Here is a 115,343-nt window from a genome sequence, read left to right as displayed (position 1 = left end):
TTTTATTGAACGTAGGGCGCTTACGCATTAAACAGGAAAGATATCCCGAAGCGCGTACCCATTTTAATGCCGTCATTCAGATGGAAGGCAGTCGAATGGAAGCTTATTACCTGATGGGAAATGCGTTCTTCCGTGAACAGAAGTTTGATGAAGCGGTCGCTTTTTATGAACAGTTTCTGGTTCGGGATCGCAGCAAAGCGCACATTTGGTACAATACCGCAATGGCCTATTTTGAGCTCAATGACCGTGAGCAGGGCTGTGATTATCTAAAACAAGCGGTGACCCGTGGTATGACCGAAGTTTCAGGTCAGCTCGCAAGGAATTGCCATCAATAGCCCAGGATTTTCAACATCGATTCATTGTCCTGCTCTTCAGCGAATAGCTCCGATTGAATATTCCCGTCATCATCTCTCTTCAAAATGACGTGTTTTGGAGCAGGGATCAAGCAATGCTGAATACCACCATAACCTCCCAGTGACTCCTGATAGGCACCCGTATGGAAGAAACCAAAGTATAATTGCTCCTGCTTCTCAACAATAGGCAAAAAGACCTCACTGATATGTGCCTCAGAATCATAATAATCCATGCTGTCACAGGTAAGTCCGCCAATGTTAACCCGATGGAATTGATTGCCCCATTTGTTCACCGGTAGCATGATATACTTCTGATTAAGTCCCCAGACATCAGGCATATGCGTAATGAATGAGCCATCCATCATGTACCAAAGTTCCTTGTCATTCTGCATTTTCTGATCCAGCACAGAATAGAGCGTAGCTCCGGATTCGCCTACGGTGTAGCTACCGAATTCAGTGAAGATATGCGGAGTAGGTACATGGTTTTTCTTACAGATCCACTGGATGTTTTCGACGATCTGATCCGCCATGTAGGCATAGTCATAATCGAATTGCAGGGAGTTTTTGATCGGGAACCCTCCACCAATGTCTATGGTGTCTAATTCGGGACATACCTTTTTCAACTCGCAGTACTTATATACAAACCGACTCAATTCACTCCAATAATAGGCCGTGTCCTTGATGCCTGTGTTGATGAAGTAGTGCAGCACTTTTAATTGTGCTTTGGAACCTTGAATTTTTTCCTTGTAATAGGAAAGTACATCATTGTATCGGACACCAAGTCGGGAGGTATAGAAACTAAAATTAGGTTCTTCGTCAGCAGCTAATCGTATCCCGATTTTAAAATCGGACCCTACTTTTTCGAGATAGGTGTCAAGCTCATTCAGGTTGTCAAGAATAGGAATGCAATTCTCAAAACCATCGTTGATCAATTCAGTAACGTATTGTTGATACAGCGGACGTTTAAAGCCATTGCACAATACGAAGGTATCCTTTTTGATCAGTTGCTGATCGTGAAGCTTCCTTACAATTGGAATATCAAAAGCAGACGAAGTTTCGATGTGCGCGCCCGCCTTGCACGTTTCTTCCAATACAAATTGAAAGTGAGAAGACTTGGTACAATAGGAATACACATAGTCACCTTGATAGTTGTGCTTCTTCATGGCATCACTAAAGTACTTTCTGGCTTTAGCGATATTTTCCCTGATTTTAGGGAGGTAAGAAATTTTTATAGGTGTGCCATACTTTTCGATCAATGCCATCAGATTCACTTCGTGGAAAAAGAGCTGTTTTTCTTTCACACGAAATTCCTCAGTTGGGAAATCGAAGGTTTGGTCAATCAGGTCAGCATAACTCTTCATCTGCGTACTAATTCACAAAAAAAGCATGCAATAATGAATCAAAAAAATCAGAAATCAGGGGTCTGAATATATTTTGTTTGAAATATTTTTTCGAAGGTTTCAGAAGCTTCGAATTATTAGTTTTGCGCAGCTTTTTGGATTTACCGAATAATGAAGCCTTAATTATTGTTGTTAGCGGAAATAATGATCTCCATGGTCAATCAGATTTCAGACACCATATTAATGATCAGGCCGGTTGCTTTTCACAAGAATGAGGAAACGGCAGTTAATAATTACTTTCAGGAGAATACAACCAAAAGTGATGCTTTTGTTCAGGGCCACGCGTTAAAGGAATTTGACCAGATGGTAGCTGCTCTTAGAAAGGAAGGAGTCAATGTGATTGTTGTTGAGGATACCGCACTTCCTGAGACTCCCGATTCCATTTTTCCCAATAACTGGATTTCCTTCCATGCTAATGGCGATATCGTACTCTACCCAATGTTTGCCCCTAATCGCCGTAAGGAACGTCGCCTGGATATACTTGAGCGGCTAAGGCCTGATTTTGAAGTAAATGAAGTACATCATCTGACCAATTGGGAGGCACAATCAGAGTTTCTTGAAGGAACAGGAAGTTTGATTCTCGATCGACAAAATAAGGTGGCTTATGCAGCTTTATCGGATCGAACACATCAAGCTGTCATTACAGCATTCGAAGAGAAATCAGGCTATAAAGTAGTGCAATTTGTCGCTAATCAGTCTGTCGATGGGCGACGTTTACCCATTTATCACACCAATGTGATGATGGCTGTAGGAGAGCAGTTTTCAGTGATTTGTCTGGATACGATTGACAATCCTGGTGAGCGAAAGAAGGTAGAAACCTCACTCCAGGCTACTGGGAAGGAGATCATTGAATTGACGGAAGCGCAAATCCACCAATTTGCAGGGAACATGCTTCAGGTTCAAAACCACAACCACGAGAAATTTGTTGTGATGTCGGAGGCGGCATTTCAATGTTTGGACGAAGAACAAAAGAAACGTTTATCAGCACATGGCCAACTGATCCACAGTCCTATACCTACCATCGAAAAGCTTGGTGGAGGGAGTGTGCGATGCATGATGGCTGAAGTATTTTTGCCGCATCTTGCGCAAGCATAAAAGAAACATGATTGATTTAGAACATCACATTAAAGCGGGACTTTCCGCAGCTTTTAAGGAGTTGTACGAGCATGAAGTGGATGCTTCTGCTTTGTCTTTGCAGCCTACAAAAAAGGAATTTGAAGGAACACACACTTTTGTGGTATTCCCTTACCTGAAGGTTACGCGACAAAAACCTGAAGATGCCGGAACAGCGCTAGGAAACTACCTGCTGGACCATGTATCTCAGGTAGCTGCTTTCAATGTGGTAAAAGGGTTTTTGAACCTGTCACTGACGGACAGTACCTGGACCGGAGCACTTCAGGAAATATTTGAAACAGAAAACTATGGCATCGCTTCACCCAATGGGAAGAAAGTGATGATAGAATTTTCTTCTCCCAATACGAATAAGCCGCTTCATCTGGGCCACCTCCGTAATAACTTCCTGGGAGACAGTGTGTCCCGAATCCTCGCTGCGGCAGGTTATGATGCAATGAAAGTCAATCTGGTCAACGATCGGGGAATTCACATTTGTAAATCCATGTTGGCGTACCAGAAATTCGGAGAAGGGGAGACCCCAGCCTCTTCTGGTATGAAAGGAGATCACCTGGTGGGTAAGTACTATGTCAAGTTTGATCTGGAGTATAAAGCAGAGATCAAACAATTGATGGCCGATGGTCAATCAGAAGAAGATGCTAAAAAGAATGCTCCTTTGTTACTGGCAGCCCAACAATTGTTGAAGGACTGGGAAAGCGGCGAAGCAAAAGCGGTCGGCCTGTGGAAGCAGATGAATGGCTGGGTCTATGAAGGGTTTGATACCACATATGGGACCATGGGCATTGCTTTTGACAAGACTTACCATGAGTCGGATACCTACCTTTTGGGTAAAGACATTGTTGAAGAGGGACTTGAAAAAGAGATATTCTTCAAGAAAGAAAATGGCTCTGTTTGGGTGGACCTAACAGACGAGGGACTAGATGAAAAATTGGTTCTTCGTGGAGATGGTACTGCGGTTTACATGACCCAGGATATGGGTACCTGCGATCACAAGTTCAGTGATTTTGCATTTGATCAATCGGTTTATACAGTTGGAAACGAACAGGATTATCACTTCAAGGTGCTGTTCAAGATCATGAAGAGACTTGGACGATCATATGCCGATGGATTGTACCATTTGTCTTATGGTATGGTAGACCTGCCAACAGGAAAGATGAAATCCCGAGAAGGAACTGTTGTTGATGCCGACGACTTGATGGAAGAGATGTTCCGTACAGCCGAAAATCAAACGCGTGAGCTAGGTAAGATTGAAGGGATGACCGAAGAAGAGGCTGGTCAGCTTTACAAAATGTTGGGTTTAGGCGCCCTGAAGTATTTCTTATTGAAAGTCGACCCTAAGCGTCGAATTCTGTTCAATCCGCAAGAATCCATCGAATTCCAGGGCAATACCGGGCCCTTTATTCAATATACCCACGCCCGGATCTCCGCATTGTTGCGACGTGCGGCACAAATGGAAGTAAACTACGATCAGTCCATTGATCAGCAGTTGCATTCACGCGAACTTGATTTGATCAACGTATTGGTGCAGTTTCCAGGAATTGTCCAAAACGCAGCTTCTGATTATTCACCTTCACTGGTGGCCCAATATGTATATGAGTTGGCGAAGACTTATAATGGATTCTATCAGGAGCTTCCCATTTTCGCAGAGGATGCCAAAGATCAAATGGTATTGAGGTTGATGCTGTCAACTTGTACGGCTAATGTGATCAAACAAGCCATGGAACTACTCGGAGTGCAGGTTCCAGAAAGAATGTAAAAGAGAATGGCATCAGTAAAGACATGGTTTGAAGCGTTTCGGTTGAGGACATTGCCGCTGGCATTTTCATGCATTTTCATGGGTGGCTTTCTGGCGATGAGCGCGGGCGTCTTCGATGGGGTAATCCTTGGCTTATCCTTACTGACTACTTTGTTTTTACAGGTCCTTTCCAATCTTGCTAACGACTATGGTGATAGCGTAAGCGGTGTGGATCATGCTGAACGACAAGGGCCAAGTAGGTCTGTTCAGGCTGGCAAGATATCATTGTTGTCCATGAAACGGGCCTTGATCATTTGTGCGATTTTGTCCTTTTTAAGTGGTCTGTTGTTGCTATTTGTTGCATTTCGCGATACCTGGCTTTATGCCCTCATCTTTCTGTTGATAGGATTAGGAGCTATCTGGGCGGCGATCAAATACACCGTAGGTAAGACACCTTACGGTTACCAGGGATTAGGTGACTTTTTCGTTTTGGTATTTTTCGGTTTGATCGGTGTATGCGGGAGCTACTTTTTATACAGTCTGGCCTTTGATTGGATGACAGTTTTGCCAGCCATAAGTTGTGGTTTATTTGCGGTTGGTGTTTTGAATGTCAATAACATCCGGGATATTGAGTCAGATAAAACTGCTGGGAAACATTCAATACCCGTTCGAATTGGGCGGGACAATGCGCGATTGTACCACCTGGCCCTGATTGCCATAGGCTGGGTCTGCATGCTGGTTTACACAAACCTTTCTTGGTCGGGACAATGGTTACATTTGCTGTATGGGTTAAGCTTGCCACTCTTTTTGATTAATGTAAAAGCAGTTTTTACCAAAGAAGAACCGAAACAACTTGATCCTTTTTTGAAACAACTGGCCATTTCTACTTTGTTGTTTGTGTTGCTGTTTGGAGCAGGTCAGCTCATTTGATCGGACACAAGAAATGCTAATCTATTGGTTAGAAAAACTTAGTGCTATCCGCTTTGAGGTCATTCAAAACAGACTTCACCATATTCAATTTGGATAGCATGCCATGAGATAAGATTCGGATATCCCATCGTTCTTTTAAGCCTAATACTTTCATGATTTTTTGAGCAGAATAGCCCTTGACTGCCTGTTCTCGAACTTGTTCATCAAATGTTCGGAGGAATTCAAGCTTTTTCGACAGCTTTTCGTGACCGTCCTTCAGAGGGCGGATATGACTACAAAAGACCGTTTCAAAATCAAGTTGGAGGACTTTTTCCAGAGAGGCAATTTGTTGCTTGATGCTTTCACTGAATAAGAAATAGGAAATGTAGTGGTGTACGTATAAGTCCGCTGAAAACAACCATTTTTGATTGGGTTCATACAAAGCCACCATATCTGGCGCATGCCCGGGGGATGGGGATCAATTGAAATTCGTAGCGGTCAGTAGAGAGGGTGTCGATCTCTTTTAGATCATAAAAGGGCGGGCGATTGCCCCAAGTCATGTATTGAGCGAAACTGATTTTTGGAGGACGTTTCATCATCTCTGCGCAGCTTGCAGAACTGTAGGCGGGGCATTTGAAATGTGCGGATAGATTGGCCACATTCCCCGTATGGTCCTCATGGTGATGCGTGACAAAGATCTGATTGATGAATTTGGACTCCAACGCGTGCAATACCTCCTTGTACATGCGAGTAGGTCCCGTGTCAATGAGTAAGCCATCGATCAGGAAAAGGTTGACCGTGAGTTTGGGCTCACTGATTGGGTGCTGGCCCACGGTCAGAATGTCGACTCCTTCAAATACATCGGACCTGACCAGCTTCATCCGATATGGATTGCTTCCAATATGAGCTGCTTCTCCGTGTCTACAATTAATAGTCCTTCCGAATCTGTTGAAAGTTCACCGAGTTTTTCACCATCTTTCCCCCATGCCGCTGATCGACCATTGCAGACTACTCCGTCGGCCGGGCCTATGCTGTTAACAAATAAAGTCATGATGCTATTTTCACGGGCAAGCGCTGCCATTCTTTCGTGGGCCTTGTCACTTCCGTCGGCAGTTTTAGCAGTACTGGCCATATAAATATCCAATCCGCCTTTGTTGGATTTTTCGAAGTGCTCCTTGACGGATAGCTCGTAACAGATTGCCAGGCCTATTTTTAGACCGGATTCTAACCGGTACGAACATTCCTGGGGCACGAAGAAAGAGGCTTCGTCCGCCGGAAGGAATTGTTTCGAGTACACCTGAACAGGAGCTCCGGTCTGATAGATCAAAAGACTGATGGTGATCCCATCTTCACTACGCAAGGGTGCACTGGTAATGATTGTGATGTGCAGTTGGTCGGCAAGTTCCTGAAACATTTGAAACCGCTTATCATTGGTAGTTGTTGCCAATTCCCTGGCCAGTGTTGGCTCATATCCGCTGATGGATATTTCAGGGAAGATGATCAGTTCTGTGCCTGATTCTGCAGCCTGACGAATAAAGGTTTCTTGTGAGGCCAGATTGTAGGCCATGTCCCTGTATTTCGGCTGTACTTGTGCAAGAGTGATAATCAATGTCTAATATGATTTTGGTCAGATACAATGCGTCGAAGATAATCCATATTTCGACTTCAATTGATTATCTTGATATTGAAGTATAAAAAGTCATCCCATGAACAAAATACTGATACCGTTCGATTTTTCTGAAGTAGCTCAAAATGCGCTCAACTTTGCTGTACAGCTAAGTAACAATAACGGGGAATTGATCATACTTAATGTGATTGAACATCCGACTGCAGATTCTTTCAAGACCATGGGTGTCAGTGATTATGACCCGATGGCAAACATTTACCTGACCAAGTTGATCGAGACCGTAAAAGGTAAACTGGAAGCACTGATCAATACGCCAGAGATGAAAAGTGCCAATGCCACCTATAAAATCCGTGTAGGTAGTGCATATCATGAAATCAGCGATGAGATCAGTTCGGTGGATGTAGATCTGGTGGTGATGGGAACCTCCGGTTCTTCTGGGGTAGATGAATATCTCGTTGGATCCAATGCGGAGCGAGTGGTCCGGAATGCCAGATGTCCTGTGATCACCTTACGTGAACCCTGCAATGCAGCTTCCATTAATGAAGTTGTATTTGCTTCCAATTTTCATGAACTGACCCCAAATTTTGTTGATCACGTGCTCAAATTGCAACGTGCGCTCGATGCGCATCTAAGAATCGTTAAGATCAATACACCTGCCAATTTCACATCTACCCGTCATGATAATGAACAGATGGATGATTTCGTCAAGCGTTTTGATATTCAGAATTGCACGACGGATATCTACAACTATTCGAATGAAGAGGATGGGATTGTGGCTTACACCGAAGACATTGATGCGGATATGATCGCTCTGGGAACTCACCAGCGAACCGGAGTAGGACACTTCTTATTGGGCAGCATTGCTGAAGATGTGGTCAATCATGCGAAGCGGCCCGTCTGGACTTTTAATTTATAGGAATAAGTCTAACCCTGATAGCGGTTCTCAACCCTATCAGGATTCTCTCTGCCTGATTTTGTGTCCCCACAAACTTGTCCAGTTACAGGATGAAGCCGATTTTGGTGTTATCACCAAAAGCAAAATGATTGTTTAACAGTCATGAATGTGAAAACACCTGCCAGGACGAAAATCCCTGTTAGTTGTTCTCATCCCTAACAAGGTTCGGATTTATACTAGCAACGCAGCCCTGAGATGCTTTCTCACCATGTCAAGATTGACACGTGTGAAAAATTTCTTCGAATTCCTCATATTTTCCATAGCCATTTGAATGAGTTCCGTTTTCACCTCTCCTTCACTCAATAAATACTCTTCCTCAATGTGGCTTTCATCGATCCCCAGCACCATTAAGATGGCGGCAATCACGATGCCAGTACGGTCCTTACCCGAAAGACAATGAATCAGAATAGGCCATCTGAGTTCGGGATTTTCAAAGGTTGACAAGATCTGATTGAGCCATACCCGCACTTCCTTTTGACTGGTATCATACTTCTCGACCTTATTGGACATAGGAAAGTGATAGTAGTCCGCTTCAAAACTTTGATAATCGGGTCCATTTCTAAGACTAATGATAGATCGGACCGCCGCGATTTCATGGTGCTCTTTTACATGATCGATACTGCCACCACGGAATAACTTACCCTCTTGAAAAATGGGTTTTTCAATCATCATGTTAATGAATTCTCCCGCATCTCGGAAGTTCACACAACCATCCGTATAGTTCAGTCCCATGTGGCAAAAGAAGTGATTTTAAACAAATGAGCTTTCCGTGAGTGCTAAATCCAGAAAATGATTGTGACACAGCCAATTTCTTTCGTTATTTAGTGCAGCATACAACCTTAAAATCTGCGACCACATGGAATTGAACGATTTATTTCCACAACTTGATAATGATCCGGTGCTACTAAAAACACTGGGTGAGATCGATCAAAAAGTGATCATCGAAAAGTCTTTGGATAAGGCATTTGAAGATGATAAAGCCGGGTTTTCAATTGGGGTATCCGCTTCTGCCGGAGCAGATTTGCGATTGTTCAATGATCCTACAGATGATGATAACGAAAAGTTGACCCAGAAGCTGAATTTCGATAGTCAGCTGGGTGAACACGCGTTTCTGAACTACAATCTCCACGGAAGCATCGCTGCAAAGGCAGGCGCGGAAGCCAAATTCATCAAGATTGGAGTAGAGGCGGAAAAAGAAGTTTTACTGAGATACTATAGTAAACACGAAAGAGATACGGCGTTGGGTATGGCCATTGCTCAGGATACTACTCGTTTCAAATTCATTTATTCCAGTGCAGAAAGCTTGATCAAACTGCAGAACAGTGAAGCAGTCGCCATGACTTGCAATGGTAAAATCAGCATTTCATCAGAAGTACAGATCAGCGATGTATACACAGCGGCCCTCTCGAAGTTTTCGAAGCTGTTGAACCTGAGTGGCGCTTTGAAAGTGGAGATTGGTTCTTCTGCCAGCTTGTCCTTTAATTCAGAGATAGAGGATGCGTTTGAGATCGTCATTCAACGAGTCGCAGCAAGTGACGCCAATGATACCGTAAAAGGCCTCAAAGTAGGTATTCATAAATCAAAATCCAGTTCTTACCAGGCTTCAGCAGCATTGAAAGTAGGGGTCAGCTTTGATGAGAATTCTCAAGGACAATTGAAGCAAGTATTCAACGGGCTACTGAATGGTGTTGAAAATGGGCTCAATGAAAAATTAGATAAAATACTCGGAACGGGTGGCGACCCTTCTGAAGAAGATAAAGGTGTTTTGAACCGAGCAGCCACACTATTCGATATTGATCCGAATGTAGAAGCAGACAAACTCAAGCAGCAAATTGCTAAGAAGCGAGCAACTATTGAGGAGGAAGTAAATAAGGTAATCCAGGCCAAACTGGAATTTGGTTTGAGCTTTACTTACAGCCGGGTGGAGGAGGAAGAGACCTTATTCAGTGCCTTGTTCAATGATGCTATGTTCTCGAAGTACATCAAAGACATTCGAGGATTAAAAGTTGACGCATTACTGGAAGCCGGTAAGCAGGATGGGGTAGAATTGACCTCTTACGAGAAGATCCAGAAACTGGACATCAAGCGTGGAAACAAGATCGGTTTGTCGGTGCTTGGATTGACCCTAAGCAAAGAGGTTGAGAAGAACTATAGCATCGATAAGCACGAGATATTGAAAGGAGATCAAATCATGGCTCGGGTTTCTGAGTATGAGATGGGAAAGACCGTATCTGTGAAAGCTGGAAAAGGAGGACAAACCAATTCTTTGTTGTTTGGTGCAGGTATGCCGGATTATGTGGAGAAAGGCAGCGTTTTGAAAAACAGCCTGTTCGATTATGATTTTGGTTTGATCTGGAACTATATCGATAACAATAAGACGAAACCTCAGGAATTGAAGTCCATTCTTGATTTTGCGCAATGTTGGGAAATCATCGGCTCCGAAGATTTCAAAGAAACGTACAGCGAATTGGAAGACTCTCTGGTGAAAGGAGAAAAGCGGATCAGTTACGCGATGCATCTTAAAATCGATCGTGGTGACTTTAATGGCATGGTGAGTAAAGTGGCTGAACTAAGTGACGATATGTGGGCGGGAATCCTGGCGGAAGCGGTGCCGTATGCGGACATCAAAGGTCGTGAAACCATGAAGGATCGTAAGTATCTTTACAAACAGTTTTGGGGCGTTTACTTAAGGGGCAATAACAATGTCGTGGATGAAAAAAGCGTGGCAAGAATGATTAGCCAAAGTGTTGGTGAGCAGGGTTTTGATGATTTGGCGAGATATGAATCAGATGAAGATGGATCGTCCTTCTATGATCGCTATACCCTGGTCAACCTCATCCGAACGAATGCCGTTGGCAGACAAATTGGAAATTTTCAGGACGCGATAAAAATGTTGCATGCAGGATGGGAATCCTCTTACACTGAGGTGCTGGAAGATAAGAAATTCAGGAAGGACCTCATCGAGTTCAAGATCCAGGATGAGTTCAATATGCGGGTCCTCGGCAGAATGGTCTGTCAATTGGCCGCAGCCAATCAAATAGAAATAGAAAACGGCCTGGAGATTAAGGCTGGAGAAAAAACGATTCTGGTCAAGAGATGATCTCCTGGATTTGAAGGGTCTTTTCCTTTTTTTGTTCTACGGAGATATCAAGGAAAACTTGCATAAATAACTTCACGCCAAACATACAAAACACCAATAATCTCTCTTTTAAGGAGGTGAAGGGGGATTTATAAAATTATCGTTTTGGATGTTAGGTACAACCTTGGGACTTCCAATTATTACCCGAATGTCCCGATTGTGTGATAGAATGGATAAAGCGATCGAACAAATAAAATCTGATTGATCGATCATGTTGAATCAGGGAATTCACCAGGTTTTAATAATTGTTGAAATAGCTGGTTCCTCGCGATTTTTATCTGGTAATGAATTTTCAAGAGTCCATTTTAATGTTTGACATAACAACTAAAAAAGTGTCCTCAATTTTGATGGATGGCGTACCAAAATTCAGAGCGCTGTGCTAGATTTGCCGCCAATGTTTCAGTGCCACAAAATACATGCGTTTCATGCTTGCCATCATGGCGAGTTCCATCATTGCTTCTAAGTAATGGCACGCACTGAACTTTCTTATATCTATTCCACAAAGTTTATTGTTCCCTATTAATTAACACAGAAAAAGGAAATGTCTGTACTAAAAATTGCCGTACAAAAATCGGGTCGCCTGAGCGAGGATACGCTGGCTTTATTCAAAGAATGTGGCATTAAATTCAATAATGGCGCAAAGAAGCTGATGGCCCGGTCTCATAATTTTCCAGTGGAGTTCTTGTTCTTGAGAGATGATGATATTCCAGGTTATGTAGAGGATGGTATCGCTGATCTCGGTGTGGTAGGGCAAAATGTACATGTGGAGGAAAATAAAGCCATTGACGAGATCAAGCCATTGGGTTTTTCTAAATGTCGATTGTCCCTGGCCATTCCTCGCGAAGAAGAGTATAAGGATGTACAATACTTTAATGGGAAAAGCATTGCCACTAGTTATCCGGTAATCCTCCAGAATTACCTTGATTCAGTTGGCGTTAAAGCGGAACTTCATGAGATCAGCGGCTCGGTTGAGATTGCTCCTGGCATGGGATTAGCTCACGGAATTTTTGATATTGTCAGTTCCGGTAGTACGCTGATGAGTAATGGCCTCAAAGAAGTCGAGGTTGCTATGCGGTCAGAGGCTGTGATGGTGGCCAATCGCAACTTGAGTGAGGAGAAAAAGGCTTTATTGAATAACCTTATTTTCAGAATTGAGGCGGTTTTGGCAGGTAGAAGCAGTAAATACGTCTTGTTGAACGCTCCTAATGAAAATGTTGAAGATTTATTGGCTTTGCTACCGGGGATGCGTAGCCCAACGGTCGTTCCATTGGCCACAGAAGGATGGAGCAGTATCCATTCGGTGATCAACGAAGATGAGTTTTGGGAAAAGATTGAGGCGCTTCGTGAAGCAGGTGCCGAAGGTATTTTGGTCGTGCCAATCGAAAAAATGGTGAAGTAATAGCGAGGATATGAAAATTCATAAAAATCCGAAAGCTTCTAAGCTAGCGACTTTGTTGAAGCGGCCTGTCAAGGACTATGCACAAATAGAGCGCATTGTTCTGCCGATATTACAACGAGTACAACGTGGTGGCGATGCGGCCTTACGCAAGCTTGCTCTGGAGTATGATCATGTGGAGTTGGAGGACCTTTGGATCTCTGAAAAAGAGATAGAAATGGCCAAGAAGCAGGTACCGGAAGACTTGAAGGAGGCCATTAAACGAGCAAGAAAGAACATCAAGAAATTTCATCAGGCCCAGCAACAGGATGAACTGGAAATGGAGGTCATGGAAGGCGTAGTTTGCTCTCGTAGATCAGTTCCGATCCAGAATGTAGGACTATATGTGCCGGGAGGTACGGCGCCACTTTTCTCTACAGTGTTGATGTTAGGGATTCCTGCTAAGATCGCGGGTTGCAAAGAAATCATTTTGGCTTCTCCGACCAATCAGTACGGAGAACTCAATCCGATCATTTTGTATACAGCAGATCTCATAGGTATCACACGAATTTTAAAGATCGGTGGGGCTCAGGCCATTGCGGCGATGGCTTATGGCACAGAGACGGTACCTAAAGTAGATAAGGTCTTTGGACCGGGTAACCAATATGTAACTGCAGCAAAGCAATTGGCGGCCAGAGATGCGGTGGCCATTGATATGCCGGCGGGCCCGTCTGAAGTGATGGTTTTAGTGGATGATTCTGCAGAAGCGTCTTTTGCGGCAGCGGACTTGCTTTCGCAGGCGGAACATGGGGTAGATAGTCAGGTTGTGCTGGTCAGTACCTCTGAGAAAAAAGCCAAAGAGATCAAAGAAGAAGTGCAAAAGCAGTTGGAAGCTTTGCCAAGAAAGGACATAGCAGAGGTTGCCCTACAACATAGTTCCCTGATCGTGGTTGATGAATTTTCGACCATGTTGGAGATCACTAACGAATATGGACCGGAGCACTTGATCATCAATACTGAAAATGCGGATGAATTGGTAAGCCAGGTCGTGAATGCCGGATCTGTTTTCGTTGGAGCTTATACACCGGAATCTGCTGGGGATTATGCCTCAGGCACCAACCATACGCTCCCTACCAATGGCTGGGCCAAGGCCTATTCAGGCGTTTCTCTGGATAGCTTTCAAAAGAAGATTACTTACCAGTCCATTTCACCAGCAGGCTTGAAAAAGCTAGGTCCTGCGATTGAAAAAATGGCGGCGGCAGAATTATTGGAAGCGCATAAAAATGCGGTCTCTGTTCGTCTGAAGTCCTTAGAATCATGAACATCGCTGAGTTGGTCAGGCCTCACCTCAAAACGGTTAAGCCTTATTCATCGGCACGGGACGAGTACACAGGAGCGGAGGGTGTATTTCTTGATGCCAATGAAAACCCCTATGGTTCTGCTGCGGGGGCAGGATGGAACCGCTATCCAGATCCCTATCAGCGTCCCTTAAAACAGGAGATTGCACGAATTAAAAAAGTTGCTGAATCTTCTATCTTCTTAGGAAATGGTAGCGATGAACCCATCGACTTGCTGATTCGGGCATTTTGCGAGCCCGGCAAGGACCACATTTTGACCTTTCCGCCTACTTATGGAATGTATCAGGTTTCTGCTGGTATACAGAACGTAGAAGTGGAGCGTGTTTTATTGTCATCCGATTTTCAATTGGATTTGGAACCAACCTTAGCAGCTCTTGAGTGCCAGCCGAAAATCACTTTCCTGTGCTCTCCTAATAATCCTTCTGGGAATTTGTTGAATCGATCAGAGATGCAACAAGTGCTCGAGAAGGCTTCTGGAATCGTTGTGGTGGATGAGGCATACATTGATTTTCCGCAGGAAGAGAGTTGGAATCAGGTGTTAGACCAATACCCCAACCTGGTAGTTTTGCAGACCTTCAGCAAGGCCTGGGGGATGGCATCGCTACGACTGGGTATGGCTTTCGCTTCGGAAGAAATCGTGCAATTGCTCAATAAGATCAAGCCACCCTACAACATTCCTGGACCCGTGCAAGAAGTGGCTTTGGAGGCTTTGCAGAGTAATGAGGATAAAATGAAGTCTTGGGTAAAGGGCCTGAACCGTGAACGAGATCAATTGATTTCCAGAGTGGAAGCACTTCCTATGGTCCAAAAGGTATTTCCTAGTGACGCAAACTTTTTACTGGTGCGGTTTGATCAGGCAAAGGAGGTTTTCCATTATTTATTGGAACAAAAGGTGATTGTTCGGGATCGAAGCAGTCAACCGCTTTGTGAAGGCTGTCTAAGATTGACGGTAGGTACCAGCGAAGAGAATGATCGATTGATTGAGCAACTCATCGCGTTTAGGAAATAGACTTACGATAGGGGTAATTCCCTGCTTCATGGTTAACTTTCTAAACCAACCTTTTGCAGGGATGAAGCACCTGGTCGTATTTGTTTGTTTACTGGTCCTGTTCACGTCCTGTCTTTCTGACGATGACTCAGCCATTCCCTCGAATTTCAATTTCCAATCCCTGGGAGTCATCGATGCAGATTTCCTTGACATGGGTTCCGGCATGATTGGCTCAACCAGTGAGAACTTATTGTATACGGCACATAGAAGCCAGAGAGATGGTGGCATCGAAAAACTCACCAGGTTCAATTTGTCAGACAATACGGTAACAGATCGGACGTATCCAATCATTGATTTCGTAACCAAGCGTATTCACGAATCGGGAGATCAACTCATAGTTGTCGGGGGCTCTTTCATCAATACTTACAGCAAGGATATCTTTGAAGAACCCGTGACTGTACGGCATGGAGCACGCCTGACTCGGTTTGGTAGCTTCACGTATGAAGACGATTTGTACATTTTTGGTGGGGATTTGAACGGAGAAGATTCTGATAAAATCAAAAAGTGGAATCCCGTTGATACTACATTTCAAGTCGTAGGCACTTTGCCCGAACCTCGGTTTTGGACCAATGGGCAGGTAGTCAATGATCATTTGTACATATTTGGTGGAATGCAGGTATTCCAGGGTAATGATTTTGCAGAAGATGAAATCTATAAAGTAGACTTGCAGGATTTTTCGATAGAGAGTTTTCGCCTGCCTGAAGATTATAACCAAGTTTTTACAGCTACCATTGGAACGAACATTTTCGTGGCAGGTCAGGTCTGGAAAGGTGAGGACATTGCCACGAGAGTCGGTGTATTCAATACACTTGACAATTCCTTTAGAGAAGTTACCTTCAATCTTAATGATGTAGACATCAGTTCTATCTATGGATTGGCCAGTGTCGGTAATCGGCTTTATGCCATCCACGGGGATAGTGAGGAGGGTAATTTCAAGCTCATGGAATTGATTTTGTAGTTACAATCGATTTCATTTTTGGACCTTGGTCATCCGATGAGTTTAAGGGTATCTAATCTTAGGTTCATTTCAGGCTTGCGTGGTATTTTAGCCTTGGTTTGAACCCCTCCAATCTGTCTACATATGAAAAACCTATCCGTTTTGCTAGTGCTAGCACTTGCTTTAACCGCCTGCTCACCGAAAACCGAACAAGAAGCGCCTCCTGTGTCAGCTGAAAAGAAAACCTGGTGGAAGGAGGGAATTCTTTATCAGCTTTACCCTCAGAGTTTCAAAGACACCAATGGCGATGGTGTAGGGGACTTGCGTGGTGTGATCGAACAGTTGGATTATTTGCAAAGTCTGGGAATCACCATGGTATGGATGAATCCGTTTTTCGATTCGCCTTTGGTAGACAATGGTTATGATGTTGGGGATTATCGAGCCATTCACCCGCGTTTCGGGACCATGGCCGATTTTGAAGAGATGCTCGCCGGGATGCACGAACGAGGTATCAAATTTGTGCTCGATGTGGTGGTGAACCACAGCAGTAATCAGCATGAATGGTTTAAACAATCTCGCAGTTCCAGAGATAATCCATACAGAGACTATTATCATTGGTGGCTTGCCGAAAAGGGTAAACCACCGTTCAGACATAGTCTGTTTGATCCGGAAGGCGCCTGGAAATACGATTCCCTGACCGATGCCTATTACCTGCACATTTTTGCGCCGGAACAACCAGACCTGAACTGGGAGAATCCCAAGGTGCGGCAGGAAGTGTATGACATCATGAGGTTTTGGGCAGAAAAAGGGGTCGATGGTTTTCGCATGGATGCTTTCCAGTTTGCCAGTAAAGACACCACTTTCCCAGAATGGCCAGAAGGACATGAAAAGGACTTCATTAAATGGTATGGTATGCGCCCACAATTGCACGAATACCTCAATGAAATGTACGAGGAGGTGATCAGTCAATACGACATTTTCGCGGTAGCCGAAGGAGCGGGGAGTACGTTTGAAGATGCCCATGATCTGGTAGATGCAGATCGCAATGAATTGCAAATGGCTTACCACTTCGAATCTGTAGATGTGTCCAAAACAACAGGTGGATACGAGTTGGCAGAACTGAAAGAGACCTTCACCCGGTGGGATGCGGCCTTTGCTGAAAAAGGTTGGATCGCCATTTTTCTGGCCAATCACGACAATGCAAGAATGGTATCTCGCTACGGAAACGATAGCCCGGAATTCAGGACTGTGTCCGCACAAATGATCAATACCTTTTTATTGAGTATGCGAGGAACTCCTTATACATATTATGGAGACGAATTGGGCATGACCAACATCGATATGCCCAACATAGAGCAGTATGTGGATGTTGCTGCCAAAGGAGATTATCAGCGTGCGGTGGCTTCAGGTGCTGACCTGGAAGCATTCATGAAGGAACTTAACTATTACAGTCGTGAAAACGGGCGGACACCTATGCAATGGGATGATTCAGAAAATGCCGGTTTCTCAACAGGGACACCCTGGAAACGTGTGAATGAAAATTATAAAGAGATCAATGTGGTAGCGCAGGAAGCAGATCCTAAAAGTGTGTTAAACCATTTCAGGAAAATGGCTAAACTACGCAGAGAGAATGAACTGCTAGTCTACGGAAAATATACCCTCGTACAGCCAGATCATGAAACGGTTTATGCGTATACTCGAGAATTGGAAGGGCAAAAGTGGTTGGTGGTGCTGAACTTCTCAGAGACGACTTCCAATTTTGACTTTGAAATTGGTTCAGCCATTTCTAATGTGATGATCAACAATTATGACGAAGTAGCAGTAAGTGGGAAGACGATTAACCTGAAACCCTATCAGGCGGTGATTTTATCATTGGATTAATATTCGTCAGATGCAATCGGCAATAGCGTGATAAACGTGGTTCCTACATCTTTTTCAGTCTCGAAGCTGATAGAACCTTGATGTTTCTTGATGATTCCCTGACTGATCGCTAATCCCAAACCTGTACCACGGCCAGGTTCTTTTGAAGTATAAAAATTTTTGAAAATCGATTGACTGGTTTCCAGGGACATCCCAATGCCTGTATCCGTCACCGAGACTTTCACGAATCGCTTTTCCAAAGAAGTATGGATTCTGATCAGGCCTTCTGTGTCACCCTTATCATGAATGGCGTCAATGGCGTTGCTGATCAGATTGAGGAAAACCTGAGTTAATTCGGTATAATAGCAACGTATAAGGGGAATTTCCGGATGATATTCTTTTTCCACTTGAATATCCCCCAGTTTGCTTTGGATCAACATGACAGAATTGTCCAGACATTGATGCACATCTCCCAGAATCATCTCCTTACTTTCCAGACGTGAGTAGTTCGTTAGACCTCTGATGATTTCTCGGGTCTGGTTGGAAGCAACCTTTAGGACTTCCATGCTCATTTCAATGTTTTTCCTGGCTTCTTTGGGATCACCTTTTTCATCGAATAGTTCTTGAAAATCCCGCTCGATCAACTGAGAAACATTATAAACCGCGGAAATAGGGTTGCTTAATTCATGAGCAATACCGGAGGATAACATGCCTAACGAGGCCATTCGTTCTGAGTGCACCAACTGATTACGGGCTTCTACTACCTCTCTAAGTGATCGTTCAAGTTCATAAGTCCGTTCTTTCACCTTGTCTTCCAAAAATTCTTTTGATTTGATAAGGCTTCGGGTGCGAATGATGTAAAAAGCATACAAGGCTAAGATTACTATCAGCATGCCAGCGATCCTTGCCAACCAGGTATCCCACCACGGAGTGGTAATGGTGAATTGGAAGGTTGTGGAAGGCCCCCATAAGCCTCCATTAGCCCTGGCTCTTAGCTCAGTCGTATATTCACCAGGTCCCAGGTTATTCAGTATGACAGATGATGAAGTTTGTGTTGTTTCCCAATCTTCGTCGTAGGGCAGCAATCTGTATTGAAACTCCAGGTCTTTTCTGAAGTAGGCTTTTTGAGCGATAAAATTGATGTGTATATCAGCGATCTGATGAGGTAGTTCAAGTGCGGTGGGTACATTGCTGTATGGGATCAAATCAACATGCTCCTCAGGTAATTCTATCCTGTTTTCTCCCAGAAGGAGAGAATGATCCTCCCGGAAATCAAGGGATTGATGCTCAATTTCAACTTCAGTGATCACAACTTTGAATTGTTTTAGTTCGGGCTTCATCTGAGAGGGATTGATGACCGATGGACCTTTGATGGTTGCCCAAATGAGATTGCCGTTTTTTTCTTTGAAAACACTCGAAGAATTGAGGTCATTGGATTTTAAACCCTGTTCAGTAGATACATACCCGGCCACTTCTAAGGCTCCTGTATTGATGTTGAGGATGGTTATTTTGTCTACTGTTCCTACCCAGATACGGCCAGTATCATCTTCAATAATCGACCAAACATCATCATGGCTTAGTCCGTCTTTTTTCTTGAAATGCTTAAAAGAAAAGCTGTTCGATCCAGGTTCAAAATAATTGACGCCATGACCTTCGGTTCCTGCCCAAATACGCTGTTCACTGTCATGATAGAGGTATGTGATGGAGTCGCTACTTAGTCCGTTTTTACGATCAAATACCAGAATTTGATCTTCAGGTGAGATTCTGAATAAACCCATTCCCCTTGTAGCCACCCATACGTTATCTTCGTTATCCTGGGTGAATCCCATTATGGCTGTATTGTCCAGACCATAATTCTTATAATAGACGAAGTTCTTGGTCACTGCATCGTATTTGCATAGGCCACCGTCTTCGGTCCCGATCCACATGTTGTCGCTATTGTCTCGAAACAAAGTCCAGGGTGAATTACCACTCAGTCCGGAAAGTGAATCGTATTTGGTGAGTGTGTTTTGCTTTTTATTATAAATGTTGAGGCCGGATTCCGTTCCAATCCAAATGTTTCCTTCCTTGTCCTCATCTATGTCCCAAACAGCATTATAGCTTAAGCCCTCCTGTTCTGTAAGGTAGGTAACCTTTTCGCGTACTTCATCAATGATGTTTACACCACGGCTGTCGGTTCCCATCCATAACAACCCTTCAGAATCCCGAAACACACATTGTACAAACTTTTCATTTAATCCTGTTCCTTCATTGTAGTGTTTTACGACACCTCTGGGCTCATGCAATACAGTAACCCCGCCACCATCTGTACCCATCCAGATTCCTCCTTGTTGATCTGAAGCGATTTTAAGGACATAATTATTTGTAATGCCTTCGTCGGTATCTAGTTGGGTGAATACAGATTTGCCATCTTTTTCTTCGTAATGGATAGCTCCATTGCTATAGGTTCCGAACCAGATACCATTTTTGACAGGTTGTACATCCCAGATCAAGTCACTGGATAGGCCATGATCTGAATTAAACATGCGAATCTCATCTCCTTCTGTCGACCATTGGAAGATCCCATATCCATTGGAGCCCATCCAGATATCTCCATTTTTATCCTGATCGATGGACCAGATGTTATCTATGGGTAATCCATTGCTTTGTAACACAGTGGTTATTTGATATTCGGCTGTCTCAGGATTTTCTTCGATGATTGCCAGGCCCGCTTCTGTTCCGACCCAGGTCTGTCCCTTATTGTCTTGGTGGATGGTCCAGACTACCAGGTTAGGTAAACCTTGATCTTTGGTGAATAGTTGCAGGTTTTTTTGGGTAGAATCGATTCGTACCAGCCCTTTTTCAGTACCGATCCAAACCTGATTATTTTGATCTTCATACAAGGCCCAGATTATCTCACCGGGCAAGCCATTGGTGATACCCAAATGCTTCAATTGCTGCCCATCAAAGATGTCAATTCCTTTGTCGCTACCAATCCACAATTGACCTTTGTGATCGATCAAAAGCACATGAATTAAATTACTTGATAATCCGTTTTCAGTTGTGAAAACCCTTTGTCTGGTGCCATCATATTGGATCAGTCCTTTATCTGCGGTAGCCAGCCACCAGATTCCTTCCCGGTCCATGACCATGTCCTGTATCATATCTGAAACCAATCCCTGATCCGAATCGAATTTGCTAAGGTTTAGCTTTGATCGATCATTGAATTTGTGAAAATCTATTGGGAGACTTTTGTTCCAAAGCAGGGGTGAAGTGTTAAATTTTATTGCCTGTTTCTCCGGCTGGTTGAAAGTCTGCTTTTCCAGTCCCTGCAACTGGATTTTTTCTGGAGCGACCACCTCCAATTGATTAGAGGTGATGGGTTTACTGGGTAGTGTTTTGAGTTGGGTAATGGATGGTTTTTTATAGGATTGTTCACCAAAGAGGTTACGCTCAGGCATCACCAATCCCAGGCTGTCCTGTCCGAAGACAGGAAGGATACAAGCGATTAGGCAACAAGAAAGTGCAAGGCGAATAATACTATAGCGTATAATGCTTACTTGGTTTTCAGTCAATCATTTAGGATAGTGGTTTTATTTCCAAAGCTGTGCGTTGAAAGTATGACTTGTATTCGAATTTTCCAAATCCAAGATATTCACTGGGAACAATCCTGTTATGGAATCATAACAATAATGATTGCACAGTCGCTTGATCCAAATAATTATGAAAATACCGGTAGATAGAATTGGAAAGTAGTTCCTTCCTGAGGCCGGCTGATCACTTTGATGGTGGAGTCATGGATTTCCATGATCTTCTTGGCAATGGCAAGGCCCAGTCCGGCACCTTCTCTCTTCGATTTGGTAGAAGTAGACACTTGCTTGTAGCGTTCAAAGATCTGAGTGAGTTCATCAGATGCAATACCTACTCCCGTATCCTTGATAGCAACATGTACTTCCTTTTCATTGGAACCCATTGCAATGGTTACACTTCCACCTTCAGGTGTGAATTTTAGCGCATTGTCCATGAGGTTTTGGATCACGCGTTCCACCAGACTGATGTCTGCAAAGACTAATGGGAGTTTTTCTTCAATGTCCAGCTGAATAGAAAGGGATCTTTCACTGGCTAATTGCTGGTATTTTTCAAAAACATCATATGCCAGATCAGAAATAGCAAATGCTTCTTTTCGTGGTTCTATTTGCCTTGCTTCCAGTTTGGAATATTCGAATAGCTGATCAATGAGGCCAGACAGTTTCGTGATGTTTTTGTGGATGATCCCGACATATTTCTCCTGATCTTGCTCTGAAAGCAAAGACTTCTTGATCTGCAAGGTTTCTACATATCCTCGGGTGATCGCCAAAGGGGTTCTAAGGTCATGGGATACATTTGCGATCAATTCTCTCCGCAAAGATTCTACAGATTTCAGTTCCTCGATATTGGCGACCAGACGATCTGCCATACTGTTATAAGTCTCCGCTAAAATAGATAAGTCATTGTGTTTCGTATTAGAGATTCGTGCTGTAAGGTCCCCATCCCGGAATCGCTTGACCGTTTCTATGATTTCACGAAGATTTTTGGTCAGGAACCACAATGAGAACAAGCCGATCAATACACCAAATACGAGCGTTGCAGCCGAAGCGCCCAGTCCCAAACGAAGGAAGTAACTACCCGTCAAAGCTTCCGTCACATATTGAAATTGTTCTCCCGTAAGAATGATATAAATGAAGCCGGATTTACCATTAGATTCGAAGGCGGCTGCCGAAAATATTTTCTTGTTCTGAGGATCCCTGGGGTCATCTCCCAGGATGTAGCGATCACCATTGCACCCGATGAAGTCCATCACCGGTACCAGGTCAATTTTAGTGCGGGACTTCTCATTGTCCGAGTGATCAAGCACCACACTATATAGGATCTCGCCCAGGTCATTGAGCAGGTACACTTCTATGCTCCGATTGACCGCCATCATATCGTGCATCACATCCCCAAACAAGGCTTTGTTCACTGAGCCGTCTTCCAGAAAGGGGGAATCTTCCTTGAATTTTTCTTCGATGAGGTGGGAAGCTACCTGGGAATTAAGTCGTTGAGAAGCTTCTTCGAAATACTTATTGGTAAAGTAGATCGTCAGTGTCATGTATACAGCTCCTACTAACAGGATCATGAGCAAGAATACCATCATGATCTTTTTGATAAGCTGATTGGTCAATGCCTGGCTCATAGTTGCACTAGTTCTTCGTTAAACTTATAACCAACTCCCCAGGTGGTCAAAATGAATTTTGGGGTGTCCATATCAGGTTCGATTTTTGCACGTAATCGATTGATGTGAGAATTGACCGTGTGCTCGTATCCTTCAAAATCATAGCCCCAGATCAGGTTCAGCAATCGAGACCGATTGTAGCTCTTTCCAGGATTAGAAGCCATCAGTACCAGTAGATCAAACTCTTTGGGAGAGAGCTCTATCCGTTTGTCTTGTAGCATGACTTTACGCAAGTCGATATCTATGGACAACTCATCAAAGACGATTTTTTGAACACTTTTCTCCTGACTGATCTCACTTTTTATCAATTGAGAACGCCGAAATATCGCTTTAACCCGAGCAATGAATTCCCGAACACTAAAAGGTTTGGTCATGTAATCATCCGCGCCGACTTCCAAGCCCAGCACCCGATCTATTTCTTCCGATCGAGCAGTTAGCATAATGATGGGGGTATTCACTTCCAGCGCTCGAAGCTTCTGGCAGATGGCGATGCCATCCATAGATGGAAGTCTAATGTCGAGGATAATCAAATCGTAATCCTGCTTCTTGGCTGCTTCAAACCCTGCAGCACCATCCATAATAGAGGTTACCTGGCAACCCAGGTCTTCGAGGTGGATGGTAAGTAGATCACAGATTTCAGGATCATCTTCTATGATAAGGACGCTTTTCTGTTCCATTCTTGACGAAGAAAAAACATAAGTATCACAAAAAGTTCACAAGATGTGATTCCTAAAAGGCCCTTGTCTTCGCGGAGACGCAGTTGATGCCATAACAGACAGGGAAAGGCCGCTTCTGCTGTGATAAAAACGTTACAATCCCGTGAATATGTAGCAACATATAAACAGTTGGTTTGAGGTATCAATTAATTAATCGCAATGAAAACAATATTCTCAAATTTGTTGTCTTTGGCTATTCTGGCCATGGTAGTGATGAGTTGCTCGGATGATGAGCCAGCTCCTATAGTTCCTGATGCGGGTACGCTTGTTGGCGGGCCTTTTACATTTCAAGTAGATGGTGTCGTTGATAATGTGAGCGGAATCACAGTAGAAGGGGAGCCTGTTGGAACAAACTCCAGCTTCGTTGTTACTGATGATCAAAACAATATTCTTGGTCTGCCTGGTGACTTAGCCGCATTGGAAGGCGTTGATTTCGATGCTCCTGGTGTGGGTGTTTGCTTCATCTGGTACATCCGATATGAAGATGACCTGACTGGCCTTGAGCAAGGTGAAAGTACAAATAACCTGGATGGAACCTTTGACTTGTCTAATTCCATCATGGTCAACAGAACCAACATTGCTGCTGCGACATTGACTGGTGGACCATTCAATTTTGTAGTAGATGGAACAGCTGATAATGTAAGCGGTATTACGGTAGAAGGAGGAGCGGAAGGCTTGAACACTTCTTTCGTTGTAACTGACGCTGAAAATAATATTTTAGGATTACCAGGCGACGTGGCTGCGCTAGAAGGCGTAGACTTTGATGGTGCAGGCGCTGGTGTTTGCCTGATTTGGCATGTGACTTACGGCGAAGGACTTACAGGTCTGGATGTCGGAAACAACGTGAGTGGATTATCCGGAAACTTTGCGCTTTCTAATTCGGTAACCGTAAACAGAGCGGGTGCTGGTGAATTGGCTGGTGGTCCGTTTACTTTCATTGTTGATGGAACAACTGATAACGTAAGTGGAATCACAGTTAGCAATAACCTGGATTTGACGAACACCGGGTACATTGTAACCGATGATATGAATAATATCCTGGGTTTACCTCCAACACTGGAAGCTGTAGAAGGTGTTGATTTTGATGGTGCCGGAGCTGGTGTGTGCTACATCTGGAGAATCACTTACGAAGATGGTTTGATGGGGCTGACAACTGATGGCGGAAATGTAGATAACCTGGAAGGTACGTTCAGTGTGTCAAATGGTGTTCGTGTGAACAGAATCAGTGCAGGAACCCTGGCTGGTGGACCATTCTCTTTCCTTGTAGATGGAACGGCTGACAATGTGAGCGGAATCACAGTAAGCATGAACCAGGACCTGGATAATACCGGATACATCATCACGGATGACATGAACAACATCCTTGGCTTGCCTCCAACTCTGGAAGCAGTAGAAGGAGTTGATTTTGACGGTGCCGGAGCAGGAATTTGCTACATCTGGAGAATTACCTATGCTGAAGGGTTGACTGGTCTGACAACTGATCAGGGAAATGTAGATAACCTCGAAGGTACGTTCAGTATCTCTAATGGCATCCGGGTAACAAGATCTAACGCCGGTATGTTGGCTGGTGGTCCTTTCACTTTCATTGTGGACGGAACTGCTGATAACGTAAGTGGTATCACCGTAAGTGACAATCAAGACCTGACCAACTCAGGTTGGGTAATCACTGACGATAGCAATAACATTCTTGGCTTGCCTCCAACCCTGGATGCGGTAGAAGGTGTAGATTTTGATGCTGCTGGTTCTGGCGTGTGCTACATCTGGAGAATTACTTATGAAGATGACTTGACTGGCTTGATGACGGATGGAGGAAATGTAGATAACCTGACTGGTACTTACAGCCTTTCAAACGGTATCCGAGTGACCAGAGCTTCTGCCGGAACTTTAGCTGGCGGCCCTTTCACTTTTACAGTTGATGGAACGGTTGATAATGTAAGCGGTATCTCTGTAAGTGGAAATCAAGACCTTACGAATACTGGTTATGTGGTGACGGATGATCAGAATAACATTCTTGGATTGCCAGGTACATTGGAAGCACTGGAAGGTGTAGACTTTGATGCTGCTGGTACAGGAGTTTGCTTGATCTGGAGAATCACCTATGAAGACGGATTGATGGGGCTGACTGCAGGCGAGAACACCAGCGGTATCAGCGGAACGTTTAGCTTATCAAACTCGATTACCGTAACAAGAAACTAAGTTGCGATAAATTCCTATGTGTATGGAATGACCCTGCTTCGGCAGGGTTTTTCTGTTTTATGGGTTCCTGCTTAATTGCAGAACAACGAATAGATTCTTCCCTTTATCAGATGGATTAAACAGACTCTCGAAGGTTTATCATTTTAAACGTGAAAGTGCAATTATGGGTACAATGCCAATTCGCTCGAAAGAACCACCCAAAATGGTTCACCGTACCTCCGGCAGGAAATCCAGAACCTGGAAGTAATCGCTTCAGAAGTAGGAAAACCAAACCACTGATTAACTTCATCATTTGAGGATCATTGAAGAATCACATTTTTCCCCAAGGATTCGGATTGATCTTAGAAGATCGAATAAATAAATGGAGCGATGGCGGAACTGCCTCCAATTACAATCAATACTCCCAACAACAGCAAGACGACTATCATTGGCACCAGCCAAAACTTCTTTCGTTCTTTTAAAAATTGCCAGAGGTCGCTAAGGAATTCCATGGATTATTGCAGTAGTTGATGTTCTTCGAGGTACTCACTCACTAGTTTCGAGACCCAAAGATTACCTTTTTTGGTCAAATGATTGTCGCAGGAAAAGTTGAAATAGGGAAATTCTAATTGATCTTGTCGGATCTTTTCCATCGTAGGTTCATACAAGCTGTAGTAGGGGATGTTATGTTTTTCACAGATTGTAGCAATTTTCTGGTTGGGAAAACCAGCATCCATTGGTGAGTCGAGCTTTTCTTCCATGACCTTGAGCCAGCCATCATCTACCTGATAAGGGTCGAATAGGTTGACGATCACCAGTTGTGCAGAATCTCTTTGAACTGCATGCTGAAGGTCGATGATCACTTGCTCACTGATAACATAAGCTTTTTCCAGGTTGGGAGTGACCTCTTTAGCGTAGACCTGCCCAATTGCGTCTTTGAAGTTGCCTTTCACATTGGTCCAGTATTGAGAGACGTGCTGTAAGGATCGAAAGCCTCGCTGGGCCAGACGGAAAGTGTAAAATCCAACCTTCTGATCCAGGACCTCCGGTTCACCCATGTTGTCGATCAGCGCAAGTACCTCCTGTTTTGAGTTCATTCGCTCGAACAGGTAGTTGCCTTCTTCATCCAAAAAACCTTTACGGATGGAATTAAGGTTGTCATAAAGGTCATTGTAGTTTAACCAAAACAACACAACCAGTTTCGGTTCATAGTGTCGGGCAAAGTTTTCGTATAGCGCATACTCATTCACTGTTCCAAAACCCCCGGAGCTAGCAAAAGGCAGGAAGTTGTATTGATCTTGAAATGTGCTGTCCAGAAAATGGACGATAGTCTCCTCATTTGAAACACCATATCCTTCTAAATAAGAATCTCCCAAAAGGACAATGTTTGGTCTTTCTGGATTTATGTCCTCTGCTTTGAGACCGATGGAATTGGTATGGTAGATAGCATCGAAGCAATCACTTTGATGACGAACCTCGTTATTGGGATAATGCCAGGAACCCCAATACGGATTTCGGTGGATGAATGATCGATCTTGATGGTGGTTGACCAGGAAGGCCTGATTAGAACTGAAGAGGATTCTAAGCACAAGTTCGATCAAACCAATAGTAATCGATATGCTCACCAGAGCCAGGACCCAATTGCGCCAATCAATTTTTTTTCGACCACTCATTTCGCCAGATCAAGCATGACCGCAAAAATGACTTTTTTCTGGCAATTCAACAGATAAATCTTGCTGGCAGACTTGTCGAAATATACCTTCGCTGCTCGTAGAGAATTCGACAATTATGAGACCTGTATTATTCATCGATCGGGACGGCACCATCAACCACGAAACCGAGGACGAGCAAATCGATCACATTGATAAAGTGAGCTATCTCAAAGATGTATTCTACTATCTGAGGAAGGTGCAGGTAGAGTCTGATTTTGTATTGGCCATGGTGACCAATCAAGATGGCTTGGGCACTGATTCTTTTCCTGAGGACACTTTTTGGCCAGTTCATAACCTGATCCTTCGAACGCTTGAGAGTCAGGGTATTGTATTCGATACTATCCATATCGATGAGCATTTTCCAGCGGACAATCATCCCAATCGTAAACCAGGTACAGGAATGCTTACTGAATACACGAATGGTGATTACGACCTGGAGAATTCTTTTGTAATAGGCGATCGAGCGACGGATATTCAGCTAGCCCGTAACATCGGATGTCAGGCCATTCATATCTCGTCAGAGGCCACGACGGACGCGGAGTTAACTACCACGGATTGGTTCAAGATTTATGAGTTTTTGATCCTGAAGGATAGAAAGGCTTCTGTTCATCGAGAAACCAAAGAGACCAATATTCAGATAGACCTGAATTTGGACGGAACAGGAAAGACACAATGTGAAACAGGTATCGGCTTCTTTGACCACATGCTCGATCAGTTGGGTAAACACGGTGGGGTCGACCTAACAGTGAAAGTTCAGGGCGATTTACATATTGATGAACATCATACCATTGAAGATACGGCACTGGCTTTAGGAGAAGCCTTTTTGAAAGCGCTAGGAGATAAGCGAGGCATTCAACGGTACGGTTTTCTACTTCCCATGGACGATTGTCTAGCACAAGTAGCCATCGATTTTGGAGGGAGGCCGTGGATGGAATGGGATGCGACTTTCAATCGTGAGAAAATAGGAGAGATGCCAACAGAGATGTTCTTCCACTTCTTCAAGTCCTTCTCAGATACTTCCAAGAGCAATCTGAACCTCAAAGCCGAGGGCGATAACGAGCATCACAAGATTGAAGCGATTTTCAAGGCTTTCGCCAAAGCAATCAAGATGGCGATCAAGCGAGAATCGTCCGAAATGGATTCGCTGCCTACGACGAAGGGTGTCCTTTAAGCCTCCAGTAATCAGGTTACTCAAATAACCTGATTACTTAGCGGAAACGAACTCATCCAACAACTCCACCAATTGCTCAGGTTGATCTTCCTGGATAAAGTGTCCGGCATTCTCAAGCAAGACATGTTTCTGTCCCGCACACCCAGGGATGATCGATGGAAAAATCTTTCTGGCTCCACGCATGATTGGATCGTCTGCTCCAAATGCGGTCATGAAGGGCTTATCGAAGGTAGCGAGCTTCTGCCAAACATTCTGATTTTCAATGCCATCCGGGTTTTGAGGATCTGCCGGAACCAATTTTGGAAACATGCGACTTCCTACCTTATGATCTTCATCAGGGAAGGGCGCATTATAAGCATCAACGACCTCCTGACTCAACTCACTGTACGTGCCTTTTTGTAAGACCTTGCCTATGATAAAATCGGGTGATTTGGCAGCAAATTCTCGCCATTGCAAGAATGCATCTGGGAAGGGTTCATTTCCTGTCGGTAAGAATGTATTCGATGCACAGACCCGATCAAATCGTTCAGAGTGATAGGCCACTAATCGTAAGCCCAGTAACCCACCCCAATCCTGGCAGAAAAGTGTGATGTTTTTGAGATCCATCGCTTCTACGAATGAAGTGAGCCAATTCATATGGTTCTCATAAGTGTAGGCCTCTGTCTCTGTTGGTTTATCCGACTTTCCAAATCCAATCAGGTCAGGAGCCACTGCTCGATAGCCTTTTTCCACCAACCCTTTGATCATGTGCCGATACAAGTAGGACCATGAAGGTTCACCGTGTAGCATCAGGATCAATGGGCCTTCTCCCTCGTCGACGTAGTGCATTTTCATGCAATCTACTTCGTGGTACTTAGGAGCAAAGGGATAATCTTGTAGGTTTTCGAACTTGTCTTCTGGGGTGGTGAGGAATTGCATGAAGTTAAGATACAGGATTCATGATAAATGTGCGAGCAATTTTTCTGGTTGAATCGAAATGTCGTGTCAATCACAAATTATCCGCGTAATTGAACTTTGCTTGCTTGAAGTTGCTTAACAGTTAAAATGGATCAAGAAATGCAAAACCAATATTGTGACCCGGAGACCGGAGAATGTGCGCCTGCTGATTTGAGTGGAGAACTAAATGAAGCGTTGAAAAAGGCGGATGGCGAGATCATATATGTGGGTGATCCGATGTGTTCCTGGTGTTGGGGAATATCCAATCACTTACAGGAATTGAAGCAGCACTTTTCTGAATACAATTTTTCCATTGTGTTAGGAGGATTAAGACCCGGAGGAGGAGATCCCTGGGATGACAATTTCAAAGCATTCTTGAAACATCACTGGGAAGAAGTAACTGCCAGGAGTGGTCAACCTTTTGGGTATAGCCTGTTTGATCGCGAATCGTTCAATTACGATACGGAACCACCTTGTCGAGCGGTAGTGGCCTCCAGAAAATGGTTGGGTGATGATGTGTTGGCATTCTATGAAGCTGTTTCCAAAAAGTTCTATGTCGACAATGAAGACCCAGGAGAAGAGGAGTTTTATCGATCCATTTGTGAGGTTTTTGAGATACCATTTGATGAATTTTTGACCGCTTTTGAAAGTGAAGAGGTGAAATACCAAACCAAGCAAGACTTCTTGCTCAATCGTCAATGGGGTGTGCGTGGTTACCCAACTGTATTATTCAAATTCCAGGAGCAATTGTATCAGATCAATCACGGTTATTCAGAGTTTGAGGCAATGAAAGGAGTGATTGAGAAAGTGGTTTCCAGTAATCAGATTACTCAAGTAACCTGATTACTAATCTGGTTTGGTTCAAATACCCTGCTAGCGTTAGCGTAGATTAACGGATTTTGGCCATTGTCTTAACGACTCTGTCCAATGATCAACAATTCGATAAAAACGCTATTCCTCTTTTTATGCTCGTATAATTTTTTGTCGGTATCCAATAGTCAGGCACAAACAGTGTATCCGCTATGGAATAATGGTGCTCCCGGCTTTGAACATCGTAAAGATGAGCCAGAACATGCCAAAGATTGGTGGGTAAAGAATATCCATCATCCTTCCATTACACTTTATGAACCTGATCAACCGAATGGAGCGGCCATTTTGATCATCCCAGGTGGTGGTCACCGGGAATTAGTCTACAACAGTGAAGGGGAACGTGCAGCTCGGTATCTTACCAACTTAGGATTCAAGGCATTTGTGCTGAAATACAGGTTGGTTCGCGAAGAGGGGTCTGAATATACGTTCGAACATGTTCGCCAGGATGGAATAAGAGCCATGAAGCGAATCAGAGGCCTATCTGAGGAACTTGGTTTTGATCCCAACAGGGTGGGGATATTGGCTTTCTCAGCAGGAGGAGAAGTCGCTGCGATGCTGGCTTTTGAAGAGAATGATGATCGCGAAGGCTCAGATGAAATTGATCAGTTTTCGTTTCGCCCGGATTTTTTAGTTCAGGTTTATCCGGGTCCACTATTCATTCCATCAATCAGTGTGCCTGAAGATGCACCTCCAGCTTTTCTGGTAGCTTCCAACAATGATGTATGTTGTTCCGAAACCATCGTGCAGTTACTACGTGTTTATCGTGCCGCAGGAAAATCCGTAGAAATGCACCTCTATGCCAAAGGTGATCACGCTTTCAACATGGGTACCCGATCGGATCTAAAGACCATTTCCGGTTGGCCTGAACGAATGAAAGAGTGGTTCGAGGATCACGACTTTTTTCAGTAAACAGTTTACTTGAGTAACCTAATTACTAGTTCTAGATAATGCAATAAACATCTTTTTTGTTTGCTATCCTTCACACTCTCAAAACACATCAACGAACAGGATTATTAATTGACTCAAAGGAATACTCTTTCCAATATATTAATAAACACCACTAATAGTATCGATCCAAAAAAGTACTTAGCCGCGTTAGCTTTGTCTTTCTGTACTTTTTTTATGAATCCTCAATGGAGATAAATAATTGTGAAGATAAACCCGATAAGTAATATGAAGTTTTTAAGCTCGATAAGAAAGAACATGTTACTCAAGTAACCTGTTTATTTGACTTGTTCTTTTACCCAATCAAAAGCATTCGCAAATGGGATTAACCATGGGCTGACTTCATGTGCAAGTTTATCTTCGTAGTGTGCCCAATTCCAGGGGAATAAAGATCGTTCGAGGTGAGGCATCATGGCCAGGTGTCGGCCGTCTTTGGAAGCCATGGCAGCTACGCCAAAAGAACTACCATTTGGATTGCCAGGTATTGCTTCATAGGAATACTTCATCGGTATGGTGTACGGACTTTCCTCTTCAAGTATGAATCGGCCTTCACCGTGTGCTAACCATATACCCAATCGTGATCCAACCATATTTCCTAGCATCACCGTATTGTTCGGTTGGATGTCAACATTGATGAAACCACACTCAAATTTACCTGTCGCATTGTGATGCATTTTAGGGTGATGCTTCATTTCTGGGAATAACACCTCTAACTCCATCATTAGCTGACAGCCATTACAGACGCCCAAACTCAGGGTATCAGGACGCGCATAGAAATTATCCAAAGCTGCTTTTGCCTTTTCGTTGAATAGGAAGGAACCAGCCCAACCTTTGGCAGAACCCAGTACATCGGAATTTGAAAAGCCACCTACGAAAACAATCATGTTGACACCAGAAAGGTCTTCGCGACCACTAACCAGGTCTGTCATATGGACATCTAGTACATCGAATCCGGCCATATAAAGGGCGTAAGCCATTTCCCGGTCACTATTTACCCCTTGCTCCCGTATGATCGCCGCTTTGATACCGGATTTGGTTTTCCGGTTCACATCAATGTTTAGGTCACTGCGCTTGCCTGTAAACCCTTCCGGGAATTGATAAGACAGTGCTTGCTGGCTATAGTTTTCAAAACGAGCTTTGGCTTGCACAGCTTCTGTTTGTTCCTGATCCAAAAGATATGAAGCACGCATCCAGGTAGTTCTGTACGCATCAATATCGAGCGTTAATTGCCAATCTCCCTTACTTAGGGTAAGCTGTCTGGCTGACTGGGTATCTCCCAGTTCGATAAAGTTGATACCATTACTTTCCAGCGTAGATAGTGCTGAAGCGTCCACTTGTAGTACCACTGAGGGGTTTTCCGAGAATAGTACCTTGACAAGGTCTTCTTCTTCGAATCCACTCAGGTTGATATTCAACCCACCGGACTGGTTAGGGAAATTCATTTCCAATAGGGTGGTGATCAGACCACCGGCAGAAACATCATGACCCGCCAGAATATGACCATCATTGATCAATGCCTGAATTTCATTGAATGCTTTGATCACTTTTGCGGCATCTACATCTGGTGTTTGTTGTCCCAGGGCGGCAGCTACTTGCGCAAAGGAACTTCCCCCCAACTCAAAGCCATTCGTGCCGAAGGGAACATAGATCAGTTTTGAGTCGGTAGCCTGATATTTAAGCGCAGGAAGAACCGTTTTTCGAATGTCATTGACTTCAGCGCCACCACTGACGATCACAGTGCCTGGTGAAAGTACTTTTTGGCCATCAGGGTATTTCTGAGTCATGGACAGGGAATCTTTTCCAGTGGGGATATTGATACCCAAAGCCGAGACAAACTCACTGATGGCTTTTACACCTTCATATAGACGGGCATTCTCACCTGGGTTTTTGGCAGGCCACATCCAGTTGGCACTGAGAGAAATGCCTGCGAGCCCATGTGTAAGGGGTGCAAATACCATATTGGTCAGGCATTCTGTTACAGAGAGACGAGAGCCTGCTCCTGCATTGATCATGCCGGGGACTGGAGAATGTCCAATACCCGTAGCGATTCCTTTCAAATTCTTATAATCGATCGCCATTACCGCCACATTGTTCAGAGGCACCTGGATTTCACCGACCGTTTGTTGGGTGGCTACTTTACCCGTTACACAGCGATCTACTTTGTTCGTAAGCCAGTCTTTTGAAGCTACTGCTTCCAATTGCAGGACTTCCTGCAAGTAGGATTCGACCTTTGAAGGATCGTACGTGATGTCTTTGAATGCTGCTGGTTTGACCTCATCTTCCAATACGGTTTTTGGAGAGGAGCCAAATAAGTGATCCAATTTAAGATCAAATGGTAGTTTTTCATGAAGGCCATTGAATTTCAACTCCATGTCTCCGGTTGTGGTGCCTACTTCATAGTAAGGTGATCTTTCCCGGGCAGCAACGGCCTTTAGATAATCCAAATTCTTTTTGTCAATGACCAATCCCATTCGTTCCTGGGATTCGTTGCTCATCAGTTCCTTGTCAGATAGAGTAGGGTCTCCGATGGGCAATGCACTTACATCAATCACGCCACCAGATTCTTCAACTAATTCTGACAAACAATTCAAGTGCCCGCCAGCCCCATGATCGTGAATTGAAACTACAGGGTTGTCTTCTAATTCCGTCATCGCACGAACGGTATTGGCAACTCGTTTTTGCATTTCAGGATTCGAACGCTGTACCGCATTCAATTCAATGGCATTTTCAAACTCTCCTGTATCCACGGAGGATACAGCGCCACCACCCATGCCGATGCGGTAGTTATCACCGCCGAGCACTACAATTTGCTGGTCTTTATCAACCGTCTGCTTTTTGCTTTCTTTCAGCTTCCCAAAACCGATTCCTCCGGCCAGCATAATGACTTTGTCAAAGCCATACACCTGATCCTGGTCTTCATATTCGAAGGTCAGGAGACTACCGCAGATCAGTGGTTGCCCGAATTTGTTGCCATAGTCACTGGCACCATTGGACGCTTTGATCAGAATTTCTTTTGGTGTTTGGTATAGCCACGGTCTTTCTTTTGCCTGATTTTCCCAGTCAGCGCCTTTGGTTCGAGGATAGGAAGTCATGTAAACGGCTGTTCCAGCCAAAGGAATACTACCTTGCCCACCGGCCATTCGGTCCCGGATCTCGCCACCTGAACCTGTTGCGGCTCCATTGAATGGCTCTACGGTGGTGGGGAAATTGTGTGTTTCTGCTTTCAGTGAAATGACAGATTCAAAATCTTTGGTCTCAAAAAAGTCTGGTTTATCTTGAGATGCTGGTGCGAACTGTTCAGCCACTGGCCCCTGAACAAATGCAACATTGTCTTTATAGGCAGAAACCAGAAAATTCGGATTGTCCTTAGAGGTTTTTTTGATCCATTGGAAAAGGGACATTTCCTGCTTTTCCCCGTCAATGATGAATTCTCCAGTGAATATCTTGTGTCGGCAGTGCTCCGAATTGACTTGTGAAAACCCGAAAATTTCTGAGTCGGTCAGAGGTCTTCCAATATCAGCGACCACTTGTTCCAGAAATACCACTTCATCTTCACTCAGTGCAAGCCCCTCTTTCTCATTGTAATCCCGAATGTCCTCAATGTCGAGTACTTGTGCTGGCTCAATCTCCAAGGTGAACAGGTCCTGACCTAATCCATCATATCGTTGTTGGAGCATCGGGTCAAATCCTTGATCGCCATCGTCGATGGTAAATGCCTCAATTCTGATCAACCCTTCAATACCAGCATTTTGAGCTATTTCTACGGCATTGGTACTCCAGGGAGTGATCATTTCCTTTCGTGGACCGATGAATTTTCCACTGATCTCTTTTTCTTCGCTAAGCGTCGCGCCTGAGAACAACCAGGTCAGCCGAGAGATATGATTTTCAGTTAATGATTGGTCAGTTCCAACTGCGTAAAATTGGGTGTCTGATTTTCTGAAAAAGTAGATCATATGAAGGGTCAGGAATTAAGCCGCAAAAATAGTTGAATTGTAGATCAAATCTATAGTCGTATTAAGTTCGTCTTTGTGTTATCCCTCGAAGGGAAATTATAGATTATTTCTTCTTGATGCAGTTACCTTTTTAATGGATTTCGTATATATGTACTGTTTGGCAGATATCAACTATAGTCACCAGCCCTAGACTATAAAAGAGTTTCGATTTGAGAGAGGATTTTGTGCTGCACCGCAGGCTCTCGTTGTATCTATGCCATTGTCTAAATTAGCTACGTTAACTACCGTATTTTCGCTATTTGTCCTATTGTGCCAGGCACAATTAGCTCAGATAAACGCTTTAAATCAGCAACTGTCCCGGGCTTCCAGTCCTTCAGACAGTATTCGGATTTATTTGCAACTAAGTGAGTTCTATGAAGATGTCAATGTTGAATTAGGTGCGTCAATCATAGCTCAAACCCATACCATGCTCCAGCGACACCCTGATGATTCACTGGAATTAATAAGCATTCTTCGACAAGCCCATTTTCATACCCTTTCATCGGAGTTTGATCAGTCTGAGCATTTGTTGCAAGGCTTATTGCGACAGCAGCTTTCACAATCCATCAGAAGTGAGGTCTTACTGCAATTAGGGAAGAATCTACAGTTGTCAGGACATCACGATAGTGCCATTTTTTACCTGGATAAGGCGATAATGTTAAGCCTGGAGTTGGAGGATCACTTAGGTGTTCAATTAAGTAAGGCTTATAAAAGCGAATCACTCAATCGTGTAGGACAATTACAGGAAGCCTTAGATTTCTGTTCCCAATCCCTTATGGAGATTCAGCGGATTCAGGCTAAGAAAGAAGAGGCCATCATTTTGAATTTCCTGGGAGGAATCAACACTTCACTAGGTGCTATGCCCGTAGCTACGAAACACTATCTGGCTGCGCTTACCATAGCCGATAGTCTTCAAAATGAACGATTGAAAATGGAACAGCTCAACGATATTGGTGTGATTTATGCCGTACAGGGAGAGACAGATGAAAGCATCGACTATTTCCAACGAGCACTGACCGCAGCATTGAATATTAGGAGTCATCGCGATTATATCGGAACGTTAAGTAATCTGGCCTACATGTATTCGGTAACAGATCAGATGGACCTTTCCATTCTATCCTACCAAGAGGCTTTGGCATATAATGATCAATATGGGGATGCCTGCTTACATCCTTTCATTTATGATGGATTGGCTCGATTATATGAGCGTCTGGATCAACCAGATTCAGTTAAAAAATATTTCGGAATCGTATTGAAGGAAGCAAGAAATTGCCAGCTTAAAGAGTTTGAGATTTCAGCCCTGCAAGGCATGGGTCGTTATTACAGAGAACAAGGGTTGATTCAGCAGTCGATCACTCAGTTTCGGAACTCATTTGCAATAGCGGAAGCCAACAACTTTAAGCCTTTGCTACAGATTTCTGCCGATCAATTGTATCAATCATATAAAGAAGCTGGGGATTTTTCCATGGCGTTGAAATTCCATGAGATATCCGAGGCAATGCAAGACTCGATCTACAATGAGCAAAATAAAGATGAGATTCTGCGATTAACTGCGAAATACGAGTTTGAAACGGAGAAGCACAAAATCGAAGATGAGCAAGAGAGACAGGAGATCCAGTATCTGGCAGAGCTGAGAGGCCAACTGCTGACCAGGAACTTCATGATGGTGGGATTGGTACTTACGCTTATTCTGATTTTTACGTTATGGCGATCTTATGTGGCAAAGCAGCGATCGAACATTGTGCTGGCACGACTCAACAGAGAGAAAAATGAATTGATAGGCGTGGTTGCTCACGATTTGAGAAACCCTTTAAATGCTATCCTTGGTTTCAGTCAAATATTGATGGAAGAGCTGGATGAGTCTGCGAAAAGTCAACATCAATACTTATCCAGGATTAATGGCAGTGCTTCACGCATGAAACACATGATCGAACGTGTGCTGGATGTAAATGCGATTGAGTCGGAAATGATGAATTTGGAGGTTCGATCAGTTGACATGGCGGCCTTGTTGGATAATGTAATTGACACCCTAAATCCCAGTGCTGAGATCAAGAAAATTGTATTGGCAAGAAATTACGATAACCATAAGTTTTTCGCAGAGATTGATGAGAGTTATGGTTTTCAGATTTTCGAAAATCTTATCTCGAATGCCATCAAGTTTTCGGAACATAACAAAGCAGTAGATATTACAGTGATGTTTGCCGGAGATCGGATCAAGGTATTGGTGGAAGATCATGGTCCCGGAATCGATAAAGAAGATTTGCAATTGCTGTTTCAACGGTACACCAAATTGACGCCTCAGCCTACTGGTAATGAATCCAGTACAGGATTGGGGCTATCAATTGTGAAAAAATACGTAGTAGCGATGGGGGGTGAAATTGATGTGAAAAGTGTCATGGGCGTGGGCACCACATTCATTGTATCGTTTTGGAGCAGTGCCACGCTCCAGGGAAGTTCAGCTTCCAATCCATCCACTGACAATTTCTAAGCACTTTTCTTCAGGTTAGCCAAAATGATCTTGTTGAAATCAAAGCCATTGCGCCAATCAAGGGTTTTAAATACACTTGGTGAGGTATTGAATAATTCAAGGCAAGCCAATAATGGACTGTTCCTTAATGTACTTCCGGGAGACAACCAACGAATACCGATCCCGATGGTCGGTGTGAGGTTTTCGACGTAGTGCCATAGATAGGAGGGAACAAACAAGATGTCACCCTCTTCCAAGATGATCTCACAAACAGGGAGGTGCTCAAAAGAAGCATAGTTCTCAAGGTCAGGAGCATTGGGGTTGATATGGGAGGCTTTGGCCGGTGCGCGGTTTACCTCAGGGCTAAAGACATAAGTGGCTTTTTGATGCCAGATCAACCATCGTTTCTTACCCCGGAGCTGTACAAAAATGTTTTCATTTCCTGCGTTGTGGATATTGGTCTTGGTTCCTTTGTTACCAATGAACAACACGTGATGATTTTTTAACCCTCTGCCCATGATGGTATTAAGCCATTGTCTGTCCAGTGATTCTAAGAGTTCCGGATAGACATCCAATAAAGGATTGAATCGAGCATATTTTTTCGAGTTCTCGGCCAGTCCGTCAATGATATTTCTTAGGTTCGTTTCTTCCATCCCGCCATCATCATCGTCTCCCAGGTCTTTATGATGAGTCAGGGTAACTGGATGATCCCCATAATTTTCTTTGAAAAATTCAAACCCCCATTCCTGGCAAGCTTGCCAGTTTTTAGCACCTCCTTTGATGACTACAGGCTTGCCGGTTTTTACATAGTTTTTGCTAAATGCTCGTGCTGATAGATCTCCGTTGTACGTTTCTACCGAAACATGCTGCTTTTCAATTGACTTAACCTCTTCATAGATTTTGGATTGATTGTTGGAAGCCCAATTTTGAATCGAATTATTTAAGAATGTTTTACCAAAGAAATGTTCGGAAATGAACCTTAGCGTGAAGTTCATTTTATTCCAGACTGAGATGCTGTCGTAGAACTGATCGTTGAACTGAGTGCTGGTGACCATGGTTGATTCTTACTAACTGATAACGTAAACTATAAAGGTATTTCATCTAACCTGATTATTAAAGTCTCTGACTCAAAATAGAACGGTAAGTTTAAAGTTTCTCAATATGAATAGAGAGTAGTGTTGACATGCCTCAATTTTCAGACGAATCAACACCTGAATAAAGTAGCTCCAATGCAGCACCGATCATTTCATGGTGCCTTTTTTCAATCACACAGATGGTGACATTCGGAGCAGGTTTGAATTTTGGAACGACCTTCCTGGGAGGAATGATGTGATCTTTCGAGCCGAGGATCAACGTACATTTAATTTCGTGATTGTGGATGGTACGGGTAACTCTACGATGATTCCTGATGAGTGGCTTAAGATAGATCCATGACCGATAGACCCTGATTCGATTATCTACATCTCGAAGCTCCCGCTTGGCAAATTTGACCAGTGAGGGTGAACTTAGCTTATACTTTTCGGCAGCATCCGCCATTTTGATCAAGGCTTCTGGGTGATTCATTACATACCTGAATATCCGCCGGAAAGAAATCGCAAGGGTTTGCCAGGGGGATTCATAAAAGCCATCCGGGGCAATGTAGGAGATGGACTTGATTTGCTCAGGAACATATAAAAGGGTGGCATTGACAAATCGGCCTCCAAGACTGTATCCGGCCAGGTGGAAATGTTCCAGTTGCTGTTGTTCGGTGAATACCTTGAGCAACTTTCCCCAATACGTAGGGGTGACAGGAGCTTCTGTTTGATCACTTTCACCATGAAAAAAAAGGTCGAATGAATATAAGGTGTGTGTTTCTTCGAGTGCCTGGTGCCATCCTTGAAATACCTGACCTGTTTGCCCGAATCCATGGAATAAAAGCATGTTTTCTGCCCCAGAACCCGATTTATGGACGTGGATGGTCCGTTCCTGAAAAGTGAACTTGATGGTCTCCATTGACTGCTGGCACGAAGCTAAGAGAAACTTTTTAAGAAAATCATGAAAAAAAGTGGGAACAACTAAACCTGAATTCCTGTTATGCGTAGAAACCTAGGAAACTATTGGAATGCTAAAAGTTTCTGGGGTGCTAGAAGTTTCCTGAGGTAAAAGAAATGTCATTAAGTGGATAACGAAGTAAGAAATCGGATTTTGGACGGGGCGATGAACCTCTTTAACCGATATGGAGTGCGGAGTGTGACCATGGATGATGTAGCCCGAGAGGTCTCCATGTCCAAAAAAACGCTATATCAGTACTTCACAAATAAGGATGGATTGGTGACCGAAGTTGCTCGCTGGCACATGGAGCTTGAGCGCAAGGAGTTTGCAGAGATCGAACATAGAGCGGTGAATGCCATCGATGAATTGCATCAGATTGCTCAATGCATGCGCCGAAACATCCAGGACATCAATCCTTCGATGCTGTATGATCTTCAGAAATTCCATCACGAAGCTTGGGATCTTTACCTGGACTTTAAGAATGAATTCATTCGTGGACACATCGAAGACAACTTGATCAAAGGGATGAAGGAAGGTTGCTACCGGCAAGAGATCGACGTGAAGATCTTGTCAAAATTCCGTGTAGAGCAGGTACAGATGATCTTTGATCAACAGATTTTCCCTCCGGAGCAATTCCAATTTGTTGAGGTACAAATGCAATTGTTGGATCATTTCATTCATGGCATTTTGACCGAAAAAGGACGAAATCACTATCAGAAATATTTTCAAACAGAAGCCGTAAAACCACTCAAATGAGAGTATCATTATTTATCACAGCTATCCTACTTTCTGTTGGCTTGAGAGCACAACAAGGAAGTTCTGCGATGAGCCTTGAAGCGTGTATAGAGTACGCGTTGGCCAATAATGCAGAGATGAAAAATGCCGCGCTGGATGAGAAATCAGCCGTCATGCAGGTCAAGGAAACCAGAGGTATTGGTCTTCCTCAGATATCCGGTTCTGCTGTTGTGCAGAAGAGCCCGACACTACAACGATTCTATGCCCAATATACGCCTGGATCGCCTATCGGTCTGACCGACGAACAAGCCACCGAACTGGGTGTGGTTGAAGGCGATGTGTATGCGGCAGAGAACTTTTTCCAATTGCAAAGCGTCGGTGACGCCAGTTTAGGAGTCAATCAGATCATTTTTAGTGGGTCTTACATTGTGGCGCTACAGGCTTCGAATACGTTCAAGGAGCTTTCTGTCAGGCAAAAAGACGAAACTCGTGTCAACATCATAGAAAATGTCAGCAAGGCGTATTACGATGTATTGATCAATCAAGAGCGCTTGAATTTGTTTACCGCTAACCTGACCCGACTCGACACCCTGTATCGGAATACGAGAGAACTATATAATAATGGCTTTGCGGAAGAGATTGATGTAGATCGACTGAAAGTTTCTTTGAATAACCTTAAATCCGATCGCGACAATATCATCAACCTCAATACCATCTCCATGACCTTATTGAAGTTTCAGATGGGATATCCGTTGGAGCAATCACTGGAGTTGAGTGGAACTTTTGATGACGTCCTTGGAGCAACTATTGCCAGGAATGATGCGCAAGTCAAATACGAAGACCGACCTGGGTATCAAACACTATTGGTAAACCGGAAGCTTCAGGAATTGAACATTAGAAACAAATATGCAGAAGCATTGCCGACCTTAAGCGGGTTTGCCAATTTAGGTGTCAGTACCCAATCCCAGTCTTTTGGTGGGTTATTCAGTACTCAATCCAATTTTGATGGTATTGATCAGGTAGGACCAGATAGTTGGTACCGTTACTCTTCTATTGGGTTAAGCCTCAATTGGAACATCTTCACGGGATTGCAAAGAAGGTTTCAGATACAACGAGAGAAAGTTAGTCTTGAGCAATTGGACAATGGGATCAACCAGTATCAAAGCCTCATTGACCTGGAAGTGCAAACCAGTCGCCTGGCTCTGCAAAATGCCGTACAGAAGATCGAAGTTCAAAGAGAGAACATGGAACTCGCAGACAAAGTGTTTCGGGTAACTCAGATCAAATACCAGGAAGGGATCGGTTCTAACCTTGAAGTAGTTGAGGCGGATACCGCTTTAAAAGAGGCTCAAACGAATTATTACAATGCCCTATATGATGCGATCATCGCACGGATTGATTTACAAAAAGCCCTGGGCACCCTGAACTAATGAAAAGAATTGATATTAAGAATAAAGACCAACACAATAATCTACTATCCATGAACAAGTTGTTTCAAATCACATTAGCAGTCCTGATGACTGTGGTACTTTTCGCATGTGGTGGGGGTGGAGACGAACTCACTGAAAAGAAAGCGGAACTTGAAGCGTTGAGAAGTCAGTATTTTGACCTGAAAGCGCAGATCGCGACTTTGGAAACGGAAATCAATGAAATTGATCCTGAGTACAATAAAGCCAATACCATTTTGATCTCCACCTTAGCGTTGGAGAAAAGCTCCTTTGAGCACAAGGTAGAAGTAAGAGGTGCGGTAGCTTCCCGCAAAAACATTGTAATCTCAGCTGAGACCATGGGTCGTATTGAGAAGATCAATGTAGCAGAAGGACAGAATCTCTCAAAAGGTACGTTGCTGATGAAATTGGATGCCGATATCCTTGAGAACAACATCGCGGAAGTAGAAACGCAATTGGAATTGGCAGAAGCAGTTTTTGTTCGTCAAAAGAACCTTTGGGACCAGAACATTGGCACAGAGATACAATACTTGCAAACCAAGAACAACAAAGAGTCTTTGGAACGTAGACTAGCTACCTTGAAAAGCCAATTGAAGCAGTCTTACGTTCGCTCACCTTTCGCAGGTGTTGCGGACGAGATTCCGGTGAGAGAGGGTGAAATGGCGCAGCCAGGCATGCCTTTAGCGCGCATCGTCAATCAAAGAGAAATGTACATCAAAGCAGATGTTTCTGAAGCATTCCTGGGTAAATTCCAAAAGGGAGATCAAGCTGAAATTTATCTACCGACGTTGGACATGCGTCTGGTGAGTCAGGTGGTTTCTGTTGGACAAGTGATCAATGAGGACAACCGGACGTTTGCCGTAGAGATCGCATTACCTTCAGATACAGACTTGAAGTTCAGACCCAATCAGGTGACCATTTTGAATTTGACCGATTACTTCCAGGAAGAAGCAGTGAGTATCCCAACACGATTGGTACAGGCTGATGATCAGGGGAATTTTGTATATGGTCTTAAAACGGAAGACGGAAGAAAGTTGGCCAGCAAGATCAGGATCAACCCAGGAAAGTCCTTTAACAGTAAGACAGAAGTGTTGTCTGGTTTGAAAGGGAATGAAACACTGATCGATAATGGCTATCGCGAAGTAAACGAAGGAGTAGAGGTGTCTGTAGCAACAGCCTCTTTATAATGCCAACGCTTAATGATCTAAAGCAATGTCTGAAGAAATAAATGAAAAACAGCAGGTGGACAAGGAATTTCCCCTGACCTCCTTCTCGCTGAAAAATAGAAATACGGTTTACTTCCTGACGGTACTGATCGTTATCCTTGGAGCGGCAACGTATCAGGCTTTACCAAAGGATAGCTACCCGGAAATTGAGCAGCCGATTGTTTATGTCGGTACACCTTACCCCGGAAACTCACCGGTGGATATCGAAAACCTGGTAACCAGGGAACTGGAAAGAGAGATCAACCTGATCTCGGAAGTAGATGAGATCAAATCGACATCTGTACAGGATTACTCTACTGTAATTGTAGAATTTCAGCCGGATATTTCGATTGAAGATGCTTTACAAAAAGTGAAGGATGCGGTCGATAAGTCCAAACCTTCTTTACCATCTGATTTGCCTCAGGACCCGGATGTGTTTGAACTGAACTTCTCGGAATTTCCGGTGATGAACCTCAACCTGTCTGGAAACTATACTGTAGCGGAGTTGGAGCGATTCGCTGAAATCATTGAAGATGAGATTGAGAAAATCAAAGAGATCTCCAAAGTTGAGATCCGTGGAGTGGAGGAGAAAGCCGTGAAGATCATGGTGGATCCTTATGAGATGGAGGCCAGGAATGTCACTTTCGCTGATATTGAGAATGCTGTGTCTGCGGAGAACGTGACCCTGTCTGGTGGTAATATCCTGGATGATGGTATCCGAAGATCGATCCGTGTGATTGGTGAGTTCACCGATCCACAGCAGATGAATGAAATTGTGGTGAAGACCGAAAATGATCGGATCGTTTACCTCAGTGATATCGCGAAGATCGATTTTGATTATGTAGAAAAGGAGTCTTTTGCCCGTCTGGAAAAGAAGCCGGTAGTTTCTGTAGATATCATCAAACGTAGTGGCGAAAACATGTTGATCGCGACAGAAAAGATCAATGCAACCATGAAGGACCTGGAGGATCGGCTGCCAAAAGACCTGGTGATCTCCAGAACGAATGACCAGTCCACCTTTGTGAAAGAGATGGTTTCCAGTTTGGAAAACAACATCATTTCCGGTGTTATCCTGGTGGTCTTGGTATTGCTTTTCTTCTTAGGAACCAGAAACGCCTTGTTCGTAGGAATTGCGATTCCACTATCCATGTTCATTGCCTTCAATATTCTGGGAATCTTCGGTATCACAGTGAACATGATGATCCTGTTCTCGCTTATTCTGGCGCTTGGGATGCTTGTGGACAATGGGATTGTGGTAGTGGAGAACGTCTATCGACTGATGGAAGAGGGGCTAAGCCCGCTTGCGGCGACAAGAAAAGGAGTAGGTGAAGTGGCCATGCCGATCATTGCTTCTACAGCGACCACATTGGCAGCTTTCTTACCTTTAGCATTGTGGCCAGGCCTGATGGGTGAGTTCATGGGATACCTGCCACTTGGAGTAATGATTACCCTGGCATCTTCCTTATTCGTGGCATTGGTGATCAACCCGGTACTGATCTCTTCTTTCATGCGAGTGACCAAAGATGGACAGCAAGTCAATTACACGCGCATGTGGCTGATTTCTGGAGGTTTAATTATCGTTGGTGCAGCGCTGATTTTTTCAGGTAATACTTCTTTTGGTAACTTATTGCTCATCCTGGGTGTAATCATCCTGGCAGATACTTATGTGTTGACACCTCTATCAAAGAGGTTCCAAAGAGGATTCTTACCTTGGCTGGAAAACATCTATTCCAAGACGCTGACCTTTGCTTTAGGTGGGTGGAAACCAATCTTTTTCTTCGGAGGAACGGTTGGTCTATTGATGCTTTCCTTCAAACTCATGGAGATATTCCCACCGAAGGTGCTTTTCTTCCCGGAGAACATGCCGAAATACATCAATGTATTCATTGAGATGCCGGTGGGGACAGACATCAAAAAGACCAATGAGTTTACCCTGGAGGTAGAAGATAAAGTTATTGATATGATGGACAAGTATGACTTCATGGTCGAGTCCATTATTACCAAAGTAGGAGAGGATACTGCCGATCCACAAGATCAGAGTGCGTTTGGGCAAAGCTCTACACCAAACAAATCTAAGATTGTAGTGAACTTCGTGGATTTCAAAGAAAGGCGCGATCCTGCAACGGGTGAAATTGTCATGACTGACGAGATCCTTCAGGAAATTCGTGATGGCATTCCGGAATATCCGGGTGTAGCGATCACAATTGCCAAAGATGTGAATGGTCCTCCTGTAGGTAAGCCGATCACCATTGAAGTGATGGGGCCTGAGATTGAGCCATTGATTGGTATTGCGGAACGCATGAAGAAAACGATCAATGAGTCAGGTATTCAGGGTATCGAAAAGCTGAAAGCTGACCTGGAAACAGGAAAGCCTGAATTGATCGTTGATATTGATCGGGAGAAGGCACGACGATTTGGCTTATCTACTTACGCAGTGGCCAATGAAGTACGAACTTCCCTGTTTGGTAAAGAGATCTCTCGATACAAATTAGGCGAGGACGATTATGACATAGAGCTCCGTCTTCAGGATAAGTACCGGTACGATCTGGACGCTCTCATGAACAAGAGCATCACCTTCCGCGATCAGATGTCTGGTAAGATCCACCAGGTGCCGATTTCATCGGTAGCCACTGCGGAGTTGAGTTCTACTTATGGCTCAGTGAAGCGTAAGGATCTGAATCGGATCATTTCCATCACCTCCAATGTATTGGGTGGTTATAATCCGACAGAAGTCAATAAGCAGATTGAGCAATTGTTGGCGGACTTTGAAATGCCTGCAGGATACACATTTGTGTTTGGAGGTGAGCAAAAAGAACAAGCAGCAGAGATGGAATTCTTGTCTGGCGCCCTGATGCTGGCGGTATTCCTGATCTTCCTGATCATTGTTTCTCAGTTCAATAAAGTCACGACACCAATCATTATCATGACTTCTGTGGTGTTGAGTACCATTGGTGTATTCCTTGGATTGATCATCTTCAACATGGAATTTGTGGTGATCATGACCATGATCGGGATCATTTCCCTGGCTGGGGTTGTGGTAAACAATGCCATTGTATTGATTGACTTCATCGAGTTGAGCAGGAAGCGGAAGAAAGAAGCGGAGGGTGTTGATAAACTACCTTTCGAAGAAGTGATCAATTCGATCATTGAAGCGGCCAAGACCAGACTAAGACCTGTAATTTTAACGGCCATCACTACGATTTTGGGATTGGTTCCGCTGGCCATTGGTATTAATATTGACTTCTTTAAGTGGTTTTCAATGTACGATCCAGACTTCTACATGGGAGGCGATAATGTGATTTTCTGGGGGCCTATGTCATGGACCATCATATTTGGGCTAACATTTGCAACGTTTTTAACGTTGGTAATAGTACCAGTGATGTACCTGGGCTTTGCCAGAATTAATAGAAGACTAGGTATCAGCTAGACAATTAGGTTACTGTTTTGGACCTCATCGGTGGCGGTGAGGTCTTTTTTTATGTCTGTAGAAAATGCTTTGTAACAATTAGTCTGGTCATAAGTCTTACAATGAGCATCTCTATTTTCGGAAGAGACGAACAAAAACTCCCTTAAATCGTTTTCCCATCACAGTCGCGTAATCGGCTGAGAACTCAATTCACCTTTATGAGCAGGTTTTATTTTCTGATTTTCTTCGTCTGTGTTTACATCGCGCTGGACTTTTATGTCTTCCAGTCTATCAAACTATTGGTAGATACGGACAACCCGGTTTTGAGAAAAACGATTCTTTGGGGCTATTGGGTCGTGACCATTTTTGCCCTGGGAGGTGCAGTCATTTATAATCAACTGGATCCCGTGGCCTTCAAGGCACTGCGGGTATTCTTCATTTCTTTCTTCTTTATCAATTTCATCGCAAAGGTCTTTACCTCTTTGGTACTACTAGGAGATGACATCAGAAGAGGGGTTACCTGGATGGCACAGTTTTTCACCAGGGATTCGCCTACTTCTCCTTCCAGGTCGGAGTTCATTACCAAGGGCGCTTTAGTGGCGGGAGCGGTTCCATTGGTGACGCTGAGTTTTGGGATCATCTCAGGAGCGCATGATTATCGGGTCAGACGCAGGACGGTGACTTTTCCAAATCTGCCCAAGGAGTTTGATGGCATACGTTTGGCACAATTGTCGGATATTCATACCGGTAGTTTTTTCAATAAAACAGCGGTCGCAGGTGGCGTGGATATGGTCAATGCGGAAAAGCCAGATCTCATTTGTTTTACAGGTGACCTTGTGAATAACCAAAGTGAGGAAGCAAAAGATTATCTGGATATTTTTAAGAAATTGGATGCGCCATTAGGAGTGCATTCGGTGATGGGAAATCATGACTATGCCGATTACAGCAGTATGACCCCTCAGCAAAAGCAGAAGGATCGGAATCAACTCCATGAAATGCATCGGTTCATGGATTGGAACATCATGCTGAATGAAAATCAACTGGTTACCGTGGATGGTCAATCGATTGGACTGATGGGTTGTGAAAACTGGGGTGCCGGTCGCTTCAGCAAATACGGTGATCTGGCGAAGACTTATGAAGGTATGGAAGAACAGCCATTCAAGATATTGATGTCCCACGACCCCAGTCATTGGGATGCACAAATCCGCCCGGAATTTGGAGATATTGACCTCACGCTGGCCGGACATACGCATGGCATGCAATTGGGAATTGAGATCGGGGACTTTCGATGGAGTCCTTCCAAGTTCATCTACAAACAATGGGCGGACTTGTATCAGGAAGGTTCGCAATATCTCTATGTAAACCGTGGCTTTGGTTACATTGGCTATCCAGGTAGAATCGGCATCCTTCCAGAGATTACAATCCTCGAATTGAAGCGAGGGTAAAAATTATAAGGTCTTTCAATTACGGCTTCAATTAGACCTTATAGGTTGATGAGTTAGGGTAATTCTATTCCCAATTGTTTAAGAAGTGGTTAGATACTAATATCGATTTAAGTAAAGGTTGTCTTTACAGGTGATTACACAAAAAGGGATGCAACGTCCCTTTTTTTATTCGAAGGATATGCTAGCCATCGTTTGAATCCTCTCAAACGCTTTCATTAATTGCTCTCGCATATTTTATAGACACAAACTACTGTAGAAATGTACAAGGAAGTGGGAAAAATCAATTCCGAAGCATCGAAAAACCTCATCTTCATAAAGTAGTCTTACATTTGATCTAGTAAATTGATCTTATGTCACTGAACGACCGAATAAAATCGATCCGTCAATTTTTAGAAGTTGATATCTGGAACGTCAAAGTGTCTACACTGCCCAAATGGACAGCTATTTGGTACAAGCAGTTAAGGATACTGATCATTTCCATTCTGGAATTTGGCAAAGACCGTGCTTCTGAAACTGCCTCAGCACTGACTTATTTTTCTGCGTTATCGGTAGTGCCTGTATTGGCCATGGCTTTTGGTATTGCGCAAGGCTTTGGATTGGAGAAATTCCTAACGGAGGAATTGAGTCGGTTTTTTGGTAGTGGCCAAAGTGAAGTGCTGGACAAAGCCCTGGAGTTTTCAAAAAGCATGTTGGAAACCGCCAATGGGGGAGTGATCACAGGAATTAGTTTCGTTTTCCTCATCTATGCAGTGGTCCGCTTGCTGAATAATATTGAAGTATCTTTCAATCACATTTGGCAGGCAAAAAGTAGGACATGGCAGCGTAAATTGTCCGATTACCTGGCGATCATCATTATCGGACCCATTTTCATCATTCTTTCCGGTAGTGTGACCGCTTTCGCGGTGACGCAATTAGATCACCTGGCCGCTGAAATTGAAGTCCTGGGCTATTTGAAGCCACTCATTCAGTTTTCAAGGTATGTGTTGATCTGGATTTTATTGACACTGCTTTACCTAATTTTCCCTAATACACAAGTGAAGATATGGCCGGCACTAATTGCTGGTATCGTGGCAGGAACAGCTTATGAATTGACACAGATCGCCTGGATTCAGGGACAGGTATTTCTATCCAAGTACAACGCGATCTATGGTAGTTTCGCGGCACTTCCCCTGTTTCTGATCTGGTTGCAACTTAGTTGGACCATTGTACTGTTCGGGGCGGAATATGCCTACGCGACGCAAAATGCCAATAGTTGGCGGTACAATAACCGAAAAATGATCCCGAGCTATAGCCACAAATGGCAGATCACTTTATTGGTATTGAAGCACATCGTTCAGAACTTCAAGGAAGGCAAGCCACCACTTAATCTCAGTGAAATCTCTGCGTTAGTAGAGATTCCCTATCGATTCATTCGAGACGTCTGTTTTGACTTAGTAGAGGCTGGAGTGTTGGTTCAGGTGGCTTCTGAAGATGATTTGGAAGCTTTTAGTCCCGCACAAGACATCAATAAGCTTGATCTATATACAGTTATGAAGAAGGTCAATGAAATTGGTTTCAATGAGCTCAAGAACGCTGAAAATACAGATGATACATTTCTGGAGATTCAGGGACTTATGCAGGAACTTGATGACCACATGAAAAAGGCTACCTGTAATCGATTGGTCAGTGAGATTTAGGCCAATTCCGATTAGATAGACTCCTTTGTTTCTGTCAAAAAAGAAGAGGACATTCATAAAATGATTCTGAAATCAGATGAAGGTCGCATTAATCAATGTTGAGAAGAGTCTCAGATTGAGCTTATATCGCGAATAGAAATATCACACTTAGGATAAATAGGAGAATCATTCATAACTCAGGTTATTTGATAAAGTCAGATTAGGATAATCATTTTAGATTTTCTAGTTTTAGTTATACCTGACTTAAAATGAGCCAACATAGACAAGAAAAACCTGAAGGTAAGAATGCCGATCCTTCCGGAGACTTACAGACCTGGAATTGGCAAAAGAGATTACTTCCATGGTTGATCCTAATGCCTACCGTACTGGTTGGTTGCTTCATATTTATGGCTTCCAATCAGATTACGAAATTCAATGAAGCGCTGGAAGTAAGAAGAGATTCTACGCTTATTGGCACAATCTTACCGGAAGCGACAATTACATATAGAGATATCAAAGACAAAGAGCGGTATCTCAAATGGATTACGCTTACCAAACTTGAACAAGAAAGCTACTACCGTAGATATTCACAAGCAGGTCAAATACTAATGTCGCGTATCTATGTGAAATATTTGGGGTTCTTTACAGGGATGATTTTGGCAATTGTCGGATCTGTATTTATCATCGGTAAACTCAGTGAAAACCCCTCTGAATTGGAAGGTTCAGCTAAAGACATGGTCCGATTTAAGGTAGTTTCCAGCTCTCCCGGAGTGATATTCGGTCTACTAGGGACGATCTTGATGCTCGCCACAATTATCACCCACAATGACATGGAGGTACAAGATGCCCCTCTCTATTTAAATGCGAAAAATATTATTTCTCTGGATCTGCTGGAACTTCAAGGAGGTGCCACCGGCAAGAAACCACAGGAGGATAATTCGGACATCTTGGACAAGTTTGATAAAATGTTTCCTCCAAAGAAAAACCCATGAGAAGTCTACTTGTAATCCTATCGTTGACTGTCAGCTGGATCGTTAATGCGCAAATTAACTATGATCACGCCAGGTTTGAACGCTTATTAAAGGAAGAACGATGCGCAGAGTTGGTTGAAGAAGCACTCGCGGTACGTGAATCGGAATATGGTAAAAACTGGATGACAGATTATTATTTGTCATTAGCGATGTGTTGTCTAGGCGAGGTTGAGAGGGCTGGTCGTTGTTTTGATGCTATTCTGGAAGATTACAGCAAAGACCCCAATGTCTACAACCTGATTACCTCTAGCCGCAATAGCTGTTCGCGACCGGCTGAAATTCGAATTGACAATAGTTTTGTCTCGGAGTTCATCACTGCCACGTTTGCAGAGGCGGATGTTTCTTCTTCTGTTCGGGGCAAAATGGGCTATGTCTTCAACTGTGATCAAGTAATGTCTCAATTCCAACTTGATCCGACTTTTGATCAGGAAGAACTTACAAAACGAATATTTGATATTTCAGAACTTGATGAAGCAGAAAAATATTATAAGGACTATCTACCTAAGAAGTTTGGCGTAGTAGGACAGGGTAGGTTTGTCTTTATTCTTCCGTCAAAGCGGGATGTCAAGAGAAATCATTTTGTGCGTCCTGCAGCAGAGCTTGAGCGTATTTATACTTTCTTCTATAAGTATTATGGAGTAAGACCGTCCAATAAAGTAATCGCGGTATATCTAATGGGAAACAAAAAAAGACTAGCAGAAGCGGCTCAAATCGCACATGGTATCAATATTCCCAAAGAAAATATTGGTTATTCCAACTTATCCGATCTCAGTGTACTTGGAAATTCTACTAAACAAGGTATGGGGACAATCGTGCATGAGTTATTTCATTTGATGATTCGAACCGATATCGGAGATATTCCTGCATGGCTAGACGAAGGGCTGGCCAGCCTTTATGAAGAATCTCACTGGAAAAATGACACACTCCGACACAATAAAAGGGTATGGAGAACCACGGTACTTAGGCAGCACGCCAAAAGATTTGAGTGGATGCCTAGCATCAAACACTTAATAGCTGGTAATTGGAGTAATTTTCAGTATCATGGTTCGAATGATGAACTCTTAACAGTAGACGAGTATCAAGATGAAGTCAATGCTTGTGATGTTGCATTGAATTATGCAATGGCTAAACACTTAATGATGTTTTTTGATAGCCGAGATTTGATCCCATCAGTGATTCAAGCTTATAAAGAAAGGCCATCTCGAATCTTTGAAGGACCTGATTTTGATCCTGTCAACGTATTAGAAGAAGCTATTGCAATGCCCATTGAACAGTTACAAGATGAGTTTAATCACTGGATGTCGAGGGAATACAATGTTAACCTTAATATAAGATGATTAAATTCTCTTATGATGAATAAGCCAATGGGCATTCGGTTTCAAAACGATAGATCAGGCAATTTTTTTTTATGATCCCTGTCTGACTCTTTTGGTGATTATTACTTTTTACCAAAAGAATGCATACAGAAAAGCGATAATGATCAATACGATCATAGCACCGATATTGAACGTGCTAGACGTTTTGAACAGGTCCTTGTTCAAAGGAATGCCTTTGGCATCGTCTGCTCCTTTTCCTTCAAGGTGACTGATCCCTAATATAATCGCAATGGATATCAAACAAGTAGCCAGCATTTGATGCATGAACGGCCAATCAATAAACATGGCTGCATCACTCCATCCTTTAGGAGCTACCTTGAAATACAAAGCAATTGGGATAGAGATAAGGATTCCCCAGATGGCAGCATTATTGGTTGCTTTCTTCCAGAAAAGTCCTGTAAGGAATACGGCTAGTATGCCCGGACTTACTACTCCCGTGTATTCCTGAATGAATTGGAATGCCTGATCAATATTTCCCAGCGCAGGAGCAATAAACACGGCCAATACCAGTGCAACAGCAGCAGTAAGCCTACCCACGTTCACCGTTTGTTTGTCGGTGGCATTTTGATTGATGTAAGGTTTATAGATGTCCATCGTAAAGATGGTCGCAGTGGAGTTGAGCATAGAAGCTAAAGAGGATACGATCGCCGCTGCTAGAGCCGCCAATACGAGACCTTTTAAGCCGACAGGAACAAATGACTTGATCAGCCACGGAGCTGCATTATCATTGATGATACCACCTTCGGGATTGAGGAAGGTCGGGTCAGCTACGCCTGATGCTACCACGCCTGAGGCATCTGAATTCATGACAAATGCAATGATTCCCGGAATAACCACAATCAACGGGATGATTAACTTCAGTGCTGCAGCAAACACAATTCCTTTTTGAGACTCTTTCAGACTTTTGGCGGCCAATGTTCGTTGGATGATATATTGGTTGAAACCCCAGTAATATACATTGGCAACCCACATGCCTCCTACCAGAACCGCAAGACCAGGTAGGTCGTTCCAGGCATCCTTGCCATTTGGAGTAATGATCTCTCCCTGACTAAGGATCATCGAGAATTTCTCGGGTACCTTGTTATATAAGTAGGTGAGTCCGTCCCAGGCACTTCCATCAGGCACAAGATGGTCCAAAGCGATAAATGTAGTCACCAGTCCGCCAATGATCAATAATACAACTTGTACCACATCGGTCCATGCCACAGCAGATAAGCCGCCCCAAAGCGAGTAGGCTGCAGCAAATAATGCAAGACCGATCACACTGGTCATCATGATAGAGCCATCACCTGTTCCTATGATCGTGTCCAGGGCCTTGGCACCCAGATACATCACGGAAGTCAGGTTGACAAATACATAGAGTGCGATCCAGAAGACTGCTAATATGGTTTTTAGATTGGTGCTATAGCGTTTTTCTACAAATTCAGGGATCGTGTAAAGTCCTTTTTCTATAAAAATGGGAAGGAAGTATTTTCCTACAACCAGCAAAGTAACTGCCGCCATCCATTCGTAAGAAGCAATGGCCAGTCCAAGTGCAAATCCGGACCCTGACATGCCGATGAATTGTTCAGCTGAAATGTTTGCCGCGATCAGGGAAGCTCCAATGGCCCACCAGGGGAGAGATTTACCTGCGAGGAAGTAGTCTTCGGCACTTTTCTCGTGACCTTTTTTATCCCTCGAAACATAAATTCCAATTCCTACGATCAGTAGGCAATATCCGACAAAGACAATGATGTCGATGGTAGCAAAATCCATAAGCACTTTTAAAAACGTACTCGGGAATTTACACTGCTGCTTCTTCTAAAGCTCCTTTTTGTTCAATAATTTTTTTCTTCTGCTGCTTCATGAAGTAGCCTTCCAATGCACCCTCAAAATACTTGACGATGAAGAACAGGATGATTAGGATGATATAACCTACGAAACTGTAACTAGCTGGAATATTGGCTTCAATGATGGGTTCAAGAAAGATCTGTTCCAGAATAAATAATAGCAAACCCACAGTAAGCATGATCGTAGAAGCACGTTTGCCAACCTTGGCTTGTGCCAATTGGTCAATGGTATTGCTCAGTTCAAGGTTCTTGTCTTTGATTTCGACATTCTGGTCCTGGATCTGGATATTGGCCTTATCCAGCTTCTTTTGCAGTCGGTCGCTAACTCGGGTGATTACTTTTGCCTGAGCGATCAGGTCTTCGTAGTGGTCAGAAAACTCGTCGAGATCCTCCTTGAAAATAGCTTTGGTGTCTATTTTCTGGCGAAATTGCTTGAGATGAGTTATCTCATCATGATACAGCTCTCGCGGTTTATCCATCCGGCAAATTTAACCTTCTATTTCTAAGATGTTAAAAAGCCTGATTTAATCTTCAATTTCCAGGAAATTAAATTCAAGATCTAACAGGTCACTATAGTCTTCTCCGGCTTCCATCATGTCCTCATCATCTTCCTCATAAAACCAGTTGATGGTCAGTTCGCCGCCAGCATCTTCGATTTTTGTCATCTTTTTGAAAACATCAAAAAGACATTTCGAAGAACTGGTATTAAAGTATTCGAAAGCAATATTCGCAGTTAGCCCTGAAATTTCGTCTTCCTTCGCGAAATTATCTAACGCATCGATCAGGCCCTGATAAAACTGCACGGAATTCTCCGGACTCGAACGTCCCTTGATTTCCAGAAGCCCATGATCGGGATCGAAATTAATGAGGGGAGTAACTCTCGTTGGTTCTATGAAAATTTTATCCATTCTGCTACCCAAAAATGTTACAAACTACTCGAATATCCTAGGTAATCTCACCTGGAACGTAAAATACGAGATGTCCTCAGTTACGGGTTGAAACTTATAACCTAATTTTTGCCCACCAGTTTTCCTGGCTATATCAATAAACCCGAGCCCTCCAGTACCTTTATCGGAAAACTCTTGTTCGTTCAATACTTTCTTATACAAAGCTCTTAATTCTTCTGGTGCCACGGAATTAATATCATCCAGCCGTTTCTGAATATCGTCTACTTTAGGCTGAGGGACGTAGTTTCCAGTCTGTAAGCTATAAAATCTTTTCCTTGCAGCAATGAGGACCAAGGCAGATCTGGAATCATAAGTGCTCACATTGAATTCATCGGCGTGAACCTCATCCAAATGGTAATAAAGATTTTGAATACATTCAGTTGCTACGTTGTAAAATTTCTTCCTGACTTTACGATTCTCTTCCAATTCGTCTAGTCGTTCCTCCAGCGTAGCGATCATTGCCGTCACCAGATCGAAAGTCAATTCACCCTTGTACATCAGAATGATGTTCTGATCATAGATATTTTTATAACTCCTTAAATAATCCATTTGCCTAATTAGGGTATTTCAGAATCGGAAAGTAAAAACTATTTGGATACAAATCCAATAGATTAAATTATTATCTCTAAATATCTTGCGCGTCTCCAGTTAAAGTGATTATTTCAAAGAGGTCCTAAGTAGTTGATTCTCTTTAATTTATCATTTTGTTGGTCACAAGGCAGTTAGTCGGTTCTCTGCTTTCCTTTCTCAAACACTGATGCAAATTTGACTAAAAATCGTGAAAATCACGCGTGAATTTGTTCCTATAATGCTAAGGGGGGATAATTCCCGTTCAACTCCTAAAAAGAAGGTTTCACTAGCGATTAAGAAGTAGGTAGTTGTATTCTTTATAATTTTAAAGCACCTTACAATTAGGAGTACCAAATACTCAAGAGCGATTATGAAGAAAGATTTATACGCCATCCTGTACATGATAACCGCAGCTGTGACAATTGGCGCTGTGGCTTATTATATATTCTTTGTCCAGGCAGATGTGATCAAAACGTTCAATAACGATTCTGATTATATCACATATTCGGCAAGACAAGAGATGCATGGTCAACGCATTGCGAAAGCTGCAGTTGGTATGGGATATTCAAATAACGAACGAAATTTTAAGATTTTTCAAGCAGAACTGGGAAGGATCGTTCCGGATTGGAGGCAGGTTCATCAGGCGCTGGCCGAAGGAGATGCGGAGTTGGGGCTTGAAAAACCTTCAACTACAGATGAGTACGAACAGTTGCAGGAAAACCTAAGGTTCTTTTACAACGAGATGAATACCAACGCCACCAACTTGCTGGGGATTGAGTATTCTACGAATGAACGGGATGTGAATTATATCTCTTTAAGGAGTTCAATTGAGGCCATCCTTGTTACCAGCAGAAAATATCAAATTGCTGTTGAGAACATTACTGATTGGTTGAATGATAATTCCAAGATCCGTAAATCTGGTTTTGACCTCATTGAAAAGGTCGTTCTCGTAGGCTTTTTTGGTATCATCTTATTGCAAGGTCTGTTCATTGTACGACCACTGGTTAAACTGGCCGGTCAAAATTTCCTCTCTGCGAACAAGGCCTATGTCGAGCTGAAAGGATCTGAAAAGAAGTTGAGGGTTTCTTATGCCAAGCAGAAACATATTAACAAACAGTTAATCGTTTCGCGAAAGGAATTGGAATCGAAAAACTCCAAGCTCCAGGAATCTGAGTCTAAACTACTGAAAAGTACGGAAGAGCAGATTGCCATTAACGAACAATTGATCCAGGCACAGGAAGCATTGAACAATGCCTACGCCAAGCTTCAGAATTCTGAGACAGAAATCAGAGAGTTGGCTGATAAGCAGCTGGAGGATAACGAAAAACTTTTCCTTGCAGAGAAGAAGATGAAGCAGTTGCTGGAAGAGGAGAAAAATGCAAAGACGGAACTGAACAATGCACTGGAAAACCTGAAGGGTGCCCAGTCGCAGTTGGTACACTCCGAAAAAATGGCATCACTAGGACAGTTGACTGCCGGTATTGCACACGAGATCAACAACCCGGTCAACTTTATTTCCAGTGGTATGAGCTCGTTGAAGATGTCGATTGATGCATTGAAAGAGATTGTAGAAGAATATGCCCGGCTGGATGATGGTGACGATCCTTCAGAGGTTGTGGAATCCATCAAGGAGTTGAAGGAAGATCATGAGTATGATGAACTCATGGAGGAGCTGGATGATCTGATGAAGGACGTAAACTATGGTGTGACCAGAACCATTGAAATTGTAAAAGGTCTTAGGGTATTCTCTCGTCTCGATGAAGAGGAGGTTAAAAAGGCCAATATCAATGAAAACCTTGACGCCACGCTTGTACTACTTAGAAACAAGACGAAGAACCGTGTGAAGGTCTCTAAATATTATGAAGAGAATATGTCTCAGATCGATTGCTACCCAGGTCAGTTGAACCAGGTATTCATGAACATTCTGAATAATGGTATCCAGGCGATACCTGAAGATCGAAAAGATGGAGAGATCAAGCTTTACACCGAAGAGACTGAAGATAGCATTATTGTAAGACTAACTGATAATGGTGTTGGTATTCCTGAAAAAATCAAAAACAGGATCTGGGAGCCATTCTTCACCACAAAGGCAGTAGGCGTAGGGACAGGACTTGGAATGTCCATTACCTATGGAATCATTGAGAAGCACAAAGGTAGAATTGAGTTGAATAGTGAAGAAGGTAAAGGAACTGAGTTCGCTATTTATCTACCCAAGAAATTCCAGGCTGATGCAGTAAGCACCGGCGAAGTGGTTGCTTCATCTGGAAAGTCCTAAAAGGTTATTGTAGTAATTTTGAAGTTACTGTATTAAGAGATACTGAATGGAAGCCGTTAGCGTAGCTGAACCTGAAAAAGAGAAAAAAGTAGAGAAGCATCAAATCCTGTATGTGGATGATGAAGAGACGAACCTAAGGGTATTCAAATCCAATTTCCGTAGGTTCTTCAAAGTCCATACATCAGTTAATCCTATCGACGCGATTGATGTCCTAAAGGAAAATGACATCAGGATCATCATCACTGATCAGCGAATGCCTGAAATGACGGGAACGGAGTTTTTGGAAAAGATTCTTCCAGATTACCCGGACGTCATCAAGATCATTCTCACAGGATTTACAGATATAGAGGCCATCAAAGACGGGATTAACCGTTGTGGTATCTATAAATACATCACCAAGCCCTGGAACTTCGAGGAAATGAAGGCCGTCCTTGATCGGGCAATAGAGTCCTATAACGAGGTGATGCAAACCGAGGAGCACATCAAAGCGCTCGAGGTTTCCAATGACGAATTAGAACGGAAGGTTGCAGAGCGTACCAGCGAATTGAATAAGATCAACGAACGATTGATCAGTAGTATTCGATATGCGGGTGAGTTGCAAAAATCCATGTTGCCTACTGGCAGAAGTCTGAAACGATTATTTGAAGATCATTTTGTGATCTACAAAACGAAATACTTGTTTAGTGAAGAGTTTTTGTGGGCTACAAGTTTCAACTTCAGAAAGGAAGACTATACCATTGTAGGCATCATCGAGTTCGATGGAAAGGGGATCATAGGTTCGCTAAAGACCTTGATTGCTGATTCTATTTTGAATGAACTCGTGCATGACCGTAAGATCTTCCATTCGGGAGATATTATCAGGTACCTGAAGGAAGAAGTAGATGCAGCAGGCTCGAATGAGTTGCTGTGCGAGATGAAAGCTTCTATTCTAGTGATTGATAATTACAAGCAAACCCTACAATTCAGTGGCTTGAATCAGGACATGATCCTCTTCAACGGAGGTAATGAAATGATTATTCTTGAGGGAGAGGATGTGGACAAGGTAGGGTCACTGACCGATGATAAGATTGAATTGAAGCCTGATAGTACATTTTACATGTACACAAACGGTTATTTCAATCAACGCAATTCAGACGATATTACGTTCTCTTACGAAAAGTTTGAGGAGTTGCTAAAAAGTGTGCGTAATATGCCGATGGATGAGCAGGGTAAGTTTATGGATGAAACCATTTCGGACTGGATCGGTAATTCCGGTTTGAATGATGACATCACGGTCATCGGTTTCAAAATCAATGAGATATAGATTTTAGTATGAAGGCAATCAATTATAAAAATTGGTGTATGGAAAACATCACCCCGCAATCATGGCCAAGAATTGTGCTAAAATCAATTCCTGAGCTTCGTGATATCGGTGTAGATGTTTCTGGATTACAAGAACCCTCGGATGATCTTGAGCTTTCAGATGAGGCGCTTTCCATCCTAAATAAATGGATGGATGAATTATACGAATTACAAGTAAAAGAAGATATGATTGCCTGATCTCTTTGAGATCAGGCTTTTTTTTGTTTTACAACTCTACACCGATAAGTAGCACATCATCTGTCTGATCTTGCTCTCCCTTCCAGCGATCAAATTCCTGCTCAACCTTACCGCCTACTTCTTTCATTTTCAAGTCCCGATTTTTCTCCAGGAACCTTCTCATGTTTCTAGCCATGTATCTTTTGTCATCCGGTCCGCCAAACTGATCCTGGAATCCGTCAGAGGCTAAGAAGATCTTATCTCCTTCATCCAGCTGCATGGTCTCCAGTTTAAACTGTTCTTCAACCTCTTTCTCGTCATCTCCTTCTACACCGCCAATCATGAGTCTTGGGCTCTTATGTACTTCCATTTCTCCTTCTTTTGGCAGTCGGAGTAATGGCATGCCCGCTCCTGCAAATTTCATTTCCAGAGAATCCAGGTCAATGACGCATACCATGATTTCCATTCCATCACGACGTTGAGTCACTTGTTCATCACGATAAAGCTCAAATTTGATGGCCTTGTCGAGTCGGGCAAGGATCTTTTCTGGCTCTATGTAGTTCTGATAGTAGATGATGTTCGTTAGCTGGTTTCCACCCATCATGGACATAATTGCTCCAGGGACACCATGTCCGGTACAATCTGCCGCTGCAAGGATCAGGAATTCACTACGGCCTCTACGTACTTTCTCAAACCAGAAGAAGTCACCACTTACCACATCCTTAGGACGGAAGAAGATAAAAGAATCCATGACATTCCTTCGCAATTCCGAGTTGGTAGGTAACATCGAAGATTGGATCCTCTGGGCGTAATCTAGGCTCGAAGTGATTTGGGCATGAGCAATTTCGAGTTGGTTCTTTTGATCTTCCAGCTCTGAAGCCTGAGAGCCTAGCTGATTGCTGAGTTCTTTTTCCTCGTTCAATATTTTATCAAGTCGTTCAGACATGCTGTTGAGCTGCTCTCCCAGTTTGCCTAACTCATCTTTTGACTGAATATCAACCTTCGCCTTCAAATTGCCATTTCCGATCTCCTCGGCGACCTTACTGAGCTGAATAATCGGTTTCACAAAAATATTGGCCGCAACCAGAGCCAGCAGGGCAACAATGACAAGAATGATCACCACGGCAATGATCAACGAAGATTGAATATTACCAATAGGAGAGAGTACCACAGATTTATCTACCTCAAATACGAGCGACCAATTGGATGTGTTCGCTACATTGAGTTTTTTGACCATTAAATACTGATCATTGGTTTCAATCATTTCGATTGCGCTGGTGCCACGATCTTTGATCTGGCTATAATTATCAAAGCTTTCATTCAATGCCCGCTCCGGGCCATCGTTGGTATATAGAATAAGACCTTTTTGATCAATCAGGTAAAAAGCCAAAGCTTCAGCATCACTATCAAGATCTTTGAACATGGCGCTGGTCCTCATTTTAGCGACAACTGCTCCGGAATTCGGAATAGAAGAGGCTATGTACAAGGCAACAGCAGTTCCAGTTTTTTCAATGGAGATGGCCTGGTCTGTTCCACTTTGTAGGATTTCCCATACGCCATTTGGAATGTCACCAATGCCGTTGGAACTTTCAGCCACTTTGATCTGGTTGATGTCCATTTGTGAAAAAGCCATGTAACCATTGTGCAATTCAGTCAGCTGATTGAGCTTGGCTGTATTCAGTTCATTTTGATTGGCGGCGAAGGAGATTTCACTGGCGCGTTCTTCCAGAAAATTGATTACCTGTTGTGCTACGATAGTGGTCCTTTCTTGAAGACCACTGGTAATCTCTTCCTGAAATTGCTTAGAAAATTGTCGGTTAGAGAAAAATATTAAGGCTACTGAACTGGTTATTACCAGGAACAAACAAAGGACAGTAAGCTTAGTATATATGTTCATGCTCGAAGAGTTTGGTCGGTATGTTAGTACCCTGTGTACAGGATATTCATTAGGGTTCTGTACACTAGCTCTGACAAAAATATTGTAATTAAAGACTTTTTATGTTGTTTTTTAATTGTTCACCTCCGTATTTTCACGTGACGACAGATATGAGATCAATGAAAAAGTTCCTTGCAGTCCTGCTGTTTGGTTTAGTTACCATTACCTGCTATGCTCAAAATCTGACCATTTTCAGAAGTAATTTGGGAGTAGATGAAACGACTACAAAGATCGAGGAAATTATTGCTGAAAAAGGCCTTAAATTCTTTGAAACCGTACATCACCACGAGATTGCCACGGAAAATGGGTATACCATTGATTCTACGAATGTGATCCTTTTTGAAGATCCTGAACTGACTTCTGCATTGATCTCATGTGAGCAAACATCGGCGTTGGACCTGCCTTTGAAAGTTATGGTTTGGGAAGAAAATGAAGATGTGTACATCGGTTTCATTGATCCAGCTTTCATGAGAAAGCGGTTCATGATCCAGGATTGCCCGGAAATACTTCAGAAAATGACGGGACTTATGGTGAGAGTTGTCAATGAGGCCATTCGGCAGCGTTAGTTCACTTCTTCCAATTCCAGCGTATATTGAAAATTTCCCCAATGGAAGAGTAACTGTTCGTCTTTGAATTTGATGAGCATCCGTTCTTGAAACTCGTCTACCTGATAAGGCAATACCTGAATACGTATGGCATCTTCTGAAGAGTCATAATTGTAGGCGCCCCACTGATCCCACTCTTTATTAAAAATGATTTGCCAATAATCTTTGGATGCTTTTGTAAAGAAAGCGTAGCGCCCTTTCGGTAACAGCTGTCCCATTACCACCAGGTCTTTGTCATTAGTGAATATCGTTGCTTCGTTGGCTCCAGTACGCCAAACCTTATCAATTGGGATCAGACCACCTAGTAATTTCCGCTTTTTGACTCCAGGTGTACTGTAATTGATGGTAACCTGGGTGGTGCGTACCATGGAAGTGTCCGCCATAGGTGGAGATGGACGCATGCTTTTGTCCCCGTCTTTGATGCTTACACAGGAGAAACAGCTGAGAAATACACCTGTAACAAGTAGGAGTGGGAGGTGTGTTCGTATGTGCCTTATGGCGTACATATTTCTGTTCAAAAAGCGGTCACTTTTGCAATTGCTAACTTTCATCATCATGCTGGTAATCAATCGCTTATACGGTTAGGTATGCTTTTTGTTATGAAATTATTAAACTGATATACCATGGGCGTAATAGGCATCGAAATCCCTCGACTTAACGAAGAACAGGACATTGAAGTTGAGGTAAAAATCAATGGAATTAAAAAGCAATATAATTACAGAGTGGAAATCTTTTATTGGGATGAGTGTCCTTTTCCTACGGAAGACCGGGTAGAGTGCATCAAAAATTTGGTGAAAAGCTACCACAGTGAGTGGGACCTGGCCCATATCGGGATTCCCACTGATGATTATATTCCCATTACTTTTAGGAAGAAACGCGGTTAGAAAGGCAGATCTTCATCATCCGAAGCACTGTTTTCTGACATCCAATTGGGCTCCTCTGGTGGAGGAGGAGTTCCTTCTGATGGACTTGCGGCACCCGCAGCGGCTTCTACGCGCCATGCCTGCAGACTGTTGAAATAAACTACTTTACCTTGTCTGTCTGTCCACTTTCTGCCCTTTAGATTGAAAGTGACTGAAATATCCGAATTCAACTCAAGCTGATCCAACTGTTCACAGTTGCTTTGGATCAATTCAAATTTGAGGAGTTCGGGGTATTGCGGATTTTCTGCGTACTCTACTACGAATTCCCGTTTTTTAAAGGAATCAGATACTTGCTGAGTGTCAAATTTCTCAATCAGTCGGCCTTTGATATTCATCGGATGGTTTTGCTATCTTTTTTTAATGACTTTGGCGTGTTCCAGGTTCAGATTGATCACACCTTGTAATTTCTGACCTTATTCACTCCACTTAATTAAACTATTCGTCAAATTTGGAGTTGCAAATAGTGAAATGAAAAGATCCAAGAAAATTTTTTTCATACTGGCCGTAATCTTCTTGCTCATCATGATGTTTATTGGGTACGACATCAGTCAGAGAACAACATGGCCCGGGGCTAAAAAAAATCTTAAAGAACGAGTGACAGAACCAAATGGAGACGAATAAAAATAAAATTGACATTTCTGCCATTGATCTGGAGAAAGAGAAAGATAAGATTGCCGATTACCCTGGATTGATTCAATATGCACACTCCGTTGGGAGTGCCATCATTAAGCCGGAAGACAAAGGTCGGATCAAAGGCAATGCCGTTGCAGCGATGCATGATCAGACAGATCGACAGTTTCAACAACTTTTTGAACAGATGCAGACCCTGGTTCAACAGGCGCAATATCTCAAGAAGCGTGTAGAGATCTCTGAGCGTATTTATGTGGCGGGAATGGGATTTCAGCCGGTGATCGGTAAAGAGTATTATATGTATCAGCGAAAATCGGGTGAGGATGTGCTGAGCATGGTCGGACCTAAAGAATGGGGGCGTTCTTTTCCATTCAAAGAGTACATTGGAAAAGTGAAATTACTTTCTGATCACACCTGGGAAATTATCGAGGCAACCGAAGCATTGGATTTGTAGTATAGGTGACAAATGCCTTGCGCAAGGGGCGTTTCACTTTATAATTTTTAGCTACTGGACATAGCTTGTCATCGGATGCGAGGTGTCTGACGAGACAAGCTTATCCAACATTTTAGTATATTCATTTAAAATTTACTCGTAACAATCATGCGAAAACTATCGCAGGTATCCGCCTTTGCTATTTATATCCTGCTTTTATCAGGTTGTGCAAGTGACAGCATTGAAGATCTGTTGCCCGCTTGTGACACCAAAACGATCGTGGTTGAAGCCACTCCAATAGCCTTACCAGGCTGTACTGATACAGGTCAGATCCAAATTTCCGCATCCGGTTCTACTGATTTTTCCTACAGTCTCGATGGGATCAACTACCAGCCTTCACCTGATTTTACCGGATTGGGTGCTGGAACATATTCGGTCTTTGCTCGAGATAGTGAAGGTTGTACTGGATCAACTGATTTTGTCCTGGCATCCAATGATGGTATTACCCTTAGCCTATCGGTGAGTGTTGCTGATTGTGGTGAGGATAACGGCTCCATTGCTGCAGATGTCACCGGAGGAACAGGAACTTATGAGTTTTCATTGAATGGTGGGACCTTCCAAAGCGCAAGCGACTTTGCCAATTTGGCTCCTGATGAATATGAAATTACAGCAAGAGATTCTGACGGTTGTACTACCACGCAGACCATCAATGTGACTTCTGACGTGACTTTAGCAGATGACATCATGCCGATTATCACTGATAATTGTGCCCTTTCGGGATGTCACGGAGACTCCAGAAGCCCTTTGATGAATACTCCCGACGAAGTGATCGCATCAGCTGCAAGAATTCGTGTACGAGCCCTCGGATTAGATGCTGGAAGACAACCGATGCCTCCTTCAGGTTTCATCAGCCAGGAGCTACAAGACCAGATCGATTGCTGGGTAAATGATGGTGCTTTAAATAATTAAGAAAATATTTTTATGAGAACTTTTATCTTTTTCGCCCTCATCGCTTTGACGGGCACTAACGCCATTGCTCAAAAATACCTGAGTAGTGAAAGTTATATTCGTTTCTTTTCCGATGCACCTTTAGAGGACATTGAGGCTACCAATGAAGAGGCCAGAAGCGTGTTGGACCTTGGATCTAATCAAATAGCTGCGACTGTACCAATTACAGGTTTTCAATTTGAGAAAAAATTGATGCAGGAACACTTCAATGAAAACTACCTGGAGTCTGACAAGTATCCCCAAGCAAAATTAACCGCACAATTGGAAGGTGTAGATTGGAGCAATCCAGATAAAGAAGTGACCGCCAAAGGGGAAATGACCATTCATGGCAGGACCAATGAAGTCGACCTGAAAGGGACTGTGGTAAAGAATGGTGACAATATTATTGTAGATGCGGTCTTTCAGATCCAATTGCAAGATTATAAAATCAAGATACCCAAAGCAGTTTTTTACAACATCGCCGAGACCGTAGAGGTCACTGTGAAATTCACTTACAAGCCTTATGAGAATTAAGCTTTTTCTATGCTTTATCCTGGGTGCCTTTGCTACCCAGGCACAGGATGAATTATTAGACATTCTGAATAGTACAGCTCCTGAAGACAAGACCTATGCGATTGCGACGTTTAAAAGTACGCGCTTGATCAATGGTCATTCGATCGAAACAAGGACTAAACAAGTATTGGAATTTGTGATCAGTCACCGATTTGGACGACTCAATTCAGGCGTAGATGAGCTGTTCGGGCTAGATAACGCGTCGATTCGATTCGGATTAGAGTATGGGATCACTGACAACCTCAATGTTGGGGTAGGTCGATCTTCCTTCAATAAAGTTTATGATGGCTTTGCTAAGTATAAATTGTTGAGACAATCGAACAGCATGCCAGTAACATTAACAGGATTGGCAACTGCGACTACTCAAACCATTGATTTTCCGAACAATGGGGCAGATTTTGAGTCTAAGCATCGATGGGTTTATACTTATCAGGTCCTGGTGGCCAGGAAGTTTAATTCCAGCTTCTCCTTTCAACTGATGCCTACTTATATGCACCGGAACCTGGTGCCATCAGAAGAGGATGCCAATGATCTGTTGGCTTTGGGTGTTGGCGGTAGAGTGAAACTTAACCAACGATTAGCGATCAACGCAGAATATTACCACCAACTATCTGACAAGAGCGATCAATTCACCAATGCCCTGGCCATTGGATTTGATATTGAGACGGGTGGTCACGTGTTTCAATTGCATTTGACCAATGCCCAGCAGATGAATGAGCGATTCATTGGTGAAACCACGGGAGATTTCTTTAGCGGAGACATTCACTTTGGATTTAATGTATCTCGGGTCTTCAATATAGGAGGAGGACATTAAAAGTTGCTCAAACCCTAATAGGGTTTTCGACTTTCTGAAGTTAACCCAATCAGTGTTGAATTAGAAAACAGAATTAAAGAAGATACTTAATAGAAGTTCCAAGGTCCAGGCCCAAGTCTGGACCTTTTTATTTTGAACTCAACCCTAACAGAGGGTCTTTTCGACGAAAAGAACCCATGCTTGGGTTATATTATCAATCTGCCACCCAAATTTGTGTCCCCATGAACTTGCCTGATTTCTTGTCCTTTTTTTAACGAGGATAAATAAAGTACTGCATTTTGAATGCGAGAGTAAATCAATCAGCTTCAGAAAACTTCCCATGGCCCCAATCAGATTCCCTTACAATCAATGCGAGTGTACCAGATGTAATAGAAATGCTGAGATTCAGGGACGATTGGGTGAAGACTTTTAATCCGTCACTCCCTGGATTGTTGCAGTAACTCAAATTTTGCGCAAATATTGAGGCAATCATATGGGAGTCTCTGGCTGTAGCCGCCTAAGTTTTTGTCCTCACTAACTTGTCTTCGGAAAAATTGAATATCGTATTTTAAATGCGCGGGTAAGCATATTCTACAAACTCCCCTTCAACGAAAAATAGAAGTTCCTTCCCGGAGCGCTGATCCCGGAAGAGTAAGGTCGATAATGTTGATCGAGGATGTTCTCTAAACCAGATTCTACCGTGATGGACTTGGACGGTGAATAACCCAGTCTCAAATTCAAGGTAGCCCAGGCAGGTGTGCCTGTGTCCGTATAGAGATGAGGTTTGTCATCAATTTCACTCGAAGGGATGTTGCTACGGGTGCGAGCACCATTGTAATCCACGAAAAACTCTGATCGGAAGCCACCCTTTTTGTACTTCACACTACTACGACCAAAAATAGGAGTAGCATGACGCAAGGGTTCATCTGTTTCTGTTTCTTTCCCTTCATTCATGTTGATCGTGGAAGAAAAAGACCAATTTGGAGAAACTTCCATTTTGATACTTGCGGACCCACCGTAAAGTCGTGCACCACTTGCATTGACCTGAGATCGAATGGCCAATTCAGCCCCATCAAACAAAAGCCGTTCATTGCCGGCCACACTTGAAGCCCCTCTGACGATCGCGTTGGTGAGAAAACTGTGATAACCGACGATGTTAAAGCTGATCAGATCATTGACGTATTGTTCCCAGCCTATTTCCTGGTTATAGGAATATTCCGGTTTCAATTCCGGATTAGGAACCACAATCGTCTCATCATCCAGTTCGAAGAGTTTGCCTACATCATCGACATTAGGTGACCGAAATCCAGAAGATACAAGGCCACTTAATTTAGTCTTTTTAGAAGGATTGAAAGTCACACCAATGCTACCGGTGACTGCCTGATTGGTCACATCAGCCTGTTCAAACATATCCGCAGTTGCTGAGTTGTTATTAATTCCCGATCCGTCATTTTCTGCCAACAAAACAGCCAGGTCTTCGTTACTAGTGCGCCCTGTTAAACGGACCAGGTTATATCGTGCGCCTGTGCTCAAGACCCAATTTGGTGATAGGTCCCACTGGTAATTGCCGTAGATCGCACCAGACCAATAGACGCTCCCCTCACTTGGATAGCGGGTGCTTGTTGGGGTGATTTCACCAGTAACCAGGTTTTGACGTTGTGCCCTTGAATCAACTCCATTCCAGAATGCATCGACACCATAAAACAGCGTGCCATTTTTTAATGATTTGTCAAAATCCTGATTGAAGGTGATCACATCTACTTCTTCCTTGCGATTCCTCAGGCGATCATCTCCAAAACGTCGGTCATGTCGACTCTCGTCATAACGTTGATAGGAGAGGGTGATACGCATCTGATCATACCAGTTGGTTTCCTGAAAATCACTGAATGAGATATTGTGCATTTGCCAGGTTTGTGGGCCATAGTACCATTCCGCATACTCAAGGCTGTCAGTTCCAACAGTCAAGGGGATAGTAAGCCGGTCATATCTGGGAATATCGGTTGTGGTACTGTAATAAAAACCGTAGGTCAACTGCGTATTGTCCGAAGTGCGCCACTTCACCTTCTGCAGTAGACTAGTCAGATGGTAGCCTGAAAATCGCTGGATGTCTGGATTGTCATTTTCAATGAGTCGATCTTCACCTTCTATTCTTCGGACGTAGTGTGTTCGTTCAAAAAAACCATCGTAGCCATTGGAGCGATTACTACCGGCGCGCAGGTCTCCAAAAAGGGTACGGGAGAAAGAACCAAAATAGACAATATCGTCCTGAGCCAGGGTGATATCGAAGTGTCCGGTACGTTCATTGGCAGCGGTACCATAGCGAAGCATGGCATTCGCCGAAATGTGCGTTTCTTCATCTGCCGCCCAGTTGGGAGATTTGGTATGGAAGTCCATGACACCACCGAGCGCATCGCTTCCATACATGACTGAACCGGGACCAAAAACTACCTCCGTACGATCAAGAATATTGGGGTCGATGTTGATTACATTTTGCAGATTTCCACTTCGGAAAATAGCGTTGTTGAGGCGTACACCGTCCACTACTAACAATACAGCATTGGCCGAAAACCCACGAAGTTTTGGACTGCCGCCGCCAAGCTGACTTTTTTGGACGAATACCTGTCCCGAGTTCGAAAGCAGGTCTGCGGCCGTTTGAGGATTCTGAAATTGACTGGTTTCTGCGGAGATTGCAATGATATCGTTCGGAACCTTACGCTCATCTTGTTCCCATTTATTCGCGGAAACAACCATCTCGTCAAACTCCAGTACTTTTTCTTGTAGGGGAAGAGAAGTGGTGCTGATCAGGTCTTCGAGCGTAATTTGGACCTTTTGATAATTGGGATGTTGAACGACCAACTTTGATTCAGCCGGAAATTCCGAGAGGTCAATGGTGCCATTTCTTTTAGAGAAGGCCGCAATGGTACGCTCCTCATTGACTACATAGACATCATTGACAGGGATTTTTGTCGTCGCATTAAAGACCTTGATGACCTGGGCCTGAATGGGGGTGAATAAAAATGATAAAAAAAAGATAAAGCAACCCCGCCTAATATTTTCCAACAGCTTCATAAATTTTCAAGCGCCAAATCTACCAAATCGATCCAACTTAACTATTCTTGTTTTTGTCATAGGCAAATGAGTCATTTTAAAGCAAAAATTTTGCCATAAAGTGGATTTTAAGACCTTTTAACAAACCAATGCCAATCATTTCCTCAACTCAATACGTCAAGCGCCCCTGGTTTCTATTCAATAAGCACATGGAAACGGTCGTTCCTTCCATGTTTTACAAGATAGAAGGAGTTGATTATCAGCGAGAAAGACTTGAATTGGAAGATGGTGATTTCCTGGATTTGGATTGGCTCGGAACGGATAAGGATAAGTTAGTCATCATTACCCATGGTCTGGAAGGCAACTCCGAAAGGCACTATGTAATGAGGCCCGCCAAGCTATTTGCGGAAAATGGCTGGAGTGCGATGGCCTGGAATTGCCGGAGCTGCAGTGGCGAAATGAATCGATTGCCCCGGTTTTATCATCATGGTGATACTGATGACCTGGCCTCCGTGGTGGATCATGCCGTTACGAAAGGATTCAATACCATCGTGTTGATGGGGCTCTCAATGGGAGGGAGCATGTCCTTGAAGTACCTGGGTGAGTCGCGAAACAGGCCAGACGCCATCAAAGGAGCGGCAACATTCTCCGTACCCTGCAACCTGAAAGACAGTGCCGTCCAACTCAAAGTGAAAGGGAATGGCCTGTACGAAAATCGATTCCTGAATAAACTCAAAAAGAAGATCTTCCTAAAGGCGGAAACCCACGAAGGACTGGATACGGAAGGGCTGGAAGCCATGACGGATTTTGATGAATTCCATAAAAAGTACACAGTGCCCCTCCACGGATTTGAAAGCCTTGAGGACTTTTTCCAACAAGCCACCTGCGATCGGTACCTCCCTGAGGTCAAGTACCCCGTCTTGATCGGTAACGCTGCAAATGATCCCTTACTCGGAGGAGGGTGCTATCCCATTGACATTGCGAAACAATCCGAATACGTTTACTTAGAAATGCCCAAATTCGGAGGTCACGTTGGCTTCACCATCAAAGGCGACCCCTACAGCTGGATGGATTATCGAGCGTTGGAGTTTGTTCAGAAGCAAGTATTCCCCTCTTGAGAGCATAATCCTCGCTACAAATGAAAGTGACAGCCTAATTATTAGGCATTTGTTGAATTGCTCGATCTCTTTTTTTATGCTTTTGATCCAATTATTAATGTATGATTCAATATTCTGAACTCCAGCTATTTTCAGTGCATCTGCTAACAGCATTGAAACATTTTTAGTGTTTTGGTGATTTGTTCCTAATGTGACGATATAGATTAATATAGATTTCTTTGATTCTTGTATAGCGATTTCAGTGTTCCCAAGCTTTAAGTTTGCAATAGATAAATTACATTAAATGTTAGCAGTTAACCGATTTGTGCCGCCATAGAATTTCACTGTTAAATGCAGAGCTTTTTCCAAATAATCCTTGCCATCAGCCCATTTATCTTGGTTCAATAAAGCAAACCCTATGTTATTAAATGTGTTTGCTAGAATTGGGTGTTCAGAACCATATAATTCTAAACTTATATTTAGTGACTCTCTGAAGTGATTTAATACTTCTTCGAATTCGCCATTTTGTCTATATAAGCTGCCTAGATTATTGTAAATTCCTGCTGTATAGTCATTATGATATAAACCTTCAGAGAGTAAAATTTTCAAGGATTTCTTGTAATACTTAAGTGATGATGAATAATCTTTTTTTATCAGCGTATATTTTACCTAGATTGTTGAAATTCAACGCAATCTCAAGAGGCTCTTTTACATCTAACTGCTTGTAAATTTCATTACTTTTTAGTAGTAATTCCTGTGCCTTAGCTAATGATTTACGGAGGATACCATCTCCATTTAGGTGGTTAAATATTTTTTGACCTAGCGCTATGGCTTTTCCATTATTCCTTGCCCATGCTTGTTCGCGCATCTCATTGAGGATATTGACCAGGTCTGATTTGTAGACTGGGTAGCCATTAAAGTCATTGATGTGGATCAGGTGTTTCTCGTCTTCGATTAGATCACCAGTCCGTAAGCGGACTATGATCATTTCATCATTTTTCATCTTTGACTCCTTCCTCAATAGCATCAATCACTTCTTGTGTCGCGTGTTTGGCGAGCTTTCCGGCAATTTTATTGGCGGCCTTCTCTGCCTTGTGGTAATCCAGTTCTTTTTCCTTGGCATAAGCTTTTAGTTGATTGGCAATATCTTGTTGCTTGAGCTTTAGTGCCGTGAATCCAAGCGCTAACAATTCTTTGAAAAACGGAATCATGGACCTTAATCCGTGAGTGAGTAACAGCATCAATAAACTTTCGGGGCTAAAAAGTTCTTTAGCTAGTCCTCCTTTTGCTTGTCCTTTTAAAGGATCATTTTTTTGTTGATCATCTAGAATTTCCTGGAATATAGGGTTTAGCTTTTGCATGCTTCGATGATGTTACTGTAAGAAGCAACGTAGACAGTTGCCTTGTGTTTCCTAACATAGTAAATAAAGGTTTAAGTAGCAATTATTTGAGTGGAACAACAAAAAAGGGAAACCTTGCGGTTTCCCCCTTAAGAAAGTAATTAGGCCACTTAAGTGACCTGATTACTAGTATCCTGGATTTTGCACCAGGTTAGGATTGGCGTTGATCTCTCTTTCCGGAATTGGGAATACCAACTCGGGTGCGTCGTAAGTGAATGTTCCCACATTGGCTTGAGTTCTACGGATATCGTGCAAACGGTGGCCTTCAAAGGCTAATTCTAGTCTGCGTTCCATCAGTACGTCATCTAAAGTAGCAGTGGTCAATGCGGGGGCATTGGCTCGGGTACGTAGTGTATTAAGGTCATTCAACGGTGTTTCTCCAGTGGTGGTACCTCCTCTGACGTTGGCCTCAGCACGGATCAGGTGCATTTCTGCCAGACGGATTACTGGTACAATCGCAAACTGATTGGTGAATTTACCAGTAAATGTTCCTCCGTCTTCATATACAAATGCACCACGATCATCACCAGCAGGATAAAGTGCCAGGTGCGCAGCCTGTACGATGATATCACCATCCCGGCCGCCGAATTGTGGTGTGGCAAAGAAGGTGTTCAACGAATTCAGGCCATCCTGGGAACTCACTTGCATGGCAAAGATGTCCTCGGTGGTGTTGGCTGCATTATTGAACGCGTCCTCATAAGCACCTACGAGTGAGTAGTTGCCAGAAGCAATCACTGCATCAGCATCAGTAAGTGCCAGTGCATAATTGCCCATTTGCAAGTGAACCCTGGCACGTAGTGCCTGTGCCGCAAAACTGGAAGCGAAGATGTCATTCGTTTCCGGTAGATTGGCGACGGCATCATTCAGATCCGACAATATTTGTGCATAGATCTGCTCCACAGAGCTGCGGTCTAAGTCATTGTCTCCGGTAATTCCACGGGTAGGGGTGGTCACCAGTGGAACACCCAACTGGCTATTCGTTGCACCTGCTTCGTATGGTAAACCAAAAAACTTCACCAATTCGAAATACACCATGGCCCGGATGAATTTGGCTTCTCCTTCTACCCGGTCTGCATCGGCCTGGTCGGTGAAGATATCCAACCCACTCAGGATGTTGTTGCTGATGTTGATGGTTTCATAACCTTCCAGCCATACCTCTGCAGCATCTCCATTTACGGCGTTCATGTTCTTGTTGAACATTTCCCTAGGTGCGTTGAAGGTTCCTGCCCACAGTAATTCATCTGTCGCAGCAAGCAACTCCGAATTTCGAAGCGTGTTTCCGCCAAACAGGTCGCTTACTCCGAGTTCATCATATGCGCCTATCAGCACCGCCTGAATGTTCTCAGGGCTGGACAAAGCCACATTTTCAGAAATAGATTGCGCGGGTTCCGGCTCCAGTTCATCGGAACAAGAAGATACGATTACGACCGCTAATAATGCAGCGATCATTCTATTGATATATTGATTCTTTTTCATCTGTTTAATCTCTACTTGGGTGGAGGTTTGCCACAAGGACTCCCTGATACCCAAAAGTTTCTCAATATTTATCTCAGACATGGTCTGGATTAAAAGCCAATTTGAACACCGAATGTGAAGCTCTTCGCCTGTGGGGCAGAATAGAAATCATTGCCCTGGAAGATGTTGTTGTTACTTCCATCCGCATTCACGGTCAGGTAGTCAGCACTTACTTCAGGATCCCACAACGGATAATCTGTGATCGTCCACAAATTCACACCCGTGAAGTAAATACGAGCAGAAGATAACTTGGCACGTGAAATCACCTCATCAGGTAGTGAATAACCGATAGATAAGGTCTTCAGACGGATGTAAGAACCATCATAAAGGAATCGACTGGAACGACCTTGTCCGCCATTTCCGTAAGCCAGATAAGCTCTCGGTACATCGGTAATATCTCCCGGTTCTCTCCAACGATCCGCGATTTCTTTGCTTGGATTATCGAACCAGTCCGCTGCACTCTGGAATACGCCTCCAACGTTGTGCACTTCATTACCTTGCACAAACTGGAAGAAGACGTTCAAATCAAACCCGTTCCAAGTCACGGTGTTGTTGAATCCACCCACATAATCCGGGTTAGGGTTCCCCAATACGACAAATTCAGCTTCTGAGAAGTCATTGGTGGTGCCTCTTGGATTGTCCGCCGTATTCAAATACCACAAGGCATCACCATTGTCAGGATCTACACCGGCATACTCTGCTCCATAAAAGGCACCGATGGCGCTACCAACTCGAACCACATTCATGGTTCTGGAACTGCCATTATCAATGATGTCCACACCAGGTCCAAGGTTGGTCACCTCATTGGTATTGAAAGCAATGTTGAAAGAAGAGGTCCAGCTGACGGGGCCATTCAAGATGGTACCATTCAAGACGAGTTCAACACCACGATTCTCCAATTCACCCAGGTTCTGTGTTTGCGTTCTGAATCCAGAGGAGCCTGGAACGTTTACATCTAATAGTAAGTCGGTTGACTTCTTGATGTAATAGTCCACCTCGCCACTGATGCGATCATTCAGGATGCCGAAATCAATCCCAATGTCCAGCTGTTCGTTTTTCTCCCAGGTCAGGTCCGGGTTGGGGATCTGTGTAGGTTGTAAGCCACCATTTCCGCCATAACCCTCTGCGCCATAAAGCCCCAACGCATCGAAATTACCGATACCTGCATTACCCGTGATCCCGAAACTGGCTCTCAATTTCAGGAAACTCAAGATGCTATTATCGAGGAGGAATGCCTCTTCAGACAAAATCCAGCCAGCGGCAGCCGCAGGGAAGAATCCGAATTTGTTGTTGTCCCCAAATCGAGAAGATCCATCTACTCGTCCACTTAGCGTCAATAAGTATTTGTCGTTCAACTTGTAATTAAGACGCCCGAAGTAAGAGACAAATGAGAACTCCGTTAAAGAGCCTGTACCCACAGCAATATCAGCGGAACTGGCCAGGGTTCTCAAATCATTCACTGGAAATTCCTGCCCTTCCACACGCGTGTTGGTGGTTTCAGATCGCTGAAAATCAAATCCCCCTGTGAAATCAACCACATTGTTGGCGTTGATATTTGTATTATAAGTCAAATATGCTTTGGTATTGTAATTGAATACGCGGGCCCATCTGGAAATGGCGTATCCGTTGGTGCCTTCTCCCGTATTGGTGAAATCTGCCCAAATCCGGTTTTGATTTTGGGTCAACAAGTCAGCGCCGATTTCTCCTCGGAGGGTCAATCCATCTAGTAATTCGTAGCTGGAATATGCATTCACCAGGGATCGGTAGGTAATATCTTCACGGGTTACTCCCTCAAGATCGATCAATCCATTATAATAAGTAGTCACTGGCCGATCATTCAGTTCGCCATTGCTGTCTCTTACTGGTGTGATAGGCGCCAGAGCGATCAACTGGATAGGAGTAGAGAACTGGTTGTCATCAGACACCCGATCTACATCCGTTCGGATGAAGCTGCTATTGACACCAAACGCCAATCTGTCAGAAGCATTATGGTCGAGGTTGAAACGTGTACTAAAACGCTCCAGGCCATTGCCGATCAGGATCCCATCCTGGCTGGTATAACTACCACTGATGTAGAACCTCGTGTCTTCTGAGCCTCCGGACGCAGAAAGGTCGATCTTGGTCGTACGCGAATCGTCGTTGTAAGCAAGGTCTTCCCAATTGGTGTCTACTTCACCGGTTCTCCAGTCTGATTCACCAGAATAGCGATCCAGTCTACCTATCGCAAAGGTTGACCATGAATTGGGATCACTTGGGTCCACACCATCTACCTCATCTGAGTTGGCGGCAGCTTCTGTGATATAGTCCACATATTCTGCTGCGTTAAGCCACTCTCTTTTATTTGTTGGGCGATTGACACCTGTTTGGTAGTTGAAATTATACTTGGTTTTTCCTGGTTTTCCTGAACGCGTGGTAATGATCACTACACCATTGGCGGCACGAGATCCATAAATGGCGGCCGCAGAAGCATCCTTCAGGATTTCTACAGAAGCTATGTCATTCGGATTGATGTCACTCAAAGGGTTGGTTGGTGCTTCAACCGCATTACCCACATTCTGCGTGGTAATGGGCACTCCGTCGATGACAAAGAGGGGCTGGCTATCTGCAGAGATGGAGGAAGTACCTCGAACTCGCACCTTGATGCCCTGACCAACTTTTCCGTTGCCACTTTCGATGAAAACACCGGAAGCCCGACCTTGCATGGCTTGCTCAAAGTTTGGAACAGGTAGGTTTCTCAATTCGGCTCCGTCCACAGAAGCGATGTTTCCCGTCAATTCGGTCTTGAGTTGATCACCATATCCTACCACCACTACTTCATCAAACGCGTAAGTTCCCGTCAATGAAATGTCGATGAGGGTCTGATTACCCACTGAAATTTCCTGAGATTCAAATCCCACGAAAGAAAAGATCAGTATGGCATTCGAATCAACTTGCAGTCGATAATTGCCATCCAAATCCGTAGTAGTACCACTAGTGGTTCCTTTGATCACCACATTGGCACCGACAAGCGGCTCTCCGGTATCGTCCAGGACTTTACCAGATACAGTTTTGCTCTGCGCCCAGATGGACAGGGTCCATAATAAGCACATTGCTAATAGTAGCGTTTTCCTCATAAAATTGGTTTTAGTAATTGGATTTTTACGAGGGTAAGGTTAGCTGTAAAAAAAAGCGGGAGATAGTAAAAAAAACTGTGACGAAAGTTAGGGGTAGAAGGATGATGAATGGTTGAGGTAAGTTTTGTCTTTCTATTGCCAGGCAGAATATAATTGTTCTTTTGCCTTAATTGTTAGTTAATTGTTCTTTCGGATCGTTGAATGTTTTCTGATTATCTTACAGTAATAAAACAAGACACCAATACATTAAATCATGCGATTCCTTTCGATCGCTTTACTACTCATAAGCTGCTCGGTAGGTGAAAATCCGTCCACTAAATCTCATCCTGTTTTAACCATACTTCAGCAGATGAAAGAACAGGATTACCAATATGAAATTGATGGAGTCTTTGAGGTTGAAGGTGCCCTGAATGGGGAGAAGTCTTTCTTGTCCTTCAAAACACACAAGATCGTTTCAAAATCTGGCTCATTTGCATCGTTCATTGAACCTGAAAATAATCCCGAAAGCATTTATCGGTTTTCGGATGGTAAATTCCTCTATACGGTCAATCTTGATTATCAATTCATCAACAGTCCTTGCCTCGAAGGAATAGACGCCCTAAGACTTTATCCTCATCTGTTGCTTGACGATTATTTTGAACGAGAAATTGTTTCTGAATCAGAGATGACGTTCCGTAGTGAAGCAGGTTCAATATACTCGTTATCGGCCAATGAGGAGCGTCTTCTCAAGTGGGGTAGATACGAGATAAAAGCATTTGAATTGGGCCGATCGGATGAATTTAGAGACCCTCGAAAACATGGGTTTTCATTGAGTTCAGCAGACGATTGCGGCAATTATTTTGATAATGAACGTACCTACAATAGAGTGGTCCCAAGAGTGAATGAATTTTAGATCAAACAACATCTTTATGCGAAATGCCCTTACCATAAGCTTGTTCCTCTTCTGCCTCACAGCAAGTGCTCAACATCCGGTAATAGCTGTGTTAGAGGACATGAAAGATCGGGATTATCAGTTTGAGATCAGCGGGGTTCACAAGATTCCCATGAAGATCAAGGATAAGTATGATACCATTAAGCTTATTGAAAATTATGAGATCGCTAAAGTGGGAACTTACGCCACATACCATGCACTTCACAAAAATCCTGATGATGTATTCCTTATCTCAGACGGTGAGGTGATTACTACAGTAGATCTTGATCCTACTTTTTCAAACTCAGCTTGTCTCCAGGTCCGTGGTTTCTGGATGTTTCCATACGTGCTACTAGATGATTTTTTTCATAGAGAGGTCTTGTCTCCGAATGACATGAAGTTTATCGGACAAGATAGCTCTTCATTCGAATTACGTGCGGAAAACGGACGCCTGGTTTTATGGCGAGGTTTTGACGTTCTGGACTTTCAACTTGACCAGGTCGATAACTTCAAAGATCCTGAAAAACTGAACATAGAAATCAGTTCAGAAAGAGAATGTGCTGATATACTCTCTAATATCAGGAAAATGCGCAACACCACGCAAGCCCTGAAAGTTGAATAGAGTTGATGGCTTAAAAGTCCTCCTCGAACAAAAAGTTCTGGTAAGCATTCTGCAATTCCTGCAAGGCCTTGGCTTCGTTGGTGGTTTTTAGCACTTTCAATCCGTTTTCATAGATTTCCTGCGCCTTTTCCACATTGCCGAGTTCGGTTTGAAATGCAGCAGCATGATAGTACGTGGCCGTATAGTCCGGATGTTCGTTCAGTAAATAGTCAAATAATTTCTCAGCCTTGACATCATCAATATCTACCAACTCCAATGCGAGTGCATAGTTGGAGAAGGCTTCCTTAGGATCTTTTTCCAGGTATTTTTCCAGTTGCTGAATACGATTTTGCTTTGCGGATTCCAATTTTATAATAAGGCTTTTATGACTAACTTCACGCCTCAAATTTAGGAGCATTTTAGCTATTGTATTTTAACTGGAAAATCGGGCCTTTTTGAACACTCAGAGCATTAACCCTGTTCGTCAAGAGACGGATCATTTAAGATCCCGGTTTTGCTAAAAAGAAACATTAAAACATGAAAATACTTGTCTGTATCACGCACGTGCCGGACACAACTTCAAAGATTGCCTTCACGGACAATAACACAAAGTTCGACTCAACAGGTGTTCAATACATCATCGGCCCTTATGATGATTATGCTTTAGCCAGAGCAGTAGAGCTGAAAGAGCAGCATGGTGGTTCAATTACCGTACTGAATGTAGGTGAAGCAGAGACTGAGCCTACGATCAGAAAAGCTTTGGCCATCGGTGCAGATGATGCCATCCGGGTAAATGCTTTCCCGAGTGACGCATTTTTTGTGGCCAGACAAATTGCTAATGCGGCTAAAGAAGGTGGTTATGACCTCATTTTGATGGGAAGAGAATCCATCGACTTCAATGGTGGTCAAGTTCACGGTATGGTAGGTGAGATGCTAGGCATCCCTTCCGTTTCTCCGGTAATGTTGCTGGACATTGAAGGTGATCAGGCCAAAATTGCTCGCGAGATCGAGGGTGGAAAAGAATACATGGAATTGCCATTGCCATTTGTGGCAGGTTGCCAGGAGCCGATTGCAGAGTGGAAAATCCCGAACATGCGCGGTATCATGTCTGCCAGATCGAAGCCTTTGAATGTGGTGGAGCCTGATAGCGATGAAGTGAAAACGGCTGTGAAGGAATTTGAATTGCCCCCAGCGAAGAGTGAAGTGAAAATGGTGGATCCTGACAATGTACAGGAATTGGTAGATTTATTGAAAAACGAAGCAAAAGTATTGTAAGAGATGGCAGTAGTAGCATTTGTAGAACTAGATGAGGGTAACGTAAAGAAATCCTCTTTAGAAGCGGTGAGTTACGCAGCTCACATTGAATCAGACGTGACAGCTGTTGTTTTTGGTACGATAGCCGATGGTGGATTGGATGAGATCGGGAAAGCCGGTGCCACCAAGATCCTTCACGCGAGTGATGAGAAATTGGCACAGCCTAATATCATGGCCTATGCTTCGGCCATCGCAGAAGCGGTTGAAGCAGAAGGTGCTCAATTATTGGTGATGTCTAAATCATCTTTGGGCGATCCTGTATCAGCTCGAGTTGCGATCAAGACCAACGCGGCATTGGTTTCGAATGTGGCTGAATTGCCAGATTCATCTAATGGATTTACCGTGAAAAGAAGCATTTACACCGGTAAAGCTTTTGCAAATACCACCGTAGAAGGTGATCGCAAGATCCTTACCCTAAAGAAAAATGCCTCTCCAATCAAAGAAGATGGCGGAGCGGCAGCAGTAGAAGCGTTCTCTCCTGCTTTGTCTGATGCTGATTTTGCAGTGAAAGTAACCAGTCAGGAAAAAGCAACGGGTGATGTGTTGTTACCTGAAGCAGATATTGTTGTATCCGGGGGGAGAGGTTTGAAAGGGCCTGAGAACTGGGGCATCATTGAAGACCTGGCAAAAACACTAGGTGCAGCAACGGGTTGTAGCAAGCCGGTATCCGATATGGATTGGAGACCTCACCATGAGCACGTAGGCCAAACCGGTGTAAAAGTTGCACCATCTTTGTACGTAGCTGTTGGAATCTCCGGTGCTATTCAGCATCTTGCCGGTGTGAACTCTTCAAAAACCATTCTTGTCGTGAATAAAGATCCCGAGGCACCCTTCTTTAAGGCAGCGGATTATGGTATTTGTGGCGATGCTTTTGAAGTGTTACCCAAACTTACTGAGGCTATAAAAGCCAGTCAGGGATAAATGGCAGATAGAATAAAATTAGAAATACTAGGCTTATCCTCCAGTCAGTCACAATCAGGGTCGTTTGCCCTGGTGCTTGGTGAGACTGGAGGAAATCGCCGTTTGCCCATCATCATCGGGATGTTTGAGGCTCAGGCGATTGCTATTGAAATAGAGAAGATTGTGCCCAATCGACCGATGACACATGATCTTTTCAAATCTTTTGCAGCAAGTTTCGATTACGACATCAAGGAGATCTACATTTCCGATCTAAAAGAAGGTGTATTCTTTGCAAAAGTGATTTGCGAGGGAGAAAAAGGCACCATCGAGATTGATTCGCGTCCTTCCGATGCAATTGCGATCGGCCTGAGATTTGACGTGGATATCTACACCAGCGAGGCGATTCTGGATGAGGCGGGCATTGTGCTTACGGAAGAAGGAGACAGTGAGGTGACTTCTGAGATGGAGGACCTGGCGGAACTGGAAGAAGATGAGCCGAAGAAAGTTGGCGACATGAATTCGGAAGAATTGCGTGAATTGTTGGATGAGGCGTTGAACAACGAAGATTACGAACAAGCCGCCAAAATCAGAGACGAACTGAATCGAAGAAATTAACCTTTCAATCTAACCCACTAAATTTTGGACATCCTACACGGCATTTTTGGCCTTGCGGTACTGATTGGTATCGGGTATTTATTTTCGGCGGATAAAAGTCGTGTAAGTTGGAGATTGGTTGGGGTAGGTGTTGCTATGCAAGCGATCATTGCTTTGCTGATCGCCTATGTCCCATTCATCAATCAGTTTTTTTCCTGGGTCAGTGGTGGTTTCGTTACATTTTTAGGGTTTGGACTTAATGGAGCCGAATTTTTGTACGGAGACCTTGCTAGAAATAGCGATGCCGGAACGGGGATCAAACATAACCTTGGATTCTTATTTGCTTTCCAGGCTTTACCTACTGTTATTTTCTTTTCAGCAGTGACCGCTGGTTTGTATTACTTAGGGGTACTACAGAAGATTGTTTACGTTTTTGCCTGGGTCATGACTAAAACGATGCGACTTTCTGGTGCAGAAAGTTTATCTGCGGCAGGTAATGTTTTCCTTGGGCAAACCGAAGCGCCGCTTTTGGTAAAACCCTTTATCGGGAAGATGACCAATTCGGAGTTGAATTGTCTGATGACAGGGGGAATGGCTACCATCGCAGGAAGTGTACTGGGCGCATATGTCTCTTTTTTGGGTGGGGGTGATCCGGAACAACAACGCATATTCGCTACTTATTTATTAAGTGCTTCGATCATGAATGCCCCGGCGGCTATTGTAATGGCGAAGCTTTTTATGCCAGAAAATCATCCGGATAAAATTGATTCTTCATTATCTGTCAGCAAGGAAAGTGTAGGTGTCAATTTGGTGGATGCCTTGGCTAGTGGAGCGTCTGATGGACTCAAGCTCGCTTTGAATATCGCGGGGATGTTATTGGCATTTATTGCGATCATTTTTGCCCTTAACTGGGTACTGGTGGACGGAATAGGAGAGTGGTTTGGGCTTAATGCCTGGGTGGTTTCCACAACAAATGGTGCTTTTGAGGGTTTTTCATTAGAATATATTCTTGGGCAGGTCTTTCGAATATTCGCCTTCCTTATGGGCGTGGAATGGTCTGAGACGATCAAGGTAGGAAGCCTGCTAGGGCAAAAAACAGTAATCAATGAGTTTGTTGCTTACCTAAGCCTTGCAGAAATGAAAGCTTCCGGTTTACTTTCCGATAAAAGTATTCTGATCTCTACCTATGCCTTGTGTGGGTTTGCCAATTTTAGCTCGATTGCTATCCAAATCGGTGGTATAGGTGGAATGGCTCCCAAACGTCAGTCTGACTTAAGTAAGCTTGGTTTCAGAGCATTAGTCGGTGCGACGTTGGCCACCATGATGACCGCTACCATCGCTGGTATGTTGATGGGGTAGTTCTATTTTTATTCTATGAGAATTCACTTAGGATTGTAAGCTGAGGATACTAATTTATGTCATGCTGACTTGGCGTCCCTGTTGAAGCAGAAATCTACAAGATTTACTACTTAATCATATCCTTTGCAATCTCCTCTGCGACTACCATCTCTTCCGTTTCGTAGACCGTAAATCCAAACACATCAGATTCGGCAACTTCTTTCCAGCGCCTGGCGCCCATTTTAGTGACGCTCTTGGTAGGAAGCACATTGATCAACCCTTTGAATTGTGGGCAGTCTTTGTAACCAGGAAATAAGACATTGGCAAACCATTTTTGGATCTCCATAGGAGGGGTGCCCTCGGCCATGCTTACATCAATAATGATGACCTGAATATATCCTTGCTTGACAAATTCTAATTGTGCTGTACAGCTTTCATACAGCGCTTCTTTGTTAGAAAGCTGTTTCCAAATCGCTTTGATCACTTGCCCATCTACATAAGTGTCTACAACGCCTTGTTTGGAGTAAATGTTCTTCATAGCTAGCTTTCTCTTGTTTGCAAAGATAACTAACAGTTAAGTGTCGATTAAACTATTTTCATGCAAACGTTAATTTAAGCACTATTATCAAGTCAACACCTTATAACTCACTTGTTCCATTGATTCGATCTCTTTGATCAGGTCATTCGTAGGTGAGATAGAATTCTTCCGGCTGATCATTTCCAAGTTGATGTTCCGCTCTTCGAATTTGCCTCCTACTTTCAATCGGAATGCACCACTTCCCGGATATTTGGAGACGATTCCTTCCAATTCATTGACCAGAATATCATTGACATCATCCAGATGTACCCTTAATTCCAGTCCTTTGGTTAACTTCTCTCTGATATCTCCCAGGTATTCGATGTTGGTTATCTTGAACTCTAGCTCTTCACTGTTCCATCGGCTACCGATGTTTCCTTTGATGTATAGGAACCACCCTGTTTCCAGGAAAGTCTTGAATTTCAGGTAGGTGTCTGAGAAAAGGAAGAACGTATGACTGTCATTATAGTCTTCCAGTGTCATGGATGCAAAAGGCTTACCCGTCTTGGTCATGCGATGTTGCACATTACTAACCACACCACCCATTTTGATGTCTCTGCCACGAAGTGCTTCCAGGTCTTTTAATTGACTAATCTCCGTATTCGTGAAAAATTTCATCTCAAAAGCATACTGATCGAGTGGATGTCCGGTGATATAGAGTCCAACCATCTCCTTTTCAATGTTCAGTTTCTCAATTTCACCGTAGGGTTCAATATGACCTACTCTGGGTTTTAGAGACACGCTGGAATCTCCGGAACCGCCAAAAAGTGATGCTTGATTACTGGCAGCTTCCTGCGCCATTTTGTTAGCATATTTGATGGACTTCTCAATCAAAGATTGACCATCATCATCCGTCTCCACATATTGACGTCTGTGGTACGTATCAAAGCAGTCGAAGCCTCCTGCCTTAGCCAAAGTCTCAAAGGACTTTTTGTTCACTGCCCTCAAATTGACCCTCGAGGCGAAATCAAAGACGTCTTTGAATTTACCGTTTTCATTTCGCTCTTCGATGATGGCCTGTACCGCTGCTTCACCAGTTCCCTTGATCGCGCCCATGCCAAATCGGATTTCACCAATCTGATTCACTACAAAGTGTTGATCGGATTCATTGACATCAGGACCCAGTACTTTGATGCCCAGGTTACGGCATTCCTCCATGAAGAAGCCGATCTTTTCGTTATTACTCTGATTGTGGGTAAGCACAGAAGCCATGTACTCCGCCGGATAATTCGCTTTCAGGAATCCCGTGTGGTAGGCCACTACCGAATAACAAGTACTATGTGATTTGTTGAAGGCATAGGCGGCAAATGCTTCCCAATCCGTCCAGATCTTTTTCAGTTTATCCTCTGCATGCCCTTTCTCCATCGCTTGCTCGATGAACTTGGGTTTCATCCTGTCCAGTACGTCCCGCTTTTTCTTACCCATGGCTTTCCGCAAGACGTCCGCTTCACCTTTACTAAAGCCAGCCAATTTCTGCGAAAGCAGCATCACCTGCTCCTGATAGACTGTGATCCCGTAAGTCTCGGCGAGGTATTCCTCCATGTCATCCAGATCGTATTCGATCTTCTGTTGACCGTGCTTACGCTTGATGAAATCAGGGATATATTCCATCGGTCCTGGACGATACAGGGCATTCATCGCAATGAGGTCTTCAAACTTATCAGGCTTGAGTGACCGCAAGTGCTTTTGCATACCCGGAGACTCAAACTGGAATGTTCCATTGGTTTCTCCTCGTTGATAAAGCTCATAGGTCTTTTGATCATCCAGAGGGACTTCATCAATATCGATCTTGATGTCAAAACGTCGTTCTACGTTTTCGATGGCCGTTTTGATGATGGACAGGGTTTTTAGGCCCAAAAAGTCCATTTTGAGCATCCCGGCATCCTCTACCACACTGTTGTCAAACTGAGTGACCATTAGTTCCGAATCCTTGGCTTTTGCCATAGGGATGAACTTGGTCATGTCATCGGGTGTGATGATGACCCCACAGGCGTGGATACCCGTATTTCGAAGAGAGCCTTCCAGAACCACAGCCTGGTTCAACACCTGAGAGGGTAGGTCCTTCTTTTTCTTCAGTTCCTGTAGTTCAGGTACTTCCTTAAATACGGAAGTGAACTTGGCACCTGGTTTTTCCGGTACGAGCTTGGCGATGGCATCTGTGTCGGGTAGGGGGAGTTCCATAACTCTACCGGCATCCCGGATGGCAGACTTGGGTGCCATGGTACCGTAGGTAATGATCTGTGCAACCTGATTGAAACCGTATTTATCAATTACGTAACGAATTACACGTTCACGACCCTCATTGTCAAAGTCGATATCAATATCAGGAAGCGACACCCGATCGGGATTAAGGAAACGCTCAAACAGGAGGTCGTAGGCAATCGGGTCGACATTGGTGATCCCGATACAATAGGCTACAGCAGATCCAGCAGCAGAACCTCGACCTGGCCCTACGGAAACACCCATATTCCGAGCTTCGGTGGTGAAATCCTGTACAATCAGAAAGTAACCGGGATACCCTGTGTTTTCAATAGTAGCAAGTTCAAAGTCAAGCCGTTCACGGATGTCATCCGTGATTTCCGGGTATCGCTTTTTCGCACCTTCATACGTAAGGTGCTTTAAGTAGGCATTTTCACCCCTTTTACCACCGTCTTCTTCGTCTTCAGCATGCTTGAACTCCTCTGGGATATCAAATGCCGGTAGCAGGACATCTCGCTGAAGTTTATAAGGTTCTACTTTGTCCAGGATCTCCTGAATGTTTTCGATGGCCTCCGGCAAATCCGTAAAGGCCTCCTTCATTTCGTCCTGCGATTTGAAGTAGAAATTATGGTTGGGTAGCCCTGGTCGGAATCCTCTGCCTCGACCGATTGGCGTACTTTGTTTTTCGTTCTCTTTGATACAGATCAATACATCGTGTGCCTGGGCGTCTTTCTCTTCGAGATAGAACAACTCATTGGCAGCCACCAGCTTGATGTCGTGCTTTCGAGCCATGGCGACTAGCACTTCGTTTAGGTGGTTTTCCTCATCCAGTCCGTGCCGGTTGATTTCCAGATAATAATCGTCACCATAGACCTCTTTGTACCAAAGTAGGGCTTCTTCCGCCTGTGTTTCACCCACGTTCAGGATCAAATGAGGAATCTCTCCTCTCAGCCCACCACTCAATGCGATGACCCCCTCGCTGTATTGCTTCATCAGGTCTTTATCGATCCTGGGGAATAAGCCGTAGAGCCCTTCGATGTATCCGTAAGAACTCAGCTTTGCCAGGTTATGGTAACCCGCTTTATTCTTAGCGATCAGTACCTGCTGGAAACGTTTATCGGGGTTGTCTTTTGTAAACTTGGTTTTGGTACGCTCTTCTGCGACAAAGAACTCACAACCCACAACAGGCTTGAGGTCCTCTGCCAGGGCGGCTCTTACGAATTTGAAAGCCCCAAACATGTTTCCCAGGTCCGTCATGGCGACCGCTGGCATGTTGTTTTCCTTGGCTTTCGCGACAATTTCCGTTACATCAGGTGTTGCCTGAAGTACTGAAAACTGAGAGTGGACGTGCAAATGCACGTACGGACCTTTAATGTCCTTCGCATCAACGTGTGTATCGCCAATGGTACTCTTCGCTTCTTCACGGATCCATGCAAAGTTGGCGGCATCCAGATCGGGAGCTTCATAAGTGATGGCCGAAGCTTCCGTATCATCAAAGGTGGGGATGATGGCCCTGCGCAAAAGTTCAAAGAATGCTTTGGCCGTGGCATCCACATCGTAAGCGGCATCGTGCGCGTCACCAAAACCTTCTCCGAATAGTTTCTCATACAGCTCGATCAGCTTAGGTTGCTTGAGGCGCCCACCAATACCTCCCTGCAATTGACAGAACTGAACGGTTTCTACGGAAGTGTCAATGTTTGGGAAATCAACAAGGATGTTAGGATTTTCCGTGCGGAGATATTCTGCCCCGATGATTTTGTTGTCAAATTCGATGTTGTGTCCAATCAGGACTTTGGATCGATTGACATCTGAAGTGAATTTATCCAGTACCTCCTTTAAGTCTTCACCCACTTCGAGGGCTCGGGCAGTAGAGATACCATGTATTTTTTCCGCGTTAAAGGGAATGGTAAATCCTTCCGGCTTCACAATGTGATTTCCAGTGGAGATCAAGTTACCCGTCTCGTCATGTAGCTGCCAGGCGATCTGTACCAGCCGGGGCCAGTTGTCCAGGTCTTCGACCGGTGCGGATTTATTATGTGGAAGACCAGTGGTCTCGGTATCGAAAATTAAATACATGGTGGTTTTTTAGGCCTTTTACTTCGAAGTAATCGATGGAAGAAACTTCCATAAAAGCATTATACAAAATAATAAAACCAATTGGAAGAGACCTGAGTTCGAGTGCTGAAATACTTGAAAGAGTTTTCCACATGATAAAAATCAGATGCATGTGCATAGGCCATTGAATGCTATGAAATATTAAATCACTATCATTGTAAGGCCTGCACAGCTTTTTTTAAACAAAATTTTTATCGACCATGCTAAAATCCATTTTAGGGGGTCTGTCATTGTTGAGCTTATTGATCATCATTTCATGCTCAGAAGACCCTATTGATGTACCGGAATTTGGTGCTTCGGTTTCAGTTTCTACTACTTCTACAAGGTTTGCAGAGTCCGTCGGAACCGTGACTGTTTCCGTCACGATAAATACTGAGAATGCTACGGGTGCCTCATTATCAATCCCAGTAGGCTTTTCGGGAACGGCTACTTCAGGAACGGATTATCAAAGTTCCACATCGGTATCTATTGCTAGTGGTTCCAATGAAGCGACGTTAACGATCAATGTCACCGATGATGAGGCTGAAGAAGAAGATGAGACCATTATCATAACCATTGATCCAGATGCTCTACCGACGGGTGTTACGATTGGGTCGGGCTCTTTGACCTTGACCATTGAAGACGATGATGGAGGAGGAAGTACCACCTGTGATAATGGTTCTAACGGTGATAGCATCGATCAGGACAATCGTAATTGTACAGAACAGGCTTTTGATAAAGAATACTCGGAGCGATTCAATGACGGTGGATCAAGAATCGTAACAACTAAGGGGTTGCCTTCACATGAGTGGGGTAACCAAATCCCAAACCTGGTTTCTGAGCTAGATCAATCTGAAAAAACGTGGAATATGCCTTCAATCCCCGCGTTAGCTGCAGAAACAACAAGTATACTCCGATCAAGCAATCGTCCGGAATGGGTATTCGGAATTGCATTAAATGGGGTGAAGATTGACCCGGCACCAGGGGAGCCTTTCATTTTTGAAGATCAAAGTACCGGAGAATTCAATTGGGATTGGGTATTTGAGCCCAATAACAACATGCAGGCGGTCGGATTAGATTGTGCCATTGCTCATGTACAGCCGAATGGTGAGTATCATTATCACGGAGACTTTGCACCGTTTGCGGATCAGGTCCTCGATGGGCTGGGAGCCGGTACCGCACAACCAACTTCCGCAGATGAGGCTTTCGTCGGATGGTCCGGGGACGGTTTTCCAATCTTGTACAAATACGGACCCGATGCGGCAGGTAACATGGTTGAATTAAGTCCAAGTTACCAATTGAAGTCTGGAGAACGTCCAGGTGATGGTAATAGTGCTCCTTGTGGTGAGTACAATGGTAAATACACCAATGATTATGAGTTTGTGAGTGGTGCGGGAGATCTGGATGAATGCAACGGGATTGCTGGTCCAGTCACCTTGACTACTGAAGCATCAGGAGGTACAGAGACATTTGATTACTACTATGTGATCACGGAAGCCTTTCCGGTGATTTCACGGTGTTTTTCTGGTACGCCGGATGATAGCTTCACGTTAGGGCCTCCTTGATAGGTTCTGTCCGAGAATCCGGTTGTGAGGACACAACCGAAGGCAGGATTTCGACAAGCTCAACCTGACCGAATTAATCAGATTAGGAGTAGAAAGATCAAAAAATAGCAATAAAAAAGGCCGCGATCATTGATCACGGCCTTCATCTTTGGGCCCGTATAACTTGGGCAGACTTAGCTCTGGTTGGGGTTGCTTTCGTCTAAGCTATACGTATTTCGTATTTACTTTGGGTGCTCCTGACATGATCTCCTCATTAGCGAACTCTTCAAATTTCCTGAAGTTTTCGTTGAAGCGCGTGGCCAGGTCATTGGCTTGCTTGTAGAATGCCTGATCATCTTTCCAGGTTTCTCTTGGACTCAAGATCTCCGAAGGAACATCAGGGCAAGTCAAAGGAATCTCAGCTCCGAAAATGGAGTGTGTTCGATAACCTACGTTATCTAATACACCATCTAATGCCGCGGTGATCATGGCTCGGGTATACTTCAGGCTGATTCTTTCACCTACGCCATAAGCACCACCGGTCCAGCCTGTATTGATCAGCCAGATGTTCACGTCATGTTCTTCCATTTTCTTGCCTAGCATTTCTGCGTATTTGGTAGGGTGCAGTGGCAAGAATGGGGCGCCAAAACATGCTGAAAAAGCAGGTACGGGTTCTGTAATTCCAGCTTCCGTTCCGGCTACTTTAGAAGTGTAACCTGAAATGAAGTGGTACATTGCCTGACCTTTGGACAATCGCTGAATAGGAGGGATCACGCCGAAGGCATCACAGGTCAAAAAGAAAATATTTCTGGGAATGCCTCCGATAGAAGGGGAGATGGCATTGCGAATGTGCTCCAAAGGGTAAGAAACACGGGTGTTTTCTGTGATGGAGCTATTGTGATAATCTACGGTTCTGGATGCCCCTTCAAATACAGTGTTTTCAACGATAGCACCGTATTTGATCGCATTCCAAATGTCTGGTTCTTTTTCTGAGGAAAGATCAATCACTTTGGCATAGCAGCCTCCTTCGAAGTTGAAAACATTCTTTTCCGTCCAACCGTGCTCATCATCACCGATCAGCAGTCGATTAGGATCTGCAGAAAGGGTGGTTTTACCAGTTCCTGAAAGTCCGAAGAAAATGGCCGTATCACGCTTTTCAATGCCCATGTTGGCTGAGCAGTGCATGGACAGTACGCCATCATTGTGAGGTAGCATGAAGTTCAATACCGAGAAGATTCCTTTTTTCATTTCCCCGGAATACTCCGTTCCTCCAATGAGAATCACTCTTTTCTTGAAGTTGATGATCGCGAAGTTTTCCTGATTTACCCCATCTGTCTCCGGGTCCGCTTTGAACCTTGGACAGCAGATCACGGTGAAATTAGGATCGAATGATTCCAATTTGTAATCTTCCGGCTGCAGGAACATGTTGTAGGTGAACAAGTTGTGCCAGGCAAACGTATTGATGAACCTTACTCTCAGTCGATGAGTCTTGTCTGCACCCGCATACATGTCTCGTACATAGACTTTTTTATCACCTAGGTGGCCTACGATCTTGCTGTAAAGCCGCTCAAAATGAGCTTCAGAGATGGGTTGGTTGACATTCCCCCACCAGACCGGCTCACGGGTCACATCATCTTCAACGACAAACTTGTCTTTAGGAGCTCTTCCGGTGAATTTACCCGTTTTAACAACCAGGGCACCAGTATCGGCCAGGTTGCCTTCACCTTGTTTCACCGCTTCTTCGATCAACTCGGCCTGGGTCAAATTCCAGTGTGCTTCTTCTACTTTGATCCCAATGTCTTTGAGATCTGAGGTTTGAGATTTAAGTCCAAATTCCTGCATGGGGCGCTTGTTAGAAATTACAATGGTATCACTACCTACAAAATCGCTTTCGCAAATAGAGATATTTTTCTAACAGCGAAATTACGCTAATTATTCTTCCTCGAAAAACGGATCGACAATTTCTTTTGGTGTGGGCTTGGTTAAAAGACTCACACCAACAAGTGCAATGATGGACATTAACAGGGCCGGAATAGCAATCATTTTGGCATCAAATGGGAAAGAAATGATCCCAAGGTCCAATGGAGCATCCAGCGTCCTGTTCATTACTTCAATGAATACCACCGTTAACATACCCGCCAAAATGGAGGCGATGCCACCTTCTTTGGTCACTCTTTTCCAGAAGAAGGTAGCCAATAAAGGAGGTGCGAGAGAGGCACCGATCATGGTATAGGAAATGAATGCCATGTCCAGGATGGCTTCAAATTGTGTCATGATCAGGAATGCAAGCAGTCCAAGCACTACGATGGCAATTCGTTGCATGACCAGTTTCTTTTTGTCTGAAGGGTTTTTGATGAAATACTTTTCAAGAATATCCCTTGATAAGTTGGTAGAGGTCACCATCAGGAACGTATTTCCAGTAGACAGAATGATCGCAGCTCCACCAGCAAATAATAATGACCCGACAAATGCTGGAAGTTTCTCAAATCCAATTCTTAAGATGACTTCTTCGGAAACGGCCGCATTGATGGAGCCATCTGGTAGGAAGAACCTGGGATCGTCGGAGTAAATAGCAAAACCTACCACAGCCAACAGGCACATCAAAAACTCAATGGTTACAACACCTATGAACATTCCCATCACAGCCTTTTTCGCCGATGCTGCATCTTTTGCGGAAGAGAATTTCTGATAGACACTACTTTCACTAAGTAGCAGAATCAATGTGGGTAGCATGATGCCAACATACCAAAATGGTTCATGTCCTTCCAATACGGATAAATGATCAGGACTCACTTCATTGATGGTGCTAACTACCTGGTCCCAGCCACCAAATCCATTGATTGCGAATGGCACGGCGAGGATGATGCCTACAATCATGATGATGCCATTAAATATATCGATGGATACGATCGAGACCATACCTGCAAGGGCGGTAAAAACAATGATGATTAGGAATGTAATCAACATCCCGGTTTCAATACTGATAGCACCTTCTGTAAGAATGGCCAGGAACCTACCTCCACCTTTGAATTGGTACCCAGCAATAATTAAGTAAGCCACGATGATCGTGATGGTGCCTAATAATCTTGCAAGAGGAGAATATCGTTTTTCCAGGATATCAGTCAATGTAAATTGAGATATGCGTCTGACCCTGGCGGCAATGAAATAAACAGCCAAAATCCCGACCCATGCGCCTAACGAAAACCACAATTCGGAAAATCCTACTTGAAATGTCAGTCCTGCTGTTCCAAATAAACTCCCAGAGCCGATCCAGGTCGTTACGAGGGTTCCAACCAGTAGATAGACTGGCACACTTCTACCTGCGACGACAAAATCTTCTTCACTTTTGACCGTGCGACTTTTATAGATGATAATTCCGGTCAGAATTAAAATGTAGGAGAGGGTGACAATGATGTAGGTCATGGGTTAAGCTTGGATTAATGGCCGAAGATAAGAAAATCTTGGATCGCCGAGATATTTATTTGTCCCGATGGTCTTCTAGTATCTCTTTGTATGCTTCTGCTAATTGTTTTCCGGCTTCATGAGCATTTCGTGTGAAGTAATGAGACGTTTTGATCAGCGTGGAGGATTTGATGTTATCTGAATTGAGGACCATTTCACCAATGTTTTGAAACATTTCTCCGGACACTTTCATATAGTAGTCTTGTAATTCATATACGATCGTAGCATCATTCAGAAGAGTAGAATCGATGTAATTAAACGCTTTAGAGTTTTGTGTGTATTTCCAGGCACTGCTGGTAAGCAATTCGCCATTATAATCGATACTAAATCCGCTGACCTCATTTCCCTGGGCCAACAAGGAATCCAGGTAAATTAGATAAGCTTCATTTTGCGTATTAACCGTATCCAATTCAAGGAGGTTACGCCGGCATTCGGCAAGAATCTTTTTAGAAAGTATTCGACTTTCTTCCTTCAAGTCTTGATTCTGTTTATAGGAATTGAGGCCTAGAGCTAGTAAAACGGCAAAGACTACTGAGGCAAACTCAATAAATAAGGGCCAAAATGAAATTTGCTTCTTCGTCATGTGCACAATTTGGGCTAAAAATAAAAAGACCCTCCAAATTGAAGGGTCTTTCTTTTATATGTATGACGTTATGATCTTACATCATGCCACCCATGCCACCAGGCATTCCGCCGCCAGCAGGCATTGGAGGCTCGGGCTCAGGTCGATCAGCTACAACCGCCTCAGTGGTCAACAACAGACCAGCGATAGATGCAGCATTCTCAAGTGCCAATCGAGTCACTTTAGTAGGGTCGATGATACCAGCAGAGAACATGTTCACGTACTCGTCTGTTCCGGCGTTGTAACCGTAATCATCTTTTCCGTCTTTCACATTGTTCACAACAACTGAAGCTTCACCACCAGCGTTTCCAACGATTGTTCTTAAAGGAGCTTCGATTGCAGCTTTGATGATGTTTACACCAGTTTCCTGATCACCATTGTCAATTGAGATGCCATCCAAAGAAGCGCTTGCTCTGATCAATGCGACACCACCACCAGCTACGATACCTTCTTGTACAGCAGCTCGAGTCGCGTGCAATGCATCGTCAACCAAATCTTTCTTCTCTTTCATTTCTACTTCAGTAGCAGCACCAATGTAAAGGATAGCCACACCACCAGAAAGCTTAGCCAATCGCTCTTGCAACTTCTCTTTGTCGTAATCAGAAGTTGTGTTTTCGATTTGCTGCTTGATTTGGTTTACTCTCGCCTGGATATCATCAGCAGTGCCAGCACCGTTTACAATAGTAGTATTGTCTTTATCGATATTTACTTTGTCAGCAGTTCCAAGATAATCCAAAGTAGCGTTTTCCAATTTGTAGCCTCTTTCTTCAGAGATCACAGTTCCACCAGTCAGGATGGCGATATCTTCCAACATTGCTTTTCTTCGGTCACCGAAACCTGGAGCCTTCACAGCAGCGATTTTCAGTGCACCTCTGATCTTGTTCACTACCAAAGTAGCCAACGCTTCACCTTCTACATCTTCAGCGATGATCAACAAAGGCTTTCCAGTCTGAGCAGTCGCTTCCAATACCGGCAACAACTCCTTCATGTTGGAGATCTTCTTGTCGTAGATCAAGATGTATGGGCTTTCCAGCTCAGCTTCCATCTTGTCTGTGTTGGTTACGAAGTAAGGAGAAAGGTATCCTCTGTCAAATTGCATACCTTCAACAGTTTTTACTTCTGTTTCAGTACCTTTTGCTTCTTCAACAGTGATCACACCATCTTTTCCTACTTTGTCCATCGCATTTGCGATCATAGAACCAACTTCTGCATCATTGTTAGCAGAAACGGTAGCCACTTGAGCAATCTCGTCGTTAGTAGAAATCTCTTTTGATTGTCCTCTCAGGTTCTCGACAACAGCAGTCACTGCTTTGTCAACTCCTCTTCTAAGGTCCATTGGGTTAGCACCAGCTGCTACGTTTTTGATTCCGTGACCAAAGATTGCTTGCGCCAATACGGTAGCAGTAGTGGTACCGTCACCAGCATCGTCAGCAGTTTTAGAAGCCACTTCTTTCAATAGCTGAGCACCCATGTTTTCAATGGACTCTTCCAATTCGATTTCTTTGGCCACAGAAACACCATCCTTTGTTACAGAAGGTGCACCAAACTTTTTGTCAAGGATTACATTTCGACCTTTAGGTCCCAATGTCACTTTTACAGCGTCAGCCAGGGTATCTACACCTTTCTTCAGCTGATCTCTCGCATCTGTATCGAAAAATATATCTTTTGCCATGATCTTTTCTTGATTGTTATCTTTTCAGATTGGGTTTATATGATTCCGTAGATATCAGTTTCTTTCATGATGAGGTAATCTGTACCGTCGATGCTGATCTCAGTACCAGAGTATTTTCCGTAAAGTACGGTATCTCCTTCTTTTACTGTGATAGGCTCATCCGGTTTACCTGTTCCAATTGCCACGATTGTTCCTCTTTGAGGTTTCTCTTTTGCAGTGTCAGGAATATACAATCCTGATGCAGTTTTTTCTTCGGCTGCCGCAGGTTCCACTAGGACTCTATCGGCAAGTGGTTTGAAGTTAACTTTTGACATTTCTGTGTTACAGTTTTTTTGTTGTAAAATCTTTCGATAAGACATCTGCCCTTTATCATAAGCTGTGCCAAATTCAGATTTTGTCAGTTTTTCAGTTTTTTACTGACATTATTTCAGTTTGGACACAAAAACATGTCATGTAAGATGTCATTGACTGCCGTTTCTGCCGTTTTGTAATTAACTTATATCAACAAAACTGTCATATATGGATAAACTAAGTGCAGATTGGTTAACTGAAGGGATCATCGATTTTGAATATAAAAAGTACATTGTTCTGGCATACTTGAAGCAGATCGGACGCAAGTTCGGAAACGTCCATTTGTATCCGTCTTTGTCTGATCTTATCGCTCACAGGGAAAACTTGATGCATTTCAAAGAGAAGAAGACTTCTTTCTGGAGCCGCTTTCCCAAGAAATTGAATCAGGAAGCTGCCAAACGATTGATGCTTGATTTCGAAAAGGATATAACGGAGGATAAGGTCTTACAGGAACTAGAGGCGATCATCGCTTTTTCCATGCCAAGATTCACGAAAATGATCGAAGAAGGAAAGGAGATTTATGAATTTGTGGAAGATCAGATGGCTTTTGAACCAGTAGGGATCATTCCCATGTATACGGATGAAGGCTATCTGTTGATCAACCACGACAGCCAAAGGGAGATATCTATCTATCAGTACAAAAGCAGCGTGTTTGAAAGTGCCGAGGAGAAATACCGTGGCATTAACCTTCGGTTCGTAACAAAAGACTTTATTGATTTCAGTCGATCCTTTGAACGTGTTAAGCTAGAATTGGCCAAAGGAAACTCCGAATTGCCCAATCCAGCGACTTTTTCATTAGTCACCAAATTGGCATTCCCGGAACAGCCTACCGTATTGCCGGTAGCTAAAAGATTATTGATGCGTCACTTAAGTGCGGCGGCTTAATTGCCGCCTGTAGAGTCACCTTCTACTAAATCGGCAGGTAAAGAGGAGCCTTCATCAAATGTAGGCAATGCTGGAGTAGGGGCCTGGGTATTTTCAAGGTTGGGGCTTGATGGTTCCAGGGTGTTTTCAGTCTCCAGGAAGAAGTTAGTGCTCAATGAAAGCAACAGAATGGCGATCGCTGCTCCCCAGGTCGCTTTTTCCAGAAAATCTCCAGTCTTTTTTACACCCATCAATTGAGAGGCACCACTGCCACCAAATTGGCTGGAGAGTCCACCTCCTTTAGGGTTTTGAGCAAGGACAACTAAGATTAAAAAAACGGCTAGGACCAGAATCAGTCCGATGATTACGTACATACTAAATTTCTTACTTCGACTTCAGTTCTTCAATTCGCGCCACAAAATAAGACTTTTTTTCGGGGAATTTCAAGCTCAGTTTTTCGTAAATTGAAATTGCGCGTTCTATTTTACCTTGCTCGACATATATTTCGGCCAGATACTCCGTGCCAATGTCTGCCTGGAATCGACTGCTTTTGTCGGATAAATCTTCCTTGTCTTCTTCTGAGGCCAGTTTTGACTTGTCAGCTTTTGATATTTTAGGACTGGTACTGATGAATTCGTCGATGATCTTTTCTTTACTTTCTTCCTCTGTATTTTCCTTACTCTGAGTCTCAAAAGTAGTGGATTGCACTTTTCCAGATCTACGTCGGACTACCTTCAAGGTGCCAGTATCTTCTTCTTCCGTTTTTATTTCCTTCTTTTTGACAGGTTTCTCCTCACTTATTGGTGCTTGCTCTTCGGATTTTGGTTGAGCTTCAATTTCCTCTTTTACCGGTTCTGTTTTTACAGGAGTCTTTTTAGCGGAGGTTTTTTTCCTTGGAGCCTTTGCTTTTACTTCTTTAGGGTCTTCTTTTTTCTTGGAAGCATGTGTTTCCTTGGTTTCGGAATCGTCTTTCTGTTTTTTGGTTGTCTTTGCAGTAGTCTTTCTCTTAGGTTTCGCCTTTTCAGGTTTTTCCTCTGATTCGACTTTGTCCGCATCTTTCTTAGCGGCAGATTTTTTTCGGCTTGTTACTTTTTTCAGCGCAGCATTGACCGCATCTTCTTCTTCCTTATTCTTTTGCTCTTCTTCGGCTCGCTGCTTTTCTTCTTCCTCTTGTTTCTTCTTTTCTTCTTCGGCTCGTAGTACTTCTTCAGCCTCTTTTCTCTTGTTTTCTTCCTCGGCCTTCTTGTCCTCTTCCTCTAATTTTTTATCCAATTCCTGAAACCGGGCTCTGGACTTTTTCAGAGCTTCTATATCCTCGTGAATTTCTTTGATCCAGTCATCTAGATTGGTTTCTGATGCCTGTAGATTGGTGAGTTCCTCTTCTACTTCAGGAGCAGGTTTTGGTGGGGCTGTCTTTTTTGCTACCTCTGGTTTTGGTCGCTCTTTCGGCGTTGGAGGTGCTTTTGGAGGAACAGGTTCTGCCTTTTCGGCAGCAGGGGGTTTAGCTTCTTCTCTTTTTTCAGGAACTTCTGGTTTTGGTGCCGCTTTTCGATCGCTTGAAGGTGTCGGTTTTTGGGGCGCCGGTTTTTCGTTGGTTGATTCCGGTTTGGGAGGTGCTTTTTTTGCAGTCTCCTGCGTCGGTGCAGGTGGCCTTGGGGGCTGAGATGCCTTTGGAGTGGGGGCCTCGGCTGGCTTTACTTTTTCTTCTTTTAAGACATCTCTGGAATCCAAAAAGAACAGATGATCACTGATATATTTTTTTAGCAGCGCACGATCAGTGGTATAAACTGCCGCAGAGGATATGCGATGGGCAGCATCTTTCAGGTTTCTTTCTTTTGAGACTTTTGCTAAAAGTGCTCTAGCTCCCTGAAAATAGGGATATCGCTTAACCAATTGATTAAGCTCTTGAATTTCATTATCCTGAAGTAAAGAGGGGTCTCTGAGACAGTCTATAAACTTCTCTTTGTTCACACGAAAAGGTCAATAATTCAAAATCTAAAGATATAAAAAATTACCAATTCGCCACGGAGGCGTTAAAGATATCGATCACGATCTGATCAAATATTTCTTCGACAAAGCCTTGCTCGTTAGCACTTAGATCCAGATTTTGGTCAAAGTCCACGAAAAAAGAGAAGCGCTTTTCAAAATCAAAGGTGTCATCATTGACATTGACATAAGTCGCAAAGACAGTGATGGTAACGCGTGAAAGCGTTGATAGGTCCTGTCCTGATGATCTTCCGGCTGCGTTCGCCGCCACAGGAGTGATCTTATAATCAGCAATGTAACCATCTAATTGAAGGTCTCCATTATCATCGACCAATGCCAGGTTTGTATTTTGCTGGTAGTAATCTTTGATCCGTTCAGTGAATAATACACTCATATTAGAGGGACCAAGCACTGCGTTATTATAGAATGTCTGGATAGAGATGGTCTTGGTGTCTGGGGAAATAGAGGCACCCGTAAATCCATAAACGCCGCATCCAAGAAGCGGAAATAAGAGCGAGATCAGGAATAAATTAGAGGCTTTCAATTTCATATTGCTTGATTTTGCGATAAAGTGTGCGCTCTGAAATGCCAAGATCCCGAGCAGCGTACTTTCGTTTATTGTTGTTTTTCTTTAACGCTTTTATAATCAATTCCTTTTCTTTTTTCTCCAAAGAAAGTGTGTCTTCCTCATGGGGCAGGTGCACAATGTCCTCGATAATGTCTTCGTAATCGTCCTCGTCCTCGGTTTTAGACTCAATCAGCAAAGGTGTACTTACTTCTGGTGGAGTACTCGGTGCGGTTACGGATGGTGTGGCAGTAGGAGAAACACCATTGAACAGGTGTTGATGTTCCTGTAAGATTTCACTACTTGAAGGGTTGTCCTGCAGCAATTGCAGAATCAATTTTTTCATGTCTGACATGTCTTTTTTCATGTCAAACAATACTTTGTAGAGTAGGTCTCTTTCAGAATAGTTTTCTTCGCCTTTGGCTTGTTCCAGCACCGCAGGGAGGTTGCTTTGATCCTTGGGAAGGTAATCCCGAAGCTTGTCTGCAGTGATTTCCCGCTCCAATTCAAGAACACTGATCTGCTCCACCAGGTTTTTAAGCTGTCGGATATTTCCCGGAAACCGGAAGGCTTTTAAGATGAGTTTGGCATCATCGTTAAGGAAAACCGGTTTCGTTTTGTAGGTTTCAGAAAAGTCTGAAGCAAACTTTTTAAATAGTAGCAAAACATCGTCACCGCGTTCTCTGAGTGCTGGGACTTTGATCGGAACTGTACTCAATCGGTAGTAGAGGTCTTCTCTGAATTTCCCTTTATGGATAGCACTCTGCAACTCCACGTTGGTCGCTGCAATTACACGTACATCGGTCTTCTGAACTTTAGAAGAGCCGACTTTGATGAATTCACCATTTTCTAATACACGAAGCAATCGGGCTTGAGTGGATAAGGGCATTTCGCCGATTTCATCAAGGAAGATGGTACCCCCGTTGGTTACTTCGAAATATCCTTTTCTGGTATCGGTAGCTCCGGTAAAAGACCCTTTTTCATGTCCAAAAAGCTCTGAATCAATTGTACCTTCCGGGATAGCTCCACAATTGATAGCAATGAATTGGCCGTGCTTGCGGTGAGACAAGCTGTGAATGATCTTGGAAAAAGACTCTTTTCCAGCACCACTTTCTCCTTGTATGAGCACACTCATATCCGTAGGAGCCACTTGCATGGCCACTCGAATGGCATTGTTCAGCAAGGATGAAATGCCAACGATTTCGAATCGTTGTTTGATGGATTGTATTTCGGCGTTGACCTTGTATTCCATATCAATTTACGAGTTCACCCAAAAGGGTAGCAGCCGTACAATCAGTCACTTTCACTTTGGCATAAGTGCCTTTCTCCAGTCCGGGATCATCAAAAATGACTACTTTATTGGCGGAGTTTCTTCCTTGCAATTGCTGATCGGAGCGCTTGCTTTTACCTTCAATCAATACTTCAAATACTTTACCGATATCTCTTTGATTTCGTTTAAGAGAAATTTCCTGTTGACGAGCAATGATCTCGCTCAATCTTCTTTTCTTAACATCAAGAGGAATGTCGTCTTCGTATTTTTTCGCTGCTAGTGTTCCCGGACGTTCCGAGTAATAGAACATGTAAGAAAAGTCATATTTGACAATGTCCATCAAGCTCAGGGTTTCCTGATGTTCTTTCTCAGTTTCTGTACAGAAGCCCGCAATCATATCAGAACTGATCCCACAATCTTCGCCAAGAATTCGACGGATCGCTGCTACACGGTCCAGGTACCATTCCCTACTGTAGGTACGGTTCATGAGTTCAAGTACGCGAGAGTTGCCACTTTGAGCAGGCAAATGGATGTATTTGCAGATATTATTGTACTGCTTCATCGTGTGCAGTACATCATCAGTGATGTCTTTTGGATGAGAAGTAGAAAACCTTACACGAAGTTGAGGGTCTACTTTGGCCACCATTTCCAATAAGCCGGCAAAATTGATGACTTCTTCGATTCCCGCCTTATTCAGACGAGCTTTGTTGTTTTCTACTGCGGACCATTTATAGGAGTCTACATTTTGACCAAGAAGCGTTACTTCTCTATATCCGGCATCAAACAATTGTTGCGCTTCTGCTACGATAGAGTGTGGGTCACGGCTTCTTTCACGACCTCTTGTGAAAGGTACGACGCAGAATGAACACATGTTGTCACAGCCTCTCATGATCGAGATGAAAGCAGTTACACCATTGGAATTCAATCGTACAGGGGAGATGTCGGCGTAAGTCTCATCTCTGGACAAGAATGTATTGACGCCTTTATTTCCCGACGCAGCTTCGCTGACCAGGTTAGGTAGGTCACGATAAGCATCAGGTCCGGCCACCAGATCCACTATTTTTTCCTCTTCCAGCAGTTGCGCTTTAAGTCTTTCGGCCATGCAGCCCAGCACACCCACGGTGATTTCGGGTCGATCTTGTTTGATCTTGTTGAATTGATTGAGCCTTTTTCTTACGGTTAATTCTGCCTTTTCTCTTATTGAGCAAGTGTTGAGAAGGATCACATCTGCTTCTTCAAAATTCGATGTTGTACCAAATCCATCCTTTTGTAGAATGGACGTAACGATCTCACTATCAGAGAAATTCATTTGACAGCCATAGCTTTCGATGTATAGCTTCCTCCCTTGATGATTTTGTTCGTCTTTGGTAACTTTTACTTCACAAGATTCTTCTTGTTCTTCCTTCAATATCGAGATATCCTCAATTACGCCTTCCATCATGATCCGATTTGCGTGCAAAGATAATTCCTAGTGGCAGAATCGTGACAAAATGTCAGGCTCAATTTTCAGAAAGGGTGAAAAGAGATAATCCCAGGTATAATTGATGGTTTTCCGGAAGGTCAAGCCCCCAATTTTTTAATGCCAACGTAGTTTTCCCTTCTATGAAAGAGGTCAATGAATCTTGATGGACCCAAACGGGGAAAAGTATTTCATTGGTCACATCCCCGAGAGTAATTTTTGATAAGGCAACATGTGAGACCTCAGAAAGGTAAAAAGCACTATCAACTTTCAAAGGAGTTTGGCTTGTACTATCCCAGGGTTCCATATTCATCATGTCAATGACCAAGTGATGATTCAGGTCATTGATGAGTAATTCTTCCACGGAGAGGTTGATGGAACGGATGATCTTATTGGTGTCCAATTGATAAATCCCTGAAGAAATACGTCTTCTGGTATCCATCAGACCCTCGCCATTGTTGGTGATAATGGTCGCCACAGATCTAATACTGTCCAGTTTAAACTTCTGCATCATAGTGCTTGCTTTCTGAGGCGCGGTTTTTTCGGTATTGGATAGGCAGCCCTGGAGTGCAATAACTATGGAACCAAGGAGAACAAAGTGCTTGAACATTCGAAAATGACAATGAATTGATTTAAAAAGCTGCAAATTAAAGTTATGTTTATGGAAAAAGAGTAGATGGCTATTGTAAAAGAAGTGCGGGGGTTTTCACCCAGTCACGGAGAAGATTGTTGGTTTGCAGAGAATGCGGTATTGGTTGGAGACATTACCATGGGAGACAAATGCACGGTGTGGTTTAGTGCGGTGGTTAGGGGGGATGTAAACTTCATTCGGATTGGAAATAACTCGAATATTCAGGATAATGCAACGGTCCATGGGACCTATGAACAGGCTGGAACTACCATCGGGGATAATGTAACGGTAGGGCACAATGCCATCATCCATGGATGTACGCTGGAGGATGAAACGTTGGTTGGTATGGGGGCCATCGTGATGGACAATGCTGTTGTGAAAAAGGGTGCAATCATCGCGGCAGGAGCGGTAGTGCTGGAAGGTACGATTGTAGAAGAAAATTCTATTTACGCAGGTGTTCCTGCAAAACAGGTCAAAAAGATTGATGAAAAGAATCGCTCGATGATGAAGCGGATAGCCAACAATTACGTTCGCTATGCCAGCTGGTTTCAAGAAGATTAATACTAACTATAGCTTTATGAATTTTTTCTTAAAAATGATCCTGTCCTCCGTTGCTGTGATCATCGTATCTTACCTGTTGCCAGGGGTATACGTGGAGGACTTTATTGCAGCATTTATTCTGGCTATTGTTTTATCCATTCTTAATGGATTGGTAAAGCCTATCCTGATCATATTCACCATACCGCTAACCTTTTTTACACTGGGCCTGTTTTTATTGGTCATCAATGCAATCATCATATTAATGGCGGATGGACTGGTACCGGGTTTTCAGGTAGACGGATTTTGGTGGGCACTGATTTTCAGCATCCTACTTTCAATTACCAATTCAATGTTATCGGATTTGAGTAAGTCGAAAGAGAAATAAGATTAGAAATATACCGGGCAACCGGGATCTTTCTTATAATTCCTCAATTTGATGCGATAATTCACCATGATCTCATGGCTACCAGCGGAGTAGTCGTTGAGGTTATTGGTAATAGCATCGTAAGCATATCCAATTCTAAAGTTCTCATTCAGAATGAGCTGACCTAGAAATGTCAGGTCGCCACCTCGTCGTACATTCGTACCTACATAAGCAATTTCATCAAAGATCACATTCACGTTGATGTCCCAACCGACTTTTTGTTCTTCCTGAATGCGTAACAGGAAAGAGGGGTTGAGTTTTATCTTGCTGGAGAGATGAATTACTCCTCCTGAAGTGACGTAATAATATCGACTCTCCCGTGAATTTAGAAAAGACTTATCGACAGGTGGTAAGTTAGAACTTCCAAGATCCAGTTCATCGTAAACTCGGTTTTCCAGGATGTAAGGGACAGAAACACCCAAGAAGAAATCAGGATTGGCAAAATATAGCCCAGTCCCAAAGTTTGGAGTGAAGTTGCTCTGTTGTCCAAATAAGAAAGGATCATTATTGTCGAGCAGCGACAAGTTGCTAAAATCTGAAGTCCGGCTGTTAAAGCCAGCTTGCAATCCCATGGCGAGGATACCGATATTGGTTCGGATCTTATAGGCATAACTACCGAAAACACCCACATCGTCATGGACACCAATTTGATCCTTGGAGACCGTGAGGCCTACGCCAATCCGATTGGAGAGCAGTGAAGTATGCCCGGTAAATACCTGAAATTGAGGTGCTCCATCCACATTGACCCACTGGTCACGATGAACACCAGTCAGTGACAATACATTTAAGCTACCTGCATAGGCTGGATTGATGACCAGCCCATTGTACATGTAGGTAGAAGTAATCGCCCGTTGTTGCGCCTCCACTGTCCCTAATATAATCAGGGAACACAAAAGCAACAGTCCATACTTTAATGTCTTCATAGTTGTAATTTATCTAACTAACTCTAAAAATCCTTGTATCAGCTCACTTCCATCTCCTCTATCGATGATGTAGAAGTATGTACCTGCAGGCAAGTTCAGCGCCGAACCAACATTTGACGTACCATTGAACCTGCGTTCGTTGTTGTCATAATTATCAACCTCGTAAACTTTCACACCGTCTCTGTTGAAGATCTGAACGTTATTGTTTTCGAAGAAGTCCAAACAATCGATCAGGAAGAAATCATTGAATCCGTCATCGTTGGCAGAGACACCATTGTAAATCTGGATCTCTGCAGCAATGGAGAAGCTAGCGGAGTAATCACAACCGTTGCTGGCTCTGAAGTTCACGGTGTAATTTCCAGGACTTGCATCGATCAGTGTTTCGCTGCCTCTTCTGGCAAGAATAATTTCACCTGCTTCATTGAAGTAAGTCACAGAATCCACGAATACATTGAAGTCTTCGATGGCTACAAAGGCCTGACCTGAGAACTGGTTGGTAGAACCATCTTCTGTTCTCAGACAGACAGATTGTGTCACCTGTACAGTAAATGCTGGGTCCGTAATACCATTCGGTATCGTGATTTGTTCCCTCGCGGACTCGCAACCCGAAGCTTCATGGTAGGCTACCACTTCGTATGTGATTGTGTCCAACGTAGTTATTTCACTTCCGACGAATAGTAAGGTATTCGGATCATCAGCGGCATACCATCGGAATTCAAACCCTTCGGTCAGACCACCAGAATTAGCCACCGCTTCGCCATCAGGGAACAGACAATTGGTTCGTCCATTTCCGATGAGGGTCAGGGTAGGAGCTGTGATAGTTGGTCGCTCATCAATTACGGTAAGTTCTTGCGTATCGAAGCAACCACTGATGCGGTTGGTAGCAACTACGGTATAAGTTCCGATCGCTAATGAATCGACAAAAAGGCCTGACTGGATTGGTGTGGCCGTAATGTCTGTACCCTCAAACCATTGGAAGTCCAGATTCTCGATGTTCATCATCGTATCAATTACAGCGAAACCATTTGGTGCGTCTTCGAAACATACTGTAAGGTTTCTGGTCACTTCAGCAGCAAACGTAGGAGTGACTGTTCCATCCAATACTTCAACAGAAGCAGGTTCTGAGAAGCAGAATAAATCATTCACATCCTGGGCAATGACCGTATATGTTCCGGCAGACAACCCTTCATAGGTTTCTCCTACATGCTCGGCATTGGCCAGATTATCAGATCGTGCATCAGCAGCATTGCTAAACCAGTAGAACTCTGCTTCTCGGACCACCGTATTTGCGTTGGCCTGGCCTGAACCTACAGGAACAACTGTTACTCCTGTGGATCCATTTGGATTGATACAGGAAGTGTTGGCCTCGGAGGTAGGAGTAAGCAAGAATGGTGGTATTTGATCTTCGATCATCACGGTAAATGAAGCCGCACAACCAGTAGCTGCACTCGTTGCCGTGAGGATATATGTTCCTGCTGTCAGCGCGGATGCCGTTGCATTATTTGCTTCAATCACATTATTGTCGCTATCCGTCCATAAGAATGTATATATCGTATTGTCGGTACTGCCATCTGCGGAAATGGTGATGGATCCATTTGGATTACCTGGATCGCAGTTCTCCTGATTATTGAAGTCTTCAATCTGAAGCACAGGAAGTACAACATTCTCTTCCCCGAACTCAACCTGTACTGCATTAGTACTACAACCGGTTAGCGTATCGACTGCAACTGCGAAGTAAGTCGTACCCGGCATAGCAGTAGAGAATACGGGATTAGTTGATGATTGTACGGCAGAAGGAGAGCCCGACAATGGATTCGTATCGAAGAAGTCGAATCGGTATCGGTCAAGTGTTGCGATGCTTACTCCGGTGATGGTTAAGACACCATTACCAGGATTACACGTTGTGGCTTCAGTGACCGTAAAGTCTGTGATCTCAGGTGACTGAGGTACATTTTCGATTTCTACTGAAGCGGTAGCTGAGCAACCTGAGTTGGCACTACTTACCTGAACCTGATAGGTACCTGCAAATACCTGCGACAAGGTGTCGTTTGTACTGATCGAATTACCATCAGAATCGAACCACTCGAAAGAGAAATTAGTATTGTCATCACCCTGTCCGTCACCTGTAGCTACCAGAATACCTGTTCCAACCGTAGCTGAGCAAGTAGAATCTGTCTGAACTACATCGATAGCAATTACAGGATTCAGAGGATTATCAAATATGGTAAACTCTACTGTATCTGAGGTGCACAGCGATGTGGCAGCTTGGAGCACAGCGTAATAGGTTGTACCAGTAGTGCTTCCGGATAAGCTGTCATAACTCAACTGACCATTTGCTGTGTTACCATCTGCTACAAGAGTAGTCGCCCCAGCATCTGAATAAACGTTCAATGTGTAGTCAGTTTCCAGCGTCGTAGAATCGATTTCCGATCCATCCAATGTGGCTGAGAACAATTCGAAAGAACCATTGCTTGCAGAGCAGATCGTATTGTTATTAGCTGCAAAGCTTGTGATGATTGGATTAGATGCTTCATCCGTTATAGCAATTGATTGTTCAGTAGTACAACCAGTCACTGTATTGTTTACTGTCACCACATATGGGCTTAGAGCGGCACTTAATCCCTGAACAGTTGATGTATTATTCACATCAGTGGAAGTCACTATTGTAGAGGCATTATCTACCCATGAGAAAGTGTAAGAATCCTGTGCGCCATCAGATTCAAGCACTGATATCGAGATTTCTCCTTCAGCAGCTGTGCCACCACAATTGGCATTTGCTGTAAGGTTGTCTACAGAAATGACTGGATTGAAAGACAAATCTTCAATATTTACCCGAATACTTGCTGATTCACAACTACTATTACTTCCTGTGATGGTGAGGTAATAATCTCCAGGAGCTAGTTCATCGAATGTGTATGATGTCAATCCTGAACCGGCAGCCAGGGTTTCTACTATAGAAGCAGCGGCTAGTTCTTCATCGTTGTACAGCGTAGCCGTATAATCATTCAATGTTACGGAAGCACCGGATGATGTAGATACATCAGCATCTGTAATTACAATCGCTCCACTGTTGCTGGTACAGGTAGTGTCGTTGACTACTGCTGCCTGGATGTTGGCCTCATTGATAATAGGAATATCCTCATCAGACAGGATAGTAAACGTTCTGAATGATTCACAACCAATATTTGGATTCACATTATCACTCACAAATACGGTGTAATCTCCGGTCTCTAATCCCTGTAATTGTGTGATGTCAGAGGAATTCAAAGCTACAGTTCCAACGTTGGCTCCACTGGCATCTCCTGCATCATTGTACAAGAAGTTGGCATCAGTTGTAGCTGGTGCTGAAGTGTGTTCTCCTCTATACCATGCGATTGAATAATCCGTTGCACTTGCCACAGACCCACCTTGTAAGATTTGGATGGTCAATGTTCCATCTCCATTGTTATCTGTATCACAGAATGTGTCATCTGTAATACTGCTTACTTGAATAGATGGTGTCTCGGTAACATCTTCAATGACGAAGGCTTCTTCAGAAGGGGTAGTAGCAGGACAACCGGTCGCATCCTGCACGATCGATACGGTGTAGGTATCAGCAGGCTGTCCGGTGATGGCATTGACCCCATTACCCGAAGCGACGGTAGCACTGGCCGAGTTGGTCCAGGTGAAGGTGAAGTCAGTGAAGGTAGAAGAGGTAGAAGTCGTCCCATCCTCATTGGTGAGGGTAAGCTGTGTGATGGTGACGGACCCATTTTCAGGAGAACAATCTTCCTGATCAACGATGGCCACATCGGCATCGGCGACGGAAATGACGGTTTCGAACTGGTCGATATCGATCTGTACCTGATCAGCTTCACAACCAATGCCCGGATTGGTGTTATTTGTAGCTTCAACGAAGTAAGTACCATTGGTCAGCCCGAAGATCTGGTTAGCCCCGATCGTACCGGAAGTGGTGGTAATATCAAGGACGTGGTTAACCACGGCATCCGCACCTGAAGTACCGCCATCAATGGTTTCATTATCAGAGATGGTTCCAGACAGAGCTGAAGCGAAGAGGGTTGCCCCATCATCGGAGATGACTGTAGCAGTGATGTTAGCACCACCAGCATCAATGGTAATTGTTTCACCGGCCTGGAAAGCACCAGTCAATCCATCGTAAGGGATGGCGAAGATGGCCGTAGTTCCATCAGACTCATACCAGTTGAACAGGTAATTGGAAGCGGTTTCGCTACCACCGGCTCCATCAGAAATGTTAACCGTTGCTGCTCCCGAAGGTGTAACATCATCACAGGAAGAGTCATCGGTAATGGAAGAGATCTGAATCACAGGGATCTCGGTAACATCCTCGATGGTGAATGCTTCTTCAGACGGAGTAGTGGCAGGACATCCGGTAGCATCCTGCACGATAGAGACGGTATAGTCATCAGCAGCTCTACCTGTGATGGCATTGACGCCATTCCCCGTAGCGACCACCCCACCGGAGTTAGACCAGGTGAAGGTAAAGTCGGTGAAAGTGGTAGAGGTAGAAGTCGTACCATCTTCATTGGTGAGTGTGACTTGCGTGATGGTGATGGACCCATTTTCAGGAGAACAATCATCCTGATCAACGATGGTCACATCTGCATCGGCGACGGAGATGATGGTTTCGAACTGATCGATGGTGATGGTAATGAGATCAGACTCACACCCGACCCCAGGGTTAAGGTTATCGGTAGCTCTGACATAGTAAGTACCTTCAGTAGCATCAGAGATCTGGTTAGCCCCAGCTGTACCATTACCGGCGCCATTGAAGGTTACACCAGCCAGTGCGATAGTTCCGGCGGCATCAGAGTACCAGTTGAAGATGAAGTTGGCAGCAGATTGTACAGCCCCACCATCGACGACATTGACCGTGGCAGCACCCGAAGGGGTAACATCATCACAAGAAGAGTCATCGGTGATGGAAGAGATCTGCAGCACAGGCAGTTCAGTAATATCATCAACGGTGAAGTTAACAACCGAAGGCGTGGTATCGGGGCAATCGGTATCTACTTCGACGATGGTGACCTGATAGTTATTGGCCGCAAGGCCAGAGATGGCATTTGCGCCTACGGTTCCTGAAGTTGTGGTGATGTCCTCGGCATGGTCCACATCGGCCGTAGTACCGGAAGTACCTCCGACGATTCCCTGATTATCAGAGATGGTACCAGAGAGGCTGGAAACGGTGATGTAGGTTGCTTCGACGCCTACGACAGTAGCGGTAACAGCGCCATTAATGGTGACCGTTTCTCCATCTTCGAAAGTAGCGACAGCCACGTTATCGAAAGGAATAACGAACAGGTTGGCTCCACCAGAGATGGCCCACTGGAACCTGAAGTCAGCGTAGGTAGTGGAAGTAGGCGAGGTACCATCTTCGGCAGTTTGTGTGAGCGTATTGATGGTGATGGCCCCATTTTCAGGAGAGCAATCTTCCTGATCCTGGATGGTCGCATCGCCATCGGCGACGGAAATGATGGTTTCGAACTGGTCGATATCGATCTGTACCTGATCAGCTTCACAACCAATGCCCGGATTGGTGTTATCGGTAGCTTCAACGAAGTAAGTACCATTGGTCAGCCCGAAGATCTGGTTAGCCCCGATCGTACCGGAAGTGGTGGTAATATCAAGGACGTGGTTAACCACGGCATCCGCACCTGAAGTACCGCCATCAATGGTTTCATTATCAGAGATGGTTCCAGACAGAGCTGAAGCGAAGAGGGTTGCCCCATCATCGGAGATGACTGTAGCAGTGATGTTAGCACCACCAGCATCAATGGTAATTGTTTCACCGGCCTGGAAAGCACCAGTCAATCCATCGTAAGGGATGGCGAAGATGGCCGTAGTTCCATCAGACTCATACCAGTTGAACAGGTAATTGGAAGCGGTTTCGCTACCACCGGCTCCATCAGAAATGTTAACCGTTGCTGCTCCCGAAGGTGTAACATCATCACAGGAAGAGTCATCGGTAATGGAAGAGATCTGAATCACAGGGATCTCGGTAACATCCTCGATGGTGAATGCTTCTTCAGACGGAGTAGTGGCAGGACATCCGGTAGCATCCTGCACGATAGAGACGGTATAGTCATCAGCAGCTCTACCTGTGATGGCATTGACGCCATTCCCCGTAGCGACCACCCCACCGGAGTTAGACCAGGTGAAAGTAAAGTCGGTGAAAGTGGTAGAGGTAGAAGTCGTACCATCTTCATTGGTGAGTGTGACTTGCGTGATGGTGATGGACCCATTTTCAGGAGAACAATCATCCTGATCAACGATGGTCACATCTGCATCGGCGACGGAGATGATGGTTTCGAACTGATCGATGGTGATGGTAATGAGATCAGACTCACACCCGACCCCAGGGTTAAGGTTATCGGTAGCTCTGACATAGTAAGTACCTTCAGTAGCATCAGAGATCTGGTTAGCCCCAGCTGTACCATTACCGGCGCCATTGAAGGTTACACCAGCCAGTGCGATAGTTCCGGCGGCATCAGAGTACCAGTTGAAGATGAAGTTGGCAGCAGATTGTACGGCCCCACCATCGACGACATTGACCGTGGCAGCACCCGAAGGGGTAACATCATCACAAGAAGAGTCATCGGTGATGGAAGAGATCTGCAGCACAGGCAGTTCAGTAATATCATCAACGGTGAAGTTAACAACCGAAGGCGTGGTATCGGGGCAATCGGTATCTACTTCGACGATGGTGACCTGATAGTTATTGGCCGCAAGGCCAGAGATGGCATTTGCGCCTACGGTTCCTGAAGTTGTGGTGATGTCCTCGGCATGGTCCACATCGGCCGTAGTACCGGAAGTACCTCCGACGATTCCCTGATTATCAGAGATGGTACCAGAGAGGCTGGAAACGGTGATGTAGGTTGCTTCGACGCCTACGACAGTAGCGGTAACAGCGCCATTAATGGTGACCGTTTCTCCATCTTCGAAAGTAGCGACAGCCACGTTATCGAAAGGAATAACGAACAGGTTGGCTCCACCAGAGATGGCCCACTGGAACCTGAAGTCAGCGTAGGTAGTGGAAGTAGGCGAGGTACCATCTTCGGCAGTTTGTGTGAGCGTATTGATGGTGATGGCCCCATTTTCAGGAGAGCAATCTTCCTGATCCTGGATGGTCGCATCGCCATCGGCGACGGTAATGACGGTTTCAAACTGATCGATGGTGATTTCGAGTTGATCAGACTGACATCCGATACCAGGATTGGTATTATCGGTCACTTCAACGAAGTAAGTTCCTTCGATGAGCGCGGTAACGTTATTGGCACCCGTAGTTCCGGTTGTGGTGATGTTATGGGTCGGGTTATTGACCGCAGCAGAGACACCCCCACCATTATTGAATGTTTCATTATCGGTGATGTCTGCAGAGAGCGCAGAAGCAACGATGGCATTCCCGTCTACAGATACGATGGTCGCGGTTTGTGCGCCAGCGAAGGTCAGGTTATCACCGATGGTGAAAGACCCACCTGCTAATCCATCATAAGGGATGTAGTAGAGTCGTGTAGTACCATTTGCCGCATACCATGCGAAGGTGAAGTCGGTCGCGGTTTGAATGGCTCCACCATCGACGACATTGACAGTTACTTCCCCAGAAGGAGTGAGATCATCACAGGAAGAGTCATCGGTGAGGTCGGTGATCTGCACGACCGGCACAGCGGTAACATCCTCGATGGTGAATGCTTCTTCAGACGGAGTAGTGGCAGGACATCCGGTAGCATCCTGCACGATAGAGACGGTATAGTCATCAGCAGCTCTACCTGTGATGGCATTGACGCCATTCCCCGTAGCGACCACCCCACCGGAGTTAGACCAGGTGAAGGTAAAGTCGGTGAAAGTGGTAGAGGTAGAAGTCGTACCATCTTCATTGGTGAGTGTGACTTGCGTGATGGTGATGGACCCATTTTCAGGAGAACAATCATCCTGATCAACGATGGTCACATCTGCATCGGCGACGGAGATGATGGTTTCGAACTGATCGATGGTGATGGTAATGAGATCAGACTCACACCCGACCCCAGGGTTAAGGTTATCGGTAGCTCTGACATAGTAAGTACCTTCAGTAGCATCAGAGATCTGGTTAGCCCCAGCTGTACCATTACCGGCGCCATTGAAGGTTACACCAGCCAGTGCGATAGTTCCGGCGGCATCAGAGTACCAGTTGAAGATGAAGTTGGCAGCAGATTGTACGGCCCCACCATCGACGACATTGACCGTGGCAGCACCCGAAGGGGTAACATCATCACAAGAAGAGTCATCGGTGATGGAAGAGATCTGCAGCACAGGCAGTTCAGTAATATCATCAACGGTGAAGTTAACAACCGAAGGCGTGGTATCGGGGCAATCGGTATCTACTTCGACGATGGTGACCTGATAGTTATTGGCCGCAAGGCCAGAGATGGCATTTGCGCCTACGGTTCCTGAAGTTGTGGTGATGTCCTCGGCATGGTCCACATCGGCCGTAGTACCGGAAGTACCTCCGACGATTCCCTGATTATCAGAGATGGTACCAGAGAGGCTGGAAACGGTGATGTAGGTTGCTTCGACGCCTACGACAGTAGCGGTAACAGCGCCATTAATGGTGACCGTTTCTCCATCTTCGAAAGTAGCGACAGCCACGTTATCGAAAGGAATAACGAACAGGTTGGCTCCACCAGAGATGGCCCACTGGAACCTGAAGTCAGCGTAGGTAGTGGAAGTAGGCGAGGTACCATCTTCGGCAGTTTGTGTGAGCGTATTGATGGTGATGGCCCCATTTTCAGGAGAGCAATCTTCCTGATCCTGGATGGTCGCATCGCCATCGGCGACGGTAATGACGGTTTCAAACTGATCGATGGTGATTTCGAGTTGATCAGACTGACATCCGATACCAGGATTGGTATTATCGGTCACTTCAACGAAGTAAGTTCCTTCGATGAGCGCGGTAACGTTATTGGCACCCGTAGTTCCGGTTGTGGTGATGTTATGGGTCGGGTTATTGACCGCAGCAGAGACACCCCCACCATTATTGAATGTTTCATTATCGGTGATGTCTGCAGAGAGCGCAGAAGCAACGATGGCATTCCCGTCTACAGATACGATGGTCGCGGTTTGTGCGCCAGCGAAGGTCAGGTTATCACCGATGGTGAAAGACCCACCTGCTAATCCATCATAAGGGATGTAGTAGAGTCGTGTAGTACCATTTGCCGCATACCATGCGAAGGTGAAGTCGGTCGCGGTTTGAATGGCTCCACCATCGACGACATTGACAGTTACTTCCCCAGAAGGAGTGAGATCATCACAGGAAGAGTCATCGGTGAGGTCGGTGATCTGCACGACCGGCACAGCGGTAACATCCTCGATGGTGAATGCTTCTTCAGACGGAGTAGTGGCAGGACATCCGGTAGCATCCTGCACGATAGAGACGGTATAGTCATCAGCAGCTCTACCTGTGATGGCATTGACGCCATTCCCCGTAGCGACCACCCCACCGGAGTTAGACCAGGTGAAAGTAAAGTCGGTGAAAGTGGTAGAGGTAGAAGTCGTACCATCTTCATTGGTGAGTGTGACTTGCGTGATGGTGATGGACCCATTTTCAGGAGAACAATCATCCTGATCAACGATGGTCACATCTGCATCGGCGACGGAGATGATGGTTTCGAACTGATCGATGGTGATGGTAATGAGATCAGACTCACACCCGACCCCAGGGTTAAGGTTATCGGTAGCTCTGACATAGTAAGTACCTTCAGTAGCATCAGAGATCTGGTTAGCCCCAGCTGTACCATTACCGGCGCCATTGAAGGTTACACCAGCCAGTGCGATAGTTCCGGCGGCATCAGAGTACCAGTTGAAGATGAAGTTGGCAGCAGATTGTACGGCCCCACCATCGACGACATTGACCGTGGCAGCACCCGAAGGGGTAACATCATCACAAGAAGAGTCATCGGTGATGGAAGAGATCTGCAGCACAGGCAGTTCAGTAATATCATCAACGGTGAAGTTAACAACCGAAGGCGTGGTATCGGGGCAATCGGTATCTACTTCGACGATGGTGACCTGATAGTTATTGGCCGCAAGGCCAGAGATGGCATTTGCGCCTACGGTTCCTGAAGTTGTGGTGATGTCCTCGGCATGGTCCACATCGGCCGTAGTACCGGAAGTACCTCCGACGATTCCCTGATTATCAGAGATGGTACCAGAGAGGCTGGAAACGGTGATGTAGGTTGCTTCGACGCCTACGACAGTAGCGGTAACAGCGCCATTAATGGTGACCGTTTCTCCATCTTCGAAAGTAGCGACAGCCACGTTATCGAAAGGAATAACGAACAGGTTGGCTCCACCAGAGATGGCCCACTGGAACCTGAAGTCAGCGTAGGTAGTGGAAGTAGGCGAGGTACCATCTTCGGCAGTTTGTGTGAGCGTATTGATGGTGATGGCCCCATTTTCAGGAGAGCAATCTTCCTGATCCTGGATGGTCGCATCGCCATCGGCGACGGTAATGACGGTTTCAAACTGATCGATGGTGATTTCGAGTTGATCAGACTGACATCCGATACCAGGATTGGTATTATCGGTCACTTCAACGAAGTAAGTTCCTTCGATGAGCGCGGTAACGTTATTGGCACCCGTAGTTCCGGTTGTGGTGATGTTATGGGTCGGGTTATTGACCGCAGCAGAGACACCCCCACCATTATTGAATGTTTCATTATCGGTGATGTCTGCAGAGAGCGCAGAAGCAACGATGGCATTCCCGTCTACAGATACGATGGTCGCGGTTTGTGCGCCAGCGAAGGTCAGGTTATCACCGATGGTGAAAGACCCACCTGCTAATCCATCATAAGGGATGTAGTAGAGTCGTGTAGTACCATTTGCCGCATACCATGCGAAGGTGAAGTCGGTCGCGGTTTGAATGGCTCCACCATCGACGACATTGACAGTTACTTCCCCAGAAGGAGTGAGATCATCACAGGAAGAGTCATCGGTGAGGTCGGTGATCTGCACGACCGGCACAGCGGTAACATCCTCGATGGTGAATGCTTCTTCAGACGGAGTAGTGGCAGGACATCCGGTAGCATCCTGCACGATAGAGACGGTATAGTCATCAGCAGCTCTACCTGTGATGGCATTGACGCCATTCCCCGTAGCGACCACCCCACCGGAGTTAGACCAGGTGAAAGTAAAGTCGGTGAAAGTGGTAGAGGTAGAAGTCGTACCATCTTCATTGGTGAGTGTGACTTGCGTGATGGTGATGGACCCATTTTCAGGAGAACAATCATCCTGATCAACGATGGTCACATCTGCATCGGCGACGGAGATGATGGTTTCGAACTGATCGATGGTGATGGTAATGAGATCAGACTCACACCCGACCCCAGGGTTAAGGTTATCGGTAGCTCTGACATAGTAAGTACCTTCAGTAGCATCAGAGATCTGGTTAGCCCCAGCTGTACCATTACCGGCGCCATTGAAGGTTACACCAGCCAGTGCGATAGTTCCGGCGGCATCAGAGTACCAGTTGAAGATGAAGTTGGCAGCAGATTGTACGGCCCCACCATCGACGACATTGACCGTGGCAGCACCCGAAGGGGTAACATCATCACAAGAAGAGTCATCGGTGATGGAAGAGATCTGCAGCACAGGCAGTTCAGTAATATCATCAACGGTGAAGTTAACAACCGAAGGCGTGGTATCGGGGCAATCGGTATCTACTTCGACGATGGTGACCTGATAGTTATTGGCCGCAAGGCCAGAGATGGCATTTGCGCCTACGGTTCCTGAAGTTGTGGTGATGTCCTCGGCATGGTCCACATCGGCCGTAGTACCGGAAGTACCTCCGACGATTCCCTGATTATCAGAGATGGTACCAGAGAGGCTGGAAACGGTGATGTAGGTTGCTTCGACGCCTACGACAGTAGCGGTAACAGCGCCATTA

At 44.1% G+C, this 115,343-nt stretch carries 87 protein-coding genes (1 of these 87 running past the window's edge); 44 read left to right on the top strand and 43 right to left on the bottom strand.

Annotated features, from left to right (window positions below; translation table 11 throughout):
- Positions 1 to 335, top strand: the end of a protein-coding gene (locus R8G66_09520; GenBank protein ID MDW3192595.1) for a tetratricopeptide repeat protein. Its footprint begins 838 nt before the window's first position; only the last 335 of its 1,173 coding nucleotides appear in the window; its start codon lies beyond the left edge, outside the window; its stop codon occupies positions 333 to 335.
- On the opposite strand, the gene R8G66_09515 is transcribed toward R8G66_09520, so the two are convergent.
- Positions 329 to 1,714 carry an arginine decarboxylase gene (locus R8G66_09515; protein MDW3192594.1) on the bottom strand — a complete coding sequence of 462 codons (1,386 nt, stop codon included), beginning with the start codon at positions 1,712 to 1,714 and terminating at the stop codon, positions 329 to 331. The genes R8G66_09520 and R8G66_09515 overlap by 7 nt on opposite strands.
- 192 nt (positions 1,715 to 1,906) lie before the next feature.
- On the opposite strand from R8G66_09515, the gene R8G66_09510 reads away from it, so the two are divergent.
- The 3 genes from R8G66_09510 to R8G66_09500 are packed head-to-tail and all read left to right on the top strand — an operon-like array spanning position 1,907 to position 5,549.
- Entirely contained in the window at positions 1,907 to 2,848 is a 942-nt protein-coding gene (locus R8G66_09510) for an arginine deiminase-related protein (GenBank protein MDW3192593.1), read from the top strand.
- 7 nt (positions 2,849 to 2,855) lie between these two features.
- Complete coding sequence (gene argS, locus R8G66_09505; protein ID MDW3192592.1) at positions 2,856 to 4,640, top strand: arginine--tRNA ligase; 1,785 nt, start codon at positions 2,856 to 2,858, stop codon at positions 4,638 to 4,640.
- 6 nt (positions 4,641 to 4,646) lie between these two features.
- On the top strand, positions 4,647 to 5,549 hold the full coding sequence (locus tag R8G66_09500) for a 1,4-dihydroxy-2-naphthoate polyprenyltransferase (GenBank protein ID MDW3192591.1): 903 nt from the start codon (positions 4,647 to 4,649) through the stop codon (positions 5,547 to 5,549).
- Between the two features lie 28 nt (positions 5,550 to 5,577).
- Here the strand turns inward: R8G66_09500 and R8G66_09495 are convergent, their stop codons facing one another.
- Genes R8G66_09495 through R8G66_09485 form a run of 3 tightly spaced genes read right to left on the bottom strand, consistent with a single transcriptional unit; the run spans position 5,578 to position 7,137 of the window.
- Complete coding sequence (locus R8G66_09495; GenBank protein MDW3192590.1) at positions 5,578 to 5,979, bottom strand: hypothetical protein; 402 nt, start codon at positions 5,977 to 5,979, stop codon at positions 5,578 to 5,580.
- The gene (locus R8G66_09490) at positions 5,963 to 6,409 is read right to left on the bottom strand and encodes an MBL fold metallo-hydrolase (GenBank protein MDW3192589.1); all 447 of its coding nucleotides are present in this window, start codon (positions 6,407 to 6,409) and stop codon (positions 5,963 to 5,965) included. Before R8G66_09490 ends, R8G66_09495 begins: the two co-directional genes overlap by 17 nt.
- Entirely contained in the window at positions 6,406 to 7,137 is a 732-nt protein-coding gene (locus tag R8G66_09485; GenBank protein ID MDW3192588.1) for a carbon-nitrogen hydrolase family protein, read from the bottom strand. The genes R8G66_09490 and R8G66_09485 overlap by 4 nt, the downstream gene beginning before the upstream one ends.
- Before the next feature lie 97 nt (positions 7,138 to 7,234).
- Between R8G66_09485 and R8G66_09480 the strand changes: the two genes are divergently transcribed.
- Positions 7,235 to 8,071 carry a universal stress protein gene (locus tag R8G66_09480; protein MDW3192587.1) on the top strand — a complete coding sequence of 279 codons (837 nt, stop codon included), beginning with the start codon at positions 7,235 to 7,237 and terminating at the stop codon, positions 8,069 to 8,071.
- 210 nt (positions 8,072 to 8,281) lie between these two features.
- On the opposite strand, the gene R8G66_09475 is transcribed toward R8G66_09480, so the two are convergent.
- Entirely contained in the window at positions 8,282 to 8,842 is a 561-nt protein-coding gene (locus R8G66_09475; GenBank protein MDW3192586.1) for a tyrosine-protein phosphatase, read from the bottom strand.
- Between the two features lie 124 nt (positions 8,843 to 8,966).
- Between R8G66_09475 and R8G66_09470 the strand changes: the two genes are divergently transcribed.
- From R8G66_09470 to R8G66_09445, 6 genes are all read left to right on the top strand, one after another.
- Positions 8,967 to 11,210, top strand: coding sequence for a hypothetical protein (locus tag R8G66_09470; GenBank protein ID MDW3192585.1), 2,244 nt, complete (start codon positions 8,967 to 8,969; stop codon positions 11,208 to 11,210).
- A gap of 580 nt (positions 11,211 to 11,790) precedes the next feature.
- Positions 11,791 to 12,648: an ATP phosphoribosyltransferase gene (hisG, locus tag R8G66_09465; protein MDW3192584.1), complete on the top strand. Its 858-nt coding sequence runs from the start codon at positions 11,791 to 11,793 to the stop codon at positions 12,646 to 12,648.
- Between the two features lie 10 nt (positions 12,649 to 12,658).
- Positions 12,659 to 13,945, top strand: a complete 1,287-nt coding sequence (gene hisD / locus R8G66_09460; GenBank protein MDW3192583.1) for a histidinol dehydrogenase — start codon at positions 12,659 to 12,661, stop codon at positions 13,943 to 13,945.
- Positions 13,942 to 14,991, top strand: coding sequence for a histidinol-phosphate transaminase (gene hisC, locus R8G66_09455; GenBank protein ID MDW3192582.1), 1,050 nt, complete (start codon positions 13,942 to 13,944; stop codon positions 14,989 to 14,991). Before hisD ends, hisC begins: the two co-directional genes overlap by 4 nt.
- Before the next feature lie 28 nt (positions 14,992 to 15,019).
- Positions 15,020 to 15,988, top strand: a complete 969-nt coding sequence (locus R8G66_09450) for a kelch repeat-containing protein (protein ID MDW3192581.1) — start codon at positions 15,020 to 15,022, stop codon at positions 15,986 to 15,988.
- A gap of 123 nt (positions 15,989 to 16,111) precedes the next feature.
- Entirely contained in the window at positions 16,112 to 17,848 is a 1,737-nt protein-coding gene (locus R8G66_09445) for an alpha-glucosidase (GenBank protein MDW3192580.1), read from the top strand.
- Here the strand turns inward: R8G66_09445 and R8G66_09440 are convergent.
- The 3 genes from R8G66_09440 to R8G66_09430 all read right to left on the bottom strand — a co-directional run bounded on the left by R8G66_09440 (position 17,845) and on the right by R8G66_09430 (position 23,734).
- Positions 17,845 to 21,381, bottom strand: coding sequence for a two-component regulator propeller domain-containing protein (locus R8G66_09440; protein ID MDW3192579.1), 3,537 nt, complete (start codon positions 21,379 to 21,381; stop codon positions 17,845 to 17,847). The two genes, R8G66_09445 and R8G66_09440, sit on opposite strands and share 4 nt — an antisense overlap.
- A 146-nt stretch (positions 21,382 to 21,527) precedes the next feature.
- On the bottom strand, positions 21,528 to 23,018 hold the full coding sequence (locus R8G66_09435) for a HAMP domain-containing sensor histidine kinase (protein ID MDW3192578.1): 1,491 nt from the start codon (positions 23,016 to 23,018) through the stop codon (positions 21,528 to 21,530).
- A complete protein-coding gene (locus R8G66_09430; GenBank protein ID MDW3192577.1) occupies positions 23,015 to 23,734 on the bottom strand; it encodes a response regulator transcription factor in 720 nt (239 codons plus the stop codon). Before R8G66_09430 ends, R8G66_09435 begins: the two co-directional genes overlap by 4 nt.
- Before the next feature lie 198 nt (positions 23,735 to 23,932).
- Here R8G66_09430 and R8G66_09425 point away from each other — a divergent pair, with 198 nt between their 5' ends.
- The gene (locus tag R8G66_09425; GenBank protein MDW3192576.1) at positions 23,933 to 25,969 is read left to right on the top strand and encodes a hypothetical protein; all 2,037 of its coding nucleotides are present in this window, start codon (positions 23,933 to 23,935) and stop codon (positions 25,967 to 25,969) included.
- Between the two features lie 341 nt (positions 25,970 to 26,310).
- Here R8G66_09425 and R8G66_09420 read toward each other — a convergent pair whose 3' ends face one another.
- Positions 26,311 to 26,460, bottom strand: a complete 150-nt coding sequence (locus R8G66_09420; GenBank protein ID MDW3192575.1) for a DUF5989 family protein — start codon at positions 26,458 to 26,460, stop codon at positions 26,311 to 26,313.
- A 3-nt stretch (positions 26,461 to 26,463) separates the two neighbouring features.
- Positions 26,464 to 27,621 (bottom strand): hypothetical protein, encoded by a 1,158-nt coding sequence (locus R8G66_09415; protein MDW3192574.1) that lies wholly within the window; start codon positions 27,619 to 27,621, stop codon positions 26,464 to 26,466.
- 115 nt (positions 27,622 to 27,736) lie between these two features.
- On the opposite strand from R8G66_09415, the gene hisB reads away from it, so the two are divergent.
- A complete protein-coding gene (hisB, locus tag R8G66_09410; GenBank protein ID MDW3192573.1) occupies positions 27,737 to 28,831 on the top strand; it encodes a bifunctional histidinol-phosphatase/imidazoleglycerol-phosphate dehydratase HisB in 1,095 nt (364 codons plus the stop codon).
- A gap of 33 nt (positions 28,832 to 28,864) precedes the next feature.
- Here the strand turns inward: hisB and R8G66_09405 are convergent, their stop codons facing one another.
- Positions 28,865 to 29,749, bottom strand: coding sequence for a haloalkane dehalogenase (locus tag R8G66_09405; protein MDW3192572.1), 885 nt, complete (start codon positions 29,747 to 29,749; stop codon positions 28,865 to 28,867).
- Between the two features lie 138 nt (positions 29,750 to 29,887).
- On the opposite strand from R8G66_09405, the gene R8G66_09400 reads away from it, so the two are divergent.
- Both R8G66_09400 and R8G66_09395 read left to right on the top strand, forming a co-directional pair.
- Positions 29,888 to 30,610, top strand: a complete 723-nt coding sequence (locus R8G66_09400) for a DsbA family protein (GenBank protein MDW3192571.1) — start codon at positions 29,888 to 29,890, stop codon at positions 30,608 to 30,610.
- A gap of 84 nt (positions 30,611 to 30,694) precedes the next feature.
- A complete protein-coding gene (locus R8G66_09395; protein MDW3192570.1) occupies positions 30,695 to 31,546 on the top strand; it encodes an alpha/beta hydrolase in 852 nt (283 codons plus the stop codon).
- Positions 31,547 to 31,860: 314 nt separating this feature from the next.
- Here R8G66_09395 and purL read toward each other — a convergent pair whose 3' ends face one another.
- The gene (gene purL, locus R8G66_09390) at positions 31,861 to 35,535 is read right to left on the bottom strand and encodes a phosphoribosylformylglycinamidine synthase (GenBank protein ID MDW3192569.1); all 3,675 of its coding nucleotides are present in this window, start codon (positions 35,533 to 35,535) and stop codon (positions 31,861 to 31,863) included.
- A gap of 259 nt (positions 35,536 to 35,794) precedes the next feature.
- Here purL and R8G66_09385 point away from each other — a divergent pair, with 259 nt between their 5' ends.
- On the top strand, positions 35,795 to 38,062 hold the full coding sequence (locus tag R8G66_09385) for an ATP-binding protein (protein MDW3192568.1): 2,268 nt from the start codon (positions 35,795 to 35,797) through the stop codon (positions 38,060 to 38,062).
- On the opposite strand, the gene R8G66_09380 is transcribed toward R8G66_09385, so the two are convergent.
- Positions 38,059 to 39,096, bottom strand: a complete 1,038-nt coding sequence (locus R8G66_09380; GenBank protein MDW3192567.1) for a cupin-like domain-containing protein — start codon at positions 39,094 to 39,096, stop codon at positions 38,059 to 38,061. The two genes, R8G66_09385 and R8G66_09380, sit on opposite strands and share 4 nt — an antisense overlap.
- 133 nt (positions 39,097 to 39,229) lie before the next feature.
- A complete protein-coding gene (locus tag R8G66_09375) occupies positions 39,230 to 40,033 on the bottom strand; it encodes an alpha/beta fold hydrolase (protein MDW3192566.1) in 804 nt (267 codons plus the stop codon).
- Between the two features lie 165 nt (positions 40,034 to 40,198).
- Here R8G66_09375 and R8G66_09370 point away from each other — a divergent pair, with 165 nt between their 5' ends.
- The 8 genes from R8G66_09370 (at position 40,199) to R8G66_09335 (ending at position 52,334) form a co-directional block, all read left to right on the top strand.
- Positions 40,199 to 40,828, top strand: coding sequence for a TetR/AcrR family transcriptional regulator (locus tag R8G66_09370; protein ID MDW3192565.1), 630 nt, complete (start codon positions 40,199 to 40,201; stop codon positions 40,826 to 40,828).
- Complete coding sequence (locus R8G66_09365) at positions 40,825 to 42,237, top strand: TolC family protein (protein ID MDW3192564.1); 1,413 nt, start codon at positions 40,825 to 40,827, stop codon at positions 42,235 to 42,237. Before R8G66_09370 ends, R8G66_09365 begins: the two co-directional genes overlap by 4 nt.
- Positions 42,238 to 42,287: 50 nt before the next feature.
- Complete coding sequence (locus tag R8G66_09360) at positions 42,288 to 43,442, top strand: efflux RND transporter periplasmic adaptor subunit (GenBank protein ID MDW3192563.1); 1,155 nt, start codon at positions 42,288 to 42,290, stop codon at positions 43,440 to 43,442.
- Between the two features lie 25 nt (positions 43,443 to 43,467).
- Positions 43,468 to 46,887 (top strand): efflux RND transporter permease subunit, encoded by a 3,420-nt coding sequence (locus tag R8G66_09355; protein MDW3192562.1) that lies wholly within the window; start codon positions 43,468 to 43,470, stop codon positions 46,885 to 46,887.
- A 197-nt stretch (positions 46,888 to 47,084) separates the two neighbouring features.
- A complete protein-coding gene (locus tag R8G66_09350; GenBank protein ID MDW3192561.1) occupies positions 47,085 to 48,311 on the top strand; it encodes a metallophosphoesterase in 1,227 nt (408 codons plus the stop codon).
- Between the two features lie 350 nt (positions 48,312 to 48,661).
- Positions 48,662 to 49,987, top strand: coding sequence for a YihY/virulence factor BrkB family protein (locus tag R8G66_09345; protein MDW3192560.1), 1,326 nt, complete (start codon positions 48,662 to 48,664; stop codon positions 49,985 to 49,987).
- Positions 49,988 to 50,235: 248 nt separating this feature from the next.
- Positions 50,236 to 50,958: a hypothetical protein gene (locus R8G66_09340; GenBank protein MDW3192559.1), complete on the top strand. Its 723-nt coding sequence runs from the start codon at positions 50,236 to 50,238 to the stop codon at positions 50,956 to 50,958.
- 23 nt (positions 50,959 to 50,981) lie between these two features.
- Complete coding sequence (locus R8G66_09335) at positions 50,982 to 52,334, top strand: hypothetical protein (protein MDW3192558.1); 1,353 nt, start codon at positions 50,982 to 50,984, stop codon at positions 52,332 to 52,334.
- Between the two features lie 108 nt (positions 52,335 to 52,442).
- Here R8G66_09335 and R8G66_09330 read toward each other — a convergent pair whose 3' ends face one another.
- The 4 genes from R8G66_09330 to R8G66_09315 are packed head-to-tail and all read right to left on the bottom strand — an operon-like array spanning position 52,443 to position 55,698.
- Complete coding sequence (locus R8G66_09330) at positions 52,443 to 54,128, bottom strand: sodium/sugar symporter (GenBank protein ID MDW3192557.1); 1,686 nt, start codon at positions 54,126 to 54,128, stop codon at positions 52,443 to 52,445.
- A 28-nt stretch (positions 54,129 to 54,156) separates the two neighbouring features.
- Entirely contained in the window at positions 54,157 to 54,681 is a 525-nt protein-coding gene (locus R8G66_09325; protein MDW3192556.1) for a hypothetical protein, read from the bottom strand.
- A gap of 45 nt (positions 54,682 to 54,726) precedes the next feature.
- The gene (locus R8G66_09320; protein ID MDW3192555.1) at positions 54,727 to 55,110 is read right to left on the bottom strand and encodes a DUF1987 domain-containing protein; all 384 of its coding nucleotides are present in this window, start codon (positions 55,108 to 55,110) and stop codon (positions 54,727 to 54,729) included.
- A 24-nt stretch (positions 55,111 to 55,134) separates the two neighbouring features.
- Positions 55,135 to 55,698, bottom strand: coding sequence for a SiaB family protein kinase (locus tag R8G66_09315; GenBank protein ID MDW3192554.1), 564 nt, complete (start codon positions 55,696 to 55,698; stop codon positions 55,135 to 55,137).
- 391 nt (positions 55,699 to 56,089) lie between these two features.
- Here R8G66_09315 and R8G66_09310 point away from each other — a divergent pair, with 391 nt between their 5' ends.
- Genes R8G66_09310 through R8G66_09300 form a run of 3 tightly spaced genes read left to right on the top strand, consistent with a single transcriptional unit; the run spans position 56,090 to position 59,533 of the window.
- A complete protein-coding gene (locus R8G66_09310) occupies positions 56,090 to 57,994 on the top strand; it encodes an ATP-binding protein (protein MDW3192553.1) in 1,905 nt (634 codons plus the stop codon).
- A 46-nt stretch (positions 57,995 to 58,040) separates the two neighbouring features.
- Positions 58,041 to 59,297, top strand: a complete 1,257-nt coding sequence (locus tag R8G66_09305) for a response regulator (protein ID MDW3192552.1) — start codon at positions 58,041 to 58,043, stop codon at positions 59,295 to 59,297.
- A gap of 38 nt (positions 59,298 to 59,335) precedes the next feature.
- Positions 59,336 to 59,533 (top strand): hypothetical protein, encoded by a 198-nt coding sequence (locus tag R8G66_09300; protein ID MDW3192551.1) that lies wholly within the window; start codon positions 59,336 to 59,338, stop codon positions 59,531 to 59,533.
- A 28-nt stretch (positions 59,534 to 59,561) separates the two neighbouring features.
- Here the strand turns inward: R8G66_09300 and R8G66_09295 are convergent, their stop codons facing one another.
- On the bottom strand, positions 59,562 to 61,409 hold the full coding sequence (locus R8G66_09295; protein ID MDW3192550.1) for a SpoIIE family protein phosphatase: 1,848 nt from the start codon (positions 61,407 to 61,409) through the stop codon (positions 59,562 to 59,564).
- A gap of 158 nt (positions 61,410 to 61,567) precedes the next feature.
- On the opposite strand from R8G66_09295, the gene R8G66_09290 reads away from it, so the two are divergent.
- A complete protein-coding gene (locus R8G66_09290; GenBank protein ID MDW3192549.1) occupies positions 61,568 to 62,014 on the top strand; it encodes a DUF302 domain-containing protein in 447 nt (148 codons plus the stop codon).
- On the opposite strand, the gene R8G66_09285 is transcribed toward R8G66_09290, so the two are convergent.
- Positions 62,011 to 62,559, bottom strand: a complete 549-nt coding sequence (locus R8G66_09285) for a DUF2911 domain-containing protein (GenBank protein MDW3192548.1) — start codon at positions 62,557 to 62,559, stop codon at positions 62,011 to 62,013. The genes R8G66_09290 and R8G66_09285 overlap by 4 nt on opposite strands.
- 117 nt (positions 62,560 to 62,676) lie before the next feature.
- On the opposite strand from R8G66_09285, the gene R8G66_09280 reads away from it, so the two are divergent.
- Positions 62,677 to 62,937: a hypothetical protein gene (locus R8G66_09280; GenBank protein MDW3192547.1), complete on the top strand. Its 261-nt coding sequence runs from the start codon at positions 62,677 to 62,679 to the stop codon at positions 62,935 to 62,937.
- On the opposite strand, the gene R8G66_09275 is transcribed toward R8G66_09280, so the two are convergent.
- Entirely contained in the window at positions 62,934 to 63,311 is a 378-nt protein-coding gene (locus tag R8G66_09275; protein ID MDW3192546.1) for a DUF3127 domain-containing protein, read from the bottom strand. The two genes, R8G66_09280 and R8G66_09275, sit on opposite strands and share 4 nt — an antisense overlap.
- A 272-nt stretch (positions 63,312 to 63,583) precedes the next feature.
- On the opposite strand from R8G66_09275, the gene R8G66_09270 reads away from it, so the two are divergent.
- From R8G66_09270 to R8G66_09255, 4 genes are all read left to right on the top strand, one after another.
- Positions 63,584 to 64,060, top strand: a complete 477-nt coding sequence (locus tag R8G66_09270) for a DUF2452 domain-containing protein (protein ID MDW3192545.1) — start codon at positions 63,584 to 63,586, stop codon at positions 64,058 to 64,060.
- A gap of 147 nt (positions 64,061 to 64,207) precedes the next feature.
- Positions 64,208 to 65,008 carry a SprB repeat-containing protein gene (locus R8G66_09265; protein ID MDW3192544.1) on the top strand — a complete coding sequence of 267 codons (801 nt, stop codon included), beginning with the start codon at positions 64,208 to 64,210 and terminating at the stop codon, positions 65,006 to 65,008.
- Between the two features lie 12 nt (positions 65,009 to 65,020).
- On the top strand, positions 65,021 to 65,560 hold the full coding sequence (locus R8G66_09260; GenBank protein MDW3192543.1) for a YceI family protein: 540 nt from the start codon (positions 65,021 to 65,023) through the stop codon (positions 65,558 to 65,560).
- Entirely contained in the window at positions 65,550 to 66,413 is an 864-nt protein-coding gene (locus R8G66_09255; GenBank protein ID MDW3192542.1) for a DUF5777 family beta-barrel protein, read from the top strand. Before R8G66_09260 ends, R8G66_09255 begins: the two co-directional genes overlap by 11 nt.
- Positions 66,414 to 66,983: 570 nt before the next feature.
- On the opposite strand, the gene R8G66_09250 is transcribed toward R8G66_09255, so the two are convergent.
- Entirely contained in the window at positions 66,984 to 69,461 is a 2,478-nt protein-coding gene (locus tag R8G66_09250; protein MDW3192541.1) for a TonB-dependent receptor, read from the bottom strand.
- Positions 69,462 to 69,589: 128 nt separating this feature from the next.
- Between R8G66_09250 and R8G66_09245 the strand changes: the two genes are divergently transcribed.
- Positions 69,590 to 70,558 (top strand): alpha/beta hydrolase, encoded by a 969-nt coding sequence (locus R8G66_09245; GenBank protein MDW3192540.1) that lies wholly within the window; start codon positions 69,590 to 69,592, stop codon positions 70,556 to 70,558.
- Positions 70,559 to 70,837: 279 nt separating this feature from the next.
- On the opposite strand, the gene R8G66_09240 is transcribed toward R8G66_09245, so the two are convergent.
- The 5 genes from R8G66_09240 to R8G66_09220 form a co-directional block, all read right to left on the bottom strand.
- The gene (locus tag R8G66_09240) at positions 70,838 to 71,146 is read right to left on the bottom strand and encodes a tetratricopeptide repeat protein (GenBank protein MDW3192539.1); all 309 of its coding nucleotides are present in this window, start codon (positions 71,144 to 71,146) and stop codon (positions 70,838 to 70,840) included.
- 16 nt (positions 71,147 to 71,162) lie between these two features.
- Positions 71,163 to 71,525 (bottom strand): hypothetical protein, encoded by a 363-nt coding sequence (locus tag R8G66_09235; GenBank protein MDW3192538.1) that lies wholly within the window; start codon positions 71,523 to 71,525, stop codon positions 71,163 to 71,165.
- A 4-nt stretch (positions 71,526 to 71,529) separates the two neighbouring features.
- Positions 71,530 to 71,898 (bottom strand): hypothetical protein, encoded by a 369-nt coding sequence (locus R8G66_09230; GenBank protein MDW3192537.1) that lies wholly within the window; start codon positions 71,896 to 71,898, stop codon positions 71,530 to 71,532.
- Positions 71,899 to 72,063: 165 nt separating this feature from the next.
- Positions 72,064 to 73,413: a RagB/SusD family nutrient uptake outer membrane protein gene (locus tag R8G66_09225; GenBank protein ID MDW3192536.1), complete on the bottom strand. Its 1,350-nt coding sequence runs from the start codon at positions 73,411 to 73,413 to the stop codon at positions 72,064 to 72,066.
- An 89-nt stretch (positions 73,414 to 73,502) separates the two neighbouring features.
- Positions 73,503 to 76,565: a TonB-dependent receptor gene (locus R8G66_09220; GenBank protein MDW3192535.1), complete on the bottom strand. Its 3,063-nt coding sequence runs from the start codon at positions 76,563 to 76,565 to the stop codon at positions 73,503 to 73,505.
- Between the two features lie 253 nt (positions 76,566 to 76,818).
- Here R8G66_09220 and R8G66_09215 point away from each other — a divergent pair, with 253 nt between their 5' ends.
- Both R8G66_09215 and R8G66_09210 read left to right on the top strand, forming a co-directional pair.
- Complete coding sequence (locus tag R8G66_09215; protein MDW3192534.1) at positions 76,819 to 77,457, top strand: hypothetical protein; 639 nt, start codon at positions 76,819 to 76,821, stop codon at positions 77,455 to 77,457.
- A gap of 16 nt (positions 77,458 to 77,473) precedes the next feature.
- Positions 77,474 to 78,097, top strand: a complete 624-nt coding sequence (locus tag R8G66_09210; protein ID MDW3192533.1) for a hypothetical protein — start codon at positions 77,474 to 77,476, stop codon at positions 78,095 to 78,097.
- A gap of 10 nt (positions 78,098 to 78,107) precedes the next feature.
- Here the strand turns inward: R8G66_09210 and R8G66_09205 are convergent, their stop codons facing one another.
- On the bottom strand, positions 78,108 to 78,443 hold the full coding sequence (locus tag R8G66_09205) for a tetratricopeptide repeat protein (GenBank protein ID MDW3192532.1): 336 nt from the start codon (positions 78,441 to 78,443) through the stop codon (positions 78,108 to 78,110).
- A gap of 170 nt (positions 78,444 to 78,613) precedes the next feature.
- Between R8G66_09205 and R8G66_09200 the strand changes: the two genes are divergently transcribed.
- From R8G66_09200 to R8G66_09185, 4 genes are read left to right on the top strand one after another with little or no spacing between them, the layout of a single operon-like run.
- Positions 78,614 to 79,351, top strand: a complete 738-nt coding sequence (locus tag R8G66_09200) for an electron transfer flavoprotein subunit beta/FixA family protein (GenBank protein ID MDW3192531.1) — start codon at positions 78,614 to 78,616, stop codon at positions 79,349 to 79,351.
- Positions 79,352 to 79,354: 3 nt separating this feature from the next.
- On the top strand, positions 79,355 to 80,311 hold the full coding sequence (locus R8G66_09195; GenBank protein ID MDW3192530.1) for an electron transfer flavoprotein subunit alpha/FixB family protein: 957 nt from the start codon (positions 79,355 to 79,357) through the stop codon (positions 80,309 to 80,311).
- Positions 80,312 to 80,905, top strand: coding sequence for a bifunctional nuclease family protein (locus tag R8G66_09190; GenBank protein ID MDW3192529.1), 594 nt, complete (start codon positions 80,312 to 80,314; stop codon positions 80,903 to 80,905).
- A gap of 24 nt (positions 80,906 to 80,929) precedes the next feature.
- On the top strand, positions 80,930 to 82,243 hold the full coding sequence (locus R8G66_09185) for a nucleoside transporter C-terminal domain-containing protein (GenBank protein MDW3192528.1): 1,314 nt from the start codon (positions 80,930 to 80,932) through the stop codon (positions 82,241 to 82,243).
- A 106-nt stretch (positions 82,244 to 82,349) separates the two neighbouring features.
- Here the strand turns inward: R8G66_09185 and R8G66_09180 are convergent, their stop codons facing one another.
- Both R8G66_09180 and dnaE read right to left on the bottom strand, forming a co-directional pair.
- Positions 82,350 to 82,760 carry a hypothetical protein gene (locus R8G66_09180; protein MDW3192527.1) on the bottom strand — a complete coding sequence of 137 codons (411 nt, stop codon included), beginning with the start codon at positions 82,758 to 82,760 and terminating at the stop codon, positions 82,350 to 82,352.
- Positions 82,761 to 82,847: 87 nt separating this feature from the next.
- Positions 82,848 to 87,074, bottom strand: coding sequence for a DNA polymerase III subunit alpha (gene dnaE / locus R8G66_09175; protein MDW3192526.1), 4,227 nt, complete (start codon positions 87,072 to 87,074; stop codon positions 82,848 to 82,850).
- Between the two features lie 239 nt (positions 87,075 to 87,313).
- Here dnaE and R8G66_09170 point away from each other — a divergent pair, with 239 nt between their 5' ends.
- Positions 87,314 to 88,657: a YHYH protein gene (locus R8G66_09170; protein MDW3192525.1), complete on the top strand. Its 1,344-nt coding sequence runs from the start codon at positions 87,314 to 87,316 to the stop codon at positions 88,655 to 88,657.
- A gap of 204 nt (positions 88,658 to 88,861) precedes the next feature.
- Here R8G66_09170 and pckA read toward each other — a convergent pair whose 3' ends face one another.
- From pckA to R8G66_09145, 5 genes are all read right to left on the bottom strand, one after another.
- Entirely contained in the window at positions 88,862 to 90,478 is a 1,617-nt protein-coding gene (gene pckA, locus R8G66_09165; GenBank protein ID MDW3192524.1) for a phosphoenolpyruvate carboxykinase (ATP), read from the bottom strand.
- Between the two features lie 90 nt (positions 90,479 to 90,568).
- Positions 90,569 to 92,059 carry a sodium:solute symporter family protein gene (locus R8G66_09160; GenBank protein MDW3192523.1) on the bottom strand — a complete coding sequence of 497 codons (1,491 nt, stop codon included), beginning with the start codon at positions 92,057 to 92,059 and terminating at the stop codon, positions 90,569 to 90,571.
- A 55-nt stretch (positions 92,060 to 92,114) separates the two neighbouring features.
- A complete protein-coding gene (locus tag R8G66_09155; protein MDW3192522.1) occupies positions 92,115 to 92,681 on the bottom strand; it encodes a hypothetical protein in 567 nt (188 codons plus the stop codon).
- 76 nt (positions 92,682 to 92,757) lie between these two features.
- Positions 92,758 to 94,392, bottom strand: a complete 1,635-nt coding sequence (groL, locus tag R8G66_09150; protein MDW3192521.1) for a chaperonin GroEL — start codon at positions 94,390 to 94,392, stop codon at positions 92,758 to 92,760.
- A 35-nt stretch (positions 94,393 to 94,427) separates the two neighbouring features.
- Positions 94,428 to 94,706, bottom strand: coding sequence for a co-chaperone GroES (locus R8G66_09145; GenBank protein MDW3192520.1), 279 nt, complete (start codon positions 94,704 to 94,706; stop codon positions 94,428 to 94,430).
- Between the two features lie 205 nt (positions 94,707 to 94,911).
- Here R8G66_09145 and R8G66_09140 point away from each other — a divergent pair, with 205 nt between their 5' ends.
- The gene (locus R8G66_09140) at positions 94,912 to 95,628 is read left to right on the top strand and encodes a hypothetical protein (protein MDW3192519.1); all 717 of its coding nucleotides are present in this window, start codon (positions 94,912 to 94,914) and stop codon (positions 95,626 to 95,628) included.
- Here R8G66_09140 and secG read toward each other — a convergent pair.
- The 6 genes from secG to R8G66_09110 form a co-directional block, all read right to left on the bottom strand.
- Positions 95,625 to 95,981, bottom strand: coding sequence for a preprotein translocase subunit SecG (secG, locus tag R8G66_09135; protein ID MDW3192518.1), 357 nt, complete (start codon positions 95,979 to 95,981; stop codon positions 95,625 to 95,627). The two genes, R8G66_09140 and secG, sit on opposite strands and share 4 nt — an antisense overlap.
- Before the next feature lie 10 nt (positions 95,982 to 95,991).
- Positions 95,992 to 97,578 (bottom strand): hypothetical protein, encoded by a 1,587-nt coding sequence (locus R8G66_09130; GenBank protein MDW3192517.1) that lies wholly within the window; start codon positions 97,576 to 97,578, stop codon positions 95,992 to 95,994.
- A gap of 40 nt (positions 97,579 to 97,618) precedes the next feature.
- Complete coding sequence (gene lptE, locus R8G66_09125; protein ID MDW3192516.1) at positions 97,619 to 98,143, bottom strand: LPS assembly lipoprotein LptE; 525 nt, start codon at positions 98,141 to 98,143, stop codon at positions 97,619 to 97,621.
- Positions 98,124 to 99,410 carry a sigma-54 dependent transcriptional regulator gene (locus tag R8G66_09120; GenBank protein MDW3192515.1) on the bottom strand — a complete coding sequence of 429 codons (1,287 nt, stop codon included), beginning with the start codon at positions 99,408 to 99,410 and terminating at the stop codon, positions 98,124 to 98,126. Before R8G66_09120 ends, lptE begins: the two co-directional genes overlap by 20 nt.
- A gap of 1 nt (position 99,411) precedes the next feature.
- Complete coding sequence (miaB, locus tag R8G66_09115; GenBank protein ID MDW3192514.1) at positions 99,412 to 100,866, bottom strand: tRNA (N6-isopentenyl adenosine(37)-C2)-methylthiotransferase MiaB; 1,455 nt, start codon at positions 100,864 to 100,866, stop codon at positions 99,412 to 99,414.
- A 61-nt stretch (positions 100,867 to 100,927) separates the two neighbouring features.
- Positions 100,928 to 101,401 (bottom strand): hypothetical protein, encoded by a 474-nt coding sequence (locus tag R8G66_09110; protein ID MDW3192513.1) that lies wholly within the window; start codon positions 101,399 to 101,401, stop codon positions 100,928 to 100,930.
- A gap of 162 nt (positions 101,402 to 101,563) precedes the next feature.
- On the opposite strand from R8G66_09110, the gene R8G66_09105 reads away from it, so the two are divergent.
- Entirely contained in the window at positions 101,564 to 102,079 is a 516-nt protein-coding gene (locus R8G66_09105; GenBank protein ID MDW3192512.1) for a gamma carbonic anhydrase family protein, read from the top strand.
- 16 nt (positions 102,080 to 102,095) lie between these two features.
- Positions 102,096 to 102,443 (top strand): phage holin family protein, encoded by a 348-nt coding sequence (locus R8G66_09100; GenBank protein ID MDW3192511.1) that lies wholly within the window; start codon positions 102,096 to 102,098, stop codon positions 102,441 to 102,443.
- Between the two features lie 2 nt (positions 102,444 to 102,445).
- On the opposite strand, the gene R8G66_09095 is transcribed toward R8G66_09100, so the two are convergent.
- Positions 102,446 to 103,405, bottom strand: a complete 960-nt coding sequence (locus R8G66_09095; protein ID MDW3192510.1) for a type IX secretion system membrane protein PorP/SprF — start codon at positions 103,403 to 103,405, stop codon at positions 102,446 to 102,448.
- Between the two features lie 9 nt (positions 103,406 to 103,414).
- On the bottom strand, positions 103,415 to 115,219 hold the full coding sequence (locus tag R8G66_09090) for a gliding motility-associated C-terminal domain-containing protein (protein MDW3192509.1): 11,805 nt from the start codon (positions 115,217 to 115,219) through the stop codon (positions 103,415 to 103,417).
- Between the last annotated feature and the right edge of the window lie 124 nt (positions 115,220 to 115,343).

It is taken from the genome of Cytophagales bacterium (genome assembly GCA_033344775.1).
Lineage (GTDB): Bacteria > Bacteroidota > Bacteroidia > Cytophagales > Cyclobacteriaceae > JAWPMT01.
The sequence above is the reverse complement of the archived record's forward strand: the minus strand, read 5'-3'. Positions and strand labels throughout refer to the sequence as shown.

Bases quoted from the DNA above. Each gene is read 5' to 3' on its own strand.
- R8G66_09515 (MDW3192594.1), bottom strand. From the start codon at position 1,714: ATGAAGAGTTATGCTGACCTGATTGACCAAACCTTCGATTTCCCAACT.
- R8G66_09510 (MDW3192593.1), top strand. From the start codon at position 1,907: ATGGTCAATCAGATTTCAGACACCATATTAATGATCAGGCCGGTTGCT.
- argS (MDW3192592.1), top strand. From the start codon at position 2,856: ATGATTGATTTAGAACATCACATTAAAGCGGGACTTTCCGCAGCTTTT.
- R8G66_09500 (MDW3192591.1), top strand. From the start codon at position 4,647: ATGGCATCAGTAAAGACATGGTTTGAAGCGTTTCGGTTGAGGACATTG.
- R8G66_09495 (MDW3192590.1), bottom strand. From the start codon at position 5,979: ATGGTGGCTTTGTATGAACCCAATCAAAAATGGTTGTTTTCAGCGGAC.
- R8G66_09490 (MDW3192589.1), bottom strand. From the start codon at position 6,409: ATGAAGCTGGTCAGGTCCGATGTATTTGAAGGAGTCGACATTCTGACC.
- R8G66_09480 (MDW3192587.1), top strand. From the start codon at position 7,235: ATGAACAAAATACTGATACCGTTCGATTTTTCTGAAGTAGCTCAAAAT.
- R8G66_09475 (MDW3192586.1), bottom strand. From the start codon at position 8,842: ATGGGACTGAACTATACGGATGGTTGTGTGAACTTCCGAGATGCGGGA.
- R8G66_09470 (MDW3192585.1), top strand. From the start codon at position 8,967: ATGGAATTGAACGATTTATTTCCACAACTTGATAATGATCCGGTGCTA.
- hisG (MDW3192584.1), top strand. From the start codon at position 11,791: ATGTCTGTACTAAAAATTGCCGTACAAAAATCGGGTCGCCTGAGCGAG.
- hisD (MDW3192583.1), top strand. From the start codon at position 12,659: ATGAAAATTCATAAAAATCCGAAAGCTTCTAAGCTAGCGACTTTGTTG.
- hisC (MDW3192582.1), top strand. From the start codon at position 13,942: ATGAACATCGCTGAGTTGGTCAGGCCTCACCTCAAAACGGTTAAGCCT.
- R8G66_09450 (MDW3192581.1), top strand. From the start codon at position 15,020: ATGGTTAACTTTCTAAACCAACCTTTTGCAGGGATGAAGCACCTGGTC.
- R8G66_09445 (MDW3192580.1), top strand. From the start codon at position 16,112: ATGAAAAACCTATCCGTTTTGCTAGTGCTAGCACTTGCTTTAACCGCC.
- R8G66_09435 (MDW3192578.1), bottom strand. From the start codon at position 23,018: ATGAGCCAGGCATTGACCAATCAGCTTATCAAAAAGATCATGATGGTA.
- R8G66_09430 (MDW3192577.1), bottom strand. From the start codon at position 23,734: ATGGAACAGAAAAGCGTCCTTATCATAGAAGATGATCCTGAAATCTGT.
- R8G66_09425 (MDW3192576.1), top strand. From the start codon at position 23,933: ATGAAAACAATATTCTCAAATTTGTTGTCTTTGGCTATTCTGGCCATG.
- R8G66_09420 (MDW3192575.1), bottom strand. From the start codon at position 26,460: ATGGAATTCCTTAGCGACCTCTGGCAATTTTTAAAAGAACGAAAGAAG.
- R8G66_09415 (MDW3192574.1), bottom strand. From the start codon at position 27,621: ATGAGTGGTCGAAAAAAAATTGATTGGCGCAATTGGGTCCTGGCTCTG.
- hisB (MDW3192573.1), top strand. From the start codon at position 27,737: ATGAGACCTGTATTATTCATCGATCGGGACGGCACCATCAACCACGAA.
- R8G66_09405 (MDW3192572.1), bottom strand. From the start codon at position 29,749: ATGCAATTCCTCACCACCCCAGAAGACAAGTTCGAAAACCTACAAGAT.
- R8G66_09400 (MDW3192571.1), top strand. From the start codon at position 29,888: ATGCAAAACCAATATTGTGACCCGGAGACCGGAGAATGTGCGCCTGCT.
- R8G66_09395 (MDW3192570.1), top strand. From the start codon at position 30,695: ATGATCAACAATTCGATAAAAACGCTATTCCTCTTTTTATGCTCGTAT.
- purL (MDW3192569.1), bottom strand. From the start codon at position 35,535: ATGATCTACTTTTTCAGAAAATCAGACACCCAATTTTACGCAGTTGGA.
- R8G66_09380 (MDW3192567.1), bottom strand. From the start codon at position 39,096: ATGGTCACCAGCACTCAGTTCAACGATCAGTTCTACGACAGCATCTCA.
- R8G66_09375 (MDW3192566.1), bottom strand. From the start codon at position 40,033: ATGGAGACCATCAAGTTCACTTTTCAGGAACGGACCATCCACGTCCAT.
- R8G66_09365 (MDW3192564.1), top strand. From the start codon at position 40,825: ATGAGAGTATCATTATTTATCACAGCTATCCTACTTTCTGTTGGCTTG.
- R8G66_09360 (MDW3192563.1), top strand. From the start codon at position 42,288: ATGAACAAGTTGTTTCAAATCACATTAGCAGTCCTGATGACTGTGGTA.
- R8G66_09355 (MDW3192562.1), top strand. From the start codon at position 43,468: ATGTCTGAAGAAATAAATGAAAAACAGCAGGTGGACAAGGAATTTCCC.
- R8G66_09350 (MDW3192561.1), top strand. From the start codon at position 47,085: ATGAGCAGGTTTTATTTTCTGATTTTCTTCGTCTGTGTTTACATCGCG.
- R8G66_09345 (MDW3192560.1), top strand. From the start codon at position 48,662: ATGTCACTGAACGACCGAATAAAATCGATCCGTCAATTTTTAGAAGTT.
- R8G66_09340 (MDW3192559.1), top strand. From the start codon at position 50,236: ATGAGCCAACATAGACAAGAAAAACCTGAAGGTAAGAATGCCGATCCT.
- R8G66_09330 (MDW3192557.1), bottom strand. From the start codon at position 54,128: ATGGATTTTGCTACCATCGACATCATTGTCTTTGTCGGATATTGCCTA.
- R8G66_09325 (MDW3192556.1), bottom strand. From the start codon at position 54,681: ATGGATAAACCGCGAGAGCTGTATCATGATGAGATAACTCATCTCAAG.
- R8G66_09320 (MDW3192555.1), bottom strand. From the start codon at position 55,110: ATGGATAAAATTTTCATAGAACCAACGAGAGTTACTCCCCTCATTAAT.
- R8G66_09315 (MDW3192554.1), bottom strand. From the start codon at position 55,698: ATGGATTATTTAAGGAGTTATAAAAATATCTATGATCAGAACATCATT.
- R8G66_09310 (MDW3192553.1), top strand. From the start codon at position 56,090: ATGAAGAAAGATTTATACGCCATCCTGTACATGATAACCGCAGCTGTG.
- R8G66_09305 (MDW3192552.1), top strand. From the start codon at position 58,041: ATGGAAGCCGTTAGCGTAGCTGAACCTGAAAAAGAGAAAAAAGTAGAG.
- R8G66_09300 (MDW3192551.1), top strand. From the start codon at position 59,336: ATGGAAAACATCACCCCGCAATCATGGCCAAGAATTGTGCTAAAATCA.
- R8G66_09295 (MDW3192550.1), bottom strand. From the start codon at position 61,409: ATGAACATATATACTAAGCTTACTGTCCTTTGTTTGTTCCTGGTAATA.
- R8G66_09290 (MDW3192549.1), top strand. From the start codon at position 61,568: ATGAAAAAGTTCCTTGCAGTCCTGCTGTTTGGTTTAGTTACCATTACC.
- R8G66_09285 (MDW3192548.1), bottom strand. From the start codon at position 62,559: ATGTACGCCATAAGGCACATACGAACACACCTCCCACTCCTACTTGTT.
- R8G66_09280 (MDW3192547.1), top strand. From the start codon at position 62,677: ATGGGCGTAATAGGCATCGAAATCCCTCGACTTAACGAAGAACAGGAC.
- R8G66_09275 (MDW3192546.1), bottom strand. From the start codon at position 63,311: ATGAATATCAAAGGCCGACTGATTGAGAAATTTGACACTCAGCAAGTA.
- R8G66_09270 (MDW3192545.1), top strand. From the start codon at position 63,584: ATGGAGACGAATAAAAATAAAATTGACATTTCTGCCATTGATCTGGAG.
- R8G66_09265 (MDW3192544.1), top strand. From the start codon at position 64,208: ATGCGAAAACTATCGCAGGTATCCGCCTTTGCTATTTATATCCTGCTT.
- R8G66_09260 (MDW3192543.1), top strand. From the start codon at position 65,021: ATGAGAACTTTTATCTTTTTCGCCCTCATCGCTTTGACGGGCACTAAC.
- R8G66_09255 (MDW3192542.1), top strand. From the start codon at position 65,550: ATGAGAATTAAGCTTTTTCTATGCTTTATCCTGGGTGCCTTTGCTACC.
- R8G66_09250 (MDW3192541.1), bottom strand. From the start codon at position 69,461: ATGAAGCTGTTGGAAAATATTAGGCGGGGTTGCTTTATCTTTTTTTTA.
- R8G66_09245 (MDW3192540.1), top strand. From the start codon at position 69,590: ATGCCAATCATTTCCTCAACTCAATACGTCAAGCGCCCCTGGTTTCTA.
- R8G66_09235 (MDW3192538.1), bottom strand. From the start codon at position 71,525: ATGATCATAGTCCGCTTACGGACTGGTGATCTAATCGAAGACGAGAAA.
- R8G66_09230 (MDW3192537.1), bottom strand. From the start codon at position 71,898: ATGCAAAAGCTAAACCCTATATTCCAGGAAATTCTAGATGATCAACAA.
- R8G66_09225 (MDW3192536.1), bottom strand. From the start codon at position 73,413: ATGAAAAAGAATCAATATATCAATAGAATGATCGCTGCATTATTAGCG.
- R8G66_09220 (MDW3192535.1), bottom strand. From the start codon at position 76,565: ATGAGGAAAACGCTACTATTAGCAATGTGCTTATTATGGACCCTGTCC.
- R8G66_09215 (MDW3192534.1), top strand. From the start codon at position 76,819: ATGCGATTCCTTTCGATCGCTTTACTACTCATAAGCTGCTCGGTAGGT.
- R8G66_09210 (MDW3192533.1), top strand. From the start codon at position 77,474: ATGCGAAATGCCCTTACCATAAGCTTGTTCCTCTTCTGCCTCACAGCA.
- R8G66_09200 (MDW3192531.1), top strand. From the start codon at position 78,614: ATGAAAATACTTGTCTGTATCACGCACGTGCCGGACACAACTTCAAAG.
- R8G66_09195 (MDW3192530.1), top strand. From the start codon at position 79,355: ATGGCAGTAGTAGCATTTGTAGAACTAGATGAGGGTAACGTAAAGAAA.
- R8G66_09190 (MDW3192529.1), top strand. From the start codon at position 80,312: ATGGCAGATAGAATAAAATTAGAAATACTAGGCTTATCCTCCAGTCAG.
- R8G66_09180 (MDW3192527.1), bottom strand. From the start codon at position 82,760: ATGAAGAACATTTACTCCAAACAAGGCGTTGTAGACACTTATGTAGAT.
- dnaE (MDW3192526.1), bottom strand. From the start codon at position 87,074: ATGTATTTAATTTTCGATACCGAGACCACTGGTCTTCCACATAATAAA.
- R8G66_09170 (MDW3192525.1), top strand. From the start codon at position 87,314: ATGCTAAAATCCATTTTAGGGGGTCTGTCATTGTTGAGCTTATTGATC.
- pckA (MDW3192524.1), bottom strand. From the start codon at position 90,478: ATGCAGGAATTTGGACTTAAATCTCAAACCTCAGATCTCAAAGACATT.
- R8G66_09160 (MDW3192523.1), bottom strand. From the start codon at position 92,059: ATGACCTACATCATTGTCACCCTCTCCTACATTTTAATTCTGACCGGA.
- R8G66_09155 (MDW3192522.1), bottom strand. From the start codon at position 92,681: ATGACGAAGAAGCAAATTTCATTTTGGCCCTTATTTATTGAGTTTGCC.
- groL (MDW3192521.1), bottom strand. From the start codon at position 94,392: ATGGCAAAAGATATATTTTTCGATACAGATGCGAGAGATCAGCTGAAG.
- R8G66_09145 (MDW3192520.1), bottom strand. From the start codon at position 94,706: ATGTCAAAAGTTAACTTCAAACCACTTGCCGATAGAGTCCTAGTGGAA.
- R8G66_09140 (MDW3192519.1), top strand. From the start codon at position 94,912: ATGGATAAACTAAGTGCAGATTGGTTAACTGAAGGGATCATCGATTTT.
- secG (MDW3192518.1), bottom strand. From the start codon at position 95,981: ATGTACGTAATCATCGGACTGATTCTGGTCCTAGCCGTTTTTTTAATC.
- lptE (MDW3192516.1), bottom strand. From the start codon at position 98,143: ATGAAATTGAAAGCCTCTAATTTATTCCTGATCTCGCTCTTATTTCCG.
- R8G66_09120 (MDW3192515.1), bottom strand. From the start codon at position 99,410: ATGGAATACAAGGTCAACGCCGAAATACAATCCATCAAACAACGATTC.
- miaB (MDW3192514.1), bottom strand. From the start codon at position 100,866: ATGGAAGGCGTAATTGAGGATATCTCGATATTGAAGGAAGAACAAGAA.
- R8G66_09110 (MDW3192513.1), bottom strand. From the start codon at position 101,401: ATGATGCAGAAGTTTAAACTGGACAGTATTAGATCTGTGGCGACCATT.
- R8G66_09105 (MDW3192512.1), top strand. From the start codon at position 101,564: ATGGCTATTGTAAAAGAAGTGCGGGGGTTTTCACCCAGTCACGGAGAA.
- R8G66_09100 (MDW3192511.1), top strand. From the start codon at position 102,096: ATGAATTTTTTCTTAAAAATGATCCTGTCCTCCGTTGCTGTGATCATC.
- R8G66_09095 (MDW3192510.1), bottom strand. From the start codon at position 103,405: ATGAAGACATTAAAGTATGGACTGTTGCTTTTGTGTTCCCTGATTATA.